The organism is Streptomyces sp. NPDC055506 (assembly GCF_053643595.1).
This window is the reverse complement of the sequence record NZ_JBSHKH010000014.1, coordinates 1-93,318: the sequence shown is the minus strand read 5'-3', so window position 1 is coordinate 93,318 and position 93,318 is coordinate 1. Positions and strand designations below refer to the sequence as shown.

Annotated in this window: 74 protein-coding genes, 1 tRNA gene, 6 pseudogenes and 1 riboswitch; of the genes and pseudogenes, 37 read left to right on the top strand and 44 right to left on the bottom strand. The window is 71.7% G+C overall.

Annotated elements, in window-relative coordinates; translation table 11 throughout:
* From ACWIF2_RS08555 to ACWIF2_RS08540, 4 genes are all read right to left on the bottom strand, one after another.
* Positions 1–548, bottom strand: a 548-nt coding sequence (locus ACWIF2_RS08555) for a hypothetical protein (protein WP_454359379.1), incomplete at its 3' end; no start/stop codon positions are given.
* Positions 541–1,272: a T4 family baseplate hub assembly chaperone gene (locus tag ACWIF2_RS08550; protein WP_454359378.1), complete on the bottom strand. Its 732-nt coding sequence runs from the start codon at positions 1,270–1,272 to the stop codon at positions 541–543. The genes ACWIF2_RS08555 and ACWIF2_RS08550, both read right to left, overlap by 8 nt.
* A gap of 149 nt (positions 1,273–1,421) precedes the next feature.
* A complete protein-coding gene (locus ACWIF2_RS08545; RefSeq protein WP_184562456.1) occupies positions 1,422–1,946 on the bottom strand; it encodes a phage tail protein in 525 nt (174 codons plus the stop codon).
* A 33-nt stretch (positions 1,947–1,979) separates the two neighbouring features.
* The gene (locus ACWIF2_RS08540; RefSeq protein WP_454359377.1) at positions 1,980–3,845 is read right to left on the bottom strand and encodes a phage tail sheath family protein; all 1,866 of its coding nucleotides are present in this window, start codon (positions 3,843–3,845) and stop codon (positions 1,980–1,982) included.
* A 707-nt stretch (positions 3,846–4,552) separates the two neighbouring features.
* On the opposite strand from ACWIF2_RS08540, the gene ACWIF2_RS08535 reads away from it, so the two are divergent.
* Positions 4,553–5,041 carry a hypothetical protein gene (locus ACWIF2_RS08535; protein ID WP_382488840.1) on the top strand — a complete coding sequence of 163 codons (489 nt, stop codon included), beginning with the start codon at positions 4,553–4,555 and terminating at the stop codon, positions 5,039–5,041.
* Here ACWIF2_RS08535 and ACWIF2_RS08530 read toward each other — a convergent pair.
* Positions 5,007–5,426, bottom strand: coding sequence for a hypothetical protein (locus ACWIF2_RS08530; protein WP_454359376.1), 420 nt, complete (start codon positions 5,424–5,426; stop codon positions 5,007–5,009). The genes ACWIF2_RS08535 and ACWIF2_RS08530 overlap by 35 nt on opposite strands.
* A 269-nt stretch (positions 5,427–5,695) precedes the next feature.
* Between ACWIF2_RS08530 and ACWIF2_RS08525 the strand changes: the two genes are divergently transcribed.
* From ACWIF2_RS08525 to ACWIF2_RS08515, 3 genes are all read left to right on the top strand, one after another.
* Positions 5,696–6,946 carry a transcriptional regulator gene (locus ACWIF2_RS08525; protein ID WP_454359375.1) on the top strand — a complete coding sequence of 417 codons (1,251 nt, stop codon included), beginning with the start codon at positions 5,696–5,698 and terminating at the stop codon, positions 6,944–6,946.
* A 116-nt stretch (positions 6,947–7,062) separates the two neighbouring features.
* Positions 7,063–8,580 (top strand): aldehyde dehydrogenase, encoded by a 1,518-nt coding sequence (gene adh / locus ACWIF2_RS08520; RefSeq protein WP_454359374.1) that lies wholly within the window; start codon positions 7,063–7,065, stop codon positions 8,578–8,580.
* Between the two features lie 142 nt (positions 8,581–8,722).
* Positions 8,723–8,962 carry a hypothetical protein gene (locus ACWIF2_RS08515; protein ID WP_454359373.1) on the top strand — a complete coding sequence of 80 codons (240 nt, stop codon included), beginning with the start codon at positions 8,723–8,725 and terminating at the stop codon, positions 8,960–8,962.
* A 4-nt stretch (positions 8,963–8,966) separates the two neighbouring features.
* On the opposite strand, the gene ACWIF2_RS08510 is transcribed toward ACWIF2_RS08515, so the two are convergent.
* Together ACWIF2_RS08510 and ACWIF2_RS08505 are read right to left on the bottom strand one after the other, a co-directional pair.
* The gene (locus ACWIF2_RS08510) at positions 8,967–11,882 is read right to left on the bottom strand and encodes an NACHT domain-containing protein (RefSeq protein WP_454359372.1); all 2,916 of its coding nucleotides are present in this window, start codon (positions 11,880–11,882) and stop codon (positions 8,967–8,969) included.
* Positions 11,883–13,016: 1,134 nt separating this feature from the next.
* Complete coding sequence (locus ACWIF2_RS08505) at positions 13,017–13,322, bottom strand: DUF1330 domain-containing protein (RefSeq protein ID WP_454359371.1); 306 nt, start codon at positions 13,320–13,322, stop codon at positions 13,017–13,019.
* 184 nt (positions 13,323–13,506) lie between these two features.
* Here ACWIF2_RS08505 and ACWIF2_RS08500 point away from each other — a divergent pair, with 184 nt between their 5' ends.
* From ACWIF2_RS08500 to ACWIF2_RS08490, 3 genes and pseudogenes are all read left to right on the top strand, one after another.
* Positions 13,507–14,409 (top strand): LysR family transcriptional regulator, encoded by a 903-nt coding sequence (locus ACWIF2_RS08500; protein WP_454359370.1) that lies wholly within the window; start codon positions 13,507–13,509, stop codon positions 14,407–14,409.
* A gap of 315 nt (positions 14,410–14,724) precedes the next feature.
* A pseudogene (locus ACWIF2_RS08495) lies at positions 14,725–15,045 on the top strand (class I SAM-dependent methyltransferase); the annotation flags it as partial.
* 130 nt (positions 15,046–15,175) lie between these two features.
* Positions 15,176–15,319: a hypothetical protein gene (locus ACWIF2_RS08490; RefSeq protein ID WP_454359369.1), complete on the top strand. Its 144-nt coding sequence runs from the start codon at positions 15,176–15,178 to the stop codon at positions 15,317–15,319.
* Positions 15,320–15,377: 58 nt separating this feature from the next.
* On the opposite strand, the gene ACWIF2_RS08485 is transcribed toward ACWIF2_RS08490, so the two are convergent.
* The 5 genes and pseudogenes from ACWIF2_RS08485 to ACWIF2_RS08465 all read right to left on the bottom strand — a co-directional run bounded on the left by ACWIF2_RS08485 (position 15,378) and on the right by ACWIF2_RS08465 (position 19,456).
* Positions 15,378–15,884, bottom strand: a complete 507-nt coding sequence (locus ACWIF2_RS08485) for a hypothetical protein (RefSeq protein WP_454359368.1) — start codon at positions 15,882–15,884, stop codon at positions 15,378–15,380.
* Positions 15,885–16,272: 388 nt separating this feature from the next.
* Positions 16,273–16,392, bottom strand: a pseudogene (locus tag ACWIF2_RS08480) (dienelactone hydrolase family protein); the annotation flags it as partial.
* A gap of 447 nt (positions 16,393–16,839) precedes the next feature.
* A complete protein-coding gene (locus ACWIF2_RS08475; protein WP_454359367.1) occupies positions 16,840–17,706 on the bottom strand; it encodes a bifunctional 5,10-methylenetetrahydrofolate dehydrogenase/5,10-methenyltetrahydrofolate cyclohydrolase in 867 nt (288 codons plus the stop codon).
* Positions 17,707–17,728: 22 nt separating this feature from the next.
* Positions 17,729–17,814: riboswitch (ZMP/ZTP riboswitch) on the bottom strand.
* A gap of 467 nt (positions 17,815–18,281) precedes the next feature.
* On the bottom strand, positions 18,282–19,247 hold the full coding sequence (locus ACWIF2_RS08470; protein ID WP_454359366.1) for a TauD/TfdA dioxygenase family protein: 966 nt from the start codon (positions 19,245–19,247) through the stop codon (positions 18,282–18,284).
* A gap of 155 nt (positions 19,248–19,402) precedes the next feature.
* On the bottom strand, positions 19,403–19,456 hold the full coding sequence (locus ACWIF2_RS08465) for a putative leader peptide (RefSeq protein WP_454359382.1): 54 nt from the start codon (positions 19,454–19,456) through the stop codon (positions 19,403–19,405).
* Positions 19,457–19,930: 474 nt separating this feature from the next.
* Between ACWIF2_RS08465 and ACWIF2_RS08460 the strand changes: the two genes are divergently transcribed.
* Entirely contained in the window at positions 19,931–21,007 is a 1,077-nt protein-coding gene (locus ACWIF2_RS08460; RefSeq protein ID WP_454359365.1) for an LLM class flavin-dependent oxidoreductase, read from the top strand.
* A 110-nt stretch (positions 21,008–21,117) separates the two neighbouring features.
* Here the strand turns inward: ACWIF2_RS08460 and ACWIF2_RS08455 are convergent, their stop codons facing one another.
* From ACWIF2_RS08455 to ACWIF2_RS08440, 4 genes are read right to left on the bottom strand one after another with little or no spacing between them, the layout of a single operon-like run.
* Complete coding sequence (locus tag ACWIF2_RS08455; protein ID WP_454359364.1) at positions 21,118–22,359, bottom strand: vanadium-dependent haloperoxidase; 1,242 nt, start codon at positions 22,357–22,359, stop codon at positions 21,118–21,120.
* A 59-nt stretch (positions 22,360–22,418) separates the two neighbouring features.
* Entirely contained in the window at positions 22,419–23,225 is an 807-nt protein-coding gene (locus tag ACWIF2_RS08450) for an ABC transporter ATP-binding protein (protein ID WP_454359363.1), read from the bottom strand.
* Complete coding sequence (locus ACWIF2_RS08445; RefSeq protein ID WP_454359362.1) at positions 23,201–24,064, bottom strand: ABC transporter permease; 864 nt, start codon at positions 24,062–24,064, stop codon at positions 23,201–23,203. Before ACWIF2_RS08445 ends, ACWIF2_RS08450 begins: the two co-directional genes overlap by 25 nt.
* Positions 24,061–25,134, bottom strand: coding sequence for an ABC transporter substrate-binding protein (locus ACWIF2_RS08440; protein ID WP_454359361.1), 1,074 nt, complete (start codon positions 25,132–25,134; stop codon positions 24,061–24,063). The genes ACWIF2_RS08445 and ACWIF2_RS08440 overlap by 4 nt, the downstream gene beginning before the upstream one ends.
* Positions 25,135–25,538: 404 nt before the next feature.
* On the opposite strand from ACWIF2_RS08440, the pseudogene ACWIF2_RS08435 reads away from it, so the two are divergent.
* A pseudogene (locus tag ACWIF2_RS08435) lies at positions 25,539–25,808 on the top strand (NAD-dependent epimerase/dehydratase family protein); the annotation flags it as partial.
* Between the two features lie 192 nt (positions 25,809–26,000).
* Here ACWIF2_RS08435 and ACWIF2_RS08430 read toward each other — a convergent pair.
* The 4 genes and pseudogenes from ACWIF2_RS08430 to ACWIF2_RS08415 form a co-directional block, all read right to left on the bottom strand.
* Positions 26,001–26,756 carry a phosphotransferase gene (locus ACWIF2_RS08430; RefSeq protein WP_454359360.1) on the bottom strand — a complete coding sequence of 252 codons (756 nt, stop codon included), beginning with the start codon at positions 26,754–26,756 and terminating at the stop codon, positions 26,001–26,003.
* Between the two features lie 336 nt (positions 26,757–27,092).
* Positions 27,093–27,516, bottom strand: a pseudogene (locus ACWIF2_RS08425) (two-component system response regulator); the annotation flags it as partial.
* A 54-nt stretch (positions 27,517–27,570) separates the two neighbouring features.
* Complete coding sequence (locus tag ACWIF2_RS08420; RefSeq protein WP_454359359.1) at positions 27,571–28,077, bottom strand: hypothetical protein; 507 nt, start codon at positions 28,075–28,077, stop codon at positions 27,571–27,573.
* An 84-nt stretch (positions 28,078–28,161) separates the two neighbouring features.
* Entirely contained in the window at positions 28,162–30,042 is a 1,881-nt protein-coding gene (locus tag ACWIF2_RS08415; protein WP_454359381.1) for an ABC transporter ATP-binding protein, read from the bottom strand.
* Positions 30,043–30,267: 225 nt separating this feature from the next.
* Here ACWIF2_RS08415 and ACWIF2_RS08410 point away from each other — a divergent pair, with 225 nt between their 5' ends.
* The 3 genes and pseudogenes from ACWIF2_RS08410 to ACWIF2_RS08400 all read left to right on the top strand — a co-directional run bounded on the left by ACWIF2_RS08410 (position 30,268) and on the right by ACWIF2_RS08400 (position 33,415).
* A complete protein-coding gene (locus tag ACWIF2_RS08410) occupies positions 30,268–31,251 on the top strand; it encodes a lysylphosphatidylglycerol synthase transmembrane domain-containing protein (protein WP_454359358.1) in 984 nt (327 codons plus the stop codon).
* 43 nt (positions 31,252–31,294) lie between these two features.
* Positions 31,295–32,059: pseudogene (locus ACWIF2_RS08405) on the top strand (crotonase/enoyl-CoA hydratase family protein).
* Between the two features lie 258 nt (positions 32,060–32,317).
* Entirely contained in the window at positions 32,318–33,415 is a 1,098-nt protein-coding gene (locus ACWIF2_RS08400; RefSeq protein ID WP_454359357.1) for a mechanosensitive ion channel family protein, read from the top strand.
* Between the two features lie 4 nt (positions 33,416–33,419).
* Here ACWIF2_RS08400 and ACWIF2_RS08395 read toward each other — a convergent pair whose 3' ends face one another.
* Positions 33,420–34,964, bottom strand: coding sequence for a M1 family metallopeptidase (locus ACWIF2_RS08395; protein WP_454359356.1), 1,545 nt, complete (start codon positions 34,962–34,964; stop codon positions 33,420–33,422).
* 187 nt (positions 34,965–35,151) lie between these two features.
* On the opposite strand from ACWIF2_RS08395, the gene ACWIF2_RS08390 reads away from it, so the two are divergent.
* The 3 genes from ACWIF2_RS08390 to ACWIF2_RS08380 all read left to right on the top strand — a co-directional run bounded on the left by ACWIF2_RS08390 (position 35,152) and on the right by ACWIF2_RS08380 (position 39,566).
* A complete protein-coding gene (locus tag ACWIF2_RS08390; RefSeq protein WP_454359355.1) occupies positions 35,152–37,371 on the top strand; it encodes an NADP-dependent isocitrate dehydrogenase in 2,220 nt (739 codons plus the stop codon).
* A 118-nt stretch (positions 37,372–37,489) separates the two neighbouring features.
* Positions 37,490–38,275, top strand: a complete 786-nt coding sequence (locus ACWIF2_RS08385; RefSeq protein ID WP_454359354.1) for an N-formylglutamate amidohydrolase — start codon at positions 37,490–37,492, stop codon at positions 38,273–38,275.
* A gap of 67 nt (positions 38,276–38,342) precedes the next feature.
* Positions 38,343–39,566, top strand: coding sequence for a cytochrome P450 (locus ACWIF2_RS08380; protein WP_454359353.1), 1,224 nt, complete (start codon positions 38,343–38,345; stop codon positions 39,564–39,566).
* Between the two features lie 31 nt (positions 39,567–39,597).
* On the opposite strand, the gene ACWIF2_RS08375 is transcribed toward ACWIF2_RS08380, so the two are convergent.
* The 3 genes from ACWIF2_RS08375 to ACWIF2_RS08365 form a co-directional block, all read right to left on the bottom strand.
* Positions 39,598–40,095: a hypothetical protein gene (locus ACWIF2_RS08375; protein WP_454359352.1), complete on the bottom strand. Its 498-nt coding sequence runs from the start codon at positions 40,093–40,095 to the stop codon at positions 39,598–39,600.
* Positions 40,092–40,667, bottom strand: coding sequence for an RNA polymerase sigma factor (locus ACWIF2_RS08370; protein WP_382486133.1), 576 nt, complete (start codon positions 40,665–40,667; stop codon positions 40,092–40,094). The genes ACWIF2_RS08375 and ACWIF2_RS08370 overlap by 4 nt, the downstream gene beginning before the upstream one ends.
* A gap of 62 nt (positions 40,668–40,729) precedes the next feature.
* Positions 40,730–42,160, bottom strand: coding sequence for a S8/S53 family peptidase (locus tag ACWIF2_RS08365; RefSeq protein ID WP_454359351.1), 1,431 nt, complete (start codon positions 42,158–42,160; stop codon positions 40,730–40,732).
* A gap of 189 nt (positions 42,161–42,349) precedes the next feature.
* On the opposite strand from ACWIF2_RS08365, the gene ACWIF2_RS08360 reads away from it, so the two are divergent.
* Positions 42,350–44,917, top strand: coding sequence for a CHAT domain-containing protein (locus ACWIF2_RS08360; protein ID WP_454359380.1), 2,568 nt, complete (start codon positions 42,350–42,352; stop codon positions 44,915–44,917).
* Between the two features lie 77 nt (positions 44,918–44,994).
* On the opposite strand, the gene ACWIF2_RS08355 is transcribed toward ACWIF2_RS08360, so the two are convergent.
* Positions 44,995–46,740, bottom strand: a complete 1,746-nt coding sequence (locus ACWIF2_RS08355; protein WP_454359350.1) for a LuxR family transcriptional regulator AbsR2 — start codon at positions 46,738–46,740, stop codon at positions 44,995–44,997.
* 95 nt (positions 46,741–46,835) lie between these two features.
* Here ACWIF2_RS08355 and absR1 point away from each other — a divergent pair, with 95 nt between their 5' ends.
* The 5 genes from absR1 (at position 46,836) to ACWIF2_RS08330 (ending at position 53,978) form a co-directional block, all read left to right on the top strand.
* On the top strand, positions 46,836–47,921 hold the full coding sequence (gene absR1, locus ACWIF2_RS08350) for a beta-glucuronidase AbsR1 (RefSeq protein ID WP_454359349.1): 1,086 nt from the start codon (positions 46,836–46,838) through the stop codon (positions 47,919–47,921).
* Between the two features lie 417 nt (positions 47,922–48,338).
* Complete coding sequence (locus ACWIF2_RS08345; protein ID WP_454359348.1) at positions 48,339–49,622, top strand: hypothetical protein; 1,284 nt, start codon at positions 48,339–48,341, stop codon at positions 49,620–49,622.
* A 55-nt stretch (positions 49,623–49,677) separates the two neighbouring features.
* On the top strand, positions 49,678–50,568 hold the full coding sequence (locus tag ACWIF2_RS08340; RefSeq protein ID WP_454359347.1) for a hypothetical protein: 891 nt from the start codon (positions 49,678–49,680) through the stop codon (positions 50,566–50,568).
* Entirely contained in the window at positions 50,565–51,662 is a 1,098-nt protein-coding gene (locus ACWIF2_RS08335; protein WP_454359346.1) for an ATP-binding protein, read from the top strand. The genes ACWIF2_RS08340 and ACWIF2_RS08335 overlap by 4 nt, the downstream gene beginning before the upstream one ends.
* A 51-nt stretch (positions 51,663–51,713) precedes the next feature.
* Complete coding sequence (locus tag ACWIF2_RS08330; protein WP_454359345.1) at positions 51,714–53,978, top strand: hypothetical protein; 2,265 nt, start codon at positions 51,714–51,716, stop codon at positions 53,976–53,978.
* Here the strand turns inward: ACWIF2_RS08330 and ACWIF2_RS08325 are convergent.
* From ACWIF2_RS08325 to fxsA, 3 genes are all read right to left on the bottom strand, one after another.
* Positions 53,956–54,951 carry a hypothetical protein gene (locus tag ACWIF2_RS08325; protein ID WP_454359344.1) on the bottom strand — a complete coding sequence of 332 codons (996 nt, stop codon included), beginning with the start codon at positions 54,949–54,951 and terminating at the stop codon, positions 53,956–53,958. The genes ACWIF2_RS08330 and ACWIF2_RS08325 overlap by 23 nt on opposite strands.
* Positions 54,952–55,006: 55 nt before the next feature.
* Positions 55,007–58,630, bottom strand: a complete 3,624-nt coding sequence (gene fxsT / locus ACWIF2_RS08320) for an FxSxx-COOH system tetratricopeptide repeat protein (protein WP_454359343.1) — start codon at positions 58,628–58,630, stop codon at positions 55,007–55,009.
* Positions 58,631–58,757: 127 nt separating this feature from the next.
* Positions 58,758–58,952, bottom strand: a complete 195-nt coding sequence (gene fxsA / locus ACWIF2_RS08315) for an FxSxx-COOH cyclophane-containing RiPP peptide (protein ID WP_311128909.1) — start codon at positions 58,950–58,952, stop codon at positions 58,758–58,760.
* 198 nt (positions 58,953–59,150) lie between these two features.
* Here fxsA and ACWIF2_RS08310 point away from each other — a divergent pair, with 198 nt between their 5' ends.
* Both ACWIF2_RS08310 and ACWIF2_RS08305 read left to right on the top strand, forming a co-directional pair.
* Positions 59,151–60,383, top strand: a complete 1,233-nt coding sequence (locus ACWIF2_RS08310; protein WP_454359342.1) for an FxsB family cyclophane-forming radical SAM/SPASM peptide maturase — start codon at positions 59,151–59,153, stop codon at positions 60,381–60,383.
* Complete coding sequence (locus ACWIF2_RS08305) at positions 60,380–61,750, top strand: aKG-HExxH-type peptide beta-hydroxylase (RefSeq protein WP_454359341.1); 1,371 nt, start codon at positions 60,380–60,382, stop codon at positions 61,748–61,750. The genes ACWIF2_RS08310 and ACWIF2_RS08305 overlap by 4 nt, the downstream gene beginning before the upstream one ends.
* A gap of 89 nt (positions 61,751–61,839) precedes the next feature.
* Here the strand turns inward: ACWIF2_RS08305 and ACWIF2_RS08300 are convergent, their stop codons facing one another.
* The gene (locus tag ACWIF2_RS08300; RefSeq protein WP_370443954.1) at positions 61,840–61,917 is read right to left on the bottom strand and encodes a 50S ribosomal protein bL37; all 78 of its coding nucleotides are present in this window, start codon (positions 61,915–61,917) and stop codon (positions 61,840–61,842) included.
* Between the two features lie 231 nt (positions 61,918–62,148).
* On the opposite strand from ACWIF2_RS08300, the gene ACWIF2_RS08295 reads away from it, so the two are divergent.
* Together ACWIF2_RS08295 and dapE are read left to right on the top strand one after the other, a co-directional pair.
* The gene (locus tag ACWIF2_RS08295) at positions 62,149–63,615 is read left to right on the top strand and encodes an amino acid permease (RefSeq protein ID WP_454359340.1); all 1,467 of its coding nucleotides are present in this window, start codon (positions 62,149–62,151) and stop codon (positions 63,613–63,615) included.
* Complete coding sequence (dapE, locus tag ACWIF2_RS08290; RefSeq protein ID WP_454359339.1) at positions 63,612–64,709, top strand: succinyl-diaminopimelate desuccinylase; 1,098 nt, start codon at positions 63,612–63,614, stop codon at positions 64,707–64,709. The genes ACWIF2_RS08295 and dapE overlap by 4 nt, the downstream gene beginning before the upstream one ends.
* Before the next feature lie 30 nt (positions 64,710–64,739).
* Here dapE and ACWIF2_RS08285 read toward each other — a convergent pair whose 3' ends face one another.
* A complete protein-coding gene (locus tag ACWIF2_RS08285) occupies positions 64,740–66,341 on the bottom strand; it encodes a PucR family transcriptional regulator (protein WP_454359338.1) in 1,602 nt (533 codons plus the stop codon).
* Between the two features lie 175 nt (positions 66,342–66,516).
* Between ACWIF2_RS08285 and ACWIF2_RS08280 the strand changes: the two genes are divergently transcribed.
* Positions 66,517–67,434 (top strand): chorismate synthase, encoded by a 918-nt coding sequence (locus ACWIF2_RS08280; RefSeq protein ID WP_454359337.1) that lies wholly within the window; start codon positions 66,517–66,519, stop codon positions 67,432–67,434.
* Positions 67,431–68,552: an o-succinylbenzoate synthase gene (menC, locus tag ACWIF2_RS08275; protein WP_454359336.1), complete on the top strand. Its 1,122-nt coding sequence runs from the start codon at positions 67,431–67,433 to the stop codon at positions 68,550–68,552. The genes ACWIF2_RS08280 and menC overlap by 4 nt, the downstream gene beginning before the upstream one ends.
* 56 nt (positions 68,553–68,608) lie before the next feature.
* Here the strand turns inward: menC and ACWIF2_RS08270 are convergent.
* The 5 genes from ACWIF2_RS08270 to ACWIF2_RS08250 all read right to left on the bottom strand — a co-directional run bounded on the left by ACWIF2_RS08270 (position 68,609) and on the right by ACWIF2_RS08250 (position 74,177).
* Positions 68,609–68,682, bottom strand: a tRNA-Pro gene (locus ACWIF2_RS08270).
* A 43-nt stretch (positions 68,683–68,725) separates the two neighbouring features.
* Positions 68,726–69,007 carry a hypothetical protein gene (locus ACWIF2_RS08265; protein WP_454359334.1) on the bottom strand — a complete coding sequence of 94 codons (282 nt, stop codon included), beginning with the start codon at positions 69,005–69,007 and terminating at the stop codon, positions 68,726–68,728.
* A 292-nt stretch (positions 69,008–69,299) separates the two neighbouring features.
* Positions 69,300–70,259, bottom strand: a complete 960-nt coding sequence (locus ACWIF2_RS08260; protein ID WP_454359332.1) for a M28 family metallopeptidase — start codon at positions 70,257–70,259, stop codon at positions 69,300–69,302.
* An 11-nt stretch (positions 70,260–70,270) separates the two neighbouring features.
* Complete coding sequence (locus ACWIF2_RS08255; RefSeq protein WP_454359330.1) at positions 70,271–73,039, bottom strand: hypothetical protein; 2,769 nt, start codon at positions 73,037–73,039, stop codon at positions 70,271–70,273.
* Between the two features lie 133 nt (positions 73,040–73,172).
* Positions 73,173–74,177, bottom strand: a complete 1,005-nt coding sequence (locus tag ACWIF2_RS08250; RefSeq protein ID WP_454359329.1) for a LacI family DNA-binding transcriptional regulator — start codon at positions 74,175–74,177, stop codon at positions 73,173–73,175.
* A gap of 111 nt (positions 74,178–74,288) precedes the next feature.
* On the opposite strand from ACWIF2_RS08250, the gene ACWIF2_RS08245 reads away from it, so the two are divergent.
* On the top strand, positions 74,289–75,452 hold the full coding sequence (locus ACWIF2_RS08245; RefSeq protein WP_454359328.1) for a Gfo/Idh/MocA family protein: 1,164 nt from the start codon (positions 74,289–74,291) through the stop codon (positions 75,450–75,452).
* Between the two features lie 4 nt (positions 75,453–75,456).
* Here the strand turns inward: ACWIF2_RS08245 and ACWIF2_RS08240 are convergent, their stop codons facing one another.
* Complete coding sequence (locus tag ACWIF2_RS08240) at positions 75,457–76,068, bottom strand: TMEM175 family protein (RefSeq protein WP_454359327.1); 612 nt, start codon at positions 76,066–76,068, stop codon at positions 75,457–75,459.
* A 25-nt stretch (positions 76,069–76,093) separates the two neighbouring features.
* Complete coding sequence (locus ACWIF2_RS08235) at positions 76,094–77,128, bottom strand: LacI family DNA-binding transcriptional regulator (RefSeq protein WP_454359326.1); 1,035 nt, start codon at positions 77,126–77,128, stop codon at positions 76,094–76,096.
* A 108-nt stretch (positions 77,129–77,236) separates the two neighbouring features.
* On the opposite strand from ACWIF2_RS08235, the gene ACWIF2_RS08230 reads away from it, so the two are divergent.
* From ACWIF2_RS08230 to ACWIF2_RS08220, 3 genes are read left to right on the top strand one after another with little or no spacing between them, the layout of a single operon-like run.
* Positions 77,237–78,394 carry a phytanoyl-CoA dioxygenase family protein gene (locus ACWIF2_RS08230; protein ID WP_454359324.1) on the top strand — a complete coding sequence of 386 codons (1,158 nt, stop codon included), beginning with the start codon at positions 77,237–77,239 and terminating at the stop codon, positions 78,392–78,394.
* A gap of 7 nt (positions 78,395–78,401) precedes the next feature.
* Positions 78,402–79,178 carry an SDR family oxidoreductase gene (locus tag ACWIF2_RS08225; protein ID WP_454359323.1) on the top strand — a complete coding sequence of 259 codons (777 nt, stop codon included), beginning with the start codon at positions 78,402–78,404 and terminating at the stop codon, positions 79,176–79,178.
* Positions 79,179–79,232: 54 nt separating this feature from the next.
* A complete protein-coding gene (locus ACWIF2_RS08220; protein ID WP_454359322.1) occupies positions 79,233–80,237 on the top strand; it encodes a Gfo/Idh/MocA family protein in 1,005 nt (334 codons plus the stop codon).
* Between the two features lie 21 nt (positions 80,238–80,258).
* Here ACWIF2_RS08220 and ACWIF2_RS08215 read toward each other — a convergent pair whose 3' ends face one another.
* Entirely contained in the window at positions 80,259–80,861 is a 603-nt protein-coding gene (locus ACWIF2_RS08215) for a GOLPH3/VPS74 family protein (RefSeq protein WP_454359320.1), read from the bottom strand.
* Positions 80,862–80,984: 123 nt separating this feature from the next.
* Between ACWIF2_RS08215 and ACWIF2_RS08210 the strand changes: the two genes are divergently transcribed.
* On the top strand, positions 80,985–82,007 hold the full coding sequence (locus ACWIF2_RS08210; RefSeq protein WP_454359319.1) for a Gfo/Idh/MocA family protein: 1,023 nt from the start codon (positions 80,985–80,987) through the stop codon (positions 82,005–82,007).
* Positions 82,008–82,126: 119 nt separating this feature from the next.
* On the opposite strand, the gene ACWIF2_RS08205 is transcribed toward ACWIF2_RS08210, so the two are convergent.
* The 6 genes from ACWIF2_RS08205 to ACWIF2_RS08180 all read right to left on the bottom strand — a co-directional run bounded on the left by ACWIF2_RS08205 (position 82,127) and on the right by ACWIF2_RS08180 (position 87,783).
* On the bottom strand, positions 82,127–82,513 hold the full coding sequence (locus ACWIF2_RS08205) for a hypothetical protein (RefSeq protein WP_454359317.1): 387 nt from the start codon (positions 82,511–82,513) through the stop codon (positions 82,127–82,129).
* Positions 82,514–82,821: 308 nt separating this feature from the next.
* Positions 82,822–83,844: a Gfo/Idh/MocA family protein gene (locus tag ACWIF2_RS08200; RefSeq protein ID WP_454359315.1), complete on the bottom strand. Its 1,023-nt coding sequence runs from the start codon at positions 83,842–83,844 to the stop codon at positions 82,822–82,824.
* A 25-nt stretch (positions 83,845–83,869) separates the two neighbouring features.
* Complete coding sequence (locus tag ACWIF2_RS08195; protein ID WP_454359314.1) at positions 83,870–84,772, bottom strand: sugar phosphate isomerase/epimerase family protein; 903 nt, start codon at positions 84,770–84,772, stop codon at positions 83,870–83,872.
* A 1-nt stretch (position 84,773) separates the two neighbouring features.
* Positions 84,774–85,685, bottom strand: a complete 912-nt coding sequence (locus ACWIF2_RS08190) for an ATP-binding cassette domain-containing protein (RefSeq protein WP_454359312.1) — start codon at positions 85,683–85,685, stop codon at positions 84,774–84,776.
* A gap of 5 nt (positions 85,686–85,690) precedes the next feature.
* Positions 85,691–86,764: an ABC transporter permease gene (locus ACWIF2_RS08185; RefSeq protein WP_454359310.1), complete on the bottom strand. Its 1,074-nt coding sequence runs from the start codon at positions 86,762–86,764 to the stop codon at positions 85,691–85,693.
* Positions 86,764–87,783 (bottom strand): sugar ABC transporter substrate-binding protein, encoded by a 1,020-nt coding sequence (locus ACWIF2_RS08180; RefSeq protein WP_454359308.1) that lies wholly within the window; start codon positions 87,781–87,783, stop codon positions 86,764–86,766. Before ACWIF2_RS08180 ends, ACWIF2_RS08185 begins: the two co-directional genes overlap by 1 nt.
* A 323-nt stretch (positions 87,784–88,106) precedes the next feature.
* Between ACWIF2_RS08180 and iolC the strand changes: the two genes are divergently transcribed.
* The 5 genes and pseudogenes from iolC to ACWIF2_RS08155 all read left to right on the top strand — a co-directional run.
* Positions 88,107–89,084 carry a 5-dehydro-2-deoxygluconokinase gene (gene iolC / locus ACWIF2_RS08175; protein WP_454359307.1) on the top strand — a complete coding sequence of 326 codons (978 nt, stop codon included), beginning with the start codon at positions 88,107–88,109 and terminating at the stop codon, positions 89,082–89,084.
* A gap of 13 nt (positions 89,085–89,097) precedes the next feature.
* The gene (locus ACWIF2_RS08170) at positions 89,098–89,976 is read left to right on the top strand and encodes a Cgl0159 family (beta/alpha)8-fold protein (protein WP_454359305.1); all 879 of its coding nucleotides are present in this window, start codon (positions 89,098–89,100) and stop codon (positions 89,974–89,976) included.
* Between the two features lie 57 nt (positions 89,977–90,033).
* Positions 90,034–90,926 (top strand): annotated as a pseudogene (iolB, locus tag ACWIF2_RS08165) (5-deoxy-glucuronate isomerase).
* Positions 90,923–92,797 (top strand): 3D-(3,5/4)-trihydroxycyclohexane-1,2-dione acylhydrolase (decyclizing), encoded by a 1,875-nt coding sequence (gene iolD, locus ACWIF2_RS08160; RefSeq protein ID WP_454359303.1) that lies wholly within the window; start codon positions 90,923–90,925, stop codon positions 92,795–92,797. Before iolB ends, iolD begins: the two are co-directional and overlap by 4 nt.
* Before the next feature lie 40 nt (positions 92,798–92,837).
* Positions 92,838–93,318: aldehyde dehydrogenase family protein (locus tag ACWIF2_RS08155; RefSeq protein WP_454359301.1), on the top strand; the 481-nt coding region annotated here is incomplete at its 3' end.

Sequence of the window (93,318 nt, the reverse complement as noted above, 5' to 3'; positions counted from 1 at the left end):
CTGGGGAGCAGCGGGGTGGACACGGCGGCGGGGGAAGCGGCGTCCGTACCAGGGGGGGTCGGCACGGACGCCGCGTTCGTGGGGGCCGCCCGCTCGGTGCGGCCCCGGGCCGCCGCGCGGCGGGCGGTGTCGGGGACCGGCCGCAGCGCGGGGCCCGTGGGTGTGACGGGCCGCAGCAGCGGCCCTTCGGACTCGGCCGGCCGGGCCGGCCGAAGTGCGGGTTCGCCGGATGCCGGGGCCTGCTCGGTCCGTACGACCGTCCGCTCCCGTTCCGTGCGGACGACCTCGCGGGCAGCCGGGCGCGTCCCGTCCGGCCGGGCGACGGCCGCCGCCGGGGCAGCGACGGGCCACAACGGCTCGGTGCCGTCCGGGTCCGGCGCGGCGGCCCGTACCGCCTCGACGCGTTCGAACGGGCCGGCCAGCCGGGGTCGTACGCGCACCACGCCGGGTCGACGCGCGGCGGGCGTCGCGTACCGGGCGAGCAGCCGGTCCAGGAAGTCGGGCTCCGGCCGCCCTTGCGAGGTGGAGTCGGAGGTGGAGTCAGACATCCGCACACAGCTCCAGGTAGTAACGGCGCCGCAGCGGGCTGAGCGCCAGGATCTCCGGCTCGCTCCAGCCGTACGCGGTGGCGAGCAGATGGACGTCGAGCAGGAGGTCCCGGGCCCAGGCATCCAGCTCGGTCCACAGGTAGGAGGCGATGTCCAGCTCGGCCCGGGTGGGCTCCCCGCATTCGGGGCAGGCGATGTTGAGCGTGAGGTCGGCACCCGGGTCGGCGGCCTGGGCCGCCTCGGCGATCCGCCGCTGTACGGCGACGGGCAGCGTGTCCGCGGACACGGGCTCCCCCTCGCGTACGGCGCTCACCACACACCGCGCCAGCAGCACGCCGCGCGGGTCGGCGGCCCGGGCCGCCGCCGTCAGGTCGGCGACGCCGGGCACCCGGAACTCGACCTCCCAGCCGTCCTCGGCGACCCGCACCAGGGGTTCGCCCCGGTCGGCCAGGGTGCGGGCGAACTCCCCGGCGTCCAGCTCGAACTCCATGTCCGCGCCGCACGCCGAGCAGTCCAGGCGCACCTGCATCCGCTCCCCGAACAGGGCCCGGCGCAGGGCGAACAGATCCGCCTCCCGCTCCCCCACCGGCAGCGACAGCAGCGCCTGCTGATCGCCGCCCAGATCCGGCCGGGCAGCCCGGTGCAACAACACCGCCCGCCCGGCCGGCGCCTGCCCGAGCCCGGACTCCCAGGTGGCCAGGACATCGACCGCCCGCGTGATCACCTTCTGGCCCCCCTTGCCAATGTCCGAACAGTTCCCATGAACCCACGCGGTTCAGCAGCGCCCCTCAAAGGGGCGCGGGGAACTGCGCGACCAGCCACGACGCGCCGGCAGACAACAGACGGCCGATCGCGGCACTCCCCGTGGAGCGCCTACGCCGGGTTGAGGAACGACGGCTCCTCCGGCTCCGCCACCTCGTAGTCCCGCTCCCACCCCTCGCACTCGAGCTTCAGCGACTGGATGGCCACCGCGTTGGCATTGGCGTCCAGTTCGCCGAGAACCTGGTACTCACTCGGCCAGGTCCGGTACAGCTTGTGCGAGACGGCGACCTGGCCGGCCTCGTTGAGGACCTGGATCACGATGTCCTTGCGGAAGTCCGCGAGGGACACCTCCGAGCCGAGGCCCGCGCCGACCTGCCAGACCTTGTTGGCCCAGCGGTCGAACTCGGGGTCGTGCGTGACGCCCCGCTCCAGGGTGATGCCCTCGAACTCGGAGCGGCCCGGCGACTTGCGCGGTGACGAGGGGTCGCCGCCGTGGCGGTGCTTGACGACCTCGGTGGTCCGCTTGAGCGGACTGATCTTGCTGATGCCCGCGACCGTCCGACCGTCCCACAGGACCAGGAACTTGAAGTTCTTGTACGGGTCGAAACGATGGGCGTTGACCGTGAACTCTGCCATCGAAATGTCCTCAGGGATTCCTTGGAGCGTTCCTTAGAGCGCGAACTGTCCGGACGTCTGCTGGATCTTGACGACCACGAACTCGGCCGGGCGGACCGGCGCGATGCCGACCAGGACGTTGACGATGCCGTTCTCGATGTCCTCGTCGGTCGTGGTGTCGCTGTCGCACTTGACGAAGTAGGCCTCGCGCGGTGTGCCGCCCTTGAAGGCGCCCTGGCGGAAGAGCGTGTGCAGGTAGGAGGAGGCGCTGAGGCGGATCTGCTGCCACAGGTTCTCGTCGTTGGGCTCGAACACCACCCACTGCAGGCCCCGCTGGAGGCTCTCCTCGACATGCAGGGCGAGCCGCCGCACCGGCACGTACTTCCACTCGCTGTCGAGGGCGTCGGAGCCCTCCAGCGTGCGTGCGCCCCAGACGACCGGGCCGGTCACCGGGAACGTCCGCAGGACGTTGACGCCGAGCGGGTTGAGCAGGCCGGTCTCGCGGTCGGTCAGGCTGACGGTGAGCGAGTGCACGCCCGCGAGCCGCGCCTCGGTGCCCGCCGGGGCCTTCCACACGCCGCGCTCGGAGTCCGTACGGGCGATGACGCCGGCGACGGCGCCGGACGGCGGGAAGGAGCGCAGCCGGCCGGTGAGCGGGTCGGTGAGCTGGAGGTGCGGGAAGTACAGGCCCGCGTGGTTGCCGCGGACGGCGTCGAACGCGGCGAGCCCGGCACGGGCCGTGTCCACGCTGACCCAGGTGCTCGGCGCGTCGACCAGCAGGAAGATCCGCCGCTCCTGGCACAGCCGCTGGGCGGCCGAGACGACGGTGACGGCGTCCTCCGCCTTCTCGTACGCCGCGAGTTCGGGCAGCACGAGCAGGTTGACGTCGGCGACGCCGCGCAACGCCTGGATGCCGGACTTGTCGGCCTCGGAGCCGATGAGGTCGCGCGGTCCGGGCGCCTCGCCGTCCTCGCCGCCCTCCAGCGGGAAGACGGGCGGGTTGACGGAGGCCTCGAGGCCGAGGTCGTTGGCGCACTCGCCGAGGAAGCGGACGACGTCGTCGGGGTCGGTGGAGCCCGCGACGACCTGGACGCGCCGGCCGAAGGCGGTGACCTCGGCGCCGGCGAAGGCGTGCTTGCCGGGCGCGTCGGGCAGGGCGCGCAGCTTGCGTTCCAGCAGCAGCGCCAGCTCGGCGACGGAGTGCGGGGCCTCGCCGTCGCAGTCGGGGTCGTAGAGCGTGAACTCCCGCTCGACGTCGCCGATCTTGACGGTGAGGTCGACCGCGAGGTCGGGCAGCTCGTGCCCGAACGGCTTGGAGACGGTGCCGGACGGGTCGGGCCGGCCCTCGCCGACGACCTCGACGCGGATCAGCCGGGAGCCGGCGTTGACGACGGTCTGCACGTACCGGCCGCTGGACGGGTCGGCGGACAGACCGGTGAAGCTCTCGCGGGCCTCGCCCTTGGCGTCGTGGACGCGCAGGTTGAAGGTCTCGTCGGGGCAGGGCGTGTCGTAGTCGACGGCGACACGCAGGCCGTTGCCCCACACGCCGGGTTCCTTGGCGTGCACCTTGAGGACGTCGCACTCGCTGTGGCCCTCGGTGGACTCCAGCGTGACGCAGGCGGCCTGGCCGCTGCCGGCCTTGGCGACCCGGACGATCACGGCGACGGTGCCGCCGTTGCCGAAGAACTGGTGAACGGCGTAGCCGACGGCGCTCCGGGCGCTCAGGCCTCCGAAGCGGCGCTCGAACTCCGTGAAGCTGGTGACGCGCACCGGCTCGTTCAGCGGACCGCGGCGGGTGTGGCCCACGAAGGCGGTCACCGAAGTGGTCAGGGTCGAGATGGTGCGGGTGCTGCTGGGAAGCTCTTCGACGTAGACACCGGGATACGTCGGCTTGGCGGCGCTCACTGCACTCATCGGCATTCCCCCTCCTAATCCCTGTCTCGGGCACCGGATGACGGCACCAAGAGACGGTGAGGGAGGGACGTTCCGGCCGTGCGCGAGGGACTGCCCCCGAGCGTCGGCGGTGGGCACGCGCACCTCATCAGTTCCCCCGTCAGTACCCGTGCGGTTCGGTCGCACGGGTCAAGCAGCGCGCTTGTGACTCCTGATGCTCAAGTGCTCAACCCACCTTGGTGCGTTCGGAGTTGACCGAACAAGACAGGTTCTGGCCAGCACACTGGAAGGTTTTGTGAAGGCAAACTTCCCTGATTCGCACATCCTGCCCGCGCGCCCTCGTGGACTGGCCCACACTTCGCGCACAGGGGTGTGAACGCGGGTGGCGGGCATGCCTGGGAGGCCGCGCGTTTCCGGCGACGACGGCCCCTCCGCCCAGCGCACTCCCCGAGTTCTCCCCGAGTCGTTCATCGGCCAGTGGCTGGTTTCGTATGGGCGGCATGGACGCGTACGGAGTTGACCGCGGCCTTACGTGTTGCGTCTTCGAGTGCCCTGTTTCGACCGGGACATGCCCGACCCAAACGCCAGGCCGCGCCACCCCTTCCGGCGCCTAGAAATATCTACGAGCATGACTGGGCCGGTCCGGCACCGCGGATCTCCCGGATCTCCGTGGGGCCACCGGTCCGAGTCCCGCGTGCGTCCTTCGGGGCGCGCCGACTGTGCCTGGGGTGGCCATGCAGAGCGTCATGTGGAAGCAAGCCGTCGAGTGGCTCGCCGCGGCCGCCACGGACCCCCAGGAGTGCAAGCGGGAGTGGGACTACGGCGCGGGCACGGTTCTGGTGGAGGCCGGGCGCTACTGGGACGTGCTGAGCGTTCCCGACCGGCTCGGCCTGCTCGCCCTCGACTACCTGTGGCGCGATCCGCTGAAGGTGCCGGGCCCCACGCTGGTGGACTGCACGGCGCGCAGAGTGGGCTTCTTCCTGCCGCCCGACCCCGTCAGCGAGTGGGTGGGGTTCGGGGTCCGGCACGTCGGCCGTGGTTCCTGGGTGGCGGTACCACCGCCGTACCGGCCGGCCGGCCGCCTGGAGTGGCTCGTCCCACCGGACGGCACCGGCGCCCTGCACTCCCCCGGCACCCTCGAGTCGGCCCTGCGCGAGGCCACGGGCACCCTCGCGGTCCTGGCACCGGTCAGCGCGGAGCCGGTGGCCCTTGAGGGCTGGTGAGGCGGACGGCGGCGGCAGCCTGCTGGGCGCCGGCAGGGACGACCGGGCCCAGGTGCGGGCCGGGAGCCGGGTGGGGGCCGGTAGGGACGACCGGGCCCAGGTGCGGGCCGGGAGCCGGGTGGGGGCCGGCAGGGACGACCGGGCCCAGGTGCGGGCCGGTGTTCCACGCGGGGACGGCCGTCCAGGTCTCGCTCTCGGTCGGCGCGGCGAAGGAGACCCACTGGCCGTCACGGTGCTCCGGGGTAGTGTGCCCCCTCGCCTCCCACTCGGCGACCAGGGCCGCGTAGATCGGCGGATGGCCCGAGTATCCGCTGGTGAGTTCGGCGTACGGCCGGGACGCGGCGTCGTTCCCGAGCAGGCGCCAGGCCGTCGCAGTTCTGTCCATGCCAGGGCAACGCCACGCCGCGCGCCGGTGGTACGCGGCCGGGGCCCCGTCCGTCGGGTCGAGTGAACCCGTCACCCGTACGGCGGCACGCGGGGTCCGGACAAACATCCAGTCAGGCGGTCGCCCGTTCAGAGCAGAGCCGCTTCCCGTCCGGTCATGCGGAACCCCGGACCCCGGTCCGCCGGTTTCCTCGACCGGGCCCGGCGCTTCCGGTAACACTGACCTCACGCCGAGAACCGGTACGACGGCTACGACGGCAGGGAGAGGCCATGTCACAGCGCCCTGACCTCCTGCGGCGCAGGACCGTGCTGGAGCACGAGTGGTCCCACTGGGTGCCGCGGCTGAGCGTCCCCGGCACGCGGCCGGGCGGCAGTGCGGCGTTGCGTCACGAGGTGACCGAGTCCTGGGCGCGCTCACTGGGCAGCGTGGACCCCGGCCGGGACAGCGCCCCGGTCACCGACGACGGACCGGTGCACCAGCGCTGGACGTCCTCACCGCTGTTCCGGCCGGTCTCCGGCCTCGCCGGCGAACTGCACAGCATCGCCGAGGACGCCGGTTTCGTCACGGCGGTCACCGACGAGTCCGGCACCATCCTGTGGACCTGTGGCGGCCCGGCTATGCGCCGCAAGGCCGAGCGGGTCAACTTCGCGCCGGGCGGCCGGTGGGACGAGCAAGCCATGGGCACCAACGCCCTGTCCCTCGCACTCCGTACCGGCCGCCCCAGTTCCGTCTTCTCGGCCGAGCACCTGGTCTCGGCCCTGCACGGCTGGGTCTGCTACTGCGCCCCCGTGCACGGCCCGGACGGCCGGGTCCTCGGCGTACTGGACCTGTCCACCACCTGGGACCGCTCGCACCCCCTGGCCATGTCCACCGTACGGACCCTGGTGTCCACGATCGAGGCCCGCCTCACCACGGAACACGACCGCCCGGCTCAGCCGAGCCGGCAGAGCCCGCTGCGGCTCACCTGCCTGGGCGCCGAACAGGCCGTGCAAGCCGCACAGGAAGGCCGACAACTCCCCCTCCGCCCCCGCCAGTTGGAGATCCTCACCCTGCTCGCGCTCGAGCCCGACGGCTACTCCCCGGAGCGGCTGCGCGCCGCCCTGTACGGCGACCGGCCGGTCACCGTGTCCACCTTCAAAGCCGAGATCTCCCACCTGCGCCGCGCCCTCGGCGGCGGCATCGCTCCCCGCCGCTACGCCCTGACGGTCCCGGTGTCCTGCGACGCCGCGGACGTCCTGCGCGCACTGGAGCGAGGCGACACGGACACCGCCCTGAGCCGATACGGCGGTCCCCTCCTCCCTCGTTCCGAGGCACCCGGCATCGAGGAGTGGCGCACCCGCATCGAAGTGGCCGTGCGCGAGGCCGTGCTGGCGAGCACCCGCCCGGACCACGCCCTGCGCTACGGCGAACGGGCCCCGTACGACGCGGAGATCCACGAGCACGCGCTACGGCTGCTCGACCCTCAGGACACGCGCCGAGCGATCGCGGCCGGCCGGCTGACCACGGCCCTGCGCGACTGAGCCTGTCGCGCGGAGGCCTGGTCCCGCGGCGCCAACCTTGCGCCAACCTCCCGGGAGCACAGTGAAGGGCGTCACCCGTCACCGCCCTTCAACGCCCTTCACCGAGGAGAGCCGCCATGGTGTACGCGCAGCCAGGAACCGACGGCAGCATCGTCAACTTCGCCCGGCGCTACGACAACTTCATCGGCGGTGACTTCGTCGCCCCGGTCGAGGGCCGCTACTTCGAGAACCCGAGCCCCGTGACCGGCAAGGTCTTCTGCGAGGTGGCCCGGTCCTCGGCCGCCGACGTCGACCTCGCCCTGGACGCGGCGCACCGGGCGGCCGACAAGTGGGGCCGCACGTCCGTCGCGGAGCGCGCGGGCATCCTCAACAGGATCGCGGACCGCCTGGAAGAGCACCTCGAGAAGATCGCGGTCGCCGAGACCTGGGAGAACGGCAAGCCGGTCCGCGAGACCCTGGCCGCCGACATCCCGCTGGCCGTCGACCACTTCCGGTACTTCGCCGGCGTCGTCCGCGCACAGGAGGGCAGCATCGCGGAGATCGACGCCGACACGGTCGCGTACCACTTCCACGAGCCGCTGGGCGTGGTCGGTCAGATCATCCCGTGGAACTTCCCGATCCTGATGGCCACATGGAAGCTGGCCCCGGCCCTGGCGGCGGGCAACTGCGTCGTCATCAAACCGGCCGAGCAGACCCCGGTCAGCCTGCTCTACGTCATGGAACTGATCGCGGACCTGCTGCCCCCGGGGGTGGTCAACGTCGTGAACGGCTTCGGCGTCGAGGCGGGCAAGCCGCTGGCCTCCAGCCCGCGCGTGGCGAAGGTCGCGTTCACCGGGGAGACGACGACCGGCCGCCTGATCATGCAGTACGCGAGCGAGAACATCATCCCGGTCACCCTGGAGCTGGGCGGGAAAAGCCCGAACATCTTCCTGCCCGACGTCATGGACGCGGACGACGACTTCCTGGACAAGGCCGTGGAGGGCTTCGTGATGTTCGCCCTCAACCAGGGCGAGGTGTGCACCTGCCCGTCCCGCGCCCTGATCCACTCCTCCATCTACGAGGACTTCATGGCCCGTTGCGTCGAACGCACCCAGGCCATCGTCGGCGGCGACCCGCTGGACCCGGACACCATGATCGGCGCGCAGGCGAGCAACGACCAGTACGAGAAGATCCTCTCCTACCTCGACATCGGCAGGAAGGAAGGCGCCGAGGTCGTCACGGGCGGCAACCCCCGCGCAGTCCCCGGCCTGGAGGGCGGCTACTACATCGAGCCGACGATCTTCCGCGGCAGCAACGACATGCGGATCTTCCAGGAGGAGATCTTCGGCCCGGTCGTCTCGGTCACGACGTACGACTCGGTCGACGAGGCCCTCAAACTCGCCAACGACACCCTCTACGGCCTGGGCGCCGGCGTCTGGACCCGCGACGGCAACACGGCCTACCGCCTGGGCCGCGAGATCAAGGCGGGCCGGGTCTGGACCAACTGCTACCACGCGTACCCGGCACACGCGGCGTTCGGCGGCTACAAGAAGTCAGGCATCGGCCGCGAGACACACAAGATGATGCTGGACCACTACCAGCAGACGAAGAATCTTCTGGTGTCGTACTCGCCGAAGAAGCTGGGCTTCTTCTAGACACCTGTGGATGGGCGCCTGACCTGGGTCTTCACCCGTCAGGCGCCCAACTCCCAATTCCTCCCACGACTGCGCCCCTCCCGCCCAGTGCGTCCGGACCAGTCACGGACCAAATCCCGGTTCAGCCCTCGGGTACGTCACCTTGACTGACGCGCTGCCACTCGTTCATGGACTGCTCGATGAGACGGTTCGCCTGCTCTCGAAGGCCGTCAAGAAACTTGGCGTAGTGGCGAAAGAGAACCTCGATGCTCTGGCCGGCGCGGCGGGCGCACTCCTACACACCCGGCGGGACACCAATCCGTCACGACACGGCGCAACCCGCACCGTCAAAGACCTCTGGCAATGCCTGGATGCTTGCGGTAGCGGCGTCGATGAGCCGTAACGGCTCAGGGAATCGGGGACGGCTCTCGGCGGGCCCCAGTGTCATCGGCATCCGCGGTAGCGGCGAGACGCTGCTGGAGCCGCACATGGCGGAACTCGTAGTGCGCACCCGACTGCCGCAGCACTCCACGGCGGTGGGCCTCAGCGAGGAACTGCATGAGCCGCCACGGCGCCCGCCCGGTCACGGCCAGCCAGATCCGGGCCGCGCCCATCCGTCCCCAGGCGCTCAGCGCGAGCGTGTTGGTGCCGACCTGCACCCATACCTCGGTGTGCATCGTGCCCAGCGTGCTGCCGCGCCCCGCTGCCGAGATCAGCACCACGCAGGCCGCCCCTGAGACGAGGGCCGCGAACGCGCTGCGTCCGAAGGTGGCGGCGCGGTCGGTGCGCAGGGCGTTGCGCGGGCCGGCGGCGCGGATCGTGTCGGAGGGGGTGTTCAGGGCTTGATAGACCCCGGAGGCGCAGCCGCCGATGGTGCCGACGAGCATGCCGAAGCCGAGGCAGGGCCACACGGCGTCGAAAAGGATGACCCAGACTGGACGGCGTACCAACCACACCTTGACGTCGTGCGGCAGGGCGACGACCAGGTTGTGGGCGTCGACGGGCTTGTCCCGCCATGCGCCGGGCTCGCCCTTCCAGACGACCACCCACCGATCGTCCCTCTTCTGGATCCACGGCTGCCCCGTGAAGTCGCCGAGTTCGTCGTTGTACGAGATCCGGGCCCGGTCGTTCACGACGAACGGATTGGCGAGCGCCGTACGCCGTACCAACAGGATCTTTTCCGGTCGCGTCGAGCGGACGGAACGGCGGCCGTCGTCGGTCTCCCGAAGTTGCCATCCACGGATCACGTCGTCGTTCGACAGCCGGCCGGCCGCGTGGATCTCGTACGCAGCGAAGGCGCCGGTGACGCAGCCCACGACGGTCCCGGCGCAGACGCTGATGAGAGTGCAGGCGACGAAGCCCCGCACCAGTCCCTTCCGGAAGGCGCGCAGTACGACGGCCGGGCTTGTGTACTGCTCGGCCGCCCGTTCGCCGCGCCGCATCCCCGCGATGAAGAACAGCAGTCCGGTGACCACGCAAGTCGCGGCCGGGAGTACCTCCGTGACAGAGCCGTAGATCACAAATCCGGCCAGGACGACCACGCCGCCCAGCGCCCGCACAACCCGTGGACCGTCCGGGCTGTATGCCCACGGCAGACCTAGTGGAAGGGGGCGCCGGGGCAGGCCGCCGACGGCGAACATCATCGACAGGACGAGGCCGAAACAGCACCCGTTGAGGAACCAGGCGGGCCGCTGGGTGAGTACGGCGCCGAGTCGCGAGCTGACAAGCGGCGGTACAAGCAGGCCCAGAGCCACCGCAACGACCGCAGCCGCAGCGGTCATCACCAGCGCCATGCGAGCCAACTGCCGTGGCCCCTGAGGAGTCCGGGCCGTAGCGGGCATCAGCTTGGCCATTCCGAAGCACAGGCCCACGTAGATGCCCGCGAAGTTGAGTACCGCCGACAGCGGGCTGTCCCAGTTGGCGACCACGCCACCGCCGAACATCGCCAGCGGGACCAGCAGGGTCGCGGTGGCGAGCAGCGCAAGGAACGCCGGGCCGATCACGCGCAGCGCGGGCGGCATCGCGGCGGGCAGCTCCCACCACGCCAGTCGCCAGACATCGGTGGTACTCGAACCGCCTGTCGCACTGGTACGGCCAGCCGCTCCGGTGCCGCCCACGTCGTCGGGGCGGTGGCTCGGAAGTTCGCAGGCGAGGCGACGGAGCCAGCGGTCGGCAGCCTCCGGACGCCAGGGGCTCGCACGGTCGGCGAAGGCCGCCGGGACGAAGGCATCCAGCAAGTGCCTCTCGATGTCCTCGGCCGTGGGGAAGCGAACCTCGTCGTTGAGTTCGGACGGGTCGCGGGAGCTGTCCCCATACACCGTGCGCGCCAGTGTCACCATCAGCGGCGACTTGAGTACGGCGGCCAAGGGGACGGAGGGCGCGTCAAGGACGGCCGTCCAGACCGTGGCAGGCTCTCCGCCCGGGGCGGTCTCGCCGTTCGAACGTGCCGTGCGCTCCAGGTAGTCCCGCACTGCAGCCCGCTCCAGCGGCCGCAGTTCCACGACCTCGGCGGCCGTCAGCACGTCAGCATCGCCGCGCACTGCGCTGTCCCAGACGGCGGTACGGCAGGTGAGCAGAACGGGCAGCCGCTCGTCGAGGTCGGCGTTCAAGAGGCGCAACGCATCCGGGTGCGCTTGTGCGGGCAGTTCGTCGAAACCGTCGAGTACCGGGAGGATGAGACCGGCGTCCAGTAGTTCTTCGGCCAGCGTGCGCTCGCCCCGCACGGCCGCCAGCGGCCGGTACTCGGCGGCCAGCCGCTCGGCCAGCCACTCGCGCAGACCGACCGATCGGGGGTCCCAGCCCGCCAGGGCGAACAGCACCGGGATGGGGTCGCCGGGCCGCCGGGCGTCGATCGCGCCGAGGACGAACTTGACGGCGAGGACGGTCTTGCCCGCCCCCGGCTCGCCCAGCACGACCAGGCGGTGAGAAGGCAGGTCCCTGAACATCTCGACGATCCGGTCGAGCCGCTGGTCGCCGTCGCGTGGTGCGGGCAGGGGACGCCCGCGCCAGACGTTCCGCCCGTGGTCGGCGAGCGGCGGGCCGACGCGAGACCAGTGCACGCTCAGCGGCTCCGGGTCCTGCAGACGGCGCAGTCGGGCTTCGACCGCCCACTGGGCCTGCACCGCCTCGACGAGTTCGTCAGCAGCCCGTCGTCGCCGGTCGGCACTCGTCCGATCGTCCGCCGGTCCGCGCACGAGGTCGGCCACGAAGGCGCAGACCGAGACGAATGCAGAAATCGAGGAGATCCACATCGACGCCTCGTCCGCGTCACCGCCCCTGCTGGCCAAGACGACCACCAGCGCGACCAGGGCGGCTGCGACCACGCCCAGCCCGACGCTTCGTTGTACCCGTGCTTCGCTGAGTGGTGTCCACATGGCCTGATCCCCGTGCCCCGAACTGTCGGTCCCAGGTGAACGAGGTGCCGGGCGGCTGTGTACTGGTGCTGGAGTAGGCGCACGGAAGCAAGTCGGGAGCGTGCGCGCTCATCCGGAGTCACACAGGTGCATTGAGGCTGGGGCGGTGCCTTCAAGGTGCTCCTGGGCTATGGGTATGGGGATACTCGGCCGGCAAGTCCGGACGGCGCCTGACCGCGATCTTCGTGGTCCAGGCCGTAGCCTCGCCGGCGTTCCGCTGGGTGTACCGGGTTCTGTGCACCGGCCGCCTGGTGTCATAGCCGGTACGTCCAGTATCTAGCCGATGTCGCAATCGGCAGTCGGCCGATTGTGCAGGCCGTTCTTCCGACGGCGTCCGAGCGGTCCGAGCACCAGTGACACGTCGGGTGGCAGGGATCGCCGGTCACGGACCGATATGGACGTACGCGGCCCCCATGTCCACGGCGTCCGGACGCCGTGCCCGCAGAGTCCCCACTGCCGTGTGCAGGGCATGCGCGCAGCGGGCGGCTGCCGGTGGCCCGGGTGGCCGGGTGTGGCCGTCGGGCGTGAGCAATAGATTCTCGTAAAAGGCCCTGCCAGGCGCTTCAACTGGCCCTCCGTCGATATCTCTACCGAACGTGACGGCCCGTCCGGTCTGAAGTGGACGAGTGTCCCGGTGGTGCCGTCGGCCCCGACAGGCTCCATGTCGGTGACCGGGATGCCGTGTTCGTAGCGTTGGGTCCAGGCCCATGAGGCGGCGGTTGGTATGGATGAGCCATTCGCTGAGGGCTGCAACGACAGACATGCCTCGACGTGGGTGGCCGTCTGGGAGCAGTTCTGCGCCCGGGAAGTCGAAGAACCGAAGATCCCTTGATGCCATGACTGGTTTCTTCACGACGTGACCCTGCTCGTCCATACGGGTATCAGTGCCCCGCCCGTCATCTGCCACGGACAAAGAACCATCCGGATGGAGAGTGACGCCAACGAGCCACCCGGAGCGAACTCCGCTGGAATCTGCCGGATATCGTCGTTCAGCACCGTGTGCGCATCAGGTGACGGGTGCTCAGCGATGGCTGGGCCCACCGGTCAGTCGATGCCGTCGATGATGCGGAAGTCGCGCTCGACGCCGTCGGGGAGAGCCACCAGCGCCTTCTGGTATGCGTCGCTCTCGTATGCCGCGACGGCCTGTTCAAAGCTGTCGAACTCGATCAGAACGACGCGTTGCGTGATCCCGGCCTCGTGGGCGACGACTCGACCGCCACGGGACGGGATCCGGGACAGGGTGCGCCCGCCCCCAGCCTGGACAGCCGGACCAGCCAGCTTGTCATAGGCGGTCAGCCCCTCAGGGTCGGAAATGGCGGGGTAGACACTGACCCAGTAGCCCTTAGCCATGGAAACCTCCTGTGTTCGGCCGGACACGTCCGACTTCAAATTGACACTCAGATCGATACCGGCGACGGGTACTGCGGTCAGTTCAATCGCCTTATGCGCAGGCTAGGGCTTGATGTGCGGTCGAGGGAAAGACCGGTACGGGATAGACTCAGAACGGATCGTTATTAATCGGCAGGGAGGCCACGTGGCGCCGGATACGGTGAGCCTGCGGTACTTCCTGGTGCTGGCACAGGAGTTGAACTTCACCCGCGCGGCCGCACGGATCGGTATCGCACAGCCCGCACTCAGCGCCCGGATGCGCCGACTGGAGGCGGAACTCGGTACGGCCCTGCTGGTCCGCAACACGCGTAGCGTCGTATTGACCACGGCCGGTGCGGCTTTGGCGGAGTCCGCGCCGCCCGCGCTGGCGGCGCTGGACCGGGCATGGGACACCGCCCGGAGCGCGGCGGCCGGTGAACTGGGCACGCTGCGCATCGGATACAGCCTCAGCACCGGGGCCGAGACGGCACCGGCCCTGGTGGACAGGCTGATTCGCGGCAACAGCGGACTCGAGGTCGGCGCGGTCCCGATGGCGACACCGGAGATCTCCCCCGCGGTCGCCGACGGCCGCATCGATGCCGGGATCACCCGTGGTGAACAGCCGGGCCGTGGCGTGCGCCGGTTCCTGCTGAGGCGTGCGCGCATCGGGGTCCAACTGGCGCAGCACCATCCGCTGGCCGAACACACGGAGATCGAGATCGCCGACGCGGCCGCGTATCCGCTGCGCCTCCCGGACCGTGCGGCCAACCCCGTGATCCACGATCAGCTGTCAGCGCTGTTCCGAGACACCCGACCACACCCCCGATTCCACACGCCCGCAGTCTCTTTCGACATGTCTCAGCGCGACCTGCGCGACGGGGTCACCCTCGCCCCGGCCGGAGAAGCCGCGGCCACGGCACAACCGGCCGGTCTCACCTGGCGACCACTGCTAGGCGGGCCCAGCCTGACGATCCACCTGGTCCTCCCACGCGAGCAGTCGCCACTACACCGCCGCATCCGTGCCGTCGCCAAAGCCCTGGCGCACGAGCTGCACTGGCTGCCGGACTGACGCGCAAGCGGTCAAGCGAGACGGACGCCTGCGGCGGCAAGGCCGAAGACCCTGCGCCCGGCGGACCTCGCGGTGATGACGACGACGGTGGTCTTGCTGCATGTCCGACACGACCTCGCCACGCCGGCGGATCAGCATCCGATGATGGCCCCGGGGCCGGTCCGAGTCGTACACCGCGGCGACGTCCTCGCCCAGCCCGAGATCTCGGCGGATACCGCGCCTTCGCCGACGCCGAACCGGACAAGCACGGGGAACCGGCGGGAACGCCCGCCGTCAACGGCGTCCATGACGTCGGTCAATGCCTAACGCCAATCAGGGCTCGACCTCTCCCCGGCCATGGTCGCCACACTCGGCGGGCCCAGCCGGCGCTGCGGTTCGACGAAGCGCGAATACAGGCCCTGCGGGTCGAGGACGGTGCGCTTGGCGGAGTGCTGGCCCACTACTCGATGATCCATATCCCACCTGGAGAACTGCCCGCGCTGCTCGCTGAGCAGATGCGCGTTCTGGCAGAAGGGGGTCTGCTCCTGCTGTCCTGCTTCGGGACCGAGGGGGCCGGAGCAGGTCCGCTTCGATCACAAGGTGGCGCCCACCTATAGCTGGCCAGCGGAGCAGTTTGCCGAGTTGCTGGCCGGGGCCCCGAAGCCTGGCCACCTCGGCCATGGCCGGGCTCAGGCCCTCACACAACAGGAGGCGCACCCCATGCGCTGGCAAGCCCCGGATGCGCCTCCCTCATTCCGCCCTGGCGGGCGGGAACGGAGATTCCAGCATGCCTGCAACCGCCGTCTTACGGCAGCCGTCGCGCACCCTGGTCATCACCGCGACCGCCGTGCCCCTCGCCCTGGCCGTCCTCGCCGACCTCCTCGCCTACAGCGACCGGCTGCTACGCACCGGCCGCAGCGACCGCGTGTAAGGCTGGCCGCCGCAGGCTGTGCAAGGACGGTGGTGGCATAAGACCCGGAGCGGGGGGTCTACCACCAGGGGGTACATGCGATGTTGCTCGTGGTGCCGAGGCTGGTCAGCTGTGCGCAGACACGGAAGGCTCGGCTCGCCGAGCTGCTGGTGGGGTATGCCGCGGTCGTTAGCCTGGCGCCGACCGAGAACGTTGCGAACGGACCGCACTGGATCCAAGACTGCTTGTTGTCGTTGGTGACATCCATCCAGACGTGTCCCTTGGCCGTGGGACCCCAATCGCTGGCTCCCCCGGTGGTCAAGACGCCCCACCCCATCTGTCTGCCGCCAACGGTGCCGGTCTGCATCGCGTACGAGGCGACAGCATGGGGATTGTTGATCACCAGCGCTCCTGCCCCCGCCACACCCCGGCCACTGAGGCTGTCGGGGATGTCGGTGAAACCATTCGCACCTCCCGTGCAGTCCGACGCCGCTGCCTGAGCCGCACCGGAAGACCCGGCCACGAGCCCTGCCCCGAGCATGAGCGCGGCCGCCCCCACGCTGAAGATCCGGCGAATGCTGTGCATGTCTTCTCCCTGGTCTTCGTGCTGACGGCTCCCGCAGCTCGGCGCTTTGCCGTAGTGCCCGACTACCGGAACCCTCGCCTTGTAGTCACAACGGCTATCGCTGTTACTCGGCTCGAGCGTTCGCGTCGCTTTCGCATCAGCTGCCTTAGCGGCCAAAGTTTCCTTCGAGTCAGCGCCTCGCAGCGTAGAGCGGACCAGGAGCGTCACGTCCTGACAGATGTCAGGGTGCGGCATCCGCCGCCGTTGCCTGCACCTCCCCACGAGACGGGCCCGGGCGGCAGGCCGATCCCAGCTGCTGTCCGCGTCGAGGCTGAGACCCCTGGAGCCGGTGGGGCCTGGTCCGCGGTCCGGAAATCGCGGTTGCCGACCAGATCACTCTGCTGCGTGTCAGGCGTTCGGCGAGCAGGTCGACGATGTCGTGCCACGCTCGCTGCGCGTGCCGTGGGTGGTAGCCAACGCCGGGGACCACGGGGTGGTCGACCGGCGGGTGGTGGAAGGCGTGCCATGCGCTGCATACGCACGGCCAACTCGTCTCCGAGGCGCCACATTTGGTTACCCCAGCCGCCCGCCACCTCGCGGATGGCCAGCCCTGCAAGGTCTGGATGTTGCTCCTGCAGCAGGTCGCGGACCAGGTCTGCGGTGATCTCGATCTCGGTGTCGGTCATGCGAAGTCACAGTACTGAGGCGGCAGGCGGAGCGGCTCTCGCTCTCCGGAACGTCTCGCTGTGATTCCTCTGGCATCACCAATTCGGTTTCAGAGAGCTGCAGATCAGAGGCTTTGGGACGGAGCGAACCCAAAGTTCAGAGAAGCCTGCATCCGCTGCCCGATGCTCCACGTCAAGCCCAAGATGCTCGCCCGGCCTGACCCTCACCTTCCTCCGCGCCAAGCGCGACGAGACCCAACGCCGAGCCCAGCGACCATCCGTCCACCTCGGCACCCCCGGCGGCGCTGAGGTCAGGGTTGCTGGATTCCGAGCTGATTTGCGGCGGCGTCCACGGTCTGTGCGAGCAGAACGGCGATGGTCATAGGCCCGACGCCGCCAGGCACCGGGGTGATCAGACGGGCGCGGGTGAGGGCGGTGTCGAAGTCCACGTCGCCGACGTTGCCCGGGTTGTATCCGGCATCGATCACGACCGCGCCGGGCTTGATGTCCTCACCCCGGATCAGCCGGGGTCGTCCGACGGCCGCTACCACGACGTCCGCTTCCCTGACGATCGCCGACAGGTCCGCCGTGTGCGAGTGGCAGTAGGTCACCGTTGCGTCCTTGGCGAGGAGGAGCATCCCCACCGGTTTACCGAGGATGGCGCTGCGGCCCACCACGACAGCGTGCTTGCCGGCGAGGTCGACGTCGTACGCCTCCAGCAGTCGCATGATCCCTGCCGGCGTGCAGGACACGAAGCCCGGCAGGCCAAAACTCATCGCGGCGAAGGAGCGCGTCGTGACCCCGTCGACATCCTTCTCCGGGGCGATGGCCTCGAACGCCGCGCGCTCGTCGATGTGCGGGCCGCAAGGATGCTGGAGCAGGATGCCGTGCACCTCCGGATCGGCGGACAGGCCGACGAGGGTGTCGATCAGCTCAACGGTCGTGGTGGCGGCCGGCAGACCGATATGGCGAGACTGGATACCTGCCTTTGCGCACCTCGCCCGCTTCATGCGGACGTACGTGACCGACGCGGGGTCCTCTCCCACCAATACGGTCGCCAGACACGGGGCAGTACCCGTGCTCTGCGAAATCTCCGCCGCCTTGACAGCAGCCTCTTCGACGATGCGCTCGGCAAGGCTGGTGCCGTTCATGAGCTGGGCCGTCTGAGTCGCGGACACGGTTGTCCTCCAGGCGTTGCTGATCACTCGCCCAGGCGCACGGCAACGACGTCTCGTCAGACCGCTCCCCGGTGGTGCTCCACCTCAGCGCCAGTCACGGCCCGCACCGCACTGTAGTCGACCAGTTACTTCCAAAGCGCCGCACCCTCATTCCTGACGCGCCCACGACCCGTGGGCGTTCATCGACCATCCGGGTCCCCATCCCCATCAGCTCGGAGGCACTTTGACGAGTCACATACCCCTCTTCATCGGCCGCCGCATCGAGGCGCACGCCTGCGACCCGGCGAACACCCCCGTTCCACTCGTCGCCGGCGCCCGCCGGGGCCTCGGCGCCATCCGCACCCGCCGGCACCACGCCACCGGAGACGTCCCACCCCAGCGACCGCGCCTCGCACCCACCACCCGCGCCGGCCCGCCGACCACCATGACTGCCCGCACCGCCCGACAGCGCTCCGAGCACGTCGGTGGCCGGACCCGATGGTCCGGCCACCGACGGGAGAGAGGCCGACCACCCCGCCGATGGTGCCGGGGCCCGATGTCGAGGCTGGCATTGTCCAGGTCGAGGGTGCGGACCGTCAGGCGCTGACCACGACCCGGTGGTCCGCCGTGAACGGCTTGCCGGAGACCAGCTCCGACTCACGCCCGTCAGGGCCCACCGGAACTTCGCCGACCAACGTGACGCGGTGCAGCCGCCGTTCCACCTGGAGATGGTCCAGGTCACTCGGGGCGAGGTGGGCGGTGGCACGGTTGTCCCAGAACGCCACGCTGCCCGGCTCCCAGCGGAAGCGCACCGTGTACTCGGGCCGGGTCAGTTGCTCGTAGAGCAGTTCCAGCAGCTTGCGGCTCTCGCGCGGGGTCACATCCAGGATGTGGCTGACGAAGCCGGGGCTCACGAACAGCGCCCGCTCGCCGGTCTCCGGGTGGACGCGCACCACGGGATGGTGGGCGACCAGCAGGTTGTCGTTGACCCGGCGGGCATAGCCGCTGTCGCCCACGAGCTTGTCGTCGGCGCCGTAGCGGTGCTCGGCGCGCAGCCCGTCGATGAAGGCGCGGACCGGGGCGGACAGTCCTTCGTACGCCGCGACGGTGTTGGTCCAGGTCGTGTCGCCGCCGTGCTCGGGGACGGTCTCCGCGCGCAGGATCGAGGCGGCCGGAGGGTTCACAGCCGGGGTGACGTCGGTGTGCCAGCCTCCGAAGTAGCTGTAGTTGCGGCTGGTCCGCTGCTGCTTGAACCCCTCCCCGTAACGCTGCTCGTAGCGGCGCGGGTCGATGGTGAAGATCTGCGGGAATTCCTCAGGCGGGGCGTCGTCATGTGGGTGGGCGTAGGTCAACTCGCCGAAGTGGCGGGCGAAGGCGATCTGCGAGGCGTGGTCGAGCTGCTGGCCGTGGAAGAAGACAACCTTCCAGCGGTGCAGGGCCTCACGGATCCGCCGCACTTCCTCGGGCGACAGCGGCCGCGAGATGTCGACGCCGGTGATGTCGGCGCCGATGTGGCCTGCGACGGGGTGGACGGTGAGCGTGGCTTCGGCGGGGACGGGCATGGTGTGATCTCCCGTGTGTCGTGACCGCTCGTACGGTCTTGGGAATGCGGGAAGGCATGGGAAAAGCCCGAAAGAACGAGAAGAATCCGAACGAATTCGAGGAAAGCGCTGAACCGCGGCGCCGACCGCAACGCGAGGTGCGGCAGCCGGAGCCGTCAGACGCTACAGATGGCGCTGGCGACGCGCCGCAGATCCACGTGGAGACGCATGGCGAGGCGCGAGGCCCGGAAGGCAACGAGGGCCGCGGCATGTGAGTGCACTGGCTGGTGGTGCCGCATCGCTGCTCCCCTCGCCGCGTCCACGGATCGCTCCGCCGGCTGATTGGGCGTTCCTTTCGATCGATGCTCGCTGTATGTCACACGGTTCGTCAACAGCGTGGTATTTCGGCTCCATTGCAACCTTGTGCCACGAGGCGGGCGTGGAAGAAGGGTTCATTGACATCTCGATCGATCCCGCTGAGACTCGATCACATGTATGAGGTCCCGCTCCTGACCAGAGAGCGTTGTGTCGACCTCAAGCGCGTGTCGAGCGCCCGCTGTTGATTCGGCCGTCTCCTCATGCCGCCGCGACCGGCGGCCCTGGGCACGGTTGACCCGTCCGCCCTCTGACGCATCACTCCCCATGAACCGGCCGCCCCCGTTGTGAGTGGCGCCGGTTGCGGCCACGCAGCGATCGGAAGCACGATGAGCCCGGAATTCCTCTGGTACGTCCCCAACACCGTCGAGCCGGGCCACCGCGGCGACGACACCACAGCCGACTGGGGGTCGATCGAATACTCGACAGACCTCGCCCGTGCCGCGGAGGAGCACGGCTGGGGAGGTGCTTTGCTGGGCACCGGATGGGGACGCCCGGACACCTTCACCGTCGCTACGGCGCTCGCGGCCCGGACCACGACATTCAAGCCGTTGATCGCGGTTCGCCCCGGCTACTGGCACCCGGCCAACTTCGCAGGCGCGTCCGCGACGCTGGACCAGCTCAGCCGTGGACGCGTCCTGGTCAACATCGTCAGCGGACTGGACAACCCGGCCGCGTACGGCGACACGAACATCGATCCCGCTCGGCGGTACGCCCGCACGCAGGAGTTCATGCATCTGGTGCGACGGTTGTGGACCGAGGAGGACGTCACCTTCCGCGGCGAGCACTTCCAGGTGACCGCCTCCACGGTCGCACCCCGCCCGTACGCGACCGGCAAGCGGGGCCATCCGACGCTCTACTTCGGCGGGGCCTCCGAGGCAGCGGAACGGGTGGCGGCGGCCGAGGCCGATGTCCAGCTCTTCTGGGGCGAGCCACTGGACGGGCTCGCCGAACGCGTCGACCGGCTCAAGACGCTGAGCCGACAGGTGGACCGGCGGCACAAGCCGCTCCAGTTCGGGCTGCGTATCACGACACTGGTGCGCGACACCACCGAGGAGGCCTGGCGCGCAGCCGAACGGAGGGTCGCGAAGATGGCGGCCGACGCGGGCGAGGGCGCCACCTGGACGGGAAACCGCAAGTCGGCCGTCGGACAACGCCGGCTCCTCGAACTCGCCGAGCGCGGCGAGGTCCTCGACACGTGCCTGTACACCACCCCGGGCAGATACGGAGGCGGCGGAGCGGCGACCACCTGGCTGGTCGGCTCCGCCGACGACGTGGCCGACGCCCTGGCCAACTACCGCAAGCTCGGCATCACGCACTTCGTGCTGTCGGACACCCCGTACAAGCAGGAGATCGCTCGCCTCGGCGACCAGCTGCTCCCCAGGTTGCGCGAATCATCCGACTGAGCCTCGGTTGTGGCTGACACTCTCTCGGCCTGACCCACCGAGGGCCCCGCACGACAGCGGGGCCCTCGGTGCGGTCACGATCCGCGTTGTGGCGGCGGGAGCCCAGAGGGTCAGCGTGGAGCGAAGAGCAGTCCCTCGTTCCGCAGGACGTACCGTGCCGCGTCCTTGCCGAGCGTGATCCCCGCCTCGTCGGCCGACCGCGAGTGGATGCCGGACAAGACACGGGCGTCGACGTTCTCGTCCGAGAGCTGCTTCCAGGTGGTGTAGGTCCGGGTGACCCCTGGCGCGGTGGGGCTGGTCAGGGGGAACGGCGCGGTGCGCGGCCCGACGAGCGCCGACAGGACGGTCTCCGCGGCGCCCGAGTAGGTGTTGTGGCCGCTGGGGTAGTCCGGATGCGCGGGGGTGGTGTGCAGCGGCGTCCAGTCCCGATCGGGGTCGATGCTGCCGGTGCGGATCGCGGTGACGGGACGCCAGCGTTCGTAGGCGTACTTGCTGTCGGAGGTGGCGATCTGCGTGTCCACGAGCGCCACGTGGAAGAGTGCGACCAGCCGCGCTTGCCCGGCAATCCCCTGGTTCGTGCGCGTGAGGGCCACGCGCAGCGGCTCGGTGTACAGAGTGAGGGAGGAGCCCAGCCAGAAGGTGGCGGTCTCGGTCTGGTGGGCGGTGCGTGCGGTGCTGTCCGCGGCGCCGTACGTCCGCACCTCCGCGAGCTCGGCGGCGTAGCGCCGCGAGTCCAGGGCGGGCGGCGGGCCGAGCCGGAACTGGCTCGGCGACTTCAGCAGGAAGGGCTTGGCGAGCCGGTTGCCGTACTGCGTCGCCGGAGCGTACGCGGAAGGTGTCGGCTGCCAGACGCCCGGGGCCGCGGGCCGCACGGGATACGGCGCGTTGACCGAGGAGGGGTCGAGGCCGTCGCCCTCACGCGAGGCGAGGACGAGGTCCGCCTGCCGCTCCCCCGCCGCGATGCCGCGGTGCTCCGCCGCGCCGTCGGGGATCGCGTCGAGGGTCTCCTCGAACGTCGCGTCGAGCTGCTCCGCACGGCTCGGGGCCAGCGTCACCAGCGCGCGGTGCACGGCCGCGGCGAGCGCCGCGTCTTGGTACGCGCCGCGCTCGACGCCGGCCGGCACGCTCCTGGTGGCGCGGGCCGCGGCGAGCCAGCTGATGGCCCAGGTACGGCTGTTGGTGACCTGGGTCGACGCACCGGCCGTCGCGATGGTCTCGGCCGTGGCGTCGTACCAGGTGAGCGCCGTGGAGGTACGGCCCGCAGCCGAGGCCTGCGGCACAGCGACGGACGCGGCCAGCAGAGCCGCCGCGCCCAGGACGACGAGGGTGGGGCGGGTTCTGGTCGAACTCACGCTTGCTCCTTCGGTTTCGGTGAGGTCCAAGAAGGTCGGTGAGGCGTGGCACGGTTCGGTCATGCCGGGCTGCCGTTCTCCACGAGGTCCACTCCCAGCTGTGCGAGCAGGCGGTCACGCAGGGCCGCGTACTCGGCGCTGCCGTGGCGGCGCGGCTCAGGCAGCTCCACCGGGAGGTCGGCGGCGATCCGGCCCTGGTCCAGCACCACCACCCGGTCGGCGAGGACGATCGCCTCGTCGACGTCGTGCGTGACCAGTAGGACGGCGGGCCGGTGCCGTTCGCACAGCCGGCGCAGCAGGACGTGCATCCTGATCCGGGTCAGGGCGTCCAGTGCCCCGAACGGCTCATCGGCGAGCAGCAGTTCCGGATCGCGTACGAGAGAGCGGGCGAGTGAGACGCGCTGCTGTTCGCCTCCCGACAGCTCGACGGGCCAGGCCCGCTCACGGCCTTCGAGGCCGACCTCGGCGAGGGCGGCCCGGCCGCGTTGCTCGGCATCCGGTCCGCCGAGGCCCAGGACGACGTTGTCGAGCACGCGCTTCCAGGGCAGCAGCCGGGCGTCCTGGAAGACGACGGAGAGGCGTTCGGGGGCGGCGAGTTCACCGCTTCCGGCCACGTCGTGGTCGAGCCGGGCCAGTGCGCGCAGCAGTGTGCTCTTGCCGGAGCCGCTGCGCCCGAGCAGGGCCACGAACTCGCCCGGGGCGACGGTCAGGTCCAGCCCGTCGAGGATCCTGCGCTCGCCGAAGGAGCGCACCAGGTTCCCGATCCGGACCGTGGCCCTGTCGGCCGCGCGGTCCTCGGTGGTCCACAGGCCCTCGACGGCGTCCTGGTCCTCCGTGCCTGTCAGTCCCCCAGTGTGCGCCGCCATGTCAGCGTCCTCCTCTCCACGAGCCGTACCAGGGCGTCGGAGAAGAGCCCGAGGAGTCCGTACACGACGAGACCGACGAGGATGATGTCGATCTGCCCGTACGTCCGCGCGAGCTCCATCATGTAGCCGATGCCACTGGTGGCGTTGACCTGTTCGACGACGACCAGCGCGAGCCACGCGGCGGTCACCGCGAAGCGCATCCCGAGCAGGAAGCCGGGAAGGGCGCCGGGCAGCACCACGTGGCGGACGAACTGCAGCCTGCTGAGCCGCACCGTCTCCGCGAGCTCGGCGTAACGGTTGTCGATACCGCGCAGTCCGTTGTGGGTGTGGATGTAGACCGGAACGAAGACGCCCAGCGCGATGGTGACGACCTTCATCGTCTCGCCGATGCCGAACCAGAGGATCAGCAGCGGGATCAACGCCAGCGAGGGGATCGCCCGCTTGATCTGGACGGGGCCGTCGATCACCGCCTCGCCGATCCGGCTGAGCCCGGAGACCAGCGCGAGGAGCAGCCCGGCCGCCACCCCGAACACCAGCCCCAGCACTGCGCGTTGGGCGGATGTCGCCAGGTTGGACTGGAGCCGGCCTTCCTCGATGAGATCGCCTGCCGCTGCCGCGATGGTCCAGGGCGCCGGCAGGCTCCGGGCGTCGATGAGGCCGGTGGCGGAGCCCACGACCCAGACGGCGAGCAGCAGCAGCGAACCGATCGCCCAGCCGTACGGCACGGGGCGTCCCGGCGCGAGACGCCTGCGGGTGCGACGGCTCGACAAACGCCGGGCGGCGGGCACGGCCTCTTGTGTCACCGAGGGCCGCTGCTTGTCGGAGAGCGTCGTGCTCATGTCGACCCCCCAGCACCGGCGAGGGCGTCGGCGCCCACCGACTCGAATCGCCGGTCGAAGAGGAGGTCCGCCTTGAAGGCCTTGTGGTCCTGCTCCTTCGCCAGCAAGTCGATGGTCTGCTGCTGACGCCCGATGGCACTGGTCCAGTCCGCGGGAATGTCAGGGTCACCGGACCGCTGGACGAGATATTCGCCGTCCTCGCGGCTCAGCCCCTGGTCCTTGACGTAATAGCCCTCGATCCATTCCTCGGGGTGCTTGTCGATCCAGATCTGTGCGCGCGCCCAGAACTTGATGAGTTCCCTGACGGCGGCGGACTTCTGTGCGTCACTGACGGAATCGGTGAGTGCCCACAGGTGCGCCGGGTCGTCCCGCAATCCGTGCCTGACGGTCGTCCCGCCGCTCTTTCCGTATTTCGTCAGATACCGCTTGATGTTGACTTCCCCCAGGGGTGCGGCATCCACCTGGTGATTTCCCAGTGCCGTGGGATAGACGTCGTCGGTGCTGGCCAGTTCGACAAGTTCGACATCGTCCTTCTTGAGCCCGGCCTTCTGCAGGATCCGCAGCACCAGCGCACCCTGTGCCTGCCCGGGACTGTAGGCGATCTTCTTCCCGCGCAGGTCCGCGAGCGTCTTGATGCCCGCGCCGGGCGCGATGCCCAGCTCGTAGATCGGGTGCCGAAGCGGCTCCTTGCGGAACTCGGCTGCTACCAGCTTGGTGTCGAGGCCGGTCCAGTAGGCGTTGATCGACGGGATGTCCGCGGCTGAGCAGACGTCGAGAGCGCCCGCCCGGAAGGCCTCGGAGCACTTCGGTCCACCGCTGATGTTGGCCCACTTGACCTTGAAGGGCAGCTTGTCGATCTGCCCCGACAGCTGCAGCGCGACCTTGAGCTCCGGCGCCCCGACGGTGATGGAGGTGTCCGAGGAGACCTTGGCCGGGATCTTCTCGCCGGAGACGTCTTTGCCGACTTCCGTGGACGCCGAGTTGTCCGCGCACGAAGTCGTCAGAAGGGCGAAGGACAAGGCGGCCGCCGCGGCGAACCTGGATCTGGGCATGCGTATGCGCGAGGTCATTGATTCCTTCTTGAAAACAGAGATCGAGGAGTACGGGCAGCTGTAGACGTCAGATACACACGGCCGTGGCGATGCGCATCAGATCAACGGCCCGCCGTCTGCGAAGGAATTCAAAGATCCGCATGAGATCCGAACCTAACGACAGGTCAAAACATGGTCAAGGTCGGCCGCTTCGCTTTACCGTGCCCGCAACAACACTTTCGTGCCCATGCCATGCACCCGTTACATTTCGGCGACATCGACTTCTGCGGGGACGGCTGTCCTTCAGGGAAGAGATCGTCGGCCGAGGCGCTTCCCACGACCCGTCCGTCCCGTTTGACCACCACGCGGTGCGCGATCTGTCGTATGACGGCCAGGTCGTGCGAGACGACGAGGCCCGGGAGGGGAGCACCAGTGCGTGAGCGATCGCCACGCGCTGGCGCCGGCCGCCGGAGAGTTCAGCGAGCCGGATTCCCGGGCCAGAGTGTGGAGTCACCGGACTGCGGAATCCAGCGCCGACACACGCGATGGGCAAGCTCATCGAGGCGTACCTGAGCGGCCGGCCCTTCACCGTGACAGGAACCGACTGGCCGACCCGGGACGGTTCCGCGATCCGGGACTACATCCACGTGTGGGACCTCGCGCAGGCGCACGTCCAGGCTCTGCTCCGCTCCGACGCCGTCACGGCCGACAGCTCCTACGAAGTCATCAATCTCGGCACAGGGTCAGGCAGCACTGTGCGGGAGTTGGTCTCCGCCTTTTCCCCGTCACCGGCGGCGACGGAACGTAGAGAAGGCAGGCCCACGGCCGGGGGACGTCATCGGCTGACACACCAAGTCGCTCCGCGGGCTCAGGCGCGGAGGAGACGTGGCCCGCCGCGCGCAGCGTCAGCTCAGGGCCATCTCGAAAATGCGGCGATTGTCGGCAGTATGTGTGTGCTCTCGCCGGGACCAGGCGATGCGCTCGGCGACCTGCTCGCGGCTGACCTCAATACCCACCGGATTGGCATGCACTTCTGCCCAGAAGCGGGCGTTGCGGGCCTGGCGCTCCAGCATGGCATCCACCACCGCCTCCCGCTCCGACCCAACCAGACCGTAGGCGTCGACGAGCACACGCACCTGAGCAGCCTGAACCTCTGCCGACGGCGCCTCGGCCTTCGACGAGACACACCACGACCAGGCCATATACCCGAGATCCTCCAGCGGACTACCCGGCGCAGCCATGTCGAAATCGATGAAGGCGACCGGTCTGCCGTCCTGGAAGACCGCGTTGTTGGGCCCCAGGTCGTTGTGGCAGATGACCTGATGCCGCCCGCCGAGGAGACGACTGCCCCGGGTGGCGTCGTGCATGTCCCGCACCAGGACGCCGGCCGCAGCGACCTGCACGTCGGTCCATCGCTGGAACCTGGATGGCACCCAGCCCTGCACATAGCTGAAGGTGTCCCGACCCGCGCCGTCCCGGCCGAGATAACGCGGTGCACCGGGGAATCCTCGCTCCTCCAGCAAGCCCAAAAGGTCGGCGACGAACGGCGACGCGGCAGAGGCCGGTCTGCGGACCGTCTCTGCGATACGGACCACGCCCTTGGTGATGCGTCCCCCAGTCAACAGGACGACATCGTCCGAGGCGTCCACCACTGCGCGCATCCCTCCAATAGCGGGCCACCAGGCCGCCCATGGAGTGGGCGACGATGACGACGCGTGCTTTGCGGTCCTCCTCGTCCGGCCAGTGCTCCAGCCTTGGCAGCAGTCGGGCGTCCAGCGTCCGCGCGGCATCGGCGACGCCGAGACAGAAGTGGTATCACAGCCCGAACGCCTTGGGGCCCGGACGAGTCCCGCGGGGGGCGAGCCCCGGGTACCTCTCGATACTCAGTCGCTCGGGGTCCCTCAGCAGGTCGAGGTCCTTCCGCGTCGGTCGGGGACGGCGAGGACCGTTCGCCCAGCCCCGGCAGGACGACGACCAAGTGAGCGCAAACCCCCGGGTCACAGCCGGCGGCCGTAACGGCGTTCCGGTCGCCCCGCGGCGCCGTACCGCAAGGTCACCTCCGCGCTGCCCGTGCTGTGGAAGTACTCCAGGTAGCGGCGGGCGCTCACGCGGGAGAGGCCGGTCAGGGCCGCGCACTCGGTCGCGGACAGGGTGCCGTCCGTCGCGCGCAGGGCCCGCTCGACCAGTTCTGCGGTCTCCACGCTCATGCCCTTGGGCAGGGTGGGGGCGGGGGCGGAGACGATCGCGCCGGCCAGGACCCGGTCCACGTCGGCCTGGCCCCGTACGACCGTCGTGCAGTCGGCCCCGCCGGTCGGCGTAGCGCTCCAGGCGGGGGCGCAGGTCCTCGAAGTCGAAGGGTTTGAGGAGGTAGTCGACGACGCCTCGGCGGACGGCGCCGCGCACCGTCTCGACCTTCCTGGCCCGGCAGGACGCGCAGGTCGCCGGACTCGTCCGCCGTCTGGTGCCGGAGTGACGTCAGGAGGGGTTCGCGGAGGGGCCGATGCCCTGCAACTCCTGGACGGTGCCGCCGAGTTTGGCGCGCAGGGACTCGTACATGCCGGGCTTGGCGCTGACGACCCAGCGCATGCCGACGAGGTACTTGCCCCCGTAGACGCTGGCCGACTCCAGCCAGGTCTCCTTGAGCTTCTCCTCGGGGAAGGTGGTGATGAGGAAGTCGCCCTTCTTGGTGTGGCACACGCCCTCGCGCAGCTCGTCCGCCTCGGTGCGGATCTTCGCCTTGCAGCCGGCCAGTCCGGCGATGACCTCCACCTTCGCCGGCGCGACGACACCGGCGGCGGGAGCGGCCGCCCCGCCGGGCTTCGCCGCCTTGCCGCTGCCGGCGGGCTTCTCGTCGTCACCGCCGCCGCAGGCGGTGACCAGGGGAAGCGCGACCAGGGCGCCCACCGCCGCGGCGATGCGCAGCCGGTGGGCGCGGGACGGGGTCCGGCGGTTGGATGGTGCGTGCGGTTGCTGCTGGGACACGTCGCCTCTCCGGATGGGCGCTGTTCTGCCCTGTCGGGCAGGTGTGAGTACTCGCAAGGGGTACGGATGCGCGCCCGGAGCCGTTCACACGCTTTCGACGACCGTGGGTTCCGTCGCGCTGAACTGCGTGCGGTACAGCTCGGCGTACCGTGCGCCCGCCGCCAGCAGTTCCTCGTGCGTGCCCCGTTCCACGATCCGGCCGGCCTCGACGACCAGGATCTGGTCCGCCGACCGGACGGTGGACAGCCGGTGGGCGATCACGACCGCCGTCCTCCCGTCGAGGGCTTCGGTGAGGGCCTCCTGCACGGCGGCCTCGGAGGTGTTGTCGAGATGGGCGGTGGCCTCGTCGAGGATGACGACACGCTGGCGGGCCAGCAGCAGCCGGGCGATGGTCATGCGCTGGCGTTCGCCGCCGGAGAGCCGGTAGCCGCGTTCGCCGACCACGGTGTCGAGACCGTCGGGCAGGGACCGTACGAGGTCGTCGAGGCGGGCCCGGCGCAGGGCGTCCCACACCTCCTGCTCCGTCGCCGCGGGGCGGGCCAGCAGGAGGTTGGCGCGGACGGTGTCGTGGAAGAGGTGCCCGTCCTGGGTGACCATGCCGAGGGTCTCCCGCAGGGCCCGGGCGCTCAGGTCGCGGACGTCGACGCCGCCGACGCGCACGGTGCCCCCGTCGGCGTCGTACAGACGGGGCAGCAGTTGCGCGACGGTCGACTTGCCCGCGCCGGAGGAGCCGACGAGCGCCACGGTCTGTCCCGGTTCGGCGCGGAAGGAGATGCCGTGCAGGACCTCGTCGCCGCCCCGCCGGTCGAGGGTCGCGACCTCCTCCAGGGAGGCCAGGGAGACCTTGTCGGCGGCGGGGTAGCCGAAGCGGACCTTCTCGAACTCGACCGCCACGGGCCCGTCGGGCACCCCGCGCGCGTCCGGCTTCTCCTCGATGAGCGGCCGGAGGTCGAGCACTTCGAAGACCCGCTCGAAGCTGACCAGTGCGCTCATCACCTCGACGCGTGCCCCGGCCAGCGCGGTCAGCGGCGCGTACAGCCGGGTCAGGAGCAGCGCCAGCGAGACGACCGCGCCCGGTTCCAGGGCGCCGCGCAGGGCGAACCAGCCGCCGAGGCCGTAGACCAGCGCCAGGGCGAGGGCGGAGACCAGGGTGAGGGCGGTGATGAAGGCGGCCTGGGCGGTGGCGGTCCGGACCCCGATGTCCGCGACGCGGCGGGCGCGTTCGGCGAACTCCTCCGATTCCTCCTCGGGCCTGCCGAAGAGCTTGACCAGGGTGGCGCCGGGTGCGGAGAAGCGCTCGGTCATACGGGTGCCCATCGCCGCGTTCAGGGTCGCCGCCTCCCGCTGCATCCGGGCCATCCGGCTGCCCATGCGCCGGGCCGGGATCACGAACACCGGCAGCAGCACCAGCGCCAGCAGGGTGATCTGCCAGGACAGGGTCAGCATCACGGCGAGGGTGAGCACGAGTGTGACGAGGTTGCTGACCACGCCCGACAGGGTGTTGCTGAAGGCGCGCTGGGCGCCGATGACGTCGTTGTTGAGCCGCGAGACGAGGGCGCCCGTACGAGTGCGTGTGAAGAACGCCACCGGCATCCGCTGCACATGGTCGAAGACGGCGGTCCGCAGATCGAGGATGAGGTGCTCGCCGAGCGTCGCCGACAGCCTCCGGCCGAGAATGCCGAGCGCCGCCTCCGCCACCGCGATCAGCGCGATGAGCAGGGCCAGACGTACGACTCTGCCCTCGTCACCGGCCGAGACGATCACGTCGACGACGCTCCCGGCCAGGACGGGGGTCGCCACCGCGAGCAGGGCGGTCGCCACGCCGAGCAGGACGAAGAGGGCGATGCGGCGCCGGTGCGGGCGGGCGAACGCGCCGATGCGGCGCAGGGTCGCCAGGGCGAAGGGGCGGCGTTCCTGCTCGGCGTGCATGACGCTCTGCAGCTGTGTCCACGCTGTGGTCTCCATGCTCATGGCACGAAACGTAGAACCTCAAGCTTTCTTGAGGTCAAGGCGCTCGCACATCTCCCCCGACATCCCGCACAATCAGCCCGATCCCCCTCTTCCCGTCCCCCGCACGCTCCCCGCGCGAAGGCCCCTATGACGATCTCCTCCGAGCCGCTCCCCGCCCGCAATCCGCAGTCCCCGCTTCCGCAACCCGCCGTTGGCACGGCGTGGGAAGCCTCTGCGGATGTGACAGCGGTACAACTCCCCGACATCCGCCCGGGACGACTCCCCCGTCGCGTCCCGGTCCGCCGCCTGCGTCAGATCCTGTGTCTGCTTCCGCTCCTGCTCGTCACCGTGGTCGCGGTCCAGCACCGGTCGGTGCTGGCCGCTGGCTTCGCGCACCTGGGCACCGCCGAGTGGCCGTGGCTGCTGGCCGCGGTCGGCGCGACCTGTCTGACCTGGGTCGCGGCCGCCTGCACCCGGCAGGGCGCGGTCGTCGAACCGCTGCCCAAACGGCGGCTCCTCGCGACCCAGTTCGCGGCGGGCGCGGCCAACCACCTGCTGCCGACCGGGCTCGGCGCGAGCGCGGTCAATCTGCGGTTCATGACGGTGTGCGGGCTGCCGCTCGCCCGCTCCTCGGCCGCCCTCGCGCTGTATCTGCTGGCGGAGAGCATCGGCCGGGTGGCCCTGCTGGGTGCCCTCTTCTTCGTCTTCCCCGACGCGTTGCGGCTGAGCACTCTGGTCCCGGAGACGGCGTTCGGTCCGCTGCTGGCCGGTGCCGGCGTGGTGCTCGTGGTCGCGGCGGCCGTGGTCGCCCTGGTCGGGCGGGTGCGCTCGGCCCTGGTCTCTTTCCTGCGTACAGCGTTCGGCGAGGCGCGCTCGGTGCACACCCGCCCGGCGCGGGCCCTGGCCCTGTGGGGCGGGTCCTTCGCCTTCCCGGCGCTGCAGGCCTCCGTGCTGGTGCTGGTGGGGCAGTCGCTCGGTCTTGACGTGCCGCCCGCGCACATGGCGGTGGCCTACCTGGCGGCGACCGTCGCCGTCGCCCTGGTGCCCACCCCGGGCGGGATCGGCTCGGTGGAGGCGGCGCTGGTCGTGGCGCTGGTGGCGGCGGGCGGCCCGGCCGCGGTGGCCACGGCCGTGGTCCTGGCCTTCCGGGTCATCACCGTCTGGCTGCCGCTGCTGCCGGGCGCGGTGACACTGGGCGCACTGGTGCGGCTGAAGGTGATCTGACCCGGGTAGCGTGCCGACTCCGTCACGTAGAAGGGACGTCACCATGCCGGTGCGGATCGAGCGTCAGGGACATGTGACCACGGTCGTCCTCTCCCGCCCGGAGGCACGCAACGCCGTGGACGGCCCCACGGCCGCCGAACTCGCCGCAGCCTTCCGGGAGTTCGACGCAGACGAGCAGGCCAGGGTGGCGGTGCTGTGGGGCGAGGGTGGAACTTTCTGCGCGGGCGCCGACCTCAAGGCGCTGGGCACCGGCCGCGGCAACCGGGCCGAGCCGGACGGCGACGGCCCATGGGGCCGACCCGGATGCGGCTGTCCAACCCGGTGATCGCCGCGGTCGCCGGGCACGCCGTGGCCGGGGGTCTGGAGCTGGCCCTCTGGTGCGACCTGCGGGTCGCCGAGGAGGACGCCGTGTTCGGCGTGTTCTGCCGACGCTGGGGCGTACCGCTCATCGACGGCGGCACGGTGCGGCTCCCCCGGCTGATCGGTACCGGCCGCGCCCTCGACCTGATCCTCACGGGACGGCCCGTCCCGGCCGCCGAGGCCCACGACATGGGGCTCGTCAACTGTGTCGTCCCGCCCGGCCGCGCCCGTGCCGAGGCCGAGGAACTGGCCGCCGCGATCGCCGGGTTCCCGCAGTCCTGCCTGCGGGCCGACCGCGCCTTTCGTCCTCGACCAGGAGGGCCTGGACGAGCCGGCCGCGCTCAGCAGCGAGTTCAGGCACGGCGCGGGTGTGCTGGCCGAGAGCATCGAGGGCGCCGCCCGCTTCGCCTCCGGCGCGGGCCGGCACGGGTCCTTCACAGACTTGTGAACGACACGGACGCAAGCCAGGCGGATCCGGCGCGCGCGACGGCGCGTCATGTGCAGTAACTCACCCCCCGCTCACCCCCGTCTCCGGTACGAAACCCCTTACGGGATGCGGCAGGATGAACGATTGCGCCGACCCCGGGTCAGGGTGGTCGGGCGCGACCGGACTTCCCCGAAAACGAGCAGGTGACTACGTGACGAGACTTCACATCCGGCCGTCGACGACGGCGTTCGCCGCTGTTCTTGACCCCGGAGGTGACCGGTGAACCGGGAACTCACGGTGGACGATCTGGTCTTCGCGGGCATCGCCCTGGCCTCGGGCCTGCTGGCGGCCTTCGCGCTGCGCATCCTGCTGCGCTGGCTGGGCGGGCACGCCGACCGCACCCGCTGGAGCGGGGACGACGTCATCGTGCACGCGCTGCGGGCCGTGGTGCCGTGGGCCGCGGTCGTGGGCGGCGCGGCGGGCGCGGCGGCGGTACTGCCGCTGACCCGGACGGTGCAGCACCACACCAACCAGGTGCTGACCGTGCTGCTCATCTTCGTCGCGACGGTGTCGGCGGCCCGGGTGGTGACCGGCCTGGTGCGCACGGTCACCCAGTCCCGCTCCGGGGTCGCCGGATCGGCCACGATCTTCGTCAACATCACCCGGATCCTGGTCCTCGCGATCGGCTTCCTGGTGGTGCTCCAGACCCTGGGCATCTCCATAGCCCCGCTGCTCACCGCCCTGGGCGTCGGTGGTCTCGCGGTCGCGCTGGCGCTTCAGGACACGCTCGCCAACCTCTTCGCGGGCATCCACATCCTCGCCTCCAAGACCGTCCAGCCCGGCGACTACATCAAGCTCAGCAGCGGCGAGGAAGGCTACGTCGAGGACATCAACTGGCGGCAGACGACGATCCGCAACCTGTCCAACAACCTCATCGTGCTCCCCAACGGTCAGCTCGCACAGGCGAACATGACCAACTTCATGCGCCCCGAGGAGCAGCTGACCATCCTGGTGCAGGTCGGGGTGGCCTACGACAGCGACCTGGAGCACGTGGAGCGCGTGACCAACGAGGTCATCGCGGAGACGATGACCGAGGTGGACGGCGCCGTGCCGGACCACGAGCCCATCATCCGGTTCCACACCTTCGGCGACTCCCGCATCGGTTTCACCGTCATCCTGGGCGTCGGCGAGTTCAGCGACCAGTACCGGATCAAGCACGAGTTCATCAAGCGCCTGCACAAGCGCTACCGCGCGGAGGGCATCCGTATCCCCGCCCCGGCCCGCACCGTGGCGCTCCAGCAGGGCGCGGCCGTCATCCCGCAGCAGCGGACCGGCGAGTTCGAGCCGGGCGACATGACGTCCGCCCGGCTCGACTAGGGCGCTACAAGGTCGCCGAGTTGTCGTGGTGCCCGCTGTCCCTCCGGTTCCGCGGAGCCGTGAGGGACGGCTTCACCGGCGTCACGGTCCAGTCCGGGTGACCCGGCATCCGGGGCGTCTTCGTGCCGTACAGCCAGTCCCGCAGGAAGCCGGTCAGGTCCTGGCCCGAGACCTCCGAGGCGACGGCGATGTAGTCCTCCGTCGAGGCCGAGGAGTCGCGGTAGCGCTCCAGGAAGATGCGCTCCAGGGCCGTGAAGGCCGCCTCGCCGACCTGCTGGCGCAGCGCGTACAGCACGAGCACGCCGCCGAGGTAGCGCTGGCTGTCGAAGAGGTTGGCCGCGTTCGGGGCCGCGACCGGCCCGGAGGTGTGGCGCCACTGGTCACCGAGGGCGTAGGTGTCCTTCATCCGGGCTTCCATGGTGGTCATGCCCTTGGAGTCGGGCCAGCCGCGCTCGTAGCGGTACAGCAGCCCGTAGAAGTCGGCGTGGCCCTCGTTCAGCCACAGGTCGGCCCAGGTGGCGGGGCTGACGCTGTTGCCGAAGTAGGAGTGGACCAGCTCGTGCATCATGTGCGAGCCGATCTTGCTCTCCTCCTGGAGGAGGTAGTTCGGCTTGTAGAGGGTGAGGGTCTGCGTCTCCAGGCCGGTGAAGTCGAAGGCGTTCGGGTCGTCCGAGTTGCACGGCAGCAGGCCGTACGTCTCGAAGGGGTACGCCCCGAGCCGCCGCTCGACCCAGTCCACCAGGGCCGGGGTGAGCGCAAGGGCGGGCTCCAGGGCGGCGGCGCGGGCGGTGGGGACGACGTCCCGCAGCGGCAGGCCGTGCGGGCCCTGCCGGTCCTTGATCACATAGTCGCCGACGGTGATCTGCACCACCTCGGTGGCGATCGGCGAGCGGGAGCGGTACGTGTACGCCGTCCGGTCGCCGCTCAGCCGCTCGGTGCGCACCAGCCGCCCGCTCGCGACGCCCCGCAGTCCCCCGGGCACGGTGAGGCGGAAGGTGAAGTCGGCCTTGTCGGAGGGGTGGTCGTTGCAGGGGAAGACGGTGTGCGCCAGGTCCGGCTGGCAGCACACCGCGAATCCGTCCGGGGTGGCCACCCAGCCGCCGGCGGGTGGCGGGGTCCGGCGCGGGTCGGCGCCGTAGGCCACGCACACGGTGACCCGGGCCTTCGCCGCGAGCTCACGGGCGGGGGTGATCCGCAGCTTTTCGGCCACCTGCTCGAAGGCGGCCGTGCGGCCGCCGACCCGGACGGAGCGTATGTCCAGGCCGCGCGCGTCCAGGGAGAAGCGGCTCAGAGCCTGGGTGGTGCGGATGGTCAGGGTCGCGGTGGCCTCGACGAGCCTGGTCGTGGCGTCGTAGGCGAAGTCGAGGTGGTAGGCCGAGACGCGGTATCCGGCATTGCCGAGGGCGGGGTAGACGGGGTCACCCAGGGTCTCGGCGCCCGGGGTGGCGCCGGTTCCGGGGGCCGCCTGGGCCGGGATCCCCGTGGTGAGTGCCGCCGCCGTGCCGATCAGCGCGGCCGCGGGGGCCGTCACTCTGGTGCGATATCTCATGGTCCGCTTTCGCTCGGACGGCCGGGTGGTCAGGTCCGGCCGTGGCATGGAGTGAGTGATCTCTCTCCATGACAAAGGAGCGGGCCGATCGGTTGCCCGAAACTGGCGGCGGACCCCTGTCGAGACGAGGCCGGTCACGAGATATCTTGATGTCGAGCAATGTTGCAGACGTGGAGCGGAGCACCCGGTGACTGACTCGACCATCATCTATACGCACACTGACGAGGCCCCCGCACTGGCGACGTATTCCTTCCTGCCGGTGGTCCGGGCGTACGCCTCGCAGGCGGGTGTCGCCGTGGAGACCCGCGACATCTCGCTGGCCGGGCGCATCATCGCCGTGTTCCCGGAGTACCTCACCGAGGACCAGCGCGTCCCGGACGCCCTCGCGGAGCTCGGCGAGCTGGCCAAGACGCCCGCCGCCAACATCATCAAGCTGCCGAACATCTCGGCGTCCATCCCGCAGCTCAAGGCCGCGATCGCCGAGCTGCAGGGCCAGGGCTACGCGCTGCCGGACTACCCGGACGACCCGAAGACCGACGAGGAGCGCGAGATCGGCGCCCGCTACGACAAGGTCAAGGGCTCCGCCGTGAACCCGGTCCTGCGTGAGGGCAACTCCGACCGGCGCGCCCCCGCCTCGGTGAAGAACTACGCCAAGTCGCACCCGCACCGCATGGGCGCCTGGACCTCCGAGTCCAAGACCAATGTGGCGACCATGGGCCAGAACGACTTCCGCTCCACCGAGAAGTCCGTGGTGATCGCCGAGGACGGCGCGCTGCGCATCGAGCTCGTCGGCGACGACGGCTCCACCACCGTGCTGCGCGAGTCCGTACCGGTGCTCGCCGGTGAGGTCGTCGACGCCTCCGTGATGCGGGTCGCCGCGCTGCGCGAGTTCCTGACCGCGCAGGTCGCCGAGGCCAAGGCCCAGGGCGTGCTGTTCTCGGTGCACCTGAAGGCGACGATGATGAAGGTCTCCGACCCGATCGTCTTCGGCCACGTGGTGCGCGCCTTCTTCCCGAAGACCTTCGCGCAGTACGGCGACAAGCTCGCCGCGGCCGGCCTGACCCCGAACGACGGTCTGGGCGGCATCTACAAGGGCCTGGAGGGCCTGCCCGAGGGCGCCGAGATCAAGGCGTCCTTCGACGCCGAGCTCGCCGAGGGCCCGGAGCTGGCGATGGTCGACTCCGACAAGGGCATCTCGAACCTGCACGTCCCGTCGGACGTCATCGTCGACGCCTCCATGCCGGCCATGATCCGCACCTCCGGCCACATGTGGGGCCCGGACGGCGAGGAGGCCGACACCCTCGCGGTCCTGCCGGACTCCTCCTACGCGGGTGTCTACCAGGCCGTGATCGACGACTGCCGGGCCAACGGCGCCTACGACCCGTCCACCATGGGTTCGGTGCCGAACGTCGGCCTGATGGCGCAGAAGGCCGAGGAGTACGGCTCCCACGACAAGACCTTCGAGGTCCCCGTCACGGGCACGGTCCGGCTGGTCGACCAGAACGGCACCGCGCTCATCGAGCAGACCGTCTCGGCCGGTGACATCTTCCGCGCCTGCCAGACCAAGGACGCGCCGATCAAGGACTGGGTGAAGCTGGCCGTCACCCGTGCCCGCGCCACCGGTGACCCGGCGGTGTTCTGGCTGGACGAGACCCGCGCCCACGACGCCAACCTGATCGCCAAGGTCCACGCCTACCTCGCCGAGCACGACACCGAGGGCCTGGACATCCGGATCCTGTCCCCCGTCGAGGCGACGAAGCTGTCGGTGGAGCGCATCCGCCGCGGCGAGAACACCATCTCGGTGACGGGCAACGTCCTGCGTGACTACCTGACCGACCTGTTCCCGATCCTGGAGCTGGGCACCAGCGCCAAGATGCTGTCGGTCGTCCCGCTGATGGCGGGCGGCGGCCTCTTCGAGACGGGCGCCGGCGGCTCCGCCCCGAAGCACGTCCAGCAGCTGGTCAGGGAGAACTACCTGCGCTGGGACAGCCTGGGTGAGTTCTTCGCCCTGGTGCCGTCCCTTGAGCAGTTCGCGAAGGTCACGGGCAACGCCCGCGCCCAGGTCCTGGCCGACACGCTCGACCGAGCCACGGCGACCTTCCTCAACGAGGACAAGTCCCCGACCCGGCGCGTCGGCGGCATCGACAACCGCGGCAGCCACTTCTACCTGTCCCTGTACTGGGCGCAGGAGCTGGCCAAGCAGACCGACGACGCGGACCTGGCGAAGGCCTTCGCCCCGCTCGCCGAGACGCTCACGGCCAACGAGCAGAAGATCGTCGACGAGCTGATCGCCGCCCAGGGCAAGCCGGTCGACATCGGCGGCTACTACCAGCCCGACCCGGAGAAGGCCGCCCAGGCCATGCGTCCGTCCACCACCTGGAACGAGACCCTGGCGTCCCTGGCCTGACGCCCGGACCCGCAGGGATCCACTGACTCCGCCCCGGCCGGCACACTGCCCGGCCGGGGCGGAGTTCTGCGTGGGTGACCTTGCCGCACGCCACTGACCACGCCCCTGGAGCCGCCCCATGACCGATACGCACCCCTTCGAGCTGCGGGCCGGGGACGGCCGCTCTCCCGTGATCCTGCATGTCCCGCACTCCGCGCGGGAGATACCCGAGGACGTACGCGCGGGCATCGTGCTCGGTGACGAGGAGCTGGAGCGGGAGCTCGACCACATCACCGACGCGCACACGGCGGCGATCGCCGAGGCGGCGGCCGGGCTCGCGGAGGTGACGCCCTGGCGGTTCGTCAACCGGCTGTCGCGGCTGGTCGTCGACCCCGAGCGGTTTCCCGACGAGCGGGAGGAGATGCGGGCCGTCGGTATGGGCGCGGTGTACACGCGGACCACGCACGGCGAGGTACTGCGGCCCGAGGGTCTCGATCCCGAGCCGCTCCTCGAGCGGTACTTCCGGCCGTACGCGCGGGCGATGACCCAGGCCGTGGCGGACCGGCTGGCGGCCACCGGGCGGGCCGTGATCATCGACGTGCACTCCTACCCGAGCCGGAGGCTGCCGTACGAACTGCACGGAGACGGACCCCGGCCGGCGGTGTGCCTCGGCACCGACCCGTTCCACACCTCGCCGGGCCTCCTGGACGCCGCCCGGGAGGCGTTCGGGGAGACAGGGCTCGACAGCCCGTTCAGCGGGACCTACGTCCCCCTGGAGTTCTACGGGAGGCGGCCCGAGGTCGGCGCGCTCATGGTGGAGATCCGCCGCGACACCTACATGACCGAGCCGGGCGGTCCCGCCGGGGCCGGACTGGAGCGGCCGGCCGGCGCGCTGGCCCGTCTCGTCGACGCCGTGTCCCGCTGAACGCCGGACGCCACCGGCTGGAGCACTCCCGCGCGACAAGCGGCGGGGGCGCGACGAAGGTGGGTGCATGACGGAGGAGACCACCACGCTGACCGGCCAGGAACCGCCCCCGGTACGGGACTGGCCCGCCCTCGACCTGGACGGGACGGAGTTCGACCCGGTCCTCGCGGAGCTGATGCGCGAGGGGCCGCTGACCAGGATCCGGCTGCCGTTCGGCGAGGGGTGGGCATGGCTGGCCACCCGCCACGACGACGTGAAGCTGATCACCAACGACCCGCGGTTCAGCCGCGCGGAGGTGACCGGACGTCAAGTGACGCGGATGGCACCGCACTTCAAACCGCGGCCCGGTTCGCTGGCCTTCGCCGACCAGCCCGACCACAACCGGCTGCGCAAGGCGGTCGCCGGGGCCTTCACCGTCAGTGCGATGAAGCGGCTGCGGCCCCGTGCGCAGGAGATGCTCGACGAACTGGTGGAAGGGGTCGTACGGGACGGGCCGCCGGCCGAGCTGATCGAGCGGGTGCTCGAACCGTTCCCGATCACCGTGGTCAGCGAGGTGATGGGCGTGCCGGCCGCCGACCGGGAACGGGTGCACACCTGGACCCGGCAGATCATCTCCACCTCGGGCGGGGCCGAGGCCGCCGACCGGGCCAAGAACAGTCTGTACGGATGGATCACGGAGACGATCCGCTCCCGCGCGGACAGCGCCGGCGAGGACGTGTACTCCCTGCTCGGCGCCGCCGTGGCGCGTGGCGACCTCAGCGAGACGGAGGCCGTCGGCCTGGCCGGTCCGCTGCAGATCGGCGGCGAGGCCGTCACCCACAACTGCGGGCAGATGCTCTGTCTGCTGCTCACCCGGCCCGAGTTGCGGCAGTGGTGGCGGGAGCGGCCCGAGGGACGGGACGCGCTGCTGGACGAGTTGCTGCGCTGGATTCCGCACCGCAGCTCCGTGGGCCTGGCGCGGATCGCCCTGGAGGACGTCGACCTGCGCGGACACCGCATCCGCGCGGGCGACCCGGTGTATGTCTCCTACCTCGCGGCCAACCGCGACCCGGACGTCTTCCCCGAGCCGGACCGGATCGACCCCGGCCGCGCCCCCAACCCGCACCTGGCCCTCGGCAACGGACCGCACTACTGCACCGGCGCCGTCCTGGCCCGCCTCCAGACCGAACTCCTGCTCGGCACCCTGCTGGACCGGCTCCCGGGCCTGCGCCTCGCGGTCCCCGCCGACCAGGTCGAGTGGCGGCGCAGGACGATGATCCGGGGACCGCGGACGCTGCCGTGCACCTGGTGACCGGGCGCGCCCGCAGCCGGGTGGCCGGGGCCTAGGCCCGCAGCCACTCCGTCACCACCACGTCCCCGCCGGTCCGCAGCCGTAGCGCGAATGGGCCGGAGTGCGGTGCGTCGCCGGTGAAGCGGCCCAGGTCGTCGGCCATGAGCGGGGCGCCGGGGCGCGGGCCGCCCAGGACCTCGATCCGGGCCGGCTGCGGTGGCAGCACCTGTCCCAGCAGCCCCTGCGTGGTCACCTCGACGTCGACGGTCACCTCGCCCGCCCGGAAGGTCAGCATCCGGGGCGCGTCGGTGACGCCCCGGACCGGGAGGGCGTCGACCAGCGAGTCGAAGGTCAGCTCGGCGATCCGGGCGTCGAGGTCGTGCAGCGCGTACGCGTCGACGGCGATCTGCTGCAGCTCGGCGGGCACCGGGTCCAGGACGGCGGCGGCCTGCCGCAGCTCCTCCTCCAGCAGCCCGGTGTCGAACTCCTCGTCCTCCCAGCCGTCCTCGTCGAACGCGTCGTCGTCGCTCATGCCGTTCAGGTCGCTCATATCGCCCCCCGTGCCTCGAGCCGGGCCCGCAGACGCCGCAGACAGCGCTGGCGCAGCGGCCCGATGCTGCCCACCGCGATACCGAGCGCGGCGGACACGTCCTGATAGCTGGGCGGCGGCGTGGCCATCAGCACGCGCAGCAACTGCCTGCACCGCTCGCCCAGTTCCTCGAACTCCTGCCACAGCCGCCGTACGCGTTCGCTCTGGGCGGCGGCCTCCTCGGAGTCGAGCAGCGACTGTTCCGGCGTGCCCTCCTCGCTGACCCGGTCCAGGAGCTGTGGATCGTCCGTCAGGGTCAGCCGTTGCGAACTCCGGATGACCTTCAGGCACTCGTTGCGCGCCGTGCTCGCCAGCCAGGCGCCCGCCTTGCCGGGTTCGCGGATCCGCCCGAGGTGCTGGGCGAAGCGGAACCACGCGGTCTGGTAGACCTCGTGGGCGTCCGCGTCGGAGAGCCGGTGGGCCCGCACCACGGACCAGACCAGCGGGCTCAGCCCCTCCACGAGCGCCTTCCAGGCCGCCGCGTCGCCGTCGGCGGCTGCCTGGACGAGCGCGCCGGCATCAGTACGGTCCACGGCAGCCCCACCCCTCGAGTACGGCAGGTCATGGTACGCCGTGGAGGGGGCGGCTTCGGCCCTCACGAGCCGGGGACCAGGCGCACGACCGGGACCGGGCGCCAGGTGGGCGGACGCAGCGCGGCAACGTGCGCCCCGCGCACTTCGGCGACCCCGGTGTTGGCGGCGAGCAGTTGCCGCCGGGCCGCGCGCGGGTCGGTCTCCTTGTGCGCCGTCATATGGGCGGCGACCATGCCCGCGGTCACGGGGGTGGCGAAGGACGTGCCGCTCCACTGCGCGTACCCCTCGAACATCACCTGGTCCGGCTTCGCGGCGGCGTTCTCGTCGCTCAGCACTCCGGTGTGGCGGGGGTGCCGGCAAGTGCAGCCGTAGCGGAAGCCGTAGCGGCAGGAGTCGTACGTGGAGTGCTGGTACACGTACGGGACGGGGGTCTCGAAGCCGGTGAGGGCACTGGTGAGGCGCTCGCCGGGAGCGTAGACCCGTACCCAGGGGCCGTGGTTGGTGAAGCAGGCGCCGAACTCGCCGTCGCTGCGCAGGGCTCCGACCGACAGCACGGAGTCCTCCCAGCCGGGCAGGTCGGCGTAGGCGGCGGGCCAGAAGGGCGTGGCGCTGCCGTTGTTGCCCGCGGCGGCGACCAGCAGGGTGCGCTGCTCGCGCAGTTCCCGCATGAAGTTCTCCACGCCGAGCAGGCCGTCGGTGCGGCCGTTGGAGGTGCCGGCGGAGAGGCTGAGGACATCGGGCCAGCCGCCGGCGTCGACGGCCTCGAAGAGCTTCTCACCGAATTCGGATTCCAGGATGGCGCCCGCGTCGTTGAGGCTGCCGCGCACGGTGATGTCGGTGTTGGGCGCGACGGCGGCGACGAGCCCGGCGATGAACGTGCCGTGGCCGACGTACTGCTGGAGGATGCCCCGGTCGTCGCACTCCTGGACCTGGGCGTCGCCGCCGGTGTGGGACAGCAGGCCGCAGGAGCGGTAGTCCTTCATCAGCCCGGTGTCGACGACGAGGACACCGACGGCGGTGTCCGTGTCGTACGCCGTGTCGGCGGGCGCCGGGTTGAGCGGCTCGCTGAGCGGGACGGGGACCGGTTCGTCGCCGGGGCAGGCGTTGACCGCGATGTGGACGACATGGTTGCGGGCGGCCATCCGGTGCCCGGCCCGGTCCTCCCTCTCGCGCACGGAGCGCAGCGCCTGTGCGACGGCCCGGTCGGCTTCCCGGCCGCCCTCACCGGGGTCGCCGACCCGGATCCGGGTGATGCCGCTGCGGTTGGTCCGCGGGCCGGCCCGGCGGACCTGGTCCTGGTCGAGGTCGGGTGCCGCGGTGAAGTGCGCCCGTACGGTGTCCTCGACGATGCCGGCCTCCTCGCCCTCGCGGACGAGGACGACGCCCTTCTCGTACATGAACTCGGCCGCGTCGTCCGGGCCCATCGCGAGGGGGACGTCCGGCATGGAGCGCTGGATCTGGTCGAACTGTTCGTGGAATCGCTGAGGTGCCATGGCGGGTCCTCCCACTGGGCGACGGCGTCGGTCGGTACGGCGGAGCGGTCGTCGGTACGCGCCGATCCTCCTCGACATGAGCCGCAGTGCGGTCATTTGATACAGCGCCGGACCTGTGTGGTGTGGTCGGGGGCCACTACCATCCGAGGAGTGACAGCGGGAAACGACTCGGTGGCGGCACTGCTGCCGATGGTGTTCGCCGATCCGGGCGAGGCTCTCGCGAGGGCCCGGGCGCTGCTCGACGCCGATCCCGACCCGCTGCACGCCTCCGTCGCCCATCAGGTGATCGGCATCTGGCAGCGGGACTTCGGTGATCTGCGGCTCGCGCTGAACCATCTGCGGCGCGCCCGGGACTTCGCGGCGCGCGCGGACTCGGCCGACCGGGAGGCGGATGTGCTGGCCACGCTGGGCGTGGCGCTGGTGCACGCGGGCCGCACCCGGGAGGGCCTGGCCGCGTTCGAGCGGGGCGTCGCGCGGGGCGGCGGGCACACGCGGGCGCGGGTGCTGTACCGGCGGGCGTACGTGTGGTGGGTGCTCGGCCGGCATCGCGAGGCCCTGGACGACGTACGCCGGGCGGTTCCGGTGCTGCGGCAGGCGGAGGACGTGATCTGGACGGCGCGGGCGCTGACCCTGCGGGCGACCGTGCATCTGGCGCTGGGGGCGGTGGAGCGGGCCGAGGCGGACTTCACCGCGGCCGAGGCGCTGTGGGACACCACCGGCCAGGAGCACGACAAGGCCGACGCGGTGGAGAGCCGGGGGCTCGCCGCGTTCCGGTCGGGTGACGTACCGGTGGCGCTGCGGCTGCTCGACGAGGCGGAGGAGCGGTACGCCCGGCTCGGCACGCCGACGTTCATGCTGAACATCCGGCGCTGCGAGGTGCTGATGGCGGCCGGGCTCGCTCCCGAGGCGCTGGCCGAGGCCGACGCGGCGATCAGGAAGCTCGACGGGATCGGCGGGCAGTCCACGCGCAAGGCGGAGCTGCTGCTGGCCGCCGCGCGGGCCGCCCGGCTGGCCGGGGACCCGCACACCGCGATCGCCCGTGCCGCCCTCGCGGTACGGCTGTTCGCCGGGCAACGGCGCACCTGGTGGGAGACGCACGCCCGGCTGGTGCTGATCGAGGCGCGGCACGCGGCCGGGCGCGGTTCGGGCCGGCTGGTCGCCGACGCCGCCGCGGTGGCGGAGAAGCTGGCCTCGTTCGGGGCCCCGGCCGCGCCGGAGGCGTCGCTGCTGGCGGGCCGGATCGCGCTGGGCCTGGGCTGGACGGCGGACGCCGAGCGGCATCTGGCCGTCGCCGCCCGCAGCAGGCGTGGCGGGCCGCCGCTGGCGCGGATGACGGGCTGGGCGGCGCAGGCGCTGCGGGCGCGGGCCGCCGGGTCGGCCCGGGGTGTGCTGGAGGCGTGCCGGCGGGGTCTGGACGTGCTGGACGACCACCGGATGACGCTGGGCGCGTCCGAGCTCAGGGCGCGCGCCACCGAGCAAGGCGCGGAGCTGGCCGCGCTCGCCCAGCGGGCGTCTCTGGTCTCGGGCGGGCCGCGGCGGCTGCTGGTGTGGAGCGAGCGCTGGCGGGCCACCGTGCTGTCCACGGCGCCGACCCGGCCGCCCGCCGATCCGGAGCTGCTCAGCGGCATGACCGCGTTCCGCGAGATCGCCTCCCGTGCGGAGGCCGCCCGGATGGAGGGCCGGCCGGTGCCGGCGCTGGAGCGTGAACAGCGCCGCCTGGAGCGGGAGATCCGGTCCCGGACCCTGCACATGCGGGGTGAGGCGCCCGGGGGCGGGGACCGCTTCGACGTCGGCCGGCTGCTGGAGCGGCTGGGCGACGAGGTACGGCTGGTGGAACTCGCCGTGCTCGACGGACGGGTGCAGGTGCTGCTGTGCGGGCAGGGGCGGGTGCGCAGGTTCCAGGCCGGGCTGCTGGCCGAGGCGGTGACGGAGGCGGAGCACGTGCAGGCCGGGCTGCGGCGGCTGGCGCATCCCGGGGCCGAGGCGCGTCTTCCGGTGGTGGAGGCGGCCGGGCGGCGGCTGGAGGAGCTGCTGCTCGGCCCGGCGGCGGCGCAGCTGGGCGGCGGCCCGGTGGTGGTCGTGCCGCCGGGGCGGCTGCACCGGGTGCCGTGGGCGCTGCTGCCGTCGCTGCGGGAGCGGGTACTCAGTGTGTCGCCGTCGGCGGGCAGTTGGCTGCGTGCCGGGGAGACCGCGCCGCCGCCGGACGGCTGCCATGTGCTGGTACGCGGCCCTGGTCTGGCGACCGGCGGAGCCGAGGTGCCCGAGCTGGCCGGCCGGTACGGCTGCGCGACGGTCCTGGAGGACGGCGAGGCGCGAGTGCCGCGCGTGCTGGAGGAGCTGGACGGGGCGGCGCTGGCGCATATCGCCGCGCACGGCACGTTCCGCGCGGACAGCCCGCTGTTCTCCTCCCTGCGGATGGCCGACGGGCCGATCGTCGTGCACGACTTCGAGCGTCTGGCCCGCAGCCCGTACCGGATCATCCTGTCCTGCTGCGACACCGCCCGCCTCGCGTCCGTCGGTGCCGACGAACTGCTCGGCCTGGTCACCGCGTTGCTGCCGCTGGGCACGGCCGGGGTGGTGGCGTGCAGCGCGCCCGTCAACGACGCCGCGGTGGTGCCGCTGATGCTGGCGCTGCACAAGGGCCTCGACGCAGGGCTGTCCCTGGCGGAGGCGCTGCGCGACGCCCGGGCCGCCCTGCCGGGCGACGCGCTGCACCAGGCCACGGGGTGGGCCTTCTCGGCGTTCGGGGCGGCCTGAGGGGCGGGCTAGGGGGCCTGAGGGGCGGCCTGACCCGTCCCCTGTGCGGGTCAGGCCGCCGGTCTCCTGGGTGCGGCTCAGGCCGGCTGGGCCTCCGGCTCCTCGGTCAGCCACGGCAGGGCGCCGCGGTCGCTCGTGCCGAGCCGTGCGTAGGCGCTGTACAGGTGGTTGCCGACGGTGCGGATCGACAGGGTGAGGCGTTCCGCGATCTGCCGGTTGCTCAGGCCCGCCGCCGCGAGGGTGACGATCTGCCGCTGCCGGGTGGTGAGTTCGCCGAGGACCAGCCCGGACAGCGCCGGCGTGCGGGCGCCCTGGCAGCGACTGGCCAGGGCAACGGCCCGGGTGCGGGAGTGCCGGGCGGCACGGGGATCGCGGTGTGTCCCCACGGCCTGGGCGTGCGCCTCGGCGGCGAACAGCGTGAAGCCGCGCCTCTCCAGCTCCTCGGCGACCTCGTCCAGGGCCGGGCCGTCGGCGCGGGTGAGCGCGTCGGCGTGCCGGGCGAACACACCGGTGAGCCGGTCGATGACCTTCTCGGGGGCGCCGAGGCGGACGGCGTCGTAGGGGTCGGCGAGGTTCGCGAGGACGGTGTCGAGGTCGCCCCCGATGTCGACCGGAGGTTCGCCCAACAGGGCGGCGGCACGGTCGAGTTCGTCCTGGCACGACACGTCCGAGGGTGCGCTGCGCAGTCCCTCCCTCGCCCAGGCCGCCGCCTCCCGCGACTCCCCGCGCAGCCGGGCGAACCGGGCGCGTACGGCGGCGTATCCGCACGGCAGCGGGCCGCCCTCGGCGACCAGCCACTCCCCCACCGGCGTGGGCAACGGCCGTACGTCGTCCCGGTCGATCCGGTGCGCCAGTGCGGCCGACTCGGCGTCGAGGGCGGCGGCGTACACGTCCGGTGTCCGGGCCAGCCGGCGTGCCCGCAGCCGGCCGGCCGCGGCCCTGAGCACCGGGCCGTGCAGGGGGTGCGCGAGGCGGACGGTGCCCGCGTCGTCGACGCGGACCAGGCCGTCGGACTCCAGGACTTCGAGGGCCGCGATGTCCGCGTCGTCAGGACGCAGCGGCAGGGGTTCGGCGAAGGCGAGGCGGTCCAGGGTCTCGCGTTCGCGAGGGCTGGTGCGGCCGAGGACGGGGGCGGTGCGCTCACGCACGGCCGTGGTCAGCGGCACCGGGCCCCGCCATGCGCGTTCCCCGGTGCCCGGGACCTGGATGAGCCGCCCCCGCACCGCGCCCAGCAGGTCGCGCAGCAGCCGCAGATCGCCCTGGCTCAGCCGGTGCAGCCGGCCGACGGTGAGCGGATCGAGGGGGCCGGCGCCGGCCGTGAGGAGCCGCTCGATCTCCTCCTGGGCCGGCGGCTTCAGGGTGAGGCGCGGCAGGAGCTCCCCGGTCCACAGCCGGGAGATCGCGCCGGGCACCGGGGTGCCGTCCGTGGCGACGACCAGCAGACGGGTGCGGCCGTGCACCGCGAGTTGGTGGACCAGGGCGGCGGAGGCGTCGTCGAGGAGGTGCGCGTCGTCCACGACCAACGTGCGTACGCCGGCCAGGAGTTGGACCGCGCGGTGCAGGGTGACCGTCTCGGGCAGCAGATGGGCGAACGCGGCGAAGGGAAGGGCGCGGCTCTCGGGCGTACCGGCCGCCCGGGCGCAGTCGGTGCCGCGGACCGCCTCGGTGACCAGGCGGGTCTTGCCGCAGCCCGCCGGGCCCGTCACCACGATGCCGCGGCGTCCGCCGGTCAGGGACCTGCGGACCAGCTCCAGTTCGTCCTCCCGCCCGGCGAACGGCCAGGGCAGCTCCAGGGGCGTCGCGTCCCGCTCGTAAGTCGTCACACAGACATGAGCGCGGCTACTCACTTCTGATACAGGGCGACTTGAGTAGCCCCCGACTCAGGCGCCCGGGACGGCCCGCGGGGCAGGCTGTGGCCATGACCGCACGCTACTGCTCGCTGGCTCAGGCGCCGGCGCCCGCCTTCGCACCGGGGCTGGCGGCCGAGCGACTGAGCGCGTTCGTGGGCGGGCGGCGGATGTGGGTCAACGGCACTGTTCTGCACTACTGGTTCTTCGACGGCGACAGCGATGCGTCCGTCATCCCCGTGCCGGGGACGGGGATGACGCGACGCGTGTCATGGGCCGGCGCCGAAGAGCAGCGGGACGTGGTGCGCACGTGCTTCCGGGAGTGGCAGGACCTCGGCACCGGGATCTCCTTCGCCGAGGTCGACGACCGCTCGGAGGCCGAACTGCGCATCGGGTTCCAGCTCGGCGACGGCTCCTGGTCGGCCGTGGGCCGTGACGCGCTCCTGGCGGGCCGGCACGAGCGCACCATGAACTTCGGCTGGGACCTGACCGCGCCCGGGGAGCACGGGACGGCCCTGCACGAGATCGGGCACGCGCTCGGCATGCTGCACGAACACCAGAGCCCGTTCGCCGGCATCCACTGGGACGACGAGGCGGTGTACGCCGAACTGGCGGGCCCGCCCCACCACTGGAGCCGCGAGAGGACGCACTACAACATCCTGCGCAAGCTCGACCCGGACGAGGTCAACGGCTCCGTCTGGGACCCGCAGTCGATCATGGAGTATCCGTTCGCGTCGGGGCTGGTCCTGGAGCCGGAGCAGTACCGCGCGGGTCTGAACCCGCCCGGCACCCTGTCCGCCGCCGACAAGGAGTTCGTCCTCCGCTGGTATCCGCCGGCGGATCCTGAGGGACCGTCCGAACTGGTGCCGTTCCGCTCGGCGCCGCTCGGTCTCGGCCCGGGCGAACAGGCCGACTTCGTCGTCGACCCGCCGGAGACCCGCACCTACACGCTGGGCACCTTCGGCGACAGCGACGCCGTCGTCGTGGTCTTCGAGGAGCGGGACGGGGAGCCCCGCTACCTCGCCGGGCAGGACGACGGAGGGACCGCGCGGAACGCCACGATCAGCGCCCGGCTCGTCAAGGGCCGCCGCTACCACGTCCGCGTACGCCTGTACTCCGCCTGGGGTTCCGGCGAGACAGCGGTGATGTGCTGGTGACAGCACCGGCGCGCCGAGCGGACACCTGAGCCACAGTCCGGCACCGGGGGAGCGGTCGAGGACGTCGCCCATGGGGGTGGGTGACGTCCTCGACCACGCCATGTCCTGGTTCACGGCCGGGGCGGGGGCGCACGGCCGACGGACGCGGTGCCGCCGAGGGCCTCGCCGAGGGCGGCGGGGCGGACGCGGGGCGCACCGGCCCCGGCGCCGTGGCTCCACCCCACGGGTGAAGAGCGTTCACCGGCGGCCGACATGGGGCATCGTGCAAGGGAACGGCTGGCAATGGCGTTACGCCGTCCGAGTATTGATGCCTACGCTTGATTGCTCTCGCGGCTGCACGTCCGTACCGGAAGGCCCACGAGGTGCCGGCGGCCCGACTACGCTCGCGGCGTAACACCGGGGGATGGGGGGGAGCGGGTGGAGACGTCCCGACGCGACCGTGCCCGGCGGCGTAAGGCGCCGGCGGCGGTTCCGGTCGTGCTGCTCTGGGCGCTGGGCGCTCTGGTTCTGGGCATTCTGATCGGTCTGGCGGCGGACCCGTCGCGCCTGGTCGGCACCACCGGGTACGTCTTCGCCACCGGACTGCTGCTGGCCGTGGGCCTGTACGGCAGCACGTACGGCATCGACCTCGCCGATCTGCGCCGTGATCTGCGCGGTGTGGTGGCGGCGGTCACGCTGGGCGTCGTCCTCAAGGCGGCGATCGTCTCGGGCGTCATGGTCTGGGCCTTCGACCGCCCGGAGTATCTGATACTCGGCATCGTCGTCGCGCAGATCGACCCGCTGTCGGTGGCCGCCCTCGGCAGGGACGGGCACATGTCGCAGCGCGCCCGGTCGCTGCTTACGGCGTGGGCCTCCTTCGACGATCCGATGACGGTCCTGCTGACGCTGTACGTCGCCGGGTACGCCTACACGGCCGCTGGGCACCCGGGCGCGCCGTCGGTGGTGGGCGGCGGAGCCCGCGGCTACGCCCTCGGACTGGCGTTCAACGCGCTGCTCCTGGCCGGTGCCCTGGCGCTGTGGTGGGCGGGCGGCAGGCTGTGGCCGGCACGGCGGGCCCGGAAGGAGTCCGCCGAGTCCGGAGAGCCCGGGGAACTCGACAGCCCCCGGCGTCCCGTGACGCCGCTCGGCGCCCTGCTCGTCGTGGCCATGCTCGTGCTGGCCGCGGCGAACATGCTGATGCTCGCCGTGGCGGTGGCCGGACTGTTCCTCCGCACGCGGGCGTTCGCCCGTCCGCTCGCGCGGGCGGTCACGAGCGCCTTCCTGCTCGCGACCACGCTGCTCGGCCTGTTCGCCGCCCAGGGGGTGTCACCGGGCCCGGGGGTGCTGCTCGGCGCCTCGGCGTTCGGCGCACAGGCGGTGGTGGCCGTGCTGCTGATGCCCCTCTTCGTGCGCGGCCTGTCCCGAAGGGACCGGATCCTGCTGGGGATCGGCCAGCAGAACGGACTCACGGCCGTGCTGCTCGCCCTCACCCTCGAACGCGACTTCCCGAAGACGGTGGGCATCGTCGCCCCGGCCGTGGTGACCGTCAACCTGCTGCACTACGGGGCACAGATCGCGTTCGGCTGCTGGTCGCGCCGCCGTTCCGGCGGGAACCGGCAACCCGCGGGCGGGCAGCGGCGTCTCCCCCGGCATCCGGCGGCCGACGACGGCAGGGCGGGCGAGGCACCGACGGCGACCGACGGACTGCGGTCCTCCGCGTAGCCGAATGATGTGCGGCGGCCCGGACGGGGCGCGGCCAGGGGAACGGGGAGGCCGGATGGGTGAGCGCAGAGGGAGCCGTGTCAGGCGTCCCCGCACGGGACCGCGCTGGACGCCCGTCCTGCTGCTCGGCGCGCTGCCGCTCCTCACCATGACCGCCGGACAGGCCGCCGCCGACACGGGCAGGAGCGATGTCCGGCTGGTGTACTGCCTCGCCGACGAGCACCGGGGCGAGCTCGGGGACGCGGCGGTGCGGCTCGGTGTGGTGCGGCGTGCTCCGGGTCCGGTCGGCGGTGCGGACGCCGTACGGGTGCCCGGCCGCAAGGGCGGTGTGATGTCGCTCGACGACTGGGCCGCCGAGCGCCCGGGCGACTTCGCACGGGTCTGCGACGCGGTCATGGCCGCCGCGGGCGAGCCGCCGGGGGCGTCCGCCGACCAGGGCGGCGGTGGGTCGGGCGGGTTCGCCGACGGGGCGCTCCTGCTGGCGACCGGCGCCGTGCTCACCGTACTCGGGCAGAAGACGGAACGGATCTCGGCGGAGCGGCGCACGCACGGCCGGCAACTCACGGCGGCCGTGCTGGAATTCCGGAGGATCGCATGGCTGTATCTCGCGGAGTACGAGCAGGTGGCCGAGACGGACCACGCCGAGGTGTCACGGGCCCGGGCGACGCTCACCGGCCTCCTCGCCCTGGTGCCCGGTCCGGCCGCACGCCGGGCTTCGGCCCGGGCGCTGGCCGACTCCCTGCCCCTGGCGGACAGACTGCCGCGCAGCCGGGACGGGGAACTCCTGCAACCGCACGACAGAAAGACCGAGGCGGACGCCGTGCGCACCACCCTGGACCGGCAGACGCGGGAGGTGGGGGATCTGCTGCGCCCCGCACCCGTCCGGTGGCTACGCGGATCACGACACAGCGGCCGTCCCACAAGCGCCGGAGGGCAACACGGATGACCAACTCCGACTGGGCGAACCCCTACGGAGTGCGCAAACCGTACGGATCGAACGGCGCGGGCAACGGCGACGGCCGAGACAACAGCCCGAACGGTTCCGCCACGCTCAGCGCCGACCACCCCCTGGTGCCGTGGAAGCAGCCGGACCACATGCACCAGTGGGTCGACGTCGACCACTCCCGTGACGAACTGGACCGCTTCGAGGAGCACTGGCCCGACCTCGGCGAACTCCTCGACTCGAGCTCGGGGCACGGCCGGGTGGTGGTCGTCAGCGGACCGCCCGGCATGGGCAAGACGTCGCTCATCCACCGGTGCATCCACGAGGCGCGCCGGCGTGTGACGGCGGCGGCGCCGGCGGCCGGGAACCCGCTCGTGCTGTTCGCCCCGACCGCGGGGCTCGACAACGACGGCCGCCGGATCAGTGTCGACCCCGACGGCCGGTCGTTCGCGCCGACCCGGCTGATCAACGCCCGCATACGCCGCGAGATCGCCAAGAAGCTGCTGCTGCACGAGTTCTCCGAGTCCCGGGTGCAGGCGATCATCGCGGAGGAGGACCCGTTCCAGGCGTACAGCGAGATGAGCGACCTGCTCATCCAGCACAACGCGCTGCTCTTCGTCGTGATCCCGCACATCCGGTGGAACGACGCCCATCTCCGGGCGGCGTTTCTGCGCACCTGTCTGAGCCCCGCGCACCCCAGGATCGTACTTTTCGTCGAAGTGAGCCACGGCGCGGCGGAGACGGCGCGGGAAGTGGCCGCCGCCATCGGCGGATCGGCGGCGGTCACCCATCTCGCGCTGCGCGAGCTGGACTCCGAGGACATCTGGAGGTTCAGCCACAGCGCCCGCGCCGCCGGTGGCGGACCGCACGGCCTGGTCGAGCCCGACAGGAGTTCCCTGATGGCGGCACACGACGAATGGAAGCCCTCCGACGTACGCGAACTGCGGAAGGTCTTCCACTCGGCGGCGAACGCCCTGCGCACCGCACCGCACCCCTGGCCGATCGACGCCGACGCGCTCAGACCCCACTGGGAGAGCCGGCGGGCCCGCCGTGACGCCCTGCTCCGTGAGCCGATCCTGCCCCGCCCCGGCGGCTGATGCCCGCCGCCACCCCGACCGCGCCTCTCCGGACCCGCAAGGAGTGCCATCGTGGCCGCAAGCAGCGCAGACACCTGGTACAGCAACCCCTTCCCCCTGGTGCCGGTCGTGCGGCTCGGCCCGTCGGCGGACCTGGGTGAGGCACCGGTCGAGGCCGCCGACTCGGGCAACGCCCATGTCTCCACCCAGTTCCTCGGGGACCTCGAGGAGCTGGTGCGCGACTACCTCCGGGACCGGCCCCGGGGCGGGCGGCGGGGCCGGGCGATCGCCGTGGTGGGAGAGTTCGGCCTGGGCAAGAGCCACGCGGCCCGCGAGGTCTGCAACGGGCTCGCCCGTCCGGACGGCCCGGCCATGTGGATCGTCGACGAACCGGTGCAGGACTTCGGCCGCATGTACCGCGACCGGCTGCGCGGCCCCGCCGACACCCCGGAGGGCAAGGCCGCGTTCGAGGAACTCGTCCGCGACTACTACGCCTATGTGACGGCGTCCCGGGTCGGCGAGCAGAGCTCCGAGTCACGGCCGGGCCGGCCGGACGACATCCCGCTCGGCGACATCGCCCTCGACGACATCGCCACCGGGCTGCGCGACCGCGTCCTGGACCCCGACAAGGTGGTCTCCGCCCTGCGCTACGACCCCGAGGTGATGCACGCCGATCTGCGGGTCACCCTCGGCGAGGTCACGGAGCACCGGAGGTTCGCCACCGCTTTCGCCCTGCTGCAGGACCCCCGGTTCACCTCGATGGTCTGGGCGTGGCTGACCGGTGACGAGCCCGCCCCGCAGCTGAGGGAACGCGGCATCAGGGACGCCGTCACAGGCATCGACCCGGTCTTCGACGCGCTGGCCGTCCAGGGCTTCCTGCACGGCCGGGTCGGCAAGCCGTACGTCCTGCTGATCGACTCGCTGGAGAAGGTGCTGGACTGGCCGGAGGACTCCCGGCGTACGTTCGTCGATGCCTTCGAGCGCCTGGTCAACGTGTATGTGAGCCGGGGCGGGCTGCTGGTGTTCTGCACCTCGCCGAGCGGGCTCAACGCGTTCCGCCCGAGCCTGCACGAGCGGGTGGTGCAGCTGTGGCCGAACCGCTTCACCGCGGAACTGACGGCGGATCTCGTCGCCGAGTACATCGGTTCGGGCGCCCGTCCGGGCCCTGGCGAGGGCGCGGTCGAGCGGTGGCCCGCGCCCTTCGGTTCCGAGTCGGTCGCGATCCTTCAGGAACTCACCGGCGGGGTGCCCCGGGAGATCCTCAAGACCTGCCACCACGCCTGGCAGTTGAGCGAGGACGGCGGCGGCGCGGTCCGGGAGGTGACCGCCGCGACCGTGCTGCGGGCCGTGCGCGATCTGCACGACAACGTCTCCGCGGACCAGGTGCTCTCCACGATCCACGACGCGCTCGCCCTGGGGCAGTGGCGCATCGCCTCGGTCGACCCGGTCCCGGCACGGGGGGCCGCCGACGGGCCGCTGGAGGTGGCGTACTGGCTGGAGCCCTTCCCGAACTCCTACATCGCGATCGTGGTCACCCCGTCGGTGCTGGTCGCGGACGACCAGGAGCGCATCACCGCGCGCGTCCGGGCGCTGCGCCGCGCACTCGAACCGGCCAGGGCCGAGGTGCTGCTGGTGGTCAACGGCCATGTGTCGCGGACCATGCGGGACCGGCTGGCGCGCTCGCTCGGCTCACAGCCCCTGCTGTACCGCCCGGGTGACTTCGAGCGGGCCGTGAACGAGGCCCTGGACCGGCTGCGCGCCCGGCTCACGGATCTCCGCCAGGAGGCCGATCTCGCGGAGCTGACCAACGAGCTGCGCGGTGCGCTCGGCGAGCACAGTTCCCAACTGGGGCTGCTCCGCCGGACGGTGAGCGATCTGGCCCGGCGCGATCTGGTCGCGGCGGCACCCGGCCCGGCGCGCACGGCACTGCCGGAGCCGGTCGAGGGCCGGTTCGAGGAGGTGTTCTCGCTCCTCGACTCGGCCGTGGAACGGCTGGCCGGCCGTTCGTCCGACGGTGCTGCGGACGGGAGCCCGCCGCCTCGGGCGGGGCGGGCCGATCTGGCGGCGCTGGGCTGCGCCACCCTGGTCCGGCAGCTGACGGAGAGGTTCCGTACGGGCGCCGACGCCTGGTTCCGTGCCGCCTCGCCCGGCGCGTCCGAGGAGCAGTGGGCGGGGCTGCGCCGGGTCTGCCGGGAGTACGAGACGGCGGTCGAGGTGCTGCCCGTGCAGTCCCTCGGCGGTTCAGGACCGGCGCACCGGCCGACCGCGGCGCGTGCGGTGGAGGCGCTCGCCGACGAGGTGTGGGGCGGGCTGGTCAGTGCGGTCCGGTCTCCGTGATCTCGCGCAGGGCGCCCGCCAGCTGGTGCAGCCGGCTCTCCGCGTGGGCGACCTGACGCTGGTCCAGCGTCACCCCGAGGACGTAGTCCCGCGGCGACAGCCAGGTCACGTACACGGCACCCTCCTGGACGTCCAGGACCAGGCGGTCGGCGGGCGGCTGCACCACGAGCCGCAGCGCGTCGGTCAGCCGGGCGAGATGTCCGCGCAGGCCCTGGGCGAGGTCGCGGTACCCGGTGCGGCGTGAGCGCACGCTGGTCTCGAGGAAGCGCGGGCCGAGCTCGGCGTTCTCGAAGACGTCGCCCGCGCAGACGAGTTTCCAGTCCCGGTAGAAGGCCGCGTAGTGCAGGTCGATGGTGTTGACGTGGCCGCCCCACAGGGCCCGCAGCCGCATTTCGGACAGGTTCTCGTGCTCGGCCGTCGCCGTCCCGAAGTCGATGCGCAGCTTCTCCTTGTGCTCCGGCAGCGGGACCGGAGGGTCCGTCAGGCCGCCGGGCAGTTCGTCGGGCAGGTGGTGCACCCGGGTGCGGATGACGGAGACGAGGGTGTTCATGGCCGCGTCGGCGGCGGGCATCCCGCCGGGCGTGTCGGTGAGCGCGGCCAGGTACTCCCCCGGCTTGACCCGACCGCCCCACAGGCCGCCGCGTGCGTTGGCGACCACGACGCGCATCAGCTCACCGGTGCCCAGGGGCCGCATCAGCGCGTTCAGGTCCTGGGTGCACAGCAGGAGCCGGCTGCCGGGCAGGGCCTCGTTGGCGATGTCCTCGCCGCCCACGGTGACCAGGCTGGACAGCGGGACGCTGTCGCTTCTGCGGAGGACGAAGTCGATGATTCCGTTGCTGTAGTGGGACACCGACCTGAGAGCGGGGACGCCGGCGAAGGCCCCTTGGCACAGCTCTGTTATTCGGCCGTGGCCCTCCGGGAACCAGTGGGACTCGGTGAAGAGCTCGGTCTCCGGGTGCGGGGCTGCTGCCACGTACGCTCACCTTTCCGTCGAGGAACCGTCCGGGCGCCGGGGCCGGTGTCCGGCCCTAGATGCCGGGCAGTTCCAGATCGATGTCGAAGTCCCTGGCCGGCGCCGTGCGGGCGGCGGTGCGGGAGGTGAGCCAGGCGTGGTGCGCGCCCACCCTCCGGCCATCGGGCCGATGCCCCATGTCCAGGTCCCGCAAACGGCGCAGGGCACGCTCGGCGAGTCCGGTCGCCTCGTCCGCGCGCCCGGCCGCGGCCAGGGTCGCCGCGAGGGAGTTCTCGGCGGCGGAGACCCAGGGGTGGCTGTCGCCGAGCCGGTCCTCCAGGAGGTTCAGGGCGGCCCTGCCGGTGGCCTCTGCCTCGTCGGCGGCGCCGGCGGCCCGCAGGTACACCGCGTGCCGGACCCCGGACAGTCCGGCGTAGGGGTGCCAGGCACCGAGGGTGCTCTCCAGGGCGCGGCCGCACTGGCGGGCCTCGTGTTCGGCCTCGTCGTGCTTGCCGAGCGCGTGCAGGTCGGCCGCGAGGCTGAAGCGGCAGCGCAGGGTGTCCAGGTGGTCGGCGCCGAACCGGCCGGTGGCTTCGGCGAGCACCCGCCGGTCGCGCTCCAGGGCCTTCTCGTAGCCGTAGACCCGCTCGTGCGAGCGGGCGGAGTTGTAGGTGATGCGCCGTTCGCTGACGGCCAGGCCGAGTTCGATGCTCAGCCGGGTGCCGGTCGCGACGTCGCCGTGCCGGTGCAGCCACTGCCGCAGCAGGTCCTGGGACTCCGCGTCGCGGCCCAGCGTGCGGTAGACCCAGGCGAGCAGGTCGGCGGACCGCCAGACGGCCGGGTCGTCCTCGCCGCCGACGGCCTGGCGGTAGCGGAACCGTGCGAGGAGCCGGGCCAGCGAGTCGGCGGCCCGCCCGCTCAGCGCCTCCGTGAAGGCGAGGTTGTGCTCGGCCTGCACGGTCGCGCGGTGCTGCGGTCCGAGCAGCAGCGTCAGGCCCTCCAGCACCGGCCGGGCCTGGAAGAGCGCGTCGGAGAACCTGCCGAGGGAGCGCAGCACGGCGCCGTAGGAGTCGGCGGACAGCAGCGTCCTCGGGTGCAGGGGGCCGAGCAGTCTGCGGTGGCCGCGCAGGGCCTGTTCGGAGAGCTGGCGGGCCTGTTCGTAGTCGCCGTCGAGGCGGTGGGCGCGGGCGGTGAGGTTGAGCAGGCGCAGATACTCCGGTGACGGGTCGTCGTCCCGCGGGCTCCAGGCCTCCCGCGCGCGCTCGGAGATGTCGAGCAGCCGGGCCAGGTCGGCGGTCTCGCCGCGCTGGCTCAGGGCGTTGAGATGGCGCAGCATGGAACGCCGGACAGGGGGGCGGTCGTCCTCCCACAGACGCAGCGAGTACACCTCGCGTGCCCAGTCGGCGGACAGACCGCGGTTCTCGTCCGGGGTGAACTCGGCGAGGGTGCCGCGCAGCACCTCCTCGATGCGGGCGCGCTCGTCCGGTTCCATGGCGTCGCGGACGGCGTCCCGTACGGCGTGGTGCTGCCCGAGGGGCTGGTCGGGCCGGTCGAAGTCGACCTCCATGAGCCCGACCCGGGACAGCGCCCACAGGGCGACGCTCACCATGTGCTCGTCGGGCAGCCGGGTGTCGGCCGGGGGGCGGCGGGTGACGAAGTCGCGGGTGTCGTCGCGTGCCAGCTCCGCGAGGATGCGTCTCGACCTCAGCAGTTCGAGTCCCATGCCCCGGCCGGTGAGCAGCGAGGCCGCGTTCAGCAGCCAGCCGAGGGCGTCGCTGGTGCGGCTCTCGGCGCGCCAGGCGGCGGCGCCCGGGGTGTGCAGCACGGTCTGCCGGGCGACGCGCACCATGACCGCCACGGGCGGGGCCGCGCCCTCGTTCCGTTCGAGCATCGCCTGCTGGGCCGTGCGGTACTCGGCGAGGAGGTGTGCGACGGCGGCGCGGGCGGCCGTCTGGTCGCTCATGCTGTCGTCGCGCCGGTGTGCCGCGGCGCGCTCGGCGAGGCAGAGGGCGGCGATGCGCACGGCGAGCGGGACGAAACCCAGGACCTGGCCGACCCGCTGGGCCTGCTCCTCGTCGATCTCCGCGAGCCGTTCGCCGAGGACGCCCCGGCATTCGGCGGGCGACATGGGCGGCAGGGCGAAGGCCGCCATGTCCCCCGCGGCGGGGGCGGTGCGGCTGGTGATGAGGACGTGCCCGCGGGCATGGGGGGTGGGCAGCAGCTCCCGCAGCCCGTCGGGGGATTCGGCCCCGTCGTAGACGAGCAGCCAGCTCTGCGTGTCGGCGCGGGAGAGGTGGTCGAACAGCGCCGGGGAGGCGCCGTCTCCCGTCGTGACCAGGTCCAGTCGGCCGGCGAGCCGGTTCAGGCCGCGCCGGGCGCGGGGGATCTCCCAGGAGCGCACCCACCACACCACGTCGTAGGCGGAGCCGAAGCGGTGGCACAGCTCCCGTACGGTCTCGCTCTTGCCCCAGCCGCTCGCGGCGTGCACGACCAGCGGGGTGTGGTCCCGGCCGGCCGTGTGCAGCTGCTCCAGGAGACCGCCGAGGACGTCGTCCCTGCCGACGAAGCCGCTGTAGCGGGGGGCCACGTTGGTGACGGCGGGCAGCCGCGGGAACCTCGCGCCGGGCGGGCCGTCCGCCGGGGGCGGGGCGCCGAGGCCGAGGCCGGCGTACAGCCGCCGCACGGCCTCGTCCTCGTCGGTGCCGCGCAGGTCGATGCGCTCGTGGTGGGCGGCGCCCGCGTCCGGGAAGGGCTCGTCGGCCAGGACGATCCGGACGTCGGGGTGGGACAGCGCGGCGAGCTGGGCCAGCGCCGCGTGGTCCATGTCCGCCGGGGAGAGGAACAGCAGCGCCGTGCCGGAGGCCGGCCGGTCGCCGGAGTAGGCGTCCTGGGCGCGCAGTTCGGTGCGGATGCCGCCGCGCCGGAACTGGTCCTCCAGCCAGGCGGCCCAGGGGGCGTGACGCTGGGAGTGGACGAGGGTGACCCGGCCGAGCGGCACCGGCCGCCGGTTGCGCAGCCAGTCGGCGAGCCGTTCGTAGTAGGGGCGCAGCCCGGTCACCGAGCCCTCGGGCTCGCTCTCGACGGCGAGTTGCCGGGTGTCCAGGTAGAGCGGGTGGTACGGGATCTCCAGGAAGGCGACCTCGGAGGTGCGGGAGGTGCGCGAGAGGGGGCCGAACTTGCCGCGGACCCGTTCGCGGGCGCCGCGCAGCCGGTCGTGCGACTCGACGTTGCTCTTCAGGCCGAGGGCCAGCAGCCGTACGGGCCGGTCGGCGCGGCCGCCGCTCAGCTGCTCGGCTAGGGCGGCGGAGCCGTCGATGGACCAGGCCGTCATGGCGAAGCAGAGGACCAGTGAGTCGGCCAGGGCTCCGAGTCTGCCCTCGGGGGGTGCGCCGGGCGCGTCGGGCAGCGGGGCTTCGACGAGGACGTGGTCGTGGCGCAGGGCGTCCGGGTCCGAGGCGAGGGCGAGGAGGGACGCCGCGTCCGGGCGGGCCACGGAGGCGATCCGGCCGGGCACCGGCTCGGGCACCGGCGCTCCCGCCGGCGCGCCGGTGGCGCGGCCGTCCACGATGAGCACGCTGCGGTTGCTCGCGGCCAGCAGGTCCGCGACGTTGCGAACGGTCGTGCTGACTCCGAGGTTCTCCGCGGTGGAGCAGAAGAGGGCGAACCGTCCCGAGCGGTCGGCTGCGTGGGTGTCGGGCATGGCCACTCCGCTTCGGACGGAAGGTGCTGGACGGTGGGGCACGACAGTCAGGGACGGTCATTATAGGGCGGGTTGCCCCTGATCAGGCGGTTTCGCGCTCGACGGTGGCGTCGCCACGCGGTGCCGGTCACTGGCTCTCGCTGAACCCGGTGACGAAGGGATCTCCCGCCGTGCGCCCGGTGCGCAGCCGGCGCAGGGTCTCCCCGAGCACGGAGGGCGGCAGTGCGGCGAGGTCGTCCAAGGGCACGTCGGTGAGGTCCAGCACGACGGACTCCAGGGTGGCCTCGCCCTGCTCGGCACCCGCTTCCTCGAGCTCTGCCATGGGCCATCCTCCGCGGCTCGTGTCCAGTGTTGACGTCCCCACAGGGTGGCTTCCGAAACCGGCTACTTTCGGGCGGGGGCCGCGCGGTCGACGGAATCTCGATGTTGACGGTCTGTCACCGGCGCCGAATACTGGGCCAAATGGCGTGGCCGGCCGGGTGGGCACCGGGCCGGCCGGCATGCGAACCGGGGGGTACGTATGAATCGACTGCGCCATGCGGAGCCGCCGTGGCCGGTCGCGGACGACGTCGTGGCGAGGGAAGCCGCCGGATGGGTGCCCCTCCCGTTCCACTCCTTCGTACTGAAGATGCACAGCCGCTGCGACCTCGCCTGCCGCTACTGCTACATGTACCGCTCGCACGACACGAGTTGGCGTGAGCAGCCGCGCACCATGGCACCGGACGTCCTCGACCGCACAGCCGAGCGCATCGCCGGGCATCTGGCGGCGCACCGGGTGCGCGAGGCCGGGGTGGTGCTGCACGGGGGCGAGCCGCTGCTCGCCGGGGAAGCCGCGCTCGGACGGGCCGCCTCGGTCCTGCGCTCGGCCGTGGGCCCCGGGGTACGGCTGCACCTCGCGCTGCAGACCAACGGCGTACGGCTGACCGAGCGCTGGCTCGACCTGTGCGCCGCGCACGGCATCCGGGTCTCGGTCAGCATCGACGGCGACCGCGCGGCACACGACCGGCACCGGCGCGGCGCCGACGGGCGCGGCAGCCACGCCCGGGTCGCCGCCGCTCTGCGCCTGCTGTCCGACGGGCCGCATCGCGAACTGTTCGCGGGCCTGTTGTGCACGATCGACCTGCGCAACGATCCGGTGCGCTGCTACGAGCACCTGCTGACGTATCGGCCGCCGGCGGTGGACTTCCTGCTGCCGCAGGGCAACTGGCACACTCCCCCGCCGGGGCTGCGGCCCGGCCTGCCGGGCACGCCGTACGCGGACTGGCTGTGGCGGGTGTTCGAACGGTGGTACGGAGCCCGACGGCGGGAGACCCGGGTGCGGCTGCTCGAGGACATGATGACGCTGCTGCTCGGCGGCGCCCCGGAGACGGAGGCCCTGGGCCTGGCCCCGGTGCGGTACGCCGTGGTGGAGACGGACGGCTCCCTGGCCCAGGACGACACGCTGCGCACCGCCTATCACGGTGCCGCGCGGACGGGTCTGCACGTCGGGCGGGAGTCCTTCGACGCGCTGCTGCGCCATCCGGGCGTGGCGGCCCGCCAGTGGGGCGCCGACGGGGTGTCCGCGCAGTGCCGCGACTGCCGGCTGCTGCGGGTGTGCGGGGGCGGCCACTACGCCAACCGCTACCGGCCGGCCACCGGGTTCGCCAACCCCAGTGTCTACTGCGCCGATCTGACCGCTCTGATCGACCGGGTCAGGGAGCGGCTCGCCGGGGACCTGGACCGGCTGCGCGACGCCCCGGCGGAAGCCGCATGAGGCCCGTGCCGCTCCGTGTGCCCGGCAGGCTCTTCACCGCGATCGCGACGGGCGGCGGCGGGGCCGAGGCCCTGGAACTGCTCGCCCGCGCCGAGTACAGCCGCCGCCTGGCCTGCGCCCACGCCGTCACCGAGGCCGCCCGTGACATCGGCGGCGACGTGGCCGATAGGGCCGGACAGGCCTGGGAACTCCTCGCCGCCGCCCACCGGGCCGATGCCCGGGCGGTGTCGGCGGTCCTCGCGCACCCGTCGGCGGGCACCGCGCTGATCGGCCTGCTGTCCCGGCTGGACCACGTCGTCGAGGGCGCGGCCGAGGCCGGTGCGGAGAGCGAGCCGCCGATCCAGCGCTTCAGCGCCCTCGCCGCGGCCGCCGCGGTCCGCGCGGGTGTGCCCGCACGGGTGCGGTGGCCTCTGACGACGGACCTGGTCTTCCTGCCCTCGCTCGGTGGTGCGCGCTTCCCCGGCGCCTGCCCGGGTGACGTGGCCGAGGTGCTGGTCGATGCCGACGGAGGAGCGCGGATCGGGGTGGCGGGGCGGAGTGCCGTGCCCGGCCCGGTCGACGTGCCCCGGGCCCCCTACGGCTCGGCGGGGCGGTGGCGGGCGGCGCACCGGCTCCTGGTGCTGGACACCGGGGCGCCGCTCCTCCTGGACGACCTCGACCCGCTGCGCTTCCCGGGCGTCCCGGAACAGCCGCTGGGCCTGGCGGCGGACGATCTGCGCTGGTGGCAGGCCACGACCCGGGAAGCCTGCGACACCCTCCGGTCCCACCACCCGGGGACCTACGCCGAACTGGCCGCCGGCCCCCGCACTCTGGTCCCCCTCGGCAGCAGCGGCAGCTTCAGCGGCAGCAGCGCGGAGGCGTTCGGCTCCATGGCGCTGTCCCGGCCCCGCAGCGGGCGCGGTCTCGCCCTGTCCATGGCCCACGAGTCGCAGCACAGCAAGTTCGCCGCCGTACTGCACTTGTTCGACCTGTTCGAGCCGGGCGGCGAGGAGCGCTACTACGCGCCGTGGCGTCCCGATCCCCGGCCCCTGCTCGGGCTGTTCCACGGGGCGTACGCGCATCTGGGCGTGACGGACTTCTGGAACCGCCGCCGGGCCGTGGAGCAGGACCCCGGGGAACTCGCCCGAGCCGAGGCCCAGTTCGTCCGCTGGCGCACCGGCGCCCGGGAGGCCACGGAGGTCCTGCTGGCCTCCGGCCGCCTCACGCCCCTGGGGCAGCGCTTCGCCCGGACGATGCTGGAGACCCTCGACGGCCTGTGCCGCCTCCCGGTACCGGCCGAGGCCCGGCGCCGGGGGCTGGCCCTGGCGGCGGAGCACCGGGCGGAGTGGGTGCGCAGGAACGGGGTGCCGGAGGCACAGCTGATCTGAGGGACCTGGTCGTACCGGGCCCGCGAACGCGTTCGGGTGGGTGGCAGATGCCACCCACCCGAGTGCGTCGGCGTACCCGCAGGACTTCGTCAGGACTGCGGACGGCTGCCGTGGTTCGCGCCGTTCTTGCGGCGGGCCTTCTTCTTGCGACGTCGCTTCGAGGACATCGAACCTCCTCTTTCTTGCTTTTCTGGCTTTTGCTCACTGTCCACCGGATTGTCGCATCCGATGATCACAGAGCGCCTTTCCAGTCGTCGCCACGGCAAACACATGTACGCGAGGCATTGGCCGGAAGGCCAAAGCGGCCTCCGTCGTCTTGGCCGACGCGCACACCCCACTCCACGCCCCCGTTCCGCATCATCAAGGGCCGAAGCGGGAGTCGTGGGAGGAGTGAACGCGTGGACGGTGTGCGAACCAGGCCGCGGAGATCCGTTGGCGAGGCCGGGATCCGCAGCAGGCTGACACGGCGGCGGGACGTCGCCGATCTGGTGGCGGAGGCCGGCGGCGGTCAGCTCCGCCGGACCATGGGGCTCACCCAGCTCACGCTGCTCAGTGTGGGTGCCACGCTGGGCACCGGGATCTTCGTCGTACTCGGCCAGGCGGTGCCCGAAGCGGGCCCGGCCGTGGTGTTCTCCTTCGTGCTCGCCGGGCTCACCGCGCTGTTCTCCGCCCTGTCCTACGCAGAGCTGGCCGGCATGATCCCCGGTGCCGGGTCCTCGTACAGCTACACCTACGCCACGCTCGGCGAGCTGGCCGCCTGGGTCTGCGGCTGGTGTCTGGTGCTGGAGTACGGCGTCTCGGTGGCCGCCGTCGCGGTCGGCTGGGGCCAGTACGTGAACGAGCTGCTGGAGCTCACCGCCGGCTGGACGCTGCCCGCGTCGCTGGCCGCCCCGCCCGGCGCGGGCGGTGTGCTGAACGTCCCGGCCGCCGCGATCGTCGCCCTCGCCATGGTGGTGCTGCTGCGCGGTTCCCGGGAGAGCGCTGTGGTGAACGCGGTCATGGTGGCGGTGAAGGTGGCCGCCCTCGTGCTGTTCTGCGCCGTCGCGTTCACCGCGTTCCGCGCCGGCAACTTCCGGCCGCTGTTCCCGCTCGGCATGGCCGGGGTGAGCGCGGGCGCCGCCTCGCTGTTCTTCTCGTACATCGGCTTCGACGCCGCCTCGACCGCCGGTGAGGAGGCGAAGAACCCACAACGCGACCTGCCGCGCGCCATCCTCCTCTCCCTCGGGCTGATCACCGCGCTGTACTGCGCGGTGGCCGTCGCGGCGGTCGGCGCGATGCCGTGGCAGCGGTTCGCGGGCACCGAGGCCACCCTCAGCGAGGTGCTGGTCCAGGCGGTCGGCGGCGGCGAGCTGTGGCCCGTCCTGCTGTCCGTCGGGGCGGTCGTCGCCACCACGAGCGTCGTACTCGCCGTGCAGTACGGGCAGACCCGCATCCTGTTCTCGATGGCGCGTGACGGACTCGTCCCGCCGCTGTTCGCCAAGGTCCACGCACGGACCGGCGTGCCCCGCGCCAACACCGTCATCGTGTCCGCGTTCGTGATGGTGCTCGCCGCCCTGGTACCGCTGGGCGCGCTCGCCGACGCCACCAGCATCGGCACACTGTTCGCCTTCGCACTGGTCAACGGTGCCGTGCTGATCCTGCGCCGGCGCAGCCCCGGTGCGCCGCGCGGCTTCCGGGTACCGCTCGCGCCCCTGACCTGCACGCTGGGCGCCCTGGGCTGCGGATACGTGATGTGGGGACTGGGCGCCGAGACCTGGACCGCGTTCGGCCTGTGGATGGCCGCCGGAATGGCCGTCTACGCGCTGTACGGCATCAGACACTCCCGGCTCGGCCGGGACGCGTCCCAGAAGGAGAGCACCGAATGATCCCGCTGGACCCGGCCGCGAATCCGGTGGACCCGGTGGACCCGGTGAATCTGCTGGACCTGGTGGACCTCACCCGAGCACTGGTGGACACCCCCTCCGAGAGCGGCGAGGAGGCCGGCCTCGCCGACGCCGTGGAGTCCGCGTTGCGCACTCACCCGCACCTCACCGTCGTACGCGTCGGCAACTCCGTCGTGGCCCGCACCGATACGGGCCGTTCCGAGCGCGTGATCATCGCCGGACACCTGGATACCGTCCCTGCCGCCGGGAACCTGCCCTCCCGGCTGGACGGCGAGCGGCTGTACGGACTCGGGGCGTGCGACATGAAGGGCGGCGTCGCCGTCGCCCTGCGGCTCGCGGCCGGCCTCGCCGCACCGGTGCGGGACGTGACGTACGTCTTCTACGAGTGCGAAGAGGTCGCCGGCGACCGGAACGGTCTGAAGCGCATCGCCGACGACCGCCCCGACCTGCTCGAAGCGGACCTCGCCGTTCTCATGGAACCGTCCGACGCGGGCGTCGAGGCGGGGTGCCAGGGCGTCCTGAACGCGGACATCACGGTGCGCGGCGAGCGCGCCCACACCGCCCGCTCCTGGAGGGGCGTCAACGCCGCGCACCGGGCGTCCGCCGTGCTCCGGCGCCTCGACGAGCACAGCGCCGAGCGGATCGTCATCGACGGACTGGAGTACCGCGAGGGGCTGAACGCGGTCGCCGTCCGCGCGGGCGTCGCCGACAACGTCGTCCCCGACACCTGTGTGATCAGCGTCAACCTGCGTTTCGCGCCGAGCCGTTCGCCCGAGCAGGCGGAGGCGTATCTGCGCGCGCTGTTCCCCGAGTACGAGGTGGAGGTCACCGAGGTGGTGCCGGGGGCCCTGCCCGGGCTGGGCCAGGGGCCGGTGGCCTCGCTGGTCGAGGCCCTGGGTGCGGTGCCCCGCCCCAAGCTGGGCTGGACGGACGTGGCCCGCTTCACCGCGCTCGGCACGCCCGCGCTCAACTACGGCCCCGGCGACCCGACGCTCGCGCACACCGCCGGTGAGTACGTGCCCGTCGGTCAACTGCGGGAGTGCGAGCGGCGGCTCGCCGCCTGGCTGAGCGGCTGACCACCCACGCAAGACAGCCGGCACCGGGCGTCAGGACGGGCCGGCGCCGCTCAGACCCCCGAGCGTGCGCGACTGCAGCCACAGCACCAACCGCTCGTCCGGGTCGTCCAGATCGACACCGAGGTGCTGCCGCACCTGTCTGAGGCGGTACCGGCAGGTGTTGGGGTGGACGGCGAGCAGCTTGGCCGCCCGCGCGACGTCGCCCCCGGCGTCCAGCCAGCACACCAGGGTCCTGGCGTATTCGGTGCCGTGCCCGGCGTCGTACGCCAGGACCTCCTGCCAGGCCCCGGCCGTCAACGCCCGCTGCCCGTCCATGAGTTCCCGCAGCCGCAGCAGCGTGACCCGGGCCCGTACCTCCGTCACGACGGCGACGTCCTCCTCCGGGCCGAGCACCCGCAGCACCAGGTCGGCATCGTCCCGCGAGCCGCGTACGGCCGCCGGCTCCGTCACCGCCTCGCCCAGCCCGGCCCGCACCCGGATCCGCAGCGCCTGGGCCGCGCGCCGCACGATGTCCTCGGCAAGGCGCCGGTGCCGCTCCTTCCGCCCGCCCAGGCCGCTCGGCTCCGCACCGGTCACCGGCAGCAGCGCGTACACCCGCCCGTCGACCAGCACGCACGCGTGCCGCCCGTACCGCGCCTCGCAGTGCAGCCGTACGAGGTCGAGCAGCCGCGACGCGGTCTGTTCCTCGTCGGGTGTGGACACGGCGCCGTCGAGGGCGAAGGCCACGACCCGTACCGGGGTTCCCTCGGCGAAGCCGAGGCGGTGCGCGGCGCCCTGATCGGCGCTGCCGTCGAGGAGCCGGCGCAGCAGGTCGCCGGTCAGCTGCCTGGACAGCTCCTCGCCGGCCCGCGCCCGCAGCATGAGCAGGGCGGCCGTGGACGCGCCACGGGCGAGCGCCTCCTCGCTGTCGGGGGCGAGATGTCCGTCGTCGACGACCCACACCGAGCCGAGCGTCTCGCCGCCCGCGCGGACCGCCACGGCGAGCCGCGGCAGCTCCTCGCCGTCCAGCGCGGCGAGGCGTACGGGGCCGGGGGCGGCGAACAGGACGCGGTACTGCTCGCTGTTCTCGGGGCTGGACGGCACCTGACGGCCCAGGATGCCCTGCCGCCGGGCCTCGTCGACGGCCTGCCGGGGCAGGGTGGAGTAGGCCAGGATCCGCTGCCGGGCGTCCTCGATGACGGTCGCGCCTCCCACTGCCGCGGCCATCGCGTTGGCCAGCGAGAACAGGTCTCCGAACGCCGCGTCGCCGTCACCCGGTCCCGGCCGGGACCCGATCGCCGAGGCCAGCAGCAGATGGACGTGATGCCAGGCGGCGTCCTCGTCGACGGCGAGCAGCGCGAGGCCGTGGGCCTTCGCGGCGGCCACCGTCTCGGGCTGCGAGGCCCCGCCCCGTACGACGAGTCCGGCCACCCCGGCAGCGGCGGCGTCACGCGCCAGCGGCTCGACCTGGTCCGGCGGCAGCCCGACGGTCAGCACCAGGGCCCCGGGCGCGCTGCGCGGGAACGGGTCCCCGTGGCCGTACAGGAGGATCTCGGAGACGGGCTTGGCGAGGCCGTCCGCCGGGGCGGTGAGCACGCGGAGCAGGGGCTCGCCGAGGGTGCCGATCAGTTCCTCGAGGGTGCGGGCGTCCATGGGGGGGTCGGGCTCCTGGGACGGTGGTGTACGGAGGGGTCGGCGGGTTTCTCGGGTTCTCGGGTTTCTATCGGACCCTGTTCGCGGTCGTCCTTGGCCGATCGCAACAGAGGCACGTGCCTTCATTGTGCCTGCCGACAACGGCCGTCGGGCCCCGGCGCCGGAGACTCACCGCATGACACCTGTGACGATCTCCGCCGCCGGGCCGCCCGGGCCGGCGGAAGCGCCCCGCACGGCCGGGGGAACAGTGCCCGGTGCCTGGGCGGGCATCGCGGACGCCGCGGCCCGCACCGCGGCGGTGACGGTCCGTACCGTGCACGACGTGGCCGGGATCCACGCCGTGGCCGGCTTCCTCGCCGACGTGTGGCAGACGCCCAGGGCCACCCCGCCGTACCCGGCCGAGGTGCTGCACAGCCTGGTGCACGCCGGTGGCGCGGTGCACGCCGCGTACGCCCCCGGACCGTCGGGCGAGCGGCTCGCCGGGGCGGCGGTGGCGGTGTTCGGCGCCCCCGCCGAGCGGGACGTGTACTCGTTCGTCGCGGCGGCGGCCGGGGCGGGCCGGGGCGTGGGCTTCGCCGTCAAGCAGGCGCAGCGGGTGTGGGCGCTGGAGCAGGGCGCCACCACCATGCGCTGGACCTTCGATCCGCTGGTCCGCCGCAACGCCCGCTTCAACCTGGTCAAGCTGGGCGCGGTCGGCAGCGAGTACCTGGTCGACTTCTACGGGCCGATGAACGACGGCGTGAACGACGGCGACGAAAGCGACCGGCTGACCATCACGTGGGACCTGGCGACGGGGACCACGCGCACGGACGACCCCACAGCTGACCGCTCGGCGGCCGGCGTCGTGACCCGGGCACCGGACGGCGGGCCGCTCGCCCTGCGCGACGGGGACCGGCTGTGGTGCCGGGTGCCCGAGGACATCGTCGCGCTGCGCGCCGCCGACCCGGCCGTCGCGCTCGCGTGGCGGCACGCCGTCCGCGGGGTGTTCACCGAGGCGTACGCCGAGGGCCTGCGCGCGACGGCCATGTCACGTGACGGCTGGTACCTGCTGACCCGTTCGTCGTGCGACACCCCCGGCGAGAGGCAGCGATGAAGCTCGAACGGGTGGAACTGCTCCACGTCGCCATCCCGCTCGTCGCCCCGTTCCGCACTTCGTTCGGGACGATGAACAGCAAGGACACCTTCCTGCTGCACGTGGTGACCGACGAGGCGGAGGGCTGGTCGGAGTTCGCCGCCGACCCCGAGCCCCTGTACTGCTCGGAGTTCGTCGCCGGCGCCGAGATGGTCATCCGGGACTTCCTGCTGCCGCGCGTGGCCGCTCTCCCCGAGCCGACGACGGCGGCCGTCGGCCCCGCCATGGCCTCCGTCAAGGGACACGAGCTGGCCAAGGCGGCCCTGGAAACCGCCCTCCTGGACGCCGAACTCCGCGCCTACGGAATGCCTTTGGCGACGTTCCTGGGATCAGTGCACGAACGGGTGCCCGCGGGCGTCTCGGTCGGCATCAAGAACTCCCTGCCCGAACTGCTGGACGACGTCGAGCGCTACCTCGCCGAGGGCTACCTCCGTATCAAGCTGAAGATCGAGCCGGGCTGGGACGTGGAACCGGTGCGCGCGGTGCGCGAACGCTTCGGCGACGCACTCCCGCTCCAGGTCGACGCCAACACCGCCTACACGCTCGCCGACGCCGACCATCTGCGGCAACTCGACGCCTTCGGACTGCTGCTGATCGAGGAGCCGCTGGAGGAGAACAACCTCCACGCCCACGCGCGGCTCCAGCGACGTCTGCGCACCCCGGTCTGCCTCGACGAGTCGATCCACTCGGCGCGCGACGCCGCGTCCGCGATCGCGATGGACGCCTGCCGGGTCGTCAACGTCAAGCCGGCCCGCGTCGGCGGCTACCTCGAAGCCCGCCGCATCCACGATGTGTGCACCGCCCACGGTGTGCCGGTGTGGTGCGGCGGCATGCTGGAGACGGGCATCGGCCGCGCTCCCAACCTGGCGTTGGCCGCCCTCCCGGGCTGCACCCTCCCCGGGGACACCTCGGCCTCCCACCGCTACTTCGCGGAGGACATCACGGAACCCTTCACCCTCCACGACGGCCACCTCCCCGTGCCCACGTCCCCCGGCATCGGCATCACCCCCCTCCCGGACGCCCTCGCACGCTTCACGACGTCGAGGCGGGAGCTGTACGCGACAGGGCCCCGGGCATGACCGAGGGCCGGTTCCGGATGCCTCCGAAACCGGCCCTCAGCCGCGACTCTCACAAGTCGGGACGACAGGATTTGAACCTGCGACCCCTTGACCCCCAGTCAAGTGCGCTACCAAGCTGCGCCACGTCCCGATGTGTCTCGCGCGGGTGAGCCGCGTGATCACGCAGGTCAACCCTACCGCACCCGGGGAGGGGCCTCGGCCTCGCGGCCCTCGTGGTGGCTCCGGCCGATCTGGGCCCCGGTCCGGCCGGCGAGGCCCACGGTCGAGACGGCGACGGCGAGGACGGCCCACCAGGGGATCTCCGCCTTGGTCGCGTGGCCGGCGCAGGCCGCGACGGCCAGGAGTGCCGGGACGGCACCCCCGATCAGTCCGGCACGCCGGACGGTTCGGTGCCGCGTCTCGTCCACGTCGTGGTCCCCCTTCGCCTGCGCGATCGCGCGCCCTGGGGAGCTCAACTCCCGGGCATATGCCGCCAACAATACGCGAAGTCGACGGCAACTCCCTACTCGGGCATACGGGTTGATACCTACTTGGACCTCAACCACTAACTGCGCGCACGCGTCCGGGAGATCTCCGGCCAGCGGACGGCCGTGGAACTGCCCTGGAAGGGCTGTGCGCGGCGAAGGCGGCCGTGGGGGCGTGCTGCTTGGCCTGCTCTCCGGTGCTCGGACGGGCTTGAGTCGGCATGCGTTGCCCTCCCTGAGGGAGTGCCTGTCGAACGGGGGGGCGCATGCAGGGAAGACTGACTCATGCGGCGACGGCTTCGGCGAGTACGGTCGCCAGGGTGAATCTCGTGATGTCGGCGAGATAGCCGTAATCGAGCGTGTCCGGGGCGTCGGAGGTTCGGTGGTAGTGCGGGTTCCCCTCCCCTTCGTACGCACCGATCGCCACATCGCCCCGCGCTTCGAACGGCATGTAGTCACTGGCGAAGATGGGACCCAGTCGCACCGGCAGCGACGTGTGGTCCACCGCCGCCTGCGCCATTACCTCGCCGAAGGCGTGCGAGGCGGCGTCGTTGCCCGGCACGGCGTTGCCCAGGTCGCGCTCCACCGTCACGGTGCCGTCCGCCGGAGGTCGGCCCACCATGTCGAGGTTCACCACCCGCAGGGCCGAGACCCCCGCGGCCTGGAGCGCCGCCGCGTATGCCGTGGCACCCCAGAGTCCCTGCTCCTCGCCCGAGAAGGCCACGAACCGGACCGTGCCTGCCAGGGCGACCGGGGCGAGCAGGCGGGCGATCTCCAGGGTCGCGGCCACCCCGCTGGCGTTGTCGTCCGCGCCCGGCGCGCGTGCCGTGGCGTCGTCCGGGTTCTGCATACGGCAGTCGTAGTGGGCGCACAGGATGATGACGGGCCCGTCGGCCGCTGTGCCGGGCTTGGTGCAGATCACGTTGTCGGCGCTGTGACCGGCGTTGATCCAGGTGCGTCTGGTCACCTCCGGGTATCCCGCCACCGACAGCCGGCCGGCGACCTCGTCGGCCGCCGGTCCGATGAACGGCGAGAAGGTGTGCCGCGTCGGGAAGTCAGCCAGGGCCTCCACGGTGTCGCGCAGGGCGTCCGCCGACACCGAGGCGACGAGCGGGGCGATCGACTCGTCCGCCCGCTTGCCCGCCACCCCGCGTTCCGCCGGCACGAAGGGTTCTGCGGGGCTGGGCGGATGGCCCTTGAGCGGTGGCGCGAGGGGCAGGCCATCGAGTACGTCGCGGTCCATCTCCTGCCTCCTCAGCCGGCCTGGAGGGCGGGTCGGCAGTAGGCACAGCCGTTGTAGCCGCGGGCGAGCGCGTCCTCGGCGCGCAGGAAGGGCACCTTGCTGCCGGCGCCGAGCCTGGACCAGTGCGGGCAGGTGGAGACGTGCAGTTCGCCGCTGTGCGGGTTGCCGAAGAAGAAGTCCTCCAGTTCCTGCACGGCCGTGATCTGGATGGTCATCCGCCCCGCGAGCTGACCGTCCTGGTACTGGGTGGCCACGAACGGATAGAGCCGGAGGTGCTCGCCGTGCTCGGAGAAGTCGATGGTGATGTCGGCCGCCACCCGGTCGTCGGGCTCCAGCGTGAACCCCTCGACGGCGGCCGTTCCGCCTCCGGGCATCTCCAGCGTGGAGCGGACGGCGCCCGTCTCGGTCACGGTGCAGCCGGTCAGCTCCGCGTCCTGTGTGACGCGGGTCAGCGTGCGGATCGAGACCCGGGTGTCGTCCGGCAGGGCCGTCGCGTCCAGTTGCCAGGAACCTGTGGTCCTGGCGAGCCCGCCGCGCAGCGTGATCGACATGTGCGTCCTGCCGCCCAGTGCGGCTAGCTGCGGCGCCACGTTCCGCTGCGCCACGTTGTTGTCGAACCGCACCAGGAGACCGTGCGGCACCGGCCCGTTGAGGGTGGCGGTGATGGCGGGGTCGGGGGCTCCGTGCACGACGGCGACCAGGCATTCGTGGTCGGCGATCTGCGGGGTCCACACGAGCGGCCCCACCCGCACCGCCCCGCCCGCGGGGATCGGCTGGTCGATGACCACCGTGCCCAGCGACCGGAAGTGCGTGGGCCAGAGCATCCCCGTGCCCGGATCGCACCGGAACGCCTCCACCTGGAACGCGCCGCTCGCGGCCTCCTGGGTCCCTCGGTTGTGCACCCGCACATAGAGGAAGTTAGGCCGGTCGTTGACGGGCGGCTGGTGGCCGAGCTCGGGATTGTCACCGGCGCTGATGTCGTTGTTGCGGACCCAGATGTCCGGCGACGACCAGTGCGGGACGCCGCTCGGCACCGCGCCGAGATCGGCCGGGTTGTCGCCGATGTAGACGTCCACCGGCCGCGGCGCCCACAGCCCCTGGTTCACGAAGGCCTCGTCCATCACCTTGCTGTAGAGGCCGCCGGTGAGCGTGGAGTCGGCCGTGATGCAGCCCCTGGCCATGCTCACGGCATGGCTGCGGGCCGAGGTTGTGTCGTCCGGCACGATGAGCAGCATCTCCAGCATCGTCCTGTTGATCGCGTCGGCCGCCGCGATCCGTACGGCGGGATCGGGCGAGTCGCCTCCCATGCCCAGGTAGCACCGCCACAGTGCCGTGCCGAGCATCGAGTTGCGCAGGTTGAAGTCGAAGCCGTTGAACGCCGGCGCGTCGAAGCGCTGGGGGAGGTCGAGCCGTCGCACCGCGCTCCACTGGTCGGTCGCGTTGTTGTCGAAGGGGAACGTCTCCGTGCGCCGGTGTCCGTGGGGGTTGAACCGGTCGCGGTAGATCGCGGGGAGCGCGTCACAGACGCTGTGCTCATACGCGAGAGAGCCACCGTGCTCTGCGCCGAGCCACTGGAACACGCCGTGGGTGTACTCGTGGCCGATGACCCCCAGGTCGGCCGAGTCCGGTGCGCCGCCCTCGCCAAAGCGGATCCGCGGGGGCGTCGCCGAGCCGAGCCACGAGCTCTGGTCGGCGCCGTTGTGGGCCTGGGCGTCCACGTCGACCTTGACCATGTTGGTGTTGAGCGCCGTGTTGCCCAGAGTGCGCAGGTAGCGCGCGAAGGAGTCGAGCCAGTAGTAGGCGTTGGCGCTCAGGAAGGCACGGTCGGCGGGGTAGGTCCGGTAGGAGAAGTCCGGCGACTCCTCCTCCGGCTGGGGGAAGGCCGGGCTGTCCCGGTCGATACACCTGAACCACTCCCCGTCGAGCCGGAACCTGCCCCCGACGGCGGGAGCGACCTCCGCCTGGACGTCGTGGCAGAGGGCGTCGAGGGTGGCCGTACTGGAATGGCCGTGCACCGTGCCGTCGTCGGACTCGGTCACGGGGTCGGGCATGAAGACCTTGAGATCGGCCGTCACATATTTCCCGGCGAGGGCGAGCCACAGCAGTTTCCCGGACACGGCGTCGACGACGACCCGGAAATGTTCGAAGGGGCCGGTGGTCTCGACGAGCAGATCGTGCACGAGATGGAGGGCGCCGTCGGGCTTCTGCCCCTTTTTCAGCAGGGCGATCGACGCGGTGGGATAGTCGGTCTCCGGCAATGAGGGCCTGGCCGTGTCCCGCAGATACACCAGTTCGTCCCTGACGATGCCGACGGACGCGAAATCGCCCTGGAACGGCGCCAGGGCGTTCTTCCGCACGGCGTCGAGCGGCTGGGCCGTGCCGGGGTCGGGGGCATCCGTGACATCGACCTCCGCCGTGTGGTCGACCTGGACGACGGCGGCCTGGTTCACATCGGCGACGGCCTGAACCGTGGCGCCCACGATCGGCAGGTCGTGGTGGAACTGCTGGTAGCGCACGCGCAGGGTGGCCGCGCCTTCGGTGGAGTCCACCTCGCGCAGGTCGATGCGCTCGGTCTTGAGGTCCTGGGAGCGCGCCTTCAGGAAACGATCGATGGCCTTGCGAGCCGTCGGGGCGCGGGTCAGGGTCGCCCCGGGATCCGCGTAGGCCCGCAGAACACCGTCGGCGTCCGCGTGTTCACCCACATCCGGAACCATTCTCAGCGGCTTGTCGGCCTCCGGGCCCGGCATGTTCCTCTGCTTTTCGGCGCGGTGCGGATCCATGATGCCTCCTCCAGCGAAAGTGGAGGGAAAGGAAGAAAACGCCAAGCCGCCTTGGCACTCTCGGATTTGGGGGTGTCGGGATAAATTCTAGTCCCGCCCGTCAGGAGCGGCGACTCGGGAAATCCCGCCGGAATCAGCCTCGTTGAAAACGAAACGTGGTTCCCCGGACCTCCAGCGTCGGCGTCGCCAGGTGCACGCGCCCCTCTCCCCCGGGTCGTTCGAAACGGTCGAGGAGGAAACGGGCGGCGCGGCGGCCGACCTCGTGGCCGGCGTTGTCGACGGTGGTGAGCCACAGATGGCGCAGCCGGGAGATGCTCGTGTTGTCGTAGCCGACGAGGGACACGTCGTGCGGCACGCGCAGGCCCAGTTCCTCCGCCGCCGAGAGGGCGCCCACGCAGGTGATGTCGTTGACGGCGAAGACGGCCGTAGGCCGGTCGGGGCGGTTGAGGAGGCGGACGGCGGCCCGGTAGCCGCCCTCCTCGGTCATGTCGCCGGTCTCGACGACGGCCCGGTCCGCCAGGCCGTGCTCCCGCATCGTCGCCTCGAAGCTGCGGCGGCGCAGTTCGCCGACGGCTCCGTAGCCGGCGAGGTGTGCGATGCGGTGGTGTCCGAGGCCGATGAGGTGCTCGGTGACCAGCCGGGCGCCCTTCTCGTCGTCTCCCGCGACCTGATCCACCCCGGGCGGCACCGGCTCGCGGGCGCCGGCCAGGACGACCGGCATCCGCGCGGCGACCGCGCCGAGGGCCGCCGGGTCGGGCAGGGTGCCGACCACGACCAGCCCGTCGACGCGCAGGTCCAGCAGCGGGTCGGCCGGGTCCTGGCCGGTGCGGCGGTTGAGGCGCGCGTCGGCCAGCAGCATGTGCAGGCCGTGGGCGTGCAGCAGGGAGTTCAGGCCGTCGAGGAGGTCGACGAACCAGGGGTTGCGCAGATCGTTCAGCAGGACGCCGACCGTGCGGGTGCGCTGTTCGCTGAGACTGCGGGCGGCGGCGTTGGGCCGGTAGCCGAGCTCCCGGGCGGCCCGGAGCACGGCTTCCCGCTTCTCGGGCCGTACCTGGTCGGAGCCGCGCAGCACCAGGGAGACCAGCGACTTGGAGACGCCGGCCCGTTCGGCCACGTCACGGATCGTCGGCGGTCTCATGAGATGGACCGTTCCATGCGGGTCACCGGCTTGTCAAAGGGTTGACAGCCACGGGAAACCGCGCTCAGGGTGGGCTGGACAGGTTATGGAACGGTCCAAAAAGGGGCTCTCATGGTCGACACGCTCGGCGTCGCCGTCATCGGATTCGGCTGGATGGGGCGGGTGCACACCCAGGCGTACGCACGCGTGCGGCACCACTATCCGCGGCTGCCCCTCGTTCCGGAGCTGGTGACGGTCGCCGAGGAGGTGCCGGGCCGGGCCGAGGAGGCCGCCGCGCAGTTCGGGTTCGCCTCCACTACGCGCGACTGGCGCGACGTGGTCGCCGACCCTCGGGTGAAGGCGGTCAGCATCACCGCGCCGAACTTCCTGCACCGCGAGATCGGCGTCGCCATGGCCGAGGCGGGCAAGCACATCTGGATCGAGAAGCCGGTGGGTCTGACCGCCGAGGACGCCGGTGCGGTGGCGGACGCGGTCTCGAAGGCGGGTGTACAGGGCACCGTCGGCTTCAACTACCGCAACGCGCCCGCCGTCGAGGCGGCCCGCGAGCTGATCGCCGCCGGGGAGATCGGCACGGTCACCCATGTGCGCGTCCGGCTGTTCAGCGACTACGCGGCTCATCCCGAGGGTGCGCTGACCTGGCGGTACGAGCGGGAGCGGGGCGGCAGCGGGGTGCTGGGCGACTTGGCCTCGCACGGCACGGACCTGGCCCGGCATCTGCTCGGTGACATCACGTCCCTCACCGCCGACACCGCGATCTTCCTGCCCGAGCGGGCCCGCCCGACCGGCGCCACGTCGGGCCACAGCCGCGCCTCCGGCGGGGAGATCGGCCCCGTCGAGAACGAGGACTACGTCAGCTGCCTGCTGCGCTTCGCCTCCGGGGCGCGCGGTGTCCTGGAGGCCTGCCGGGTCTCGGTCGGCGAGCAGAACAACTACGGCTTCGAGGTGCACGGCACGAAGGGCGCGGTGTTCTGGGACTTCCGCCGGATGAACGAACTGGGCGTCAGCCGCGGCACGACGTACCAGGACCAGTCCGTCACCACGGTGTACGTCGGCCCGGGCCACGGCGAGTTCGCCGCGTTCCAGCCCGGTGCGGCGAACTCGATGGGGTACGACGACCTGAAGGTCATCGAGGCGTACCGCTTCCTGCGGTCGGTCGCGGAGGGCATCCCGCACGGGGCGACGCTCACGGACGCCGTGCACAGCGCCGCCGCGCTGGACGCGATGGCACGGTCGGCGGCCAGTGGTGCCTGGGCGGACGTGTCCGCGCGGGCGTGACGTCTCAGGACTGCTTCTGAAGGCGGCGGCCGAGGAGGAACCTCACCGGGACGAGGACGAGCCACAGCCACATGGCGTGGGACCCCATCACCAGGGCCAGCGGGACGGTCACGGCGAACACCGCCACCATCGTGGCGCTGTCGAGGAGGTAGAGCGTGGTGCCGGCCTCCGACGGCGTGCCGTGGCGGAGCCAGGGGCGTTTGGCCAGGAGGGCGGCGAGCGCCAGGTGGCCGGCGCCCATCGCGGCGACCGCTGCCGCGTAGACGGCGACCGAGACGGGCTCGTCGCCGTACTCCGCGAGCAGCCTGGTCGGGAAGGGCACCAGGGCCGCGACACCCAGTCCGGCGATGGACAGGGTGATCACCTGTCCATCAATTTCCCGCACATCACGGAAGATCCTGCGGTGGTCGTGCCAGAAACTGCCGAGCACCGTGACGCTGAGCGCGTAGGCCCCGAGGTCCGGGAGCAGCCCGCGCAGGGCCTGGCCGTACTGGTCCGCGTCCAGTCCGCGCGGTACGTAGAGGTCCAGGACCAGCAGCGTGATGGCGATGGCGAACACGCCGTCGGCGAGCGTCAGCAACCGGTCGGGGCCGCCGTCCGGGCGCGATGTCCACATGAGGACGACGGTAAGGCACCCTGCCTCACACACCCGCGGCCTGCGGCGGCATGTTGTACGGCGTCACCACCTGGATCGCGGACGGCAGGGTCGGTCCCGCCGGCGGCAGCGCGTCGTGCGCCCGCATGACGGTGTGGCAGGCCTCGCGCACGTCCTGGCGCAGGTCGTGGTGGAGCACGGCGGACAGGCGGTGCTCGCGCAGCAGCCGGGTGTTGTCGTGGTCGAGGTCGTGCGCGACGAACACGGCGCACTCGCGGCCGAGGTCCTCGAACGCCCTGAGCGTGGCGATGTTGCCGCCGCCGATCGAGTACACGGCGCGGATCTCCGGGTCGCGTTCCAGCGCGGCCCGCACGAGGTCGTACTGGGTGGCGTCCAGGCCCTGCCCCTCGGCGATCTCGACCAGTGTGCGCTCGGGGTGCCGGGCGCGCATCCCGCCGCGGAAGCCCATCTCGCGCTCCTCCTCGTTGCGGAAGAAGCCGCTGCTGAGGCTGGTGAGGATGTTGCCCGGCCGGCCGCCGAGCCACTGCCCCATCAGATAGGCGGCCGTCGCCCCGGCCGCCCGGTCGTCTATGCCGACATAGGCGCGGCGGGCGCTGGCGGGCAGGTCGGTCACCAGGGTCACGACCGGGATGCCGGCCGCTTCGAGCCGGCCGACGGCCGCGGTGACCTCGGGGACGTCCGGGGCCTTGAGGATCACGCCCTGCGAGCCGCGCCGGGCGATCCGGTCGAGGGTCCGCACCAGTTCCCCGGCCGGGCCGGTCTCGCGGAAGTGGAAGCGGGAGCGCAGCACCGCCGGGTGGAGGGACGGCAGCTCGGCCTCCAGGGCGGCGCGGATCGCCGTGGTGAAGCGCTCGGGTGCCTGCATCACGATGTCGACCATGAACGTCCGGCCCACCAGCCTGACCTGGGTGCGCTGGCGGTCCAGGTCGGCTATCGCCCGGCGCACCTCCCGCGCGGTGCTCTCCCGCACCCCGCCCCGGCCGTTGAGCACCCGGTCGACGGTCGCCTCGCTCAGTCCCGCCTGACGAGCGATCTCCCGGATCGGGAAGGGGTGGCCCATGCGCCGGCTCCTTGAGGGGTTTTTGATGGCTGCCTGCTGGTTGTTCGAGGGGTTTGTACTGACAAGAATGACAGGGCTGCGTCGCTCCGTGACCCCGAAGGGACGACGATGTCCTTCACTTCCGTACACCACCGTGCCTGGCTGTCCGAGCAGGACTGCGATCTCGACGCTTTCCGCGCGCTGGTCGAGCAGGCGACGGACCCCGCCGACTATCCGCACGCCTCCGCGGTGGAGCGGAACGTGCCGGTCTACGAGGCCGGTCTGCTCGAGGGCGACCGGGTGGTCCAGGCCGAACTGTCCCGCGCGCTCGCCGACGGCCCCGGCATCGTCGTCTTCCGCGGTGCCTTTCCCGACCTGGAGGTCGTGGACCGGGCCACCGCCGTGTTCGAGGCCCTGATCGCCGAGCAGCGCGCCTCGGGCGCGACGGCCGGTGACCATTTCGCGAAGCCGGGCGCCAACGACCGGGTGTGGAACGCGCTGGAGAAGGCGGCCCTGTACGACGCGGAGGCCTTCGCCGACTACTACGCCAACGAGGTGCTCGCGCTGGTCGCCTCGGCCTGGCTGGGCCCGGGCTACCAGGTCACCTCCCAGCTCAACGTGGTCAACCCGGGCGGTGCCGCGCAGAGCGCGCACCGCGACTACCACCTGGGCTTCCTGTCGAACGAGGTCGCCGCCGCCTACCCCGCGCACGTGCACCGCCTCTCCCCCGTGCTGACCCTCCAGGGCGCGGTCGCGCACTGCGACATGCCGGTGGAGTCCGGGCCGACGATGTATCTGCCGCACTCGCAGAAGTACGAGCCCGGCTATCTCGCCTGGCGGCTCCCCGGGTTCCGGGCGTACTTCGAGGCGCACCAGGTGCAGCTGCCGCTCGCGAAGGGCGACGCGGTCTTCTTCAACCCGGCGCTCTTCCACGCGGCCGGCACCAACCGCTCGGCGGACATCCGGCGCATGGCGAACCTGCTTCAGGTGTCGTCCGCGTTCGGGCGGGCGATGGAGACGGTGGACCGGGAGGCCGTGGCGAACGCGGTGTACCCGGCGCTGCTCAAGCGCCGGGCCGAGGGCGCCGACCAGGCATGGCTGGACCGGGTGATCGCGGCGAGCGCCGAGGGCTACCCCTTCCCCACCAACCTCGACAGCGACCCGCCGATCGACGGCCTGGCCCCGCCCTCGCAGGCGGATCTCCTGCGCCGGGCGCTGCGCGAGAAGTGGACCCCGGAGGCGCTCCGCGCGGAGCTGCGGGCCGGTACCGAACGGCGAGAGAGCTGAGGAATTCGTGGGACTTCTCGACGACAAGGTCGTCCTGGTCAACGGTGGCAGCCAGGGCGTCGGCGCCGCCGTCGCGCGGGCCGCGGTCCGCGAGGGGGCGGTCGTGGCCGTCACCGGGCGGCGTCCCGAGCCGGGCGAGGCCCTGGTGGAGGAGCTGATCGCCGCGGGCGGCAAGGCCCTGTACATACGGGCCGACCTGTCGGACGCCGAGCAGGCGAAGGCCTCCGTGGCCCGCGTCGTCCAGGCGTACGGCCGCGTCGACTGCCTGGTGAACTCGGCCGGGCTGACCTCCCGCGGGACGCTGCTGGACACCACGCCCGAGCTGTTCGACCAGCACATCGGGATCAACCTCAAGGGACCGTTCTTCGCCATGCAGGCGGCGGTCGCGGACATGGTCACGCGCGAGGCGCCCGGCACGGTCGTCAACATCATCACGTCGTCGGCACACGGCGGGCAGCCGTTTCTCGCGCCGTACGTCGCCGCGAAGGCGGGGCTGATCGGGCTGACCCGCAACGCCGCGCACGCGCACCGGTGGGACCGGGTCCGGATCAACGGGCTGAACATCGGCTGGACCGCGACGGAGGGCGAGGACGCGACCCAGCGGGCGTTCCACGGGGCCGGGGACGACTGGCCTGAGCAGGCCGCGGAGAAGTTGCCGATGGGCAAGCTGGGCCAGCCGGACGAGATCGCCGACTTCGTGGTCCTGCTGCTGTCGGATCGGTCCGGGGTGGTCACCGGGTCGATCATCGATTGGGATCAGAACGTGCTCGGTGGACTCGACTGAGGAACAAAGGCGCGTAGCAGCACCCCCCCCCGTTTACACCAAGGAGCAATACCCATGCGTATCGGAATCCTCGGCCTCGGCCGTATCGGCGCCTTCCACGCCGAGACCCTCTCCGGGCTCGACGCCGTCGAGTCGCTCGTCGTCACCGACCCGTTCGCGGGTGCCGCCAAGGCCGCGGCCGAGCGGTTCGGCGCCGAGGTCGTGGACTCGCCCGAGGCCCTGCTGGCCGCCGGCGTGGACGGCATCGTGATCGCGGCGGCGACCGACGCCCACCCGGGGCTGATCCTGGCCGGGGTCGAGGCCGGTGTGCCCGTCTTCTGCGAGAAGCCCGTCGCGAAGACCATGAGCGAGGGCGTCGAGGTGCTCAAGGCCGTCCAGGGCAGGGACGTGCCGATCCAGATCGGCTACAACCGCCGCTTCGACGCCGGGTTCGTCGCCGCGCGGGCCGCCGTCCAGGCCGGTGAGCTGGGCACGCTGCACACCGTGCGGTCGACCACGCTGGACCCGGCGCCGCCCCCGGCCGCGTACATCGCAGCCTCCGGCGGTATCTTCCGCGACTGCTCGGTGCACGACTTCGACATCATCCGCTGGGTGACCGGCCGTGAGGTGACCGAGGTGTACGCCGTGGGCGGCAACCGGGGCGCCGACTACATCAAGGAGGCCGGTGACGCCGACACCACCGGCGCGATCCTCACCCTCGACGACGGCACGATCGCCGTGGTCTCCAACTCCCGGCACAACGCCCGTGGTCACGACGTCCGCATGGAGATCCACGGTTTCACGGACTCCATCGCCGTAGGCCTGGAGGACAAGCTGCCGCTGCGCTCGGTCGAGCCGGGCGTCACCTTCCCGGCGGGCACCCCGCACGACTTCTTCATGGACCGGTTCACCGAGGCCTACCGCGCCGAACTGACCGCGTTCACCGAGGTCGTCGCCGGCACCCGCCCCTCCCCCTGCACGATCGAGGACGCCCTGGAGGCGGGCTGGATCGCCGACGCGTGCACCCTGTCGCTGCACGAGCACCGCCCGGTGACCATCGAGGAGGTACGGGTGGCCTGAGGTCGTGGCGGCCGCCGTGGCTCACGGAGCGCGCCAGACGTTGGCGAACGCCTCGTCCTCGAGGGTCCGCCGACGGCGGACGGCGTCCAGCTCCGTCACGGCGTCGACCACCGCGGCGAGTACGGTACGGGCCGCGTCGTCGGGCTCCGGGAGGTCCTCGGGCACCTCGTCGCGCAACCCGACGGCGGCCGCGAGTGTGGCGAGCACCGGCTCGTCGGTCGCCCAGCGGTGCAGGGCGCGCTGCCGGGCAGGGGACCCGACCGGCTTCGGCCCGGTGCCGCGGAAGGGGATCCAGGAGGCCCGCGGCCGTGCGACGACCCCCTCTTCCTGGAGGACGGTCACGTACTCCTCGGCCAGTCCACGGCCTCTGCGCCACAGCCAGTCCTCGATCGGCTCGTACGGCGCCTCGCGCACGAGCGCCGTCGCGGCCCGCTCCAGCAGAGGGTCCTCGAGGGACGGCGCCGGGCGGGGCACGATGCGGTCACCGTCCAGCGTCACCACCTCGGCACCGAGCAGGTCGATCACCTCGGCCCCGGCCAGCCCGAGCGACAGGTCGCCCTGCGTCACCGGCCGGCCGCCGGCCGCGTCCGTCGCCACGATCATCAGGTCGTGTGCTGTACCCATCACCGCTCCCCTCGAAGGCACTGATCACGCTACGCCGCTGCCGCCCGAGGGGCGACCAGGATCTTTGCGCACACCATCGACGCACGAGCACCGTCCCGTGACGATCAAGGAGACATGGCAGGCATGAGCGAACCAGTCCGGGAACCACTGCGCATAGGACTGCTGGGAGCCGCGCGGATCACCGAACGCTCCCTGATCGACCCGGCCCGGGCGACCGGCCACCGTCTCGTCGCGGTGGCCGCCCGCGACCGTGCCCGGGCCGAGGCGTTCGCCGCCGGGCACGGTGTGGAGCGGGTGGCGGGGTCGTACGCCGAGCTGGTGGCCGATCCCGAGATCGACGTCGTCTACAACCCGCTCGCCAACGGCCTGCACGGCCCGTGGAACCTGGCCGCCCTGGCGGCGGGCAAGCACGTCCTGTCGGAGAAGCCGTCGGCGAGCAACACGGAGGAGGCGGCGGAGGTACGGCAGGCCGCCCGTAAGGCCGGGACGGTCTTCATGGAGGCCTTCCACTACCTCTTCCATCCCGTCACCCGCCGCCTGCACGAGCTGCTGGCCTCGGGCGAACTCGGCGAACTCCGGCATGTCGAGGCCATGGTCGCCATCGCCGCGCCGCCGGACACCGACCCTCGCTGGTCGCTGCCGCTGGCCGGCGGCGCCCTGATGGACCTGGGCTGCTACAGCCTGCACGCGCTGCGGATGCTGGCCCCCTGGGCGGGCGGCGCACCGCGTCTGGCCGGGGCCAGGGGCGGGGAGCGGGCGGGTGCGCCCGGGGTCGACGAGTGGCTGGACGCCGATCTGGAGTTCCCCGGCGGCGCGACGGGCTCCGCCCGCTGTCATATGGCGTACGACGGCCTGGACATGAGCATCCGGATCGTCGGCTCCCGGGGCGAGGCCACGGCCGCCAACTTCGTGCTGCCTCAGATGGACGACCGGGTCGTGGTCCGCACCCCGGAGGGCGAGCGCACGGAGCGGCTCGGGACGCGCTCGTCGTACACGTACCAGCTGGAGGCGTTCGCCACCGCGGTGCGGGACGGTGCGGCGCTGCCGCTGGACGCGGACGACGCGGTGACGACGATGGAGCTCATCGACGCGTCCTACCGTGCGGCGGGCTTCGAGCCGCGGCCGCGTACGACGCTCGCGGGCTGAGGGACCGTCGGCGGCGACGCCCTGGATCGGGCAAAACGACTTTCCGCCCCGACTGGGAGGCGGGGCGGAAGGTCCGGAATCATCGTGGAGTATGCCGCGCCAGGCGGGGCCTTACTCCATCACCACTTCTTGCAGGCGGTTCCGAGGAGCTGCTGGTTGTCGACACGCTTGATCGACCCGCAGCTCTTGATTCCGACTCCCTTGGCGTATGTGGCGTTGATCTTGAATTTGTAACTGCAGCTGCCACCCGTGCTGCTGCCACCGCAAATCATGGTGTGCGTCTTGGTCGGCGAGGTGGTGGCGAAATAGGTGAACTGATACTGGGCAGGGCCTTGCGGTTCCGGGAGCCCGTGGATAGTGACAGAGTTGACGTGGGTACCGCTGCCGAAGATCACCATTTCCACGTTGCCGCCGGTGACTGTCGTATCGGCACTTGCCGGTGCGGATGCCATGGCCGTCATAGCCACTGCTGCGACCCCGGCGCCGATCAGTCTCCTGACCTTCACGTTCCTTACCTCCTCAGCTCTCCCCTGACGCCACTTCACGTGGCGCGCTGGCGAGTTGAAGAGTACATGAAATGATCTACCGGGTGGCTGGTCTCCGAAGGACTTGAGGGTGCCTTTGCCGGGGGAGATCCCGCTGATCCGGATCATGCGCCCGCAGCGCTTGACCCATACGTCTCCACCGCGAACACGTCCGCACCGACGCCGCAGGCCGCCCGTTGCAGATGCAGATCGGCGAACTCGCCCAGATCGGCACACGGTCAGCAACAGCGGATCATGACTCCCCTGCCCCCGGTCCGGCAACCAACAACTCAACGGTACAGAGCGGGCTTCTCCACCAGCGCCACCTCTACGCGGCCCCCGTCCTGAAGTGCCCGTACGCCCGACTCGCACACCGCGGCCACGGCGTAGCCGTCCCAGGCGCTCGGGCCGGTGACCTCGCCGCGCTGGGCGGCGTCCACCCAGGCCTGGACCTCACGGTCGTAGGCGTCGGCGAACCGCTCGATGTAGTCCTGGGCGATGATGCCGCCCCAGCGGCCGGCGGCGTGGGTGACCATGGCGTGGCCGTCGCCGACGCGGGCGGTGCCGCGTTCGCAGACGACCTCGGCCTGGACCTGGTAGCCGAAGCCGCAGTTGACGTAGATCTCGACGTCGACGACGGCGCCGCCGTCGGTCTCGAACACGACGAACTGCGGGTCGCGGATGCCGTCCGGCGCGTTCCCCGACGGCGCCGGGGCGAGCACGGTGACGGCCGTGATCTCCTGGCCGAGCAGCCAGCGGGTGACGTCCATCTCGTGCGTCACCGAGTCGTTGATGAGCATCTCGGACGTCCAACCGGGCGGGCTGGCGACATTGCGGTGCCGGTTGTGCAGCATCAGGGGACGGCCCAACTGGCCCGTCTCCAGCAGGGACTTGAGCTTCATGTACTCGGCGTCGTAGCGCCGCATGAAGCCCACCTGGACCCGGCGGTACCCGAGCCCCTGCTCGGCCCGCACCACGCGCAGCGCGGCGGCCGCGTCAGGGGTGAGCGGCTTCTCGCACAGCACCGGCAGGTCGTGCTCGAAGGCCGCGAGGAGCGCCGCCTCGTGGGCGGGGCCCGGCGAGGCGACGATGACCGCGTCGACGTCGGCCGCCCCCATCGCGGCGGCCGGGTCAGTGTGAACCGTGCAGTTGTCGACGCGGGCCGCGACGGCTTTCGCGCGGTCCGCGTCGACGTCCACCACAGCGGTCACCCGCGCTCCGCTGATGACCTCCTCGATGCGGCGGACATGGTCCGCGCCCATCTTTCCGGTACCGATGACTGCGACTCCGAGCGTGTGCGGACGCTGGGTCATGGTGATCGGCCGTCCTTTCGGGTCGTCAGGCGCCGCAGGACCTCAGGAACTTACGGGTGCGCACCGCGATCGGCAACGGCTTGTCCGGCTCACAGGGGTACATGTCCTGCTCGACGATGGCGAACAGGTCCACGCCCAGCTTCTGGGCGGCCGTGAGGACCGGGCCCATCTCGGGGACGCCCGCCGGCGGTTCGCACATCACACCGCGCGCCACCGCGGGGCCGAAGGGCACCTCGTTCTTGACGACGTCGGCGAGGATCTCCGGGTCGACCTGCTTGAGGTGGAGGTAGCCGATGCGCTCCCCGTACGTCTCGATCAGTTTGACGCTGTCGCCGCCGCAGTAGGCGTAGTGCCCGGTGTCCAGGCACAGGTTGACATGCTCGGAGTCGGTCGAGTCGAGGAACTGCTCGACGTGCGCCTCGGTGTCGATGTGGGTGTCGGCGTGCGGGTGGACGACGATGTCCAGGCCGTACTTGTCCTTCACCTCGCGGCCGAGGCGCTCCATGCCGGTGGTGAGGTTGCGCCACTGCTCGGTGGTGAGCTCCGGCGCCTCCAGGATCTCGGCGGTCTTGTCGTCGCGCCAGAAGGACGGGATGACGACGAGGTGCTTGGCGTCCATGGCCTGGGTGAGCGCGGCCACGTTGCTGACCTGCTCCCAGGTGGAGTCCCACTCGGAGGGGCCGCGGTGCAGTCCGCAGAAGATGGTGCCGGCGGAGACCTTCAGGTTCCGCTTGGCCACCTCGTCGGTGAGCCGGGCCGGGTCGGTCGGCAGGTAGCCGTAGGGGCCGAGTTCGATCCACGAGTAGCCGGCTTCGGCGACCTCGTCGAGGAAGCGTGCCCAGGGCACCTGCTGGGGGTCGTCGGGGAACCAGACGCCCCAGGAGTCGGGGGCGGAGCCGACCCGGATGCGGTCGAGCGCGAGGGCCATGTCAGGACTTTCCTTCCGAGGACGTGGCTACGGGAGCGGTGAGGTCCCCCTCGTCGGGGAGCTCTTCGACGTCGACACCGCGGACAGCGCTCAGCTCGTGCTTGAGCGCGGCCAGTTCGGTGCCGCCGGCCATGTGGTTGGTCAGCTCCTCGAGGCTGACCTCGCTGCGGGAGGCGGACAGGTCCAGGGTGCCGAGGCGCAGCACGCTGAAGTGGTCGCCGACCATGTAGGCGTGGTGGGGGTTGTGGGTGATGAAGATGACGCCGAGGCCCTTCTCGCGGGCGGCGGCGATGTACTTCAGCACCACACCGGACTGCTTGACGCCGAGGGCGGCGGTGGGCTCGTCCAGGATGAGGACGCGGGCGCCGAAGTAGACGGCCCGGGCGATGGCCACGCACTGGCGCTGACCGCCGGAGAGCGTGCCGATGGGCTGCTCCAGGTCGTCCAGGACGATACCCATGGCGCGCAGTTCCTCGTCCGCGGTCTTCTTCATCGTCTCGATGTCGAGACGGCGCACGGGCCAGGGGCCCTTGGTCATCTCCGAGCCGAGGAAGAAGTTGCGCCACACCGGCATCAGCGGGACGACGGCCAGGTCCTGGTAGACCGTGGCGATGCCCTTGTCCAGGGCCTCGCGCGGCGTGGAGAAGTGCACGGGTTCGCCGTCGACGAGGAACTCGCCCTCGGTGTGCTGGTGCAGCCCGGAGATGATTTTGATCAAGGTGGACTTGCCGGCGCCGTTGTCGCCGAGCACACAGGTCACCTTGCCCGCGTGGACAGTCAGATCGACGCCGTGCAGGGCCCGGATGTTGCCGTAGGACTTGCCCGCGGCCTTCAGCTCGACCACGGGACGGTCGTCCGCGGGACGGGTCTCCTTCAGAACGGCCCCGTCGGTGCCGGTGGAGTTGCTTGTCATTCCGATCACCTCCGGGTCGCTTGCTTGCGGACCCACAGATTGACGAGGGTGGCGCCTACGAGCATCACGCCGAGGAAGGTCTTGAACCAGTCGGGGTTCCAGGTGGCGTAGACGATGCCCAACTGGACCAGGCCGAACATGAAAGCGCCGAAAACCGGGCCGATGATCGTGCCGTAGCCGCCGGTCAGCAGACAGCCGCCGACCACCGCCGCGGCGATGTAGATCAGCTCGTTGCCCACGCCCTCACCGGACTGCACGGTGTTGTACTGGAACAGGTTGTGCATGCCGACGAACCAAGCGCCGAAGCCGACCAGCATGAACAGCGAGATCTTGGTGAAGTTCACCGGGACGCCGACGGCGCGGGCGCTGTCCTTGTTGCCGCCGGCCGCGAAGATCCAGTTGCCGTACTTGGTGCGCAGCAGGACCCACGTGGCCAGCGCCGCGAAAGCCAGCCACCACAAGATGGTGATCTTGACGTTGACTCCGGCGATGTCGAAGGACGAGGCGAACACGGCCTTGGCCTGGTCGAAGCCGTCCATGTCGCTGATGTTGTCGGTGGCGACGTTGCCGGTGACCAGCTTGGTCACCGCCAGGTTCGCGCCCTGCAGGCCCATGAACGTGCCCAGGGTGACCAGGAAGCTCGGCAGCCCGGTCTTCACCAGCAGCCAGCCGTTGAAGAAGCCGATGGCCAGGGACACCACCAGGGCCGCGATCACGCCGACCCAGACGTTCAGGGTCAGCTGGAAGGCGGTCATGCTCGCCGTCAGCGCCGAGGCGACCGGCGCGACGCCGGAGGACAGGTCGAACTCGCCGCCGATCATCAGCAGCGCCACGGGCAGGACCATGATCCCGATGGTCGACGCCTGGTAGAGGACCGTCGACATCGCACTGCCCTGGCGCAGTGTCGGCGCCATGATCAGGAAGAAGATCAGGACGGCCAGGGCGCCGAGGAGGACGCCCACCTCGGGCCGAGCGAGCAGTCTCAGCCCCAGGGAGCGCTGCCGGGTCCGCCCGTCCTTGCCGGGGCCGGAGGCCGGCGGTGTGTCCACCGCCGGCGCAGCCTGCTGGGTCATGCTCATCACCGGGTGCCCTTCGCGGCGAACTCCCCGATCGTGTCGACGTTCGACTTGTCGACGAAGGCCGGGCCGGTCAGCACGGGCTGCTCGCCGCCACCGCTGTAGTTTCCGTTGTTCTTGTAGAGCCACAGGCCATCGACGGCCAGGTAGCCCTGGAGGTAGGGCTGCTGGTCGACGGCGAACTGGATGGATTCGTCCTTGACGGCCTTGATGAGTTCCTTGTCGAGGTCGAAGGTCGCGACCTTCGCCTTGCTGCCGGCATCACCCACCGACTGCACCGCGGTCAGCGCGAACGGGGCGCCGAGCGTGACGACGTAGTCGATGGAGGAGTCCTGCCTCAGCTTGGCGGTGAGCGTCGTCTTCACCGACGGCTTGTCGGCGCCGTTGACGTTCTCCCTGCTGAGCTTGCCGTTGAACGTCTTCTCCACCCCATCACAACGCTGGGTCAGACCGACGTTGCCCTGCTCCTGGATGACACAGAGCGCGTGCTTCGCGCCGACCTCGTTGAGTTTCTTGCCGAACGCCTCACCCGCCACGGACTCGTCCTGGCCGAAGAACTCCAGCATGTTGAACTTCTTCCACTCGCTCAGGCCGGAGTTCAGACCGACGACGGGTATGCCGGCCTGCTCCGCCTTGCCGATGACGCCCTTCATGGCGTCCGGCTTGGCGAGCGTGACCGCGATGCCGTCGACCTTCTGGTCGATCGCGGTCTGGACGAGGTTGGCCTGGTTGCCCGCGTTCGGGTCGGCGGAGTAGATGAGCTTGATGTTGTCCTTGGCGGCCGCGGCCTCGGCACCCTTGCGGACGGTGTCCCAGAAGGTGTCGCCGGGCGCCTGGTGGGTGACCAGGGCGACGGTCATGCGCGGCGTGGTCGCCTTGCCGGCGGAGGCGTTCGCTGCGCCTTCCTCGGCACCCTTGCCCCCGGAACTGCTGGAGCAGCCGGCGAGAGTCAGGGCCGCTGCCGCGGCCACGGCGACGACGGGCGCGATTCTGCGGGAGCGGGGGTGAGAAGAGCGGTCCATCTTTCCTGGCACCTCACTGTGCTACTGCGGGGGAAAGGGGAGGGATCACGAAGGGATCCGTGGTCCCGGAGCCTTACGGAGTCCGGATCATGATGCCGCAAACAGACTGTGGCGATGCCACGGGATACAAGTCCCTGCCGCGCCCGCTGTCAATACTTTGTTAAGACATCATTTCACAAGCAGGTCCGAATGTAAGTACAAACTATTGACAGCGCCGCCCTCCGAGACCTACACCTGAGGGGCGGCAGGTCCCTTGGAACCACGCCCCCACCGTGTCAGGGCGCCCCGGGACCCGCATCCCCAGCTTCCCGAGGAGGTCGCGCATGGCCGGGCCGGCACAGCATTTCGACTTGATCACGATGGGGCGCATCGGCGTCGACCTCTATCCCCTGCAGACCGGGGTCTCCCTGGACCGTGTGGAGACGTTCGGGAAATTCCTGGGAGGTTCGGCGGCCAATGTGTCGGTCGCCGCGGCCCGACTGGGACGCCGTACGGCGGTGATCACCCGCACCGGAGACGACCCCTTCGGCACCTATCTGCACGAGGAGCTGAAGTCCTTCGGCGTCGACGACCGCTGGGTCACCCCGGTCGAGGCGTACCCCACCCCGATCACGTTCTGCGAGATCTTCCCGCCGGACGACTTCCCGCTGTACTTCTACCGCCGCCCCAAGGCCCCGGATCTGGAGATCCAGACCGACGAGCTGGACTTCTTCGCGATCCGCGGGGCCCGCATCTTCTGGATCACCGGCACCGGCCTGAGCGAGGAGCCGAGCCGCTCCGCCACGCTCGCCGCCCTCAAGGCCCGCGACAAGTCCGGCATCACCGTCTTCGACCTCGACTGGCGGCCGATGTTCTGGCGCGACCCCGACGAGGCCCGTCCGTACTATCGCGAGGCGCTGCGGCACGCGACCGTCGCGGTCGGCAACCTCGACGAGTGCGAGATCGCCACCGGCGTGCGCGAACCGCAGGCCTGCGCCGACGCGCTGCTGGAGGCGGGCGTGGAACTGGCCGTCGTCAAGCAGGGCCCCAAGGGCGTCCTCGCCGTGCACCGCGACGGCACCCGGGCCGAGGTGCCGCCGGTGCCGGTCGAGGTGGTCAACGGCCTGGGCGCGGGCGACGCCTTCGGCGGCTCGCTCTGCCACGGCCTGCTCTCCGGCTGGGACCTGGAGAAGATCATGCGCCACGCCAACGCCGCCGGCGCCCTGGTCGCCTCCCGCCTCGCCTGCTCCTCCGCGATGCCGACCGAGTCCGAGGTCGCCGGCCTCCTCGCCGAGGCGTCGTCGCCGAGCACGAGCCTCTGAAACGGAGCCCGCATTGAACATCGGCATCCCCGACCTCACCACGGTCAGAGCGCGGAACCCCGAGGCGGTCGCCGAAGCGGCCGCCCGCCGGGTGCGCCGCCCGCTGATCGGCGACAGCGGCCGGCTGATGATCGTGGCCGCCGACCACCCGGCGCGCGGCGCCCTCGCGGTCGGCGACCGGCGCCTGGCCATGGCCAACCGCGCCGATCTGCTGGAACGGCTGTGTGCCGCGCTGTCCCGGCCCGGCGTCGACGGGGTGCTCGCCACCGCCGACATCCTGGAGGATCTGCTCCTGCTCGGGGTGCTGGAGAACAAGGTCGTCATGGGCTCGATGAACCGCGGCGGACTCGCCGGGGCCTCCTTCGAGATGGACGACCGTTTCACCGGTCACCGCGCCGAGGACATCGCCCGGCTCCGCTTCGACGCGGGCAAGCTCCTGGTGCGCATCGACTACGACGACCCGGGCTCGCTGACCACCCTGGAGTCCACGGCCCGTGCCGTCGACGCCATGGCGGCCCACCGGCTCCCCCTGTTCGTGGAGCCGTTCATCTCCCGGCGGGTCGACGGCAGGGTCCGCAACGACCTGTCCGCCGATGCGGTCACCCGGTCCGTCGCCATCGCCTCGGGGCTGGGCGGCACCTCCGCGTACACCTGGCTGAAGCTGCCCGTCACCGACGACCCGGACGACATGGCCGAGGTGCTGGAGACCTCCACGCTGCCCGTCGTCCTGCTCGGCGGCGAGGTCGGCGAGGACCAGGAGGGCGCCTACGAACGCTGGCGCAAGTCCCTGCGTCTGCCCACCGTCCAGGGCCTGGTCGTCGGGCGCTCGCTGCTCTACCCGGCCGAGGGCAGCGTGGAACAGGCGGTGGACACGGCCGTCGGCCTGCTGTGATGCACAAGGCACCTGCTGTGTTGCAAGAGGCACCTGCTGTGATCCGAAAGGCACACGATGACGTATCACCTTCCCGCGGGTAAGGCCCTCGGCGGCCCCTACATCGTCGACTCACGCCCGAGAGGGCCGGCTGGGGCCACTCCAGCCTGCGGATCCTGGAGCTGCCGCCGGGCGGCACGCACTCCTTCGAGACCGGCGACAGCGAGTGGATCGTCGTCCCGCTGAGCGGCGGCTGCACGGTCGCCGCGGCGGACGACTTCGGCCGGGACACCTTCGAACTCCAGGGCCGCCGGGACGTCTTCAGCGGCGTCAGCGACTTCGCCTACGTGCCCCGCGACGCCCGCGCGACCGTGACGTCCGCAGTGGGCGGGCGGTTCGCGCTGACCGGCGCGCGCTGCGACCGCCGGCTGCCCGCGCGCTACGGAGCGGCCTCCGACGTGCCCGTGGAGCTGCGGGGCACCGGGAACTGCTCCCGGCAGGTCAACAACTTCGGCGCGGCGGGCGTGTTCGAGTGCGACAAGCTCATCGCGGTCGAGGTGATCACGCCGGGCGGCAACTGGTCGTCGTTCCCGCCGCACAAGCACGACGAGCACCGGCCGGGCGAGGAGTCCGTGCTGGAGGAGATCTACTACTTCGAGTTCGCCGGCCACGACGGCATCCCCGGCCTCGGCTACCAGCGCGTCTCCCCGTCCGGCCCCGGCCGCGACACCGATGTGCTGGCCGAGGTCCGCGACGGCGACGTCGTCCTCATCCCGGACGGCTGGCACGGGCCCTCGATGGCCACCCCCGGCCACCACATGTACTACCTCAACGTCATGGCGGGCCCGGAGGCCGAGCGCGCCTGGCTGATCTGCGACCACCCCGACCACGCCTGGGTCCGCGACACCTGGCCGGACCAGCCGGTCGACCCCCGGCTCCCCCTCTACACCGCCCCGGAGACCTCCGCATGAACGCCCGCACCCGCCGACTGACGACCGCCCAGGCCCTGGTGCGGTTCCTGTCCGCCCAGTACACCGAGCGGGACGGCGTGCGGCGCCGGCTGATCGCCGGGACCTGGGGCATCTTCGGCCATGGCAACGTTGCCGGGGTCGGCCAGGCCCTGCTGGAGGCGGGCGAGGATGTCATGCCGTTCCACCAGGGCCGCAACGAGCAGTCCATGGTGCACGCGGCGGTCGGCTACGCCCGGCAGCTGAACCGGCTGTCCGCGCAGGCGGTGACGACCTCCATCGGCCCGGGCGCCACCAACCTGGTCACCGGTGCCGCGCTGGCCACGATCAACCGGCTGCCGGTGCTGCTGCTGCCCGGCGACTACTTCGCCTCGCACGCCCCCGACCCGCTGCTCCAGCAGCTGGAGCACCCGGTCGAGGCGGATGTGTCGGTCAACGACACGCTGCGCCCGGTGTCGCGGTACTTCGACCGGATCACCCGCCCCGAGGCGCTGATCCCGTCGGCGCTCCAGGCCATGCGCGTGCTGGCCGACCCGGCCGAGACCGGCGCCGTCACCCTCGCCCTGCCCCAGGACGTGCAGGCGCAGGCGTACGACTGGCCGGAGGAGTTCTTCGCCGAACGCGTCTGGTACGTGCGGCGGCCCGCGCCGGACCCGGTGGAGCTGGCGGCGGCCGTCGAGGCGATCCGGGCCGCCGAGCGCCCGCTGATCGTCGCGGGCGGCGGCGTCCACCACAGCGAGGCAGAGCAGGCGCTGAAGGCGTTCGTGGAGGCCACGGGCATCCCCGTCGCCTCCACCCAGGCCGGCAAGGGCTCGCTGCGCCACGACCACCCGGCCGACCTAGGCGGTATCGGCCACACCGGCACGGCCGTCAGCGACGACCTCGCCCGCACCGCCGACCTGGTGATCGGTGTGGGCACCCGCTACACGGACTTCACCACGGCCTCCGGCACGCTCTTCCAGAACCCGGAGGTGCGGTTCCTCAACCTCAACATCACCGGCTTCGACGCGCACAAGCTGGCCGCGCGCCCCCTGGTCTGCGACGCGAGGTCCGGCCTGGACAAGCTGCTGGAGGCGCTCTCCGGCCACCGCGTGAGCGAGGCGTACGAGGCCGAGTACCGCGCCGGCAAGGAACGCTGGGACGAGGTCGTCGAGGCCGTCTATCGCGCCGACGACGAGAACGCCGTGCCGACCCAGACGCAGGTGCTCGGCGCGCTGGACGCGGTTGTCGGCGACCACGACGTGGTGATCAACGCCGCCGGTTCGCTCCCCGGCGATCTGCACAAGCTGTGGCGCTCCCGCAGCCCGCGCCAGTACCACCTGGAGTACGGCTACTCCTGCATGGGCTACGAGATCCCGGCCGGCATCGGCGTCCAGCAGGCCGCCCCGGGCACCCCGGTCTGGGCACTGGTCGGCGACGGCACCTATCTGATGATGCCGACGGAGATCGTCACGGCCGTCCAGGAGGGCCTGCCCGTCAACATCGTCCTCATCCAGAACCACGGCTACGCCTCCATCGGCGGTCTGTCGCAGGAGACCGGCGGCGAGCGCTTCGGCACCGCCTACCGCTTCCGGGCCGCCGACGGCACCTTCACCGGCGACCCGCTCCCCGTCGACCTGGCCGCCAACGCCGCCAGCCTCGGCATGGACGTGCTGCGCGCCAAGACGGTGCGCGAGCTGCGCGAGGCTCTGGCCGCGGCCCGCGCCTCCGACCGGCCGACGTGCGTCTACGTCGAGACCGACCCGGCCCCGACCGCTCCCCCGGCCGAGGCCTGGTGGGACGTGCCGGTGGCCGAGACCGCCTCCCGCGAGGCCGCCGTCGAGGCCCGCGAGCGCTACGACCGCCAGGTCGCCGACCGCCGCCGCCACCTCTGAACTCCCCGCTGACAGCACGCCACGAAAGGCCCCGCACACGATGAAGACCATCACCCACTGGATCGACGGCAAGCCCGTCGAGGGCACCTCCGGCCGCTTCGGCCCCGTCTACGACCCGGCCACCGGCGCCCAGGAGAAGCAGGTCGCCTTCGCGACCGTCGACGAGGTGGACGCCGCCGTCGCCTCCGCCAAGGCCGCCTTCGAGAGCTGGGGCGAGTCCTCCCTGGCCAAGCGCACGGCGATCCTGTTCAAGTACCGCGAGCTGCTGGACGCCCACCGCGACGAGATCGCCGAGCTGATCACCGCCGAGCACGGCAAGGTGCACTCCGACGCGCTCGGCGAGGTCGCGCGCGGCATGGAGATCGTCGAACTCGCGTGCGGGATCTCCGTCCAGCTCAAGGGCGAGCTGTCCACCCAGGTCTCCACCCGGGTCGACGTGGCCTCGATCCGCCAGCCGCTGGGTGTGGTCGCGGGCATCACGCCGTTCAACTTCCCGGCGATGGTGCCGATGTGGATGTTCC

Excerpts from the sequence above, each read along its gene's own strand:
- ACWIF2_RS08545 (WP_184562456.1), bottom strand. The coding sequence starts at position 1,946 with ATGGCAGAGTTCACGGTCAACGCCCATCGTTTCGACCCGTACAAGAAC.
- ACWIF2_RS08540 (WP_454359377.1), bottom strand. The coding sequence starts at position 3,845 with ATGCCGATGAGTGCAGTGAGCGCCGCCAAGCCGACGTATCCCGGTGTC.
- ACWIF2_RS08535 (WP_382488840.1), top strand. The coding sequence starts at position 4,553 with ATGCAGAGCGTCATGTGGAAGCAAGCCGTCGAGTGGCTCGCCGCGGCC.
- ACWIF2_RS08530 (WP_454359376.1), bottom strand. The coding sequence starts at position 5,426 with ATGGACAGAACTGCGACGGCCTGGCGCCTGCTCGGGAACGACGCCGCG.
- ACWIF2_RS08525 (WP_454359375.1), top strand. The coding sequence starts at position 5,696 with ATGTCACAGCGCCCTGACCTCCTGCGGCGCAGGACCGTGCTGGAGCAC.
- adh (WP_454359374.1), top strand. The coding sequence starts at position 7,063 with ATGGTGTACGCGCAGCCAGGAACCGACGGCAGCATCGTCAACTTCGCC.
- ACWIF2_RS08505 (WP_454359371.1), bottom strand. The coding sequence starts at position 13,322 with ATGGCTAAGGGCTACTGGGTCAGTGTCTACCCCGCCATTTCCGACCCT.
- ACWIF2_RS08490 (WP_454359369.1), top strand. The coding sequence starts at position 15,176 with ATGCCTGCAACCGCCGTCTTACGGCAGCCGTCGCGCACCCTGGTCATC.
- ACWIF2_RS08485 (WP_454359368.1), bottom strand. The coding sequence starts at position 15,884 with ATGCACAGCATTCGCCGGATCTTCAGCGTGGGGGCGGCCGCGCTCATG.
- ACWIF2_RS08470 (WP_454359366.1), bottom strand. The coding sequence starts at position 19,247 with ATGCCCGTCCCCGCCGAAGCCACGCTCACCGTCCACCCCGTCGCAGGC.
- ACWIF2_RS08460 (WP_454359365.1), top strand. The coding sequence starts at position 19,931 with ATGAGCCCGGAATTCCTCTGGTACGTCCCCAACACCGTCGAGCCGGGC.
- ACWIF2_RS08450 (WP_454359363.1), bottom strand. The coding sequence starts at position 23,225 with ATGGCGGCGCACACTGGGGGACTGACAGGCACGGAGGACCAGGACGCC.
- ACWIF2_RS08445 (WP_454359362.1), bottom strand. The coding sequence starts at position 24,064 with ATGAGCACGACGCTCTCCGACAAGCAGCGGCCCTCGGTGACACAAGAG.
- ACWIF2_RS08440 (WP_454359361.1), bottom strand. The coding sequence starts at position 25,134 with ATGACCTCGCGCATACGCATGCCCAGATCCAGGTTCGCCGCGGCGGCC.
- ACWIF2_RS08430 (WP_454359360.1), bottom strand. The coding sequence starts at position 26,756 with ATGCGCGCAGTGGTGGACGCCTCGGACGATGTCGTCCTGTTGACTGGG.
- ACWIF2_RS08415 (WP_454359381.1), bottom strand. The coding sequence starts at position 30,042 with ATGGAGACCACAGCGTGGACACAGCTGCAGAGCGTCATGCACGCCGAG.
- ACWIF2_RS08395 (WP_454359356.1), bottom strand. The coding sequence starts at position 34,964 with ATGAGATATCGCACCAGAGTGACGGCCCCCGCGGCCGCGCTGATCGGC.
- ACWIF2_RS08385 (WP_454359354.1), top strand. The coding sequence starts at position 37,490 with ATGACCGATACGCACCCCTTCGAGCTGCGGGCCGGGGACGGCCGCTCT.
- ACWIF2_RS08380 (WP_454359353.1), top strand. The coding sequence starts at position 38,343 with ATGACGGAGGAGACCACCACGCTGACCGGCCAGGAACCGCCCCCGGTA.
- ACWIF2_RS08375 (WP_454359352.1), bottom strand. The coding sequence starts at position 40,095 with ATGAGCGACCTGAACGGCATGAGCGACGACGACGCGTTCGACGAGGAC.
- ACWIF2_RS08365 (WP_454359351.1), bottom strand. The coding sequence starts at position 42,160 with ATGGCACCTCAGCGATTCCACGAACAGTTCGACCAGATCCAGCGCTCC.
- ACWIF2_RS08360 (WP_454359380.1), top strand. The coding sequence starts at position 42,350 with ATGGTGTTCGCCGATCCGGGCGAGGCTCTCGCGAGGGCCCGGGCGCTG.
- absR1 (WP_454359349.1), top strand. The coding sequence starts at position 46,836 with ATGACCGCACGCTACTGCTCGCTGGCTCAGGCGCCGGCGCCCGCCTTC.
- ACWIF2_RS08340 (WP_454359347.1), top strand. The coding sequence starts at position 49,678 with ATGGGTGAGCGCAGAGGGAGCCGTGTCAGGCGTCCCCGCACGGGACCG.
- ACWIF2_RS08335 (WP_454359346.1), top strand. The coding sequence starts at position 50,565 with ATGACCAACTCCGACTGGGCGAACCCCTACGGAGTGCGCAAACCGTAC.
- fxsT (WP_454359343.1), bottom strand. The coding sequence starts at position 58,630 with ATGCCCGACACCCACGCAGCCGACCGCTCGGGACGGTTCGCCCTCTTC.
- fxsA (WP_311128909.1), bottom strand. The coding sequence starts at position 58,952 with ATGGCAGAGCTCGAGGAAGCGGGTGCCGAGCAGGGCGAGGCCACCCTG.
- ACWIF2_RS08310 (WP_454359342.1), top strand. The coding sequence starts at position 59,151 with ATGAATCGACTGCGCCATGCGGAGCCGCCGTGGCCGGTCGCGGACGAC.
- ACWIF2_RS08305 (WP_454359341.1), top strand. The coding sequence starts at position 60,380 with ATGAGGCCCGTGCCGCTCCGTGTGCCCGGCAGGCTCTTCACCGCGATC.
- ACWIF2_RS08300 (WP_370443954.1), bottom strand. The coding sequence starts at position 61,917 with ATGTCCTCGAAGCGACGTCGCAAGAAGAAGGCCCGCCGCAAGAACGGC.
- dapE (WP_454359339.1), top strand. The coding sequence starts at position 63,612 with ATGATCCCGCTGGACCCGGCCGCGAATCCGGTGGACCCGGTGGACCCG.
- ACWIF2_RS08285 (WP_454359338.1), bottom strand. The coding sequence starts at position 66,341 with ATGGACGCCCGCACCCTCGAGGAACTGATCGGCACCCTCGGCGAGCCC.
- ACWIF2_RS08280 (WP_454359337.1), top strand. The coding sequence starts at position 66,517 with ATGACACCTGTGACGATCTCCGCCGCCGGGCCGCCCGGGCCGGCGGAA.
- menC (WP_454359336.1), top strand. The coding sequence starts at position 67,431 with ATGAAGCTCGAACGGGTGGAACTGCTCCACGTCGCCATCCCGCTCGTC.
- ACWIF2_RS08260 (WP_454359332.1), bottom strand. The coding sequence starts at position 70,259 with ATGGACCGCGACGTACTCGATGGCCTGCCCCTCGCGCCACCGCTCAAG.
- ACWIF2_RS08255 (WP_454359330.1), bottom strand. The coding sequence starts at position 73,039 with ATGGATCCGCACCGCGCCGAAAAGCAGAGGAACATGCCGGGCCCGGAG.
- ACWIF2_RS08250 (WP_454359329.1), bottom strand. The coding sequence starts at position 74,177 with ATGAGACCGCCGACGATCCGTGACGTGGCCGAACGGGCCGGCGTCTCC.
- ACWIF2_RS08245 (WP_454359328.1), top strand. The coding sequence starts at position 74,289 with ATGGTCGACACGCTCGGCGTCGCCGTCATCGGATTCGGCTGGATGGGG.
- ACWIF2_RS08240 (WP_454359327.1), bottom strand. The coding sequence starts at position 76,068 with ATGTGGACATCGCGCCCGGACGGCGGCCCCGACCGGTTGCTGACGCTC.
- ACWIF2_RS08235 (WP_454359326.1), bottom strand. The coding sequence starts at position 77,128 with ATGGGCCACCCCTTCCCGATCCGGGAGATCGCTCGTCAGGCGGGACTG.
- ACWIF2_RS08230 (WP_454359324.1), top strand. The coding sequence starts at position 77,237 with ATGTCCTTCACTTCCGTACACCACCGTGCCTGGCTGTCCGAGCAGGAC.
- ACWIF2_RS08220 (WP_454359322.1), top strand. The coding sequence starts at position 79,233 with ATGCGTATCGGAATCCTCGGCCTCGGCCGTATCGGCGCCTTCCACGCC.
- ACWIF2_RS08215 (WP_454359320.1), bottom strand. The coding sequence starts at position 80,861 with ATGGGTACAGCACACGACCTGATGATCGTGGCGACGGACGCGGCCGGC.
- ACWIF2_RS08210 (WP_454359319.1), top strand. The coding sequence starts at position 80,985 with ATGAGCGAACCAGTCCGGGAACCACTGCGCATAGGACTGCTGGGAGCC.
- ACWIF2_RS08200 (WP_454359315.1), bottom strand. The coding sequence starts at position 83,844 with ATGACCCAGCGTCCGCACACGCTCGGAGTCGCAGTCATCGGTACCGGA.
- ACWIF2_RS08195 (WP_454359314.1), bottom strand. The coding sequence starts at position 84,772 with ATGGCCCTCGCGCTCGACCGCATCCGGGTCGGCTCCGCCCCCGACTCC.
- ACWIF2_RS08190 (WP_454359312.1), bottom strand. The coding sequence starts at position 85,685 with ATGACAAGCAACTCCACCGGCACCGACGGGGCCGTTCTGAAGGAGACC.
- ACWIF2_RS08185 (WP_454359310.1), bottom strand. The coding sequence starts at position 86,764 with ATGAGCATGACCCAGCAGGCTGCGCCGGCGGTGGACACACCGCCGGCC.
- ACWIF2_RS08180 (WP_454359308.1), bottom strand. The coding sequence starts at position 87,783 with ATGGACCGCTCTTCTCACCCCCGCTCCCGCAGAATCGCGCCCGTCGTC.
- iolC (WP_454359307.1), top strand. The coding sequence starts at position 88,107 with ATGGCCGGGCCGGCACAGCATTTCGACTTGATCACGATGGGGCGCATC.
- iolD (WP_454359303.1), top strand. The coding sequence starts at position 90,923 with ATGAACGCCCGCACCCGCCGACTGACGACCGCCCAGGCCCTGGTGCGG.